Annotated in this window: 96 protein-coding genes, 2 tRNA genes, 1 other RNA gene and 7 pseudogenes; 54 read left to right on the top strand and 52 right to left on the bottom strand. The window is 68.1% G+C overall.

Translation table 11 applies throughout. The features are described from left to right. From AOZ13_RS15530 to AOZ13_RS00495, 4 genes and pseudogenes are all read left to right on the top strand, one after another. Window positions 1–454: pseudogene (locus AOZ13_RS15530) on the top strand (hypothetical protein); the annotation flags it as partial. A 60-nt stretch (window positions 455–514) separates the two neighbouring features. Continuing rightward, on the top strand, window positions 515–1861 hold the full coding sequence (locus AOZ13_RS00505; RefSeq protein ID WP_020222487.1) for an amidohydrolase: 1347 nt from the start codon (window positions 515–517) through the stop codon (window positions 1859–1861). A gap of 49 nt (window positions 1862–1910) precedes the next feature. Beyond that, window positions 1911–2702, top strand: coding sequence for a hypothetical protein (locus tag AOZ13_RS00500; protein ID WP_021779514.1), 792 nt, complete (start codon window positions 1911–1913; stop codon window positions 2700–2702). Window position 2703: 1 nt separating this feature from the next. After that, window positions 2704–2910 carry a hypothetical protein gene (locus tag AOZ13_RS00495; protein ID WP_020221869.1) on the top strand — a complete coding sequence of 69 codons (207 nt, stop codon included), beginning with the start codon at window positions 2704–2706 and terminating at the stop codon, window positions 2908–2910. Window positions 2911–2914: 4 nt separating this feature from the next. On the opposite strand, the gene AOZ13_RS00490 is transcribed toward AOZ13_RS00495, so the two are convergent. Then, complete coding sequence (locus AOZ13_RS00490) at window positions 2915–3946, bottom strand: disk-shape morphogenesis protein volactin (RefSeq protein ID WP_020221870.1); 1032 nt, start codon at window positions 3944–3946, stop codon at window positions 2915–2917. Between the two features lie 65 nt (window positions 3947–4011). Beyond that, entirely contained in the window at window positions 4012–4950 is a 939-nt protein-coding gene (locus AOZ13_RS00485; protein ID WP_020221871.1) for a DUF7139 domain-containing protein, read from the bottom strand. 99 nt (window positions 4951–5049) lie between these two features. On the opposite strand from AOZ13_RS00485, the gene AOZ13_RS14290 reads away from it, so the two are divergent. The 6 genes and pseudogenes from AOZ13_RS14290 (at window position 5050) to AOZ13_RS00460 (ending at window position 7462) form a co-directional block, all read left to right on the top strand. Continuing rightward, on the top strand, window positions 5050–5199 hold the full coding sequence (locus AOZ13_RS14290; RefSeq protein WP_020221872.1) for a hypothetical protein: 150 nt from the start codon (window positions 5050–5052) through the stop codon (window positions 5197–5199). Between the two features lie 45 nt (window positions 5200–5244). Then, a tRNA-Arg gene (locus AOZ13_RS00480) sits at window positions 5245–5319 on the top strand. Window positions 5320–5653: 334 nt separating this feature from the next. Further along, window positions 5654–5851, top strand: coding sequence for a XapX domain-containing protein (locus AOZ13_RS00475; protein ID WP_044957710.1), 198 nt, complete (start codon window positions 5654–5656; stop codon window positions 5849–5851). Between the two features lie 48 nt (window positions 5852–5899). Further along, window positions 5900–6271, top strand: coding sequence for a YccF domain-containing protein (locus AOZ13_RS00470; protein ID WP_020221874.1), 372 nt, complete (start codon window positions 5900–5902; stop codon window positions 6269–6271). A 224-nt stretch (window positions 6272–6495) separates the two neighbouring features. Next, the gene (locus AOZ13_RS00465; protein WP_020221875.1) at window positions 6496–7047 is read left to right on the top strand and encodes an AAA family ATPase; all 552 of its coding nucleotides are present in this window, start codon (window positions 6496–6498) and stop codon (window positions 7045–7047) included. Beyond that, window positions 7044–7462 (top strand): annotated as a pseudogene (locus AOZ13_RS00460) (RNA-binding domain-containing protein). The gene AOZ13_RS00465 and the pseudogene AOZ13_RS00460 overlap by 4 nt, the downstream one beginning before the upstream one ends. On the opposite strand, the gene AOZ13_RS00455 reads toward AOZ13_RS00460, so the two are convergent. The 6 genes and pseudogenes from AOZ13_RS00455 to AOZ13_RS00430 form a co-directional block, all read right to left on the bottom strand. After that, window positions 7463–8026 carry a magnesium transporter gene (locus AOZ13_RS00455; RefSeq protein ID WP_020221876.1) on the bottom strand — a complete coding sequence of 188 codons (564 nt, stop codon included), beginning with the start codon at window positions 8024–8026 and terminating at the stop codon, window positions 7463–7465. After that, a complete protein-coding gene (locus AOZ13_RS00450; RefSeq protein WP_020221877.1) occupies window positions 8027–8596 on the bottom strand; it encodes a magnesium transporter in 570 nt (189 codons plus the stop codon). 50 nt (window positions 8597–8646) lie between these two features. Then, a pseudogene (locus tag AOZ13_RS00445) lies at window positions 8647–9824 on the bottom strand (MFS transporter). A 34-nt stretch (window positions 9825–9858) separates the two neighbouring features. Further along, window positions 9859–11253, bottom strand: coding sequence for a signal recognition particle protein Srp54 (locus AOZ13_RS00440; protein ID WP_021779510.1), 1395 nt, complete (start codon window positions 11251–11253; stop codon window positions 9859–9861). Window positions 11254–11289: 36 nt separating this feature from the next. Continuing rightward, entirely contained in the window at window positions 11290–13560 is a 2271-nt protein-coding gene (gene ligA, locus AOZ13_RS00435) for an NAD-dependent DNA ligase LigA (RefSeq protein ID WP_020222180.1), read from the bottom strand. A 57-nt stretch (window positions 13561–13617) separates the two neighbouring features. Beyond that, the gene (locus tag AOZ13_RS00430; RefSeq protein WP_020222179.1) at window positions 13618–13857 is read right to left on the bottom strand and encodes a DeoR family transcriptional regulator; all 240 of its coding nucleotides are present in this window, start codon (window positions 13855–13857) and stop codon (window positions 13618–13620) included. 212 nt (window positions 13858–14069) lie between these two features. Here AOZ13_RS00430 and AOZ13_RS00425 point away from each other — a divergent pair, with 212 nt between their 5' ends. Continuing rightward, entirely contained in the window at window positions 14070–14666 is a 597-nt protein-coding gene (locus tag AOZ13_RS00425; protein ID WP_021779509.1) for a DUF7504 family protein, read from the top strand. 94 nt (window positions 14667–14760) lie between these two features. Here AOZ13_RS00425 and AOZ13_RS00420 read toward each other — a convergent pair whose 3' ends face one another. Further along, window positions 14761–16107 carry a cytochrome P450 gene (locus tag AOZ13_RS00420; RefSeq protein WP_020220745.1) on the bottom strand — a complete coding sequence of 449 codons (1347 nt, stop codon included), beginning with the start codon at window positions 16105–16107 and terminating at the stop codon, window positions 14761–14763. 55 nt (window positions 16108–16162) lie between these two features. Continuing rightward, on the bottom strand, window positions 16163–16795 hold the full coding sequence (locus AOZ13_RS00415; protein WP_020220746.1) for a helix-turn-helix domain-containing protein: 633 nt from the start codon (window positions 16793–16795) through the stop codon (window positions 16163–16165). 108 nt (window positions 16796–16903) lie between these two features. Between AOZ13_RS00415 and AOZ13_RS00410 the strand changes: the two genes are divergently transcribed. Together AOZ13_RS00410 and metX are read left to right on the top strand one after the other, a co-directional pair. Then, window positions 16904–18196 (top strand): O-acetylhomoserine aminocarboxypropyltransferase/cysteine synthase family protein, encoded by a 1293-nt coding sequence (locus AOZ13_RS00410; protein WP_020220747.1) that lies wholly within the window; start codon window positions 16904–16906, stop codon window positions 18194–18196. Further along, window positions 18193–19379 (top strand): annotated as a pseudogene (gene metX / locus AOZ13_RS00405) (homoserine O-acetyltransferase MetX). The gene AOZ13_RS00410 and the pseudogene metX overlap by 4 nt, the downstream one beginning before the upstream one ends. A gap of 98 nt (window positions 19380–19477) precedes the next feature. Here the strand turns inward: metX and AOZ13_RS00400 are convergent. The 6 genes from AOZ13_RS00400 to AOZ13_RS00375 form a co-directional block, all read right to left on the bottom strand. Continuing rightward, the gene (locus tag AOZ13_RS00400) at window positions 19478–19855 is read right to left on the bottom strand and encodes a rhodanese-like domain-containing protein (protein WP_020220750.1); all 378 of its coding nucleotides are present in this window, start codon (window positions 19853–19855) and stop codon (window positions 19478–19480) included. A 38-nt stretch (window positions 19856–19893) separates the two neighbouring features. Next, window positions 19894–20433, bottom strand: coding sequence for an NUDIX hydrolase (locus tag AOZ13_RS00395; RefSeq protein ID WP_020220751.1), 540 nt, complete (start codon window positions 20431–20433; stop codon window positions 19894–19896). Next, window positions 20434–20850, bottom strand: a complete 417-nt coding sequence (locus tag AOZ13_RS00390; RefSeq protein WP_020220752.1) for a DUF5809 family protein — start codon at window positions 20848–20850, stop codon at window positions 20434–20436. Window positions 20851–20875: 25 nt separating this feature from the next. Then, entirely contained in the window at window positions 20876–21415 is a 540-nt protein-coding gene (locus tag AOZ13_RS14650; RefSeq protein ID WP_020220753.1) for a DUF5810 domain-containing protein, read from the bottom strand. A gap of 43 nt (window positions 21416–21458) precedes the next feature. Beyond that, window positions 21459–21929 (bottom strand): GNAT family N-acetyltransferase, encoded by a 471-nt coding sequence (locus tag AOZ13_RS00380; RefSeq protein ID WP_020220754.1) that lies wholly within the window; start codon window positions 21927–21929, stop codon window positions 21459–21461. Between the two features lie 112 nt (window positions 21930–22041). Continuing rightward, entirely contained in the window at window positions 22042–24030 is a 1989-nt protein-coding gene (locus AOZ13_RS00375) for an aconitate hydratase (RefSeq protein ID WP_020220755.1), read from the bottom strand. Between the two features lie 219 nt (window positions 24031–24249). Here AOZ13_RS00375 and AOZ13_RS00370 point away from each other — a divergent pair, with 219 nt between their 5' ends. Further along, on the top strand, window positions 24250–24726 hold the full coding sequence (locus tag AOZ13_RS00370; RefSeq protein ID WP_020220756.1) for a deoxyuridine 5'-triphosphate nucleotidohydrolase: 477 nt from the start codon (window positions 24250–24252) through the stop codon (window positions 24724–24726). Window positions 24727–25015: 289 nt separating this feature from the next. Next, a complete protein-coding gene (locus AOZ13_RS00365; protein WP_021779504.1) occupies window positions 25016–26746 on the top strand; it encodes a DUF262 domain-containing protein in 1731 nt (576 codons plus the stop codon). A gap of 535 nt (window positions 26747–27281) precedes the next feature. On the opposite strand, the gene AOZ13_RS00360 is transcribed toward AOZ13_RS00365, so the two are convergent. Both AOZ13_RS00360 and gnd read right to left on the bottom strand, forming a co-directional pair. Beyond that, a tRNA-Arg gene (locus AOZ13_RS00360) sits at window positions 27282–27354 on the bottom strand. 372 nt (window positions 27355–27726) lie between these two features. After that, entirely contained in the window at window positions 27727–28623 is an 897-nt protein-coding gene (gnd, locus tag AOZ13_RS00355) for a phosphogluconate dehydrogenase (NAD(+)-dependent, decarboxylating) (RefSeq protein WP_020220759.1), read from the bottom strand. A gap of 101 nt (window positions 28624–28724) precedes the next feature. On the opposite strand from gnd, the gene AOZ13_RS00350 reads away from it, so the two are divergent. Beyond that, entirely contained in the window at window positions 28725–29180 is a 456-nt protein-coding gene (locus tag AOZ13_RS00350; protein WP_021779503.1) for a FlaD/FlaE family flagellar protein, read from the top strand. Window positions 29181–29209: 29 nt separating this feature from the next. Here the strand turns inward: AOZ13_RS00350 and flaJ are convergent, their stop codons facing one another. The 6 genes from flaJ to AOZ13_RS00320 are packed head-to-tail and all read right to left on the bottom strand — an operon-like array spanning window position 29210 to window position 35291. Further along, window positions 29210–30967, bottom strand: coding sequence for an archaellar assembly protein FlaJ (gene flaJ / locus AOZ13_RS00345; RefSeq protein ID WP_020220761.1), 1758 nt, complete (start codon window positions 30965–30967; stop codon window positions 29210–29212). A 4-nt stretch (window positions 30968–30971) separates the two neighbouring features. Further along, window positions 30972–32651, bottom strand: coding sequence for a type II/IV secretion system ATPase subunit (locus tag AOZ13_RS00340; RefSeq protein ID WP_020220762.1), 1680 nt, complete (start codon window positions 32649–32651; stop codon window positions 30972–30974). A 2-nt stretch (window positions 32652–32653) separates the two neighbouring features. Further along, entirely contained in the window at window positions 32654–33421 is a 768-nt protein-coding gene (locus tag AOZ13_RS00335) for an ATPase domain-containing protein (RefSeq protein ID WP_020220763.1), read from the bottom strand. Between the two features lie 4 nt (window positions 33422–33425). Then, window positions 33426–33881 (bottom strand): hypothetical protein, encoded by a 456-nt coding sequence (locus AOZ13_RS00330; protein ID WP_020220764.1) that lies wholly within the window; start codon window positions 33879–33881, stop codon window positions 33426–33428. Further along, window positions 33882–34325 carry a hypothetical protein gene (locus AOZ13_RS00325; RefSeq protein ID WP_020220765.1) on the bottom strand — a complete coding sequence of 148 codons (444 nt, stop codon included), beginning with the start codon at window positions 34323–34325 and terminating at the stop codon, window positions 33882–33884. Next, window positions 34326–35291: a FlaD/FlaE family flagellar protein gene (locus AOZ13_RS00320; protein ID WP_020220766.1), complete on the bottom strand. Its 966-nt coding sequence runs from the start codon at window positions 35289–35291 to the stop codon at window positions 34326–34328. Window positions 35292–35444: 153 nt separating this feature from the next. On the opposite strand from AOZ13_RS00320, the gene AOZ13_RS00315 reads away from it, so the two are divergent. After that, a complete protein-coding gene (locus AOZ13_RS00315; protein ID WP_020220767.1) occupies window positions 35445–36056 on the top strand; it encodes a hypothetical protein in 612 nt (203 codons plus the stop codon). Here AOZ13_RS00315 and AOZ13_RS00310 read toward each other — a convergent pair whose 3' ends face one another. The 3 genes from AOZ13_RS00310 to AOZ13_RS00300 form a co-directional block, all read right to left on the bottom strand. Next, window positions 36057–36428 carry a hypothetical protein gene (locus AOZ13_RS00310; protein WP_020220768.1) on the bottom strand — a complete coding sequence of 124 codons (372 nt, stop codon included), beginning with the start codon at window positions 36426–36428 and terminating at the stop codon, window positions 36057–36059. Window positions 36429–37005: 577 nt separating this feature from the next. Next, window positions 37006–37593 (bottom strand): hypothetical protein, encoded by a 588-nt coding sequence (locus AOZ13_RS00305; RefSeq protein ID WP_148294545.1) that lies wholly within the window; start codon window positions 37591–37593, stop codon window positions 37006–37008. Between the two features lie 58 nt (window positions 37594–37651). Continuing rightward, window positions 37652–37831, bottom strand: coding sequence for a hypothetical protein (locus tag AOZ13_RS00300; protein ID WP_020220771.1), 180 nt, complete (start codon window positions 37829–37831; stop codon window positions 37652–37654). A 96-nt stretch (window positions 37832–37927) separates the two neighbouring features. Between AOZ13_RS00300 and AOZ13_RS00295 the strand changes: the two genes are divergently transcribed. Then, window positions 37928–38419, top strand: coding sequence for a DUF7500 family protein (locus AOZ13_RS00295; protein WP_049933624.1), 492 nt, complete (start codon window positions 37928–37930; stop codon window positions 38417–38419). A gap of 61 nt (window positions 38420–38480) precedes the next feature. Here the strand turns inward: AOZ13_RS00295 and AOZ13_RS00290 are convergent, their stop codons facing one another. The 5 genes from AOZ13_RS00290 to AOZ13_RS00270 all read right to left on the bottom strand — a co-directional run bounded on the left by AOZ13_RS00290 (window position 38481) and on the right by AOZ13_RS00270 (window position 43912). Next, window positions 38481–39101, bottom strand: coding sequence for an archaellin/type IV pilin N-terminal domain-containing protein (locus tag AOZ13_RS00290; RefSeq protein WP_020220641.1), 621 nt, complete (start codon window positions 39099–39101; stop codon window positions 38481–38483). A gap of 267 nt (window positions 39102–39368) precedes the next feature. Beyond that, a complete protein-coding gene (locus AOZ13_RS00285; RefSeq protein ID WP_020220642.1) occupies window positions 39369–40643 on the bottom strand; it encodes a hypothetical protein in 1275 nt (424 codons plus the stop codon). Window positions 40644–40790: 147 nt separating this feature from the next. Further along, complete coding sequence (locus tag AOZ13_RS00280; RefSeq protein ID WP_020220643.1) at window positions 40791–41645, bottom strand: ABC transporter ATP-binding protein; 855 nt, start codon at window positions 41643–41645, stop codon at window positions 40791–40793. A gap of 3 nt (window positions 41646–41648) precedes the next feature. Beyond that, window positions 41649–42752, bottom strand: coding sequence for a FecCD family ABC transporter permease (locus AOZ13_RS00275; protein WP_020220644.1), 1104 nt, complete (start codon window positions 42750–42752; stop codon window positions 41649–41651). 44 nt (window positions 42753–42796) lie between these two features. Further along, window positions 42797–43912, bottom strand: coding sequence for an ABC transporter substrate-binding protein (locus AOZ13_RS00270; protein WP_021779499.1), 1116 nt, complete (start codon window positions 43910–43912; stop codon window positions 42797–42799). Between the two features lie 182 nt (window positions 43913–44094). Between AOZ13_RS00270 and AOZ13_RS00265 the strand changes: the two genes are divergently transcribed. Further along, on the top strand, window positions 44095–46743 hold the full coding sequence (locus AOZ13_RS00265; RefSeq protein WP_021779498.1) for a valine--tRNA ligase: 2649 nt from the start codon (window positions 44095–44097) through the stop codon (window positions 46741–46743). A 529-nt stretch (window positions 46744–47272) separates the two neighbouring features. On the opposite strand, the gene AOZ13_RS14095 is transcribed toward AOZ13_RS00265, so the two are convergent. Continuing rightward, entirely contained in the window at window positions 47273–47518 is a 246-nt protein-coding gene (locus AOZ13_RS14095; RefSeq protein ID WP_159101007.1) for a hypothetical protein, read from the bottom strand. A 58-nt stretch (window positions 47519–47576) separates the two neighbouring features. Here AOZ13_RS14095 and AOZ13_RS00260 point away from each other — a divergent pair, with 58 nt between their 5' ends. Both AOZ13_RS00260 and AOZ13_RS00255 read left to right on the top strand, forming a co-directional pair. After that, window positions 47577–48002 (top strand): CBS domain-containing protein, encoded by a 426-nt coding sequence (locus tag AOZ13_RS00260; RefSeq protein ID WP_020220650.1) that lies wholly within the window; start codon window positions 47577–47579, stop codon window positions 48000–48002. 208 nt (window positions 48003–48210) lie between these two features. After that, window positions 48211–49320 carry an aminopeptidase gene (locus AOZ13_RS00255; RefSeq protein ID WP_020220651.1) on the top strand — a complete coding sequence of 370 codons (1110 nt, stop codon included), beginning with the start codon at window positions 48211–48213 and terminating at the stop codon, window positions 49318–49320. A gap of 50 nt (window positions 49321–49370) precedes the next feature. Here the strand turns inward: AOZ13_RS00255 and AOZ13_RS15825 are convergent, their stop codons facing one another. From AOZ13_RS15825 to rnpB, 3 genes and pseudogenes are all read right to left on the bottom strand, one after another. Further along, window positions 49371–49568 (bottom strand): hypothetical protein, encoded by a 198-nt coding sequence (locus AOZ13_RS15825; protein WP_449404294.1) that lies wholly within the window; start codon window positions 49566–49568, stop codon window positions 49371–49373. Window positions 49569–49663: 95 nt separating this feature from the next. Beyond that, a pseudogene (locus AOZ13_RS15820) lies at window positions 49664–50338 on the bottom strand (cation diffusion facilitator family transporter); the annotation flags it as partial. 310 nt (window positions 50339–50648) lie between these two features. Then, an RNA gene (gene rnpB, locus AOZ13_RS00245) (RNase P RNA component) lies at window positions 50649–50975 on the bottom strand. A gap of 225 nt (window positions 50976–51200) precedes the next feature. Here rnpB and AOZ13_RS00240 point away from each other — a divergent pair. Next, window positions 51201–51827, top strand: coding sequence for a TIGR00296 family protein (locus tag AOZ13_RS00240; protein ID WP_020220653.1), 627 nt, complete (start codon window positions 51201–51203; stop codon window positions 51825–51827). Between the two features lie 3 nt (window positions 51828–51830). Here the strand turns inward: AOZ13_RS00240 and AOZ13_RS00235 are convergent, their stop codons facing one another. Then, window positions 51831–52997 (bottom strand): nicotinate phosphoribosyltransferase, encoded by a 1167-nt coding sequence (locus tag AOZ13_RS00235; RefSeq protein WP_020220654.1) that lies wholly within the window; start codon window positions 52995–52997, stop codon window positions 51831–51833. A gap of 155 nt (window positions 52998–53152) precedes the next feature. On the opposite strand from AOZ13_RS00235, the gene AOZ13_RS00230 reads away from it, so the two are divergent. Continuing rightward, complete coding sequence (locus tag AOZ13_RS00230) at window positions 53153–53656, top strand: ACT domain-containing protein (protein WP_021779494.1); 504 nt, start codon at window positions 53153–53155, stop codon at window positions 53654–53656. Then, window positions 53657–54286, top strand: coding sequence for an IMPACT family protein (locus AOZ13_RS00225; RefSeq protein ID WP_020220655.1), 630 nt, complete (start codon window positions 53657–53659; stop codon window positions 54284–54286). Between the two features lie 3 nt (window positions 54287–54289). On the opposite strand, the gene AOZ13_RS00220 is transcribed toward AOZ13_RS00225, so the two are convergent. The 3 genes from AOZ13_RS00220 to AOZ13_RS00210 are packed head-to-tail and all read right to left on the bottom strand — an operon-like array spanning window position 54290 to window position 57170. After that, window positions 54290–55102 carry an ABC transporter permease gene (locus AOZ13_RS00220; protein WP_020220656.1) on the bottom strand — a complete coding sequence of 271 codons (813 nt, stop codon included), beginning with the start codon at window positions 55100–55102 and terminating at the stop codon, window positions 54290–54292. Window position 55103: 1 nt separating this feature from the next. Then, window positions 55104–56036 (bottom strand): ABC transporter permease, encoded by a 933-nt coding sequence (locus AOZ13_RS00215; RefSeq protein WP_020220657.1) that lies wholly within the window; start codon window positions 56034–56036, stop codon window positions 55104–55106. Between the two features lie 3 nt (window positions 56037–56039). Then, window positions 56040–57170 carry an ABC transporter substrate-binding protein gene (locus AOZ13_RS00210; RefSeq protein WP_020220658.1) on the bottom strand — a complete coding sequence of 377 codons (1131 nt, stop codon included), beginning with the start codon at window positions 57168–57170 and terminating at the stop codon, window positions 56040–56042. A gap of 154 nt (window positions 57171–57324) precedes the next feature. Between AOZ13_RS00210 and AOZ13_RS00205 the strand changes: the two genes are divergently transcribed. Then, window positions 57325–58377, top strand: a complete 1053-nt coding sequence (locus AOZ13_RS00205; protein ID WP_020220659.1) for an ABC transporter ATP-binding protein — start codon at window positions 57325–57327, stop codon at window positions 58375–58377. 117 nt (window positions 58378–58494) lie between these two features. On the opposite strand, the gene upp is transcribed toward AOZ13_RS00205, so the two are convergent. Beyond that, a complete protein-coding gene (gene upp / locus AOZ13_RS00200) occupies window positions 58495–59172 on the bottom strand; it encodes a uracil phosphoribosyltransferase (RefSeq protein WP_020220660.1) in 678 nt (225 codons plus the stop codon). 97 nt (window positions 59173–59269) lie between these two features. On the opposite strand from upp, the gene AOZ13_RS00195 reads away from it, so the two are divergent. From AOZ13_RS00195 to AOZ13_RS00185, 3 genes and pseudogenes are all read left to right on the top strand, one after another. Next, entirely contained in the window at window positions 59270–59572 is a 303-nt protein-coding gene (locus tag AOZ13_RS00195; protein ID WP_199896990.1) for a hypothetical protein, read from the top strand. Beyond that, window positions 59572–60537 (top strand): ArsA family ATPase, encoded by a 966-nt coding sequence (locus AOZ13_RS00190; RefSeq protein WP_020220662.1) that lies wholly within the window; start codon window positions 59572–59574, stop codon window positions 60535–60537. Before AOZ13_RS00195 ends, AOZ13_RS00190 begins: the two co-directional genes overlap by 1 nt. 75 nt (window positions 60538–60612) lie before the next feature. Then, window positions 60613–62339, top strand: a pseudogene (locus tag AOZ13_RS00185) (carbon starvation CstA family protein). Between the two features lie 42 nt (window positions 62340–62381). Here AOZ13_RS00185 and AOZ13_RS00180 read toward each other — a convergent pair. Together AOZ13_RS00180 and AOZ13_RS00175 are read right to left on the bottom strand one after the other, a co-directional pair. Beyond that, a complete protein-coding gene (locus AOZ13_RS00180) occupies window positions 62382–63020 on the bottom strand; it encodes a hypothetical protein (RefSeq protein ID WP_020220664.1) in 639 nt (212 codons plus the stop codon). Further along, a complete protein-coding gene (locus AOZ13_RS00175) occupies window positions 63013–63387 on the bottom strand; it encodes a cupin domain-containing protein (protein ID WP_020220665.1) in 375 nt (124 codons plus the stop codon). Before AOZ13_RS00175 ends, AOZ13_RS00180 begins: the two co-directional genes overlap by 8 nt. A 101-nt stretch (window positions 63388–63488) precedes the next feature. Here AOZ13_RS00175 and AOZ13_RS00170 point away from each other — a divergent pair, with 101 nt between their 5' ends. The 3 genes from AOZ13_RS00170 (at window position 63489) to AOZ13_RS00160 (ending at window position 65680) form a co-directional block, all read left to right on the top strand. Then, entirely contained in the window at window positions 63489–63698 is a 210-nt protein-coding gene (locus AOZ13_RS00170; RefSeq protein WP_020220666.1) for a hypothetical protein, read from the top strand. A 64-nt stretch (window positions 63699–63762) separates the two neighbouring features. Then, the gene (locus AOZ13_RS00165) at window positions 63763–64452 is read left to right on the top strand and encodes a DUF5828 family protein (RefSeq protein ID WP_020220667.1); all 690 of its coding nucleotides are present in this window, start codon (window positions 63763–63765) and stop codon (window positions 64450–64452) included. Window positions 64453–64495: 43 nt separating this feature from the next. Next, window positions 64496–65680, top strand: a complete 1185-nt coding sequence (locus AOZ13_RS00160) for an inorganic phosphate transporter (RefSeq protein ID WP_021779489.1) — start codon at window positions 64496–64498, stop codon at window positions 65678–65680. Here AOZ13_RS00160 and AOZ13_RS00155 read toward each other — a convergent pair. Then, window positions 65677–67041: a hemolysin family protein gene (locus tag AOZ13_RS00155; RefSeq protein WP_020222358.1), complete on the bottom strand. Its 1365-nt coding sequence runs from the start codon at window positions 67039–67041 to the stop codon at window positions 65677–65679. The genes AOZ13_RS00160 and AOZ13_RS00155 overlap by 4 nt on opposite strands. Before the next feature lie 97 nt (window positions 67042–67138). Between AOZ13_RS00155 and AOZ13_RS00150 the strand changes: the two genes are divergently transcribed. The 3 genes from AOZ13_RS00150 to AOZ13_RS00140 are packed head-to-tail and all read left to right on the top strand — an operon-like array spanning window position 67139 to window position 68540. After that, a complete protein-coding gene (locus AOZ13_RS00150; protein WP_044958149.1) occupies window positions 67139–67441 on the top strand; it encodes a glutathione S-transferase N-terminal domain-containing protein in 303 nt (100 codons plus the stop codon). Then, a complete protein-coding gene (locus AOZ13_RS00145; RefSeq protein ID WP_020222360.1) occupies window positions 67441–67950 on the top strand; it encodes a redoxin domain-containing protein in 510 nt (169 codons plus the stop codon). The genes AOZ13_RS00150 and AOZ13_RS00145 overlap by 1 nt, the downstream gene beginning before the upstream one ends. Further along, window positions 67947–68540 carry an L-threonylcarbamoyladenylate synthase gene (locus AOZ13_RS00140; RefSeq protein ID WP_021779488.1) on the top strand — a complete coding sequence of 198 codons (594 nt, stop codon included), beginning with the start codon at window positions 67947–67949 and terminating at the stop codon, window positions 68538–68540. The genes AOZ13_RS00145 and AOZ13_RS00140 overlap by 4 nt, the downstream gene beginning before the upstream one ends. 9 nt (window positions 68541–68549) lie before the next feature. Here the strand turns inward: AOZ13_RS00140 and AOZ13_RS00135 are convergent, their stop codons facing one another. Together AOZ13_RS00135 and AOZ13_RS00130 are read right to left on the bottom strand one after the other, a co-directional pair. After that, window positions 68550–69194, bottom strand: a complete 645-nt coding sequence (locus tag AOZ13_RS00135; RefSeq protein ID WP_021779487.1) for a CRISPR-associated protein Cas4 — start codon at window positions 69192–69194, stop codon at window positions 68550–68552. 189 nt (window positions 69195–69383) lie between these two features. Further along, window positions 69384–69983: a hypothetical protein gene (locus AOZ13_RS00130; RefSeq protein WP_021779486.1), complete on the bottom strand. Its 600-nt coding sequence runs from the start codon at window positions 69981–69983 to the stop codon at window positions 69384–69386. Window positions 69984–70083: 100 nt separating this feature from the next. On the opposite strand from AOZ13_RS00130, the gene AOZ13_RS00125 reads away from it, so the two are divergent. Genes AOZ13_RS00125 through AOZ13_RS00115 form a run of 3 tightly spaced genes read left to right on the top strand, consistent with a single transcriptional unit; the run spans window position 70084 to window position 72083 of the window. Then, the gene (locus tag AOZ13_RS00125) at window positions 70084–70665 is read left to right on the top strand and encodes a biotin transporter BioY (protein ID WP_020222511.1); all 582 of its coding nucleotides are present in this window, start codon (window positions 70084–70086) and stop codon (window positions 70663–70665) included. Window positions 70666–70668: 3 nt separating this feature from the next. Then, a complete protein-coding gene (locus AOZ13_RS00120; protein ID WP_020222510.1) occupies window positions 70669–71370 on the top strand; it encodes an energy-coupling factor ABC transporter ATP-binding protein in 702 nt (233 codons plus the stop codon). After that, entirely contained in the window at window positions 71364–72083 is a 720-nt protein-coding gene (locus tag AOZ13_RS00115; protein ID WP_049933614.1) for an energy-coupling factor transporter transmembrane component T family protein, read from the top strand. Before AOZ13_RS00120 ends, AOZ13_RS00115 begins: the two co-directional genes overlap by 7 nt. On the opposite strand, the gene AOZ13_RS00110 is transcribed toward AOZ13_RS00115, so the two are convergent. Further along, window positions 72070–73332: an MFS transporter gene (locus tag AOZ13_RS00110; protein WP_021779484.1), complete on the bottom strand. Its 1263-nt coding sequence runs from the start codon at window positions 73330–73332 to the stop codon at window positions 72070–72072. The two genes, AOZ13_RS00115 and AOZ13_RS00110, sit on opposite strands and share 14 nt — an antisense overlap. Before the next feature lie 90 nt (window positions 73333–73422). Further along, window positions 73423–73797: a hypothetical protein gene (locus AOZ13_RS00105; protein WP_049933612.1), complete on the bottom strand. Its 375-nt coding sequence runs from the start codon at window positions 73795–73797 to the stop codon at window positions 73423–73425. A gap of 247 nt (window positions 73798–74044) precedes the next feature. Here AOZ13_RS00105 and hemB point away from each other — a divergent pair, with 247 nt between their 5' ends. The 12 genes from hemB to AOZ13_RS00045 all read left to right on the top strand — a co-directional run bounded on the left by hemB (window position 74045) and on the right by AOZ13_RS00045 (window position 86533). Then, window positions 74045–75058 (top strand): porphobilinogen synthase, encoded by a 1014-nt coding sequence (gene hemB, locus AOZ13_RS00100; protein WP_020221240.1) that lies wholly within the window; start codon window positions 74045–74047, stop codon window positions 75056–75058. A gap of 305 nt (window positions 75059–75363) precedes the next feature. Beyond that, window positions 75364–77160 (top strand): ammonium transporter, encoded by a 1797-nt coding sequence (locus tag AOZ13_RS00095; RefSeq protein ID WP_021779482.1) that lies wholly within the window; start codon window positions 75364–75366, stop codon window positions 77158–77160. Between the two features lie 6 nt (window positions 77161–77166). Then, window positions 77167–77442 carry a hypothetical protein gene (locus AOZ13_RS00090; RefSeq protein ID WP_020221241.1) on the top strand — a complete coding sequence of 92 codons (276 nt, stop codon included), beginning with the start codon at window positions 77167–77169 and terminating at the stop codon, window positions 77440–77442. 542 nt (window positions 77443–77984) lie between these two features. Beyond that, window positions 77985–79625 (top strand): ammonium transporter, encoded by a 1641-nt coding sequence (locus AOZ13_RS00085; protein WP_044957342.1) that lies wholly within the window; start codon window positions 77985–77987, stop codon window positions 79623–79625. A 48-nt stretch (window positions 79626–79673) separates the two neighbouring features. After that, window positions 79674–80948, top strand: a complete 1275-nt coding sequence (gene hemL / locus AOZ13_RS00080) for a glutamate-1-semialdehyde 2,1-aminomutase (protein ID WP_020221243.1) — start codon at window positions 79674–79676, stop codon at window positions 80946–80948. 46 nt (window positions 80949–80994) lie between these two features. After that, window positions 80995–82107, top strand: a complete 1113-nt coding sequence (hemC, locus tag AOZ13_RS00075) for a hydroxymethylbilane synthase (protein ID WP_020221244.1) — start codon at window positions 80995–80997, stop codon at window positions 82105–82107. Beyond that, a complete protein-coding gene (gene cobA, locus AOZ13_RS00070; protein WP_020221245.1) occupies window positions 82104–82862 on the top strand; it encodes a uroporphyrinogen-III C-methyltransferase in 759 nt (252 codons plus the stop codon). The genes hemC and cobA overlap by 4 nt, the downstream gene beginning before the upstream one ends. After that, the gene (locus AOZ13_RS00065; protein WP_021779481.1) at window positions 82859–83605 is read left to right on the top strand and encodes a uroporphyrinogen-III synthase; all 747 of its coding nucleotides are present in this window, start codon (window positions 82859–82861) and stop codon (window positions 83603–83605) included. The genes cobA and AOZ13_RS00065 overlap by 4 nt, the downstream gene beginning before the upstream one ends. Window positions 83606–83661: 56 nt before the next feature. After that, complete coding sequence (locus AOZ13_RS00060) at window positions 83662–85092, top strand: single-stranded-DNA-specific exonuclease RecJ (RefSeq protein ID WP_021779480.1); 1431 nt, start codon at window positions 83662–83664, stop codon at window positions 85090–85092. A gap of 137 nt (window positions 85093–85229) precedes the next feature. Next, window positions 85230–85742 (top strand): GNAT family N-acetyltransferase, encoded by a 513-nt coding sequence (locus AOZ13_RS00055; RefSeq protein ID WP_020222447.1) that lies wholly within the window; start codon window positions 85230–85232, stop codon window positions 85740–85742. A 67-nt stretch (window positions 85743–85809) separates the two neighbouring features. Then, complete coding sequence (locus tag AOZ13_RS00050; RefSeq protein WP_020222446.1) at window positions 85810–86154, top strand: DUF5783 family protein; 345 nt, start codon at window positions 85810–85812, stop codon at window positions 86152–86154. A gap of 25 nt (window positions 86155–86179) precedes the next feature. Then, on the top strand, window positions 86180–86533 hold the full coding sequence (locus AOZ13_RS00045; RefSeq protein WP_020222445.1) for a NifU family protein: 354 nt from the start codon (window positions 86180–86182) through the stop codon (window positions 86531–86533). A gap of 63 nt (window positions 86534–86596) precedes the next feature. Here AOZ13_RS00045 and AOZ13_RS00040 read toward each other — a convergent pair whose 3' ends face one another. Then, window positions 86597–86884 carry a DUF7130 family rubredoxin-like protein gene (locus AOZ13_RS00040; protein ID WP_020222444.1) on the bottom strand — a complete coding sequence of 96 codons (288 nt, stop codon included), beginning with the start codon at window positions 86882–86884 and terminating at the stop codon, window positions 86597–86599. 178 nt (window positions 86885–87062) lie between these two features. Between AOZ13_RS00040 and AOZ13_RS00035 the strand changes: the two genes are divergently transcribed. Both AOZ13_RS00035 and AOZ13_RS00030 read left to right on the top strand, forming a co-directional pair. Further along, window positions 87063–88421: a diaminobutyrate--2-oxoglutarate transaminase gene (locus AOZ13_RS00035; protein ID WP_049933608.1), complete on the top strand. Its 1359-nt coding sequence runs from the start codon at window positions 87063–87065 to the stop codon at window positions 88419–88421. Beyond that, complete coding sequence (locus AOZ13_RS00030; RefSeq protein ID WP_020222533.1) at window positions 88418–89896, top strand: pyridoxal phosphate-dependent decarboxylase family protein; 1479 nt, start codon at window positions 88418–88420, stop codon at window positions 89894–89896. Before AOZ13_RS00035 ends, AOZ13_RS00030 begins: the two co-directional genes overlap by 4 nt. A 129-nt stretch (window positions 89897–90025) precedes the next feature. Here AOZ13_RS00030 and AOZ13_RS00025 read toward each other — a convergent pair. The 3 genes and pseudogenes from AOZ13_RS00025 to AOZ13_RS14285 all read right to left on the bottom strand — a co-directional run bounded on the left by AOZ13_RS00025 (window position 90026) and on the right by AOZ13_RS14285 (window position 94959). Then, window positions 90026–94086 (bottom strand): annotated as a pseudogene (locus AOZ13_RS00025) (DNA-directed DNA polymerase II large subunit). A 239-nt stretch (window positions 94087–94325) separates the two neighbouring features. Further along, window positions 94326–94745, bottom strand: a complete 420-nt coding sequence (locus AOZ13_RS00020; RefSeq protein WP_020221423.1) for a PPC domain-containing DNA-binding protein — start codon at window positions 94743–94745, stop codon at window positions 94326–94328. Between the two features lie 40 nt (window positions 94746–94785). After that, complete coding sequence (locus AOZ13_RS14285) at window positions 94786–94959, bottom strand: DUF7556 family protein (RefSeq protein ID WP_020221422.1); 174 nt, start codon at window positions 94957–94959, stop codon at window positions 94786–94788. 411 nt (window positions 94960–95370) lie between these two features. On the opposite strand from AOZ13_RS14285, the gene AOZ13_RS00015 reads away from it, so the two are divergent. Genes AOZ13_RS00015 through AOZ13_RS00005 form a run of 3 tightly spaced genes read left to right on the top strand, consistent with a single transcriptional unit; the run spans window position 95371 to window position 98516 of the window. Next, window positions 95371–96219, top strand: coding sequence for a CBS domain-containing protein (locus tag AOZ13_RS00015; RefSeq protein ID WP_020221421.1), 849 nt, complete (start codon window positions 95371–95373; stop codon window positions 96217–96219). Further along, window positions 96216–97955, top strand: coding sequence for a glycine--tRNA ligase (glyS, locus tag AOZ13_RS00010; protein WP_020221420.1), 1740 nt, complete (start codon window positions 96216–96218; stop codon window positions 97953–97955). The genes AOZ13_RS00015 and glyS overlap by 4 nt, the downstream gene beginning before the upstream one ends. Beyond that, a complete protein-coding gene (locus AOZ13_RS00005) occupies window positions 97956–98516 on the top strand; it encodes a hypothetical protein (RefSeq protein ID WP_020221419.1) in 561 nt (186 codons plus the stop codon). Window positions 98517–98563 lie beyond the last annotated feature (47 nt).

The raw sequence follows: 98563 nt of genomic DNA, 5'->3' as shown, positions 1-98563 counted from the left end.
AAACGCGGGAGTTCACCGCGTGCGCGCTCCTGATGCTCGTCGTCGTCGGCGTCATCACGCTCGTCGGGAACCGCATCGGCTACGACGGCGGCATCGTCGCCGCCGCGCCCGGAATGGCGCTGATCATCGTTATCGGACTCGCCAGCCTCCTGCTCGCGCGATTCGCCCCGATCGAACTCCCGGCGTTCGCCTACGCATGATCATCGCCTTCTGCCTCTCGCTCCCGTACTCGCCGGTGCAGGAGACGGTCGTCGGGCTGACGAAACCGATCAACTTCCTCGCGACGACGACGCCGATCCTCGCGTACGCCGGTCTCTCCGTCGCGTTGCAGGTCCAGCGGATGCGGGAGGTCTCGTGGAAGCTCATCCTCGTCGCCTGCCTCGTCTTCTTGGGCACCTTCTTCGGCTCCGCGATCGTCGCCCAGATCGTCCTCTCGGCGCAGGGGATCATCTGATTCCGACGGTATCACCCGCGGACCTACATCGTTATCACCGGTCCGGCGTGTCGTACGCTTGTGACTTCCGAACTCGACGACACGGAGACGGCCGCGCTGAAGGACGCCGCCTGTGCCGCCATCGACGAGCGGGCGGACGACCTCGTGGCGTTCGCGAGCGACGTGCAGGCCGAACCGGAACTGGGCTACAAGGAGACGGCGACGACGCGCAAGGTCGCCGAGGCCTTCGAAGATCTCGGTCTCGACGTCGAGACGGAGATCGCGGTGACTGGTGCGCGGGCGCGCGTCGGCGACGGCGAGTTCGTCGCCGCCGTCCTCGGTGAACTCGACGCGCTGGTGAACGCCGCGCATCCGCTCGCCGATCCCGAGACGGGTGCGGTCCACGCGTGCGGGCACCATGCCCAACTGACGAACCTCCTCGGTGCGGCTTACGCCTTCGCCGAGACGGACGTCCTCGACGGTCTCGACGCCGCTGTCGAACTCATCGGCGTCCCCGCCGAGGAGTACCTCGACCTCGAATACCGTCGCACCCTCGTCGACGCCGGCGATATCGAGTTCTTCGGCGGCAAGCAGGAGCTAATCAAGCGCGGCTACTTCGCGGACGTCGACTGCGCGGCGATGATCCACGCGGACGGCGACACGCCGGCGCGCTCCGTGCGCACGCGCGGGACGACGAACGGCTTCCTCGGGAAGACCGTCGCCTACGAGGGCGTCGCCAGTCATGCGGGTGCGGCCCCCGAGGACGGAGTCAACGCGCTGAACGCGGCGAACATCGGTCTGAACGCCGTGAACGCCCAACGCGAGACGTTCGCCGATGAGGACCACGTCCGCGTCCACCCGATCATCACGAAGGGCGGCGGCGGGGTGAACGTCGTTCCTGCCGACGTCCGCGCCGAGTCGTACGTGCGCGCGGCGTCCGTCGACGCCGTCCTCGACGCGAACGAGGACGTGAATCGGGCCCTCGAATCCGGTGCGATGGCCGTCGGTGGCGGTATCGAGATCGAGGACTACCCCGGCTATCTCCCCTTGGAGACGAGTGCGACGCTCGCGAACGCCTACGAGGATGGTGTGCGACGCGTTCTCGGTGAGGAGGCGCTTGATGCGACGCCGCATCACACGACGGGCTCGACGGACATGGGCGACGTGACGCAGGTCGTCGCGGGCATCCACCCGCATACCGGCGGCTGGGAGGGCGCGCTCCACGCTGACGACTTCGCGGCGGTCGACGAGGAGATGGCGTACGTTGCGCCCGCGAAGGTGACGGCGTGCGCGCTCATCGACGTGCTCGCCGACTCCGACGCCCGCGCCCGCGTTCGAGCCGCGAACGAGGACAAACGCGGCCGCGAGGAGTACCTCCGGGCGGTGCGCGCGATGCGCGAGACGACCACGGCTGACTACTTCGCCTGATCGCTCGCTGACGCCTAGTTATTTGGAGCCGCGTCGCCCCCGTGCGGGTATGGCGGAACTCGACATCGGGGCGTCGCAGGCCGAGTATCTCGAGGAGCTGCGCGAGGCGCTGGCCGACGAGCACCTCGACGGCTACGGGGCGATGCGTCCGCGCGACGCGCTCCAGTACCTCATCGACCGACACGAGGCCACGCGGCCGGCCGACGACCTCGTTCCGGACGTCGAGTCGCGCGCGGCGGACGGCGCGGCGGCCGACGACGAACCGTCCGTGGCGGGCGACGACACGCTCGTCGACGCCCCGGGCGTGACGCCGGTCGAAACGACCGGATCGGACGACGAGACGGCGTCGATGCCGGAGACGAGCGGGGAAGCGCCGTTGTCGCCGGACGAGGCCGCTGCGGCGGTGGCGGACGCGGACGCGGACGCGGACGCCGCGTCGAGCGCGAGCGCCGACGCGACTCCGGACGCCGCGGGCGGGGCGTCGGCGGACATCGATGGGGGAGGGGATCGCGGCGAGGAAGCGGATGGCAGCGCGGACACGGGGATTGATGCCGACGAGGAGACCGATGCCGATGAGGACGCGTCGGCGGCCGACTCCGGGCGCGACAGCGGGGGTGCGGGCACGACGACTGCGACGGCGGTCGCGGACGACGCGTCGCCGTCCGGACCGTCGGGGAGTCCGCTACGGCAGATGATGGCGCTGCTGGAGGAACACGACGACGCGTGGGAGGAGGTCGATTCGAGCGACGGGAAGTACGTCGTGACGCTCCCGGACGGGTCGAGCGAGCACGCGCGGACGCGCGACGACGTGCGCGCGCTCCTGTTCAAACACTACCGTTAAGATGGCGAACGACCGCGACGACGCGCCGGGGACGTGTCCGCGCTGCGGTGGCGACTTAGAGGCGCTCGTCTTCGACGGCGCGCGCGCGGTCGTCTGCGACGACTGCGGATTCGCGGACGTGCCGGCGGATCTCTCGCCGCCGGAACGCGCCGACGAGGAGTCGTGGGCGTCGATCCTGCGGCGCTACGGGCGCGAAAACGACGAGTAGCCTCTCACTCCTCGGCGCTCGCCGCGTCCGCTGCCTCCGCCTCCTCCGCCTCGCGCTCGCCCTCCTCGGAGCGGGCGGCGACGAGCGCGCCGCGGGCGACGCTGTAGAGGGGCTCGCGGGCGCGGCGGACGCCGCTGACGCTGAAGGGGATGTCGGCCTCGCGGAGGCGCTCGCGGAAGAGACCCTCGAAGCCGTCCGGACTGGCGGTGCCGCCGGTGACGACGACGGGCACGTCGAGACCCTCCTCGACGTCCTCCTCGTCGACTTCCTCGACGACGTTCTCGACGACGTAATCGAGGAGGTTCTCGTAGTAGATGCCGAGCGCGCCCTCGATGCCGCCGACGTCGCTCGTGAAGTCGAGGTGGAAGTCGTCCTCCTTCGTCGTCGTGACCTTATCGACGGGCGTGCCGGTGGCGCGCGCGGCCTGCTCGTCGATCCAGTCGCCCCCGCGGGCGATGGAGAAGCGCATGACGGGCACCGCGTAGTAGGAGAGACAGACGTTCGTCATCCCCGCGCCGAAGCTAATTCCTAGGCCGGTGAAGTCGTTCTCGGCGAGTTCGCTGTAGATGACCGCCATCCCCTCGTTGATGGGTTCGGGATCGTAGCCCATGTCGCCGAGGATGGATTCGAGGGTCTTCTGGTGGTAGAGCGTGGAGAGATCGGAGTCGATGGGGTCGGCGGGCGTCGAGAAGAAGAGGCGCTCGCCGGGGTGTTGAGGCTCGTCGACGACCTGCTGGAGGATGAGCTTGATCATCGGAATGGCGGACTTCTCGTCGGAGGAGAGGATGCCCGCCTTCATCGGACGCCGCGTCTCGCGATTGAAGATGTTCGCGAAGTTGAGGGCGTCGTCGCCGACGACGTACACCTTATCGCCCTTCTTGATGTGGAGGACGTCGCTGCGCGAGAGCATCTGGTCCGCCATATCGCTGTAGTCGAGTTCGACGAACGAGTTGCGCTGCTGGACGAACACCGTCTCCGCGCCCTCCTGTCGCGCGGAGATGAGGTTCATCGTGCCGACGTCGAGACCTTTCGCCATGGTTGTTGGTCGAAATCTGCCGACTTAAAAGTATGGCCACCGAGTCGATATCCTCCTCTCCCACGTCAGCGCCCGAGGAAGGACTTCATGCGATCGACGACACCCTCGCCGTCCGCGGTCGCGACCTCCTCGGCCTGCTGTTTCTTCCGGAGTTCTTGCAGTGCCGCGACCTGATCGTCCGCGCCCTCCCCCGTCGCCTCCTCTGGCTCCTCGTTGCCGCGGAGCTTTTGCAGGCCGCTCACCGCGGTATCGACGCTCTCGCTGCGCGAGACGTTCGCGTTCTCGGGCGTGAGATTCGAGCGCTCGACCTCCTCCTCCTCGCCCCCGGTACCGAGATTCAGCCGCGTCGTCTTCGTCTTCTCCACGCCGCCCCACGAGAGCTCGGAGGTCGACATCGCGTCCTCGATGTCGCGCTCGACCTGCTCGTCGGTGACGGTCCCCTCGCTTTCGGCGCTCGCCGTGCCGCCGTCGCTTCCGCCATTGCCGCCACCGCTACCGACCGCGGCGCTTCCCGCCTGCCGCGCGCGTTCCACGCGGTCGGTGACGAGTCCCGCACCGCCCGCGCCGACGAGCACGACCAGCCCGACCGAGTAGACGAGGACGCCGAGTGTGCTGTAATCGGCCGTTCCTTGAACGTTCCAGTGCTTCGGGTAGCTCGCGACGAAGACGCCGACGCCGACGAGGCAGACGACGGCGCCGAGTCCGGCCGCGTACATCGCCCGGCGATCGACCGGGAGCAACACGGGGATGCTCAGCAGGAACGCGGGAAGCCCGACGAGCGCGAGCGTGCCCGCGACCTCGCGCAGCTGCCAGTGGAAGAGGACGCTCGCGGGCACCGTCGAGGACCACCCGAACACCACTGCGCCGAGGACGCCGAGCGTCACGCCCGCGAAGAACAGCCCGAACCCGACGTAGACGTCCACCAGTCGCTCCGGCTCGCCGAGATACCGGCGGTACACCCGGACGAGTTCGTCCGTCACCCGCTCGGTCGTCTCACTCTCCATGCCCACACGTCTAGCACCCGGCGTTAAGACTGTTCGCCAGCGCGCCCCGTGTGCGGATCGGGCGTATGATTTAAGCCCCTGTGTGTTATTGTATAACACATGCCAACGCTCGCATGCCCGAACTGTGACCGCGGTATCGCCCGAGACGAACTCCGCGCTCGAACCGTCCCACAGCCGAGCGGATTCGGGACCAACTACCGCTGTCCGTTCTGTCGGGGGAACTTCGAGAACGTCGCCGAACTCCTGTGAGAGCCGTCCCGAACGCCTTTTGTCCCTACCGACGTACGAGTCGGTAGGCACGTAGCTCAGCTCGGATAGAGCGTCTGGCTTCTAACCAGAAGCGCGGGGGTTCGAATCCCTCCGTGCCCGTTTCTGTCGCGAGCGGCGCGAGCGACGAAACGGCACGTGGGATTCGAAGCAGTGAGGTCGCGCGCAGGTACGAGCACGTCCGACCGCGGTTCGAATCCCTCCGTGCCCGTCCGTCTTTTTCCTCGTCGGATTTCCTCGCTCACTCCGTTCGCTGCGGGAATCACTCCTCGCAAAAACACGGGAGAAAAAGGCCGGTCGCCGGAGACGACCGGTGAAACTCGCGCGGAGCGCGAGTACACCATACCGCGATCCGCCTGCCGTGGGCCGCTACGATCATCGCGCCCACGCGTCGTCCTTCGGCGTTCTTTTGATCGCGCTCTCCCTCCCGTCGCGCATGAATACGACACTCGTCGTCGCCGCTCTCCTCGTCGGTGTCGCGACCGGCGTGGTCTTCGCCGGTCTCCGCGTGCCGCTCCCCGCACCGCCGTCGCTGCCGGGAGTCGTCGGCATCATCGGCATCTACATCGGCTATCGCGTCGTCGAGGCCACCGGTCTCGGCTTCGACCTGCTGGGCTGGCTCGGCCTCGGCTGACTGCGGCGGCCACCGACGCTTTTCCTCTCGCCACTCCTTCGCTCACGTATGGCCGAACAGCGCTCATTCCTGACTCGCGCCCTCTGGTTCGTCGTCGTCGGCTGGTGGGCGACGCCGATCCTCGTGAACGTCGCGTGGCTCTGCAACGTCACCGTCGTCGGCATCCCGATCGGCATCACCCTCATCAACCTCGTCCCGACCGCGCTCACGCTCAAACAGCCCCGCGACCTCGACGCCGCGGCCGGCGGAAGCCAGCACGGTCTCCCCCGTCGCGCCGTCTACTTCGCCCTCGTCGGCTGGTGGGCGAGCCTCATCTGGGCGAACGTCGCGGCCTTCCTCGCCGTCACGGTCATCGGTCTCCCCGTCGCCATCTGGATGTTCGATCGGCTCCCGTACGTCACGTCGCTCTATCGCTTCTAGCCCGTCTTTCTCTCCCTCGGTCCAGAAACACGGTCCACGCGAGCAACGCGAGCGTGGGATCGGGGAGGCCGAAGGTCTCCCGGAGGAGAAAATTGCCCGCGAGCCGTCGGCTCGCGGTGGGTACGCTGACGACACCGGGTCCACTGCCGCACCGTCGGACGTGTTGCGTAGCACGTTCCGGCCGGATGCTTGGCTTTAAACGCCCGTCGCGGCTATCTGCCCCCATGACTGTCATCGGTATCGTCGGTCTCCCGGGGAGCGGGAAGAGCGAGGCGGCGGCGGTCGCGGCGGACCTCGACGTTCCCGTGGTGACGATGGGCGACGTCATCCGCGCGGCGTGCGAGGAGCGCGGACTCGATCCGGCGACCCACCACGGCGAGGTGGCGCGCGCGCTCCGCGAGGAGGGCGGCGTCGACGCCATCGCGACGCGCTCGCTCCCGATCATCGAGGACGCGCTCGACGACGGCGACGTCGTGCTCGTCGACGGCATCCGCTCGGACGCGGAAGTCGAGCGCTTCGAGGAGGCGTTCGGTGACGACTTCCTGCTCGTGAACGTCCACGCGCCCTTCGAGGTGCGCCGCGAGCGCCTCGGGGTCCGCGGGCGCGACGCTTCGAAGGCAGAGGGTGGCGAGAGCCTGCGCGAGCGCGACGAGCGCGAGCGCGGCTTCGGCATGGACGCCGCCATGGATGCGGCGGACGTCACGATCGAGAACACGGGCACGCTGGAGGCGTTCCACGACCGCGTGCGCGAACTCCTCCGGGAGGCGGGCGCGTGAGCACCGTCTACAGCGTCGACGTCGAGATCCGCGCGCCCGTCCAGCCGACGGAGGTCCCGGATCGGGTCGCGCGCGCCGTCGAGACGCTCTTTCCGAACGCCGATATCGAGGTCGGTCCCGAGGCGGTCGTCGCCTCGACGCACGAGCTGGAGGCGTTCCGCGAGGCGCTCTTCGAGCAGCGCATCCTCGACACCGCGCGCTCCGCGTTCCTCGACGGACGCGACGAGGACGCTTCGCCTTCGACCTGAAGAAGCAGGCGGCGTTCCGCGGCGTCGTCAATTTCTCCGTGGGTAGCCCCGCGGAACTCGGCGATATCCACGTCGAGGTGACGGTGCACGAACCCTCGGTCGATGCGTTCATCGCCTCCCTCGCGCCCGAGACCGAGGAGGGCGAACCGATCGACGACGCCGAGTGATCAGGCGACGAGCACCTGTACGACGGCGAAGAGGACGACGACGCCGAGGACGTCGCAGAGGTTGGTGACGACGGGGATGACGACGTCGTCGGGATCGAGTCGGAGTCGGTAGGCGGCGTACGTCGCGGCGACGGTGACGACGACGGCGAGGAGGGCGAGCGCCGCGCCGGACGCGAGCGAGACAGCGACGACGGTGAGGACGCTGAGGTCGGGATGGCCGCCCGTGAGTACGGTCGCTCCCCACGCGCCCGCGCCGACGACGGGGAAGACGCTGAGCGCGAGCGTGACCGTCGCGAGCGCGTTGCCCGCGAGGTCGTCGTCCCTCGGATCGAAGGAGAGCGTCCCGAGGTGGAGCGCGGTGGAGAGCCGCGAGGCGAGGATGCTCCCGAGGTTCCCCGCGGTCCCGATCGTGACGGGGACGAGTACGAGGAGGCTCGGGTGTCGATAGAGGGTGTTCTCGAAGCTCCCGAGTACGAGACCGCTCCCGATCTCGACGGCCGTCAGGCCGAGCAGTACGGGGAGGGTCGCGCGCGTGATCGCCGAGACGGTCCACTCCTCCGGCATCTATCTCACCTCGAGGACGAGTCGGACGGCGACGACGAGGAAGGCGAGACCGAAGACGTCGCCGATGGTGGTGACGAGCGGGCCGACGAGCGCGTCCGGGTTGTACCCGCGGCGGAAGCCGACGAACACGACCGCGACGACGGCGCCCGTGAGGACGAGTCCGGAGAGGAGACCAGCGATGAGCGCGACGGCGACGAGGACGCCGAGACCCGCGACCTCGCGTCCGAGCGCGAGGAGCACGCAGAACGCCAGTACCGCGGCGAACACGGAGGCGAGGAGACCGTTCGCCATCGCGGCCGCCCCCGCGGCGAGGAGTCGATCGTCGGCCTCGAAGTGGGGGCGGACCAGCCCCTGATGGAGACCGGTGGCGAGGCGCGCGCCGAGCGACCCGTAGACGTTTCCGCGGGTCGCGAGCAGCGCGGGCACGCAGACGATGAGACCGGGCACGAGGCGGAGTTCGGCGCGCATCCCGCTGAGGACGACGCCCGAGAAGAGCCCCCCGATCATGCTCGCGACGAGCGCCGGTGCGGCCTCCCGGTAGGCGTCGGCGGCGACGTCGCGGATGCTCACACCGATACCAGACGCGGCGGTCCGTAAAATATCCCGGCCGTTTCGATCCCTCACTCCGCGGCGAGGAGCGCGCCGGCGCCGACGGCCGCGACCGCGAGCGCGACGCAGAGGACGTCGAACGCGGCCGCGAATCCCGCGCGCGTCGAGAGGACGCCGACGACGCCGGGTGCGAGCGCGCCAGCCCCCATTAGGACGGTGCGGACGACGCCGAGACCGCCGCCCGCGACGTCCTCGGGCAAGAGGGCCATCAGGTACGCGCCCCGGACGGGCCGGAAGCCGTGGCTCCCGAGACCGAAGACGACGACCGATCCGACGAGACCGACGAGTCCGAACCCGCCCGCGCCGAGCGTGAGCGCGAGCAGCCCGACGGCGGCGAGTGCGAGCGTGCCGGCGACGACGCGGAGTGCCCCCACTCGGTCGGCGACGTCGCCCGTGACGGTCTGGACGAGGCTGACGACGAACAGCCCGCCGTAGACGGCGCTCGCGGTCGCGGGCGCGAGTCCGGCCCATTCGAGGTACTGCGGGAGGAACGCGACGACGCCGTTGTAGGCGAAGGAGAACCCGACCGTGACGCAGACGAACCCGGCGAACGCGGGGTCACGAAAGAGCGCGGCGTAGCGCCGGAGCGAGACGCGCGCGTCGGTCGCGGCCGTCGATGTCGGCTCGCGGGCCCGCAGTCGCCCGTAGGAGAGCGCGACGAGCGCGAGACCGACGACCCCGGCCGCGAGGAAGCACGCGTGCCACGTGACGCGCCCGGACGCGAGGCAGAACGCGACGGCGGCGGGCGCGGCGACGCCGCCGAACGCTCCCGCGGTGTCGAGGATGCCGAGCGCCCGGCCGGTCCGCTCGGTGTACACCGCTGAGAGCAGGCCGACCGCGACGGTCTTGTGGACGCCCGTGCCCGCACCGATGAGCACCATCGCGCCGAACAGGACGAGAGCGGGGACGTCGCCCCAGAGCGCGAGCGCGGCGACGGCCGCCGCACCCGCACCGAGCGCGATCACTCGCGCCGCACCCACGCGATCGGCGAGCGCGCCGCGGGGAACTGGCAGAGCGCGTAGACGAGCATCATCGCCGTGAACGCGAGTCCGAGCGTCGCGTTCGAGACCCCGTAGCGCGCGCTCAGCGTGCCGAACAGCGGGGGGAACGCGTACCGGAGGGACTTCGCGAGGAACCAGATCGCCGCCGTCGCCGCGAGGGCGTCCAGCGAGCGGAGGCGTCGGCGCACCCCGGGAGATGCGACCGGACGGGGGAAAAGGCTTCTAGTCGCCGAACGGACCCATGCCGCCCATGCCGCCGCCACCGCCGCCGCCGCCGCCCTGCATCTTCTGCATCATGCGCTGCATGTCGCCGTCGCCCATCCCTTGGAACTGCTTCATCGTCCGGGCCATCATCTTGTGTTGCTCCAAGAGCTCGCGGACGGTCTCCTCGCCCTGTCCGGATCCCGTCGCGATGCGGTGGATCTGCGAGGCGCCGATGGCGCGCGGGTTCTCGAGTTCCTCGTCGGTCATCGAGTCCATGACGACCTCGAAGTTCCGCATCCGGTCCTGCGTGACGTCCATCGCGTCGTCGGGCAACTGGTCCATGAGGCCGCCGCCCATCCCCGGGATCATGTCCATCACCTGATCGAGGGGACCCATGTTGCTCATCGCGCTCATCTGCCGCTGCATGTCCTTCAGGGTGAACTCCCCCTTCAGCATGTCCTCGGGATCCCAGTCCTCCTCTTCCTCCCCGGTCTCCTCCATCGCGCGCTCGACGCGCTCGGTGAGCTGCTTGAGGTCGCCCATCCCCAAGAGCCGGGAGATGAAGCCGCTCGGCTCGAAGCGCTCGATGTCCTGCACCGTCTCGCCGGAGCCGAGGAACGCGATGGTCGAGTCCGTCTCGTTGACGGCCGTCAGGGCACCGCCACCTTTGGCTGTGCCGTCGAGCTTCGTGATGACGACGCCCGAGACCCCCACGGAGTCCTCGAACTGCTGGGCTTGGTCCTTCGCGCCCTGCCCGATCGCGGCGTCGAGGACGAGCAGCGAGCGGTCCGGCTGGACGACGGACTCGATCTCCTCGATCTCATCGATGAGGTCGGCCTCCAAGGCGTGGCGGCCCGCGGTGTCGACGATGCGGACGTCCGCGTCGGCGGTCGCCTCCAGACCGTCACGGGCGATCGTGACGGGATCGTCCTCGTCGGGATCGCCGTAGAAATCGACCTCGGCGCGCTCGCACATCTGCTTCGCCTGCTCGTAGGCGCCGGGGCGGAAGGTGTCGGTCTGGATGACCGCGGGGCGCAGGCCCTTCTTCGAGAACCACCACGCCATCTTCGCGGCGGTGGTCGTCTTCCCCGACCCCTGCAGGCCGGCGAGCATGATCGTCTGCTCCTCTAAGGGGAGGTCGGTCGATTCGCCGACGAGGTCGACGAGTTCCTCGTAGACGATGCGCAGGACGTGATCGCGCGCGGTCGTGCCGCCCGGCGGCTCCTCCTCCAGCGAGCGCTCCTTGATGGAGTCCGAGAGTTCCATCACGAGCGAGACGTCGACGTCAGCCTGCAGCAAGGAGCGCTGGATCTCCTTGACGACCTTCTCGACGTCTTCCTCATCGATACGGGACTTCCCCCGGAGCGAGTCGAGCGTGCCCCTGAGCGAACTCCCGAGGTCGTCGAGTACCATTTGTCCCACGTAGGGACCGCAGACGCATTAAAGCACTTATCGCCGCGACTCGACGTCGACGCCGCGCTCCGCGAGCATCGCAAAGAAGTCGTCGGGGGCGAGTTCCGCCACGTCGTGCTCCGCGGCGGCGTCGCGCTTGTTGGACCCGGGGTTCTCGCCGACGACGAGGTAGTCCGTGTTGGACGACACCGAGGACGTCGCGTTCGCGCCGTGGCGCTCGACGAGTTCCCGTACGTCGTCGCGCGTCCACCCCTCGACGCTCCCCGTGAAGACGTACGTCTCGCCCGCGAGTTCGTCGCCCGCCTCGATCGCTTCCGGCGCTTCCGGCTCGCCGAGTCTGGAGTCGTCGCGCAGGCGCTCGATCACGCGACGGTTGCGCTCGTTGTCGAGGAACTCCGCGATGTGCCCGGCGACGACCGGGCCGACACCGTCCACGTCCTCGTAGTCGTCGGGATCGGCGTCGAGGAACGCGTCGAGGTCGCCGAAGTGGCTCGCGAGGTCCGCGGCGACGGTCGGGCCGACCTCGGGGATGCCGATGGCGGCGAGGAAGTCGCCGAGCGGCGGGTGGCGCGCGGCGTCGAGTTCGCGCGCGAGGTTCTGCGCGCTCGTCTCGCCCCACCCCTCCAGCCCGGCCAGTTCCTCGGCGTCGACGTCGTAGATGTCGGCGACGTCGTCGCTCACCAGCCCCTCCTCGACCAGCTGCTCGGCGGCCGCCTCACCGACGCCCTCGACGTCGAGGACTTCGGTGAAGTAGTCGAGCGCGTGGACGAGCTGGGCGTCGCAGGCCAGCCCGCCGGTGCAGAAGGCGATCGGGCCGTCGTACTCGACGTCGCTCCCGCAGACCGGACACGTCTCCGGGAAGTCGAACGACCCCTCGCTGTGCTTCCCCACGACCTCGTCCACGTACGGGATGACGTCGCCGGCGCGCTCGATGCGCACCTCGTCGCCGATGTTCGCGCCGAGGTCGGCGATCTCCTCGGGGTTGTGGAGGCTCGCGCGCGACACCGTCACGCCGCCGACCTGCACGGGTTGCAGGAGCGCGACGGGTGTCAGCCGTCCGGTCCGGCCGACCTGCACGACGATGTCGGTGATCGTCGTCTCCTCCGTCCGCGCCGGGAACTTGTAGGCGTACGCCCACCGGTAGTAGCGCGACGTGATCCCGAGGCGCTCGCACTGCGCGCGGTCGTCGACTTTCAGCACCGTGCCGTCGATCTCGTAGTTCAGGTCCTCGCGCACCCCCCGTAGCTCGTCGCGGTAGTCGATGGCCGCCTCGATGTCCGCGACGCGCCGATCGCGCTCGTTCGTCTTCAGCCCCCAGTCGGGGAATCGCCCGAGTTCGTTCCAGTGGGTGTCGAGACCCTCGATCCCGGCGTCGATGCCGCCCGCGGAGGCCGACGATCGCTCGCGGAGCGCGTCGAGCAGTTCTGCCGTACTCGCGTCGCCGCCGTTCCACGCCTCGCGGACGGCGTCGTCCCCGTCGCCCGCTCCACCGTCCGTCGCACCCGACGCCTCCGCGTCCCACGCGGCCAGCACGTCGTAGAAGAAGCAGTCGAGCGGCCGCTCGGCCGTGACGGTGGGATCGAGCTGCCTGAGGGTGCCGGCGGCCGCGTTCCGCGGGTTCGCGAACGGGTCGTCGCCGCGCTCGACGCGCTCGCGGTTGTACGCCTGAAAGGCGTCCTTCGGGATGTACACCTCGCCGCGGACGACGAGGACGTCCGGGTGGTCGCCTCGAAGGCGCTGCGGGACGGACTCGATCGTGCGGACGTTCTCGGTGACGTCTTCACCCGTTTCGCCGTCGCCGCGCGTCGCCGCGCGCTCGTACCGCCCGTCGACGTAGGCGATCTCGATCGAGAGACCGTCGAACTTCGGCTCGCAGACGTACGTGACGTCCGCGCCGTCGAGTTCGCGCCGGACACGCTCGTCGAAGTCCCGGACGTCGTCGGCGTCGCCGCTGGAGTCGATCGAGAGCATCGGGACGACGTGCTCGACGGTCCCCAGTTCCTCCACGGGTTCCCCGCCGACTCGCCGCGTCGGGGAGTCCGGGATTTCGAGGTCGAAGGTCTCTTCGACCTCGCGGAGGCGCTCGAAGAGCCGATCGTACGCGCGATCGGCGATCACGGGATCGTTCAGCACGTAGTAGCGATAATCGTGAAAGCGCACGGCCTCGCGGAGGTATTCGACCTGCTCGCGCGCCTCCTCCTCGTCCAGATCGCCGACGTCGCGGAAGTCGAGGTCGGGGTCGGTGACGTAGGGGTTGTCGTCGTCCACCTCGCCCGCGCCGTCGAGGTCGGACACCGAATCGGCCATGCGTGGGCTATCGCCGCCCCCCTCCGTAAAGACGCGGGCGGGACGACCCTCACGACTTCAGCCGCGGGTCGATGACTCGTCGGAGATCCACCAGACGAACCGCTTGCCGACGTCCTTGCGCTCGATCACGCCCTCGTCGTGGAGCGCGTTGAGCCGCCGCCGCGCCGTCTGGAGGTGGTAGTCGAAGCGATCCGCGACCTCCCGCGTGGTCACGACCTCCTCGGTCTCGATGAACCGCACGAGGGCCTCGTCGGGGTGTTGCTTCTCGAACGGACCGCTCCGCGTCCCGTCTCCCATGTGCTGCTCTCGTCCTTTTTTCGCCAGACACATATGCGGATATTATGGCTACACTCATGATTGGTAAAACGAACACGGTGGAGCGAACACTTTAGATCCAGTGCGCCGTGGTACCTACTGATCATGCTCAGTTCCGCGAGACCGCCGACGCCCGGGCATCCCGACCGCAGCGAGGAACGCGACGAGCGCCGATCCGATACGTGTCGAGATCAGTGACCCGACGGATCGAGACCGGGGACGCGTCGAGCGCGCTCCTCCTCTCGCCGGCCGAGGCCGGCTATCCCGCCTCGATCTCGGCGAGGTCGTTCGAGACGGTCGTCGCCGCGGCGGTGACACAGACGGCCGCGACGCGCGCCGTCGAGTGGCTCCGAGCACGCGAGACGCCCCCGGCGAACGCGGTCGTGGTCCGACTCGGCGACGACCCGCGGTCGCCGCCGCTCGACGACGCGCGTCCGGCCGCCGCGGACCTCACCGTCGAGACGGTCGCGGACCCGGCGGACGCGACGGCGCTCGGCATCGCGCTCGATCGACGCCTCCGCGAAATCGAGCGCGGGTCGGCCCGCTCGCTGCTCTTGCTCGACTCGCTGTCGCCGCTCGTGGCTTCGGCGGGACTCGAACGCGTCTTCCGCTTCACGCACCTCGTGACGCGCCGCGCGGCCGCTCGCGGCGTCACCACGGCCGTCCGCGTCGACCCGGACGCCCACGACCGGCGGACGATCGCGACGCTCGCGGTGCTGTTCGACGTCGTGCACCGGTACGCGGACGGCGCGTGGGAGGCGGACGTGACGTCGCCCGCCTTCGGCGCGTGACGCGCCGCGCTCTCCGTCCCCCGTTCCCTCCGCGATACCGCCGCGCGTCGCGCATCGCGCGCTCACGTCTCGGCGACGCTCGGCCTTCGTGTGGCTACCGCGACCGCCGTCGGACCCGAATCTCCACCGGTCCGTCCGGCCGGAGCGTGATCGACGGCGCGAACGAGAGGTCGTCGAGGGGGTCGACCTCCCAGTCGCGGACGATCGTCGCGAGCGCGAGGCGGGCCTCCTGCATCGCGAAGCGATCGCCGATACAGCGGCGGGGACCGCCGCCGAAGGGGAAGTGGGCGAACCGTGGCAGCGACGCTTCGAACCCGTCCGTCCAGCGCTCCGGGCGGAAGTCCGTCGGGTCGTCGTACCACCGCGGATCCCGGTGGACGACCCACTGCTGCATCCCGATGGTGGTGCCGGGATCGATTTCGTAGCCGCCGAGGTCGTCCGGTTCGTCGGCTTCGCGGATCACCTGCCACACCGGCGGATAGAGCCGCATCCCCTCCGTCACCGTCCGCTCCGTCACGTCGAGAGCGTCGAGGTCGTCGTGGTCGGGCCTCCGTTCGCCGAGGACGCGATCGACCTCCGCTTCGAGGGCCGCGCACGCGCCGTCGTCCCGCCCGAGCGCGTGGAGGGTGTACGTGAGCGCGAGCGCCGTCGTCTCGTGGCCGGCGAGCAGGATCGTGACGACCTCGTCGCGGATCTGCTCGTCCGTCAGCGGCGCGCCCGTGTGATCCGTCGCGTTCAGGAGGAGCGAGAGGAGGTCGTCGTCCGTCGCGGCCGTCTCTCCGGCGCGGTGCTCCTCGACGATCGTGTCCACGACGTCGTTCAGTTCCGCTTGGGCCTCCGCGAAGCGGCGATTGCCCGGCGTCGGCAGCCAGCGCGGCACCTGCACGGGCCGTTGCATTCGCGCCGAGGCGTCGTCCATGAGGGCTTCGAGCGCGTCAGCGATCGCGCCCTCCGCCTCGCGGACGTCCACGCCGAGGAGCGCCGTCGCGGCGATCTCGACGGTGAGTCGCATCATGTCCGCGTGGACGTTTCGCACCTCGCCGTCGCGCCACTCGTCGAGGGCGCGCTCCGTGTACGCGGCCATCACGTCCGCGTATCGCTCGAGCATCTCGGGGTGGAACGCGGGCTGTACCGTGTGGCGTTGCTCGCGCCAGAACTCGCCCTCGCTCGTGAGGAGACCGCTGCCGAGCGTGGGCCGCAGCGACCGCTGGAAGCGCTCGCCCTTCTCGTAGGCCTGATTGTTCTGCACGAGGACGTGCTCGATCAGCTCCGGGTCGGTGATCTGGACGAGCGACTCCGTGCCGAGGTCGTAGCGCGCGACGTCGCCGTACTCGCGGGCGACGTCGGTGACGAACGCGAGCGGGTCGTCGCCGAAGGCGCGCGTGTTCCCGACCACGGGCGCCCCGTCGGGACCGGGGATGCGGGAGTGTGACTCGGACATGGTCCGATCGAGGCGGCGCACGCGGGTATCGCTACCGCCCGCATTCGCCGGCCGCTTAAGTCGCGAGGCGCGGGAGGACGCGCGCCTCGATCTTCCGCAGGTGCTCGGAGGCGGTGGAGACGGAGACGCCGAGCGCGTCGGCGACGTCGGCGACCGTCACCCCCCGCGGGTCCTCGTAGTAGCCGGCGGCGACGGCCGCGTCGAGCACCTCGCGCTGGCGGTCGGTGAGCGCGGCGCGGAGGTCGTCCTCGCCGGTGTACTCGGCGAGGCGTTCGACGCACATGTCCGCGCGGGCGCCGTCGGGGAGGTCGTCCGCGGCCGCCGTGATGTGCCTCGCGCGCCCGAGCAGGGTGACGGTGACGCGCTCAGCGTCGAAGCGCACCGGCGTGTCGAGGAGCAGGTGGTGCGAGACGAGGAGCGCGAGGAGCGCGCGGACGCGCGCTCCCGGCACGAGGTGGACGTAGACGGTCCGCTCGTCGACGACCGCGTGGTCGCGGACGTCCTCGTCCCCGTCGAGCGCGGCGGCGACGTCGCGGGCGTCCGCCTCCGCGAACCGACAGAGTTCGAGCACGCTCTCGTCCGGGCAGACGTGGAGGGTCCGGATCGTCCCGCGCCGCCCCTCGCGGTCGGGCACGAGACGCGCGGCGTCGCCCCCGCTCCGGCCGACCGTCACGCTGAGCCGTTTCACATTCGCCCGTTCCGGGCCCTCCCACAAGTAGCCGCGCGTCCCGCCCCAACCAGCGAGAATTGCCGTAACTCGCGTGCATATCCCGCTGGGAGAATATGCATACAGTACATGAGCGACGAGGACGACCGGCGGTTCGACACCCGGACCGTCCACGCCGGGCAGGAGTCCCCGGACCCCGCGACCGGCGCGCGCGCGCCCCCGATCTACCAGACCACGTCGTACGTGTTCGACGACGCCGATCACGCCGCCGCCCTCTACGCCCTAGAGGAGGAGGGCGACGTCTACTCCCGCATCAGCAACCCGACCGTCGAGATGCTGGAGGAGCGCCTCGCCAGCCTCGCCGGCGGCGCGGGCGCGGTCGCGACGGCGTCCGGGATGGCCGCGTTCGACGCCGCGACGTTCGTCCTCGCCGAAGCCGGCGACAACGTCGTCTCCGCGTCCGCCATCTACGGCGGGACGCGCACCTACCTCACGGGCACCGCGGGCCGGCGCGGCATCGAGGCCCGCTTCGTCGACACGCTCGACGTCGAGGCCTACGACGAAGCCATCGACGAGGACACCGCGTTCGTCCACTTGGAGACGATCGGCAACCCCGCGCTCGTCGTCCCCGACATCGAGGCGATCGCCGACGTCGCCCACGACCACGGCGTCCCGCTATTCGTCGACAACACCTTCGCGACCCCCGCGCTCTGTCGGCCGCTCGAACACGGTGCCGACATCGTCTGGCACTCCACGACGAAGTGGCTCCACGGCTCCGGAACCACGCTCGGCGGCGTCGTCATCGATGGCGGAAGCTTCGACTGGGACGCCGAGGACTACCCCGAGATCGCGGGCGACAACCCCGCCTATCACGGACTCAACCTCAGCGAGCGCTTCCCCGAGGCCCCGATGGCCGCGGCGACGCGACTCCGCGGCACTCGCACGCTCGGAAACGCCCAGAAGCCATTCGACGCGTGGCAGACCATGCAGGGTCTCGAAACGCTCGGCCTCCGCGTCGAGCGCCACTGCGAGAACGCCGCGATCGTCGCCGAATACCTCGCCGATCACGACGACGTCGCGTGGGTCACCTACCCCGGTCTCGACGACCACGAGACGCACGAGAACGCGTCGAAATACCTCGACGGCGGGTACGGCGGCATGATCACGTTCGGACTGGAGGGCGGCTTCGCCGCCGGCAAGCGCTTCTGTGAGTCCACCGATCTCGCCTCCTTCCTCGCGAACATCGGCGACGCGAAGACGCTCGTCATCCACCCCGCGAGCACGACGCACGCCCAGTTGAGCGAGGAAGAGCAGCGCGACTCGGGCGTCACGCCCGACCTCGTGCGCCTCTCCGTCGGCATCGAGGATCCCGCGGACGTCCTCGCCGACCTCGATCACGCCATCGAGGAGGCGACGCGATGAGCCGCGGCCGCCGCGACGACGTCGTGACCATCGGGTCGTTCGCGTTCGAGCGCGGCGGCGAACTCGACCTCGACGTCGCCTACGCCGAGTACGGCGACCCCGAGGACCCGACCGTCCTCGTCTGCCACGCCCTCACCGGGAGCCAGTACGTCGCCGGTCCCGCGCCCGAGGGCGTCAGCGGGCAGGCCGCCGGCTGGTGGGACGCCCTCGTCGGTCCCGGCAAGCCCATCGACACCCGCGCCTACCACGTCGTCTGCGCGAACGTCCCCGGCTCGTGCTACGGCACGACCGGTCCCGCGAGCGAGGGCCCCGACGGCGAGCCGTACGGCGCCGACTTCCCCCCCGTGACGGTCAGCGACTGGACGCGCTCGCAGGCCCGCCTGCTCGACGAACTCGGCGTGGAGACGCTCTACGCCGTCGTCGGCGGGAGCGTCGGCGGCATGAACGCCCTCGACTGGGCGAAACGCTACCCCGAGCGCGTCGAACGCGTCGCCGCCATCGCCACCAGCCCCCGCCTCGACGCGCAGTGCCTCGGCCTCAACACCGCTGCCGACGCGCCATCACGAGCGACGCGAACTTCGAGGGCGGCGACTACTACGGCGGTCCCGAACCCGACGAGGGTCTCGCCGTCGCCCGGCGCATCGGCCACGTCATGTACCTCTCGAAGGCGTCGATGAGCGACCGCTTCGACCGCCGGGTCGCCGAGCGCCAGCCCGCAGAGCGCGCCGACCCGAGCGCCGAGGGCTTCCCCTACCGGGACGTCGCCTCCTACCTCGACTACAACGCCGAGCGCTTCACCGAGCGCTTCGACGCCAACAGTTACCTCTCGCTCCTCCGCGCGCTCGACGAGTACGACCTCGCGCAGGACGCTCCCTCGGACGCCGCCGCGCTCGCCGGCTACGAGGGCGACGCGCTCGTCGTCTCCTTCACCGGCGACTGGCACTTCCCGCCCGAGGGCGGCGAGGAGATCGCCGACGCCCTCGAGGGCGGCGCGGGCGCCGTCGCCCACCGCGTCATCGAGAGCGAGTACGGCCACGACGCCTTCCTCGTCGAACCCGACCGTGTCGGCCCGCCCGTCCGAACCCTCTTGGAGCGCGGCGCGAGCGCCGTCACCACCGAAACCGAACGCGACGTCACGCCCGACTACCCGCGGGTGTGCACGGGTCTCCTCCCCGACGCCTGAAGCCCGGCTTTGTCGCGTTCGTCCGCGTATCACGACGCGTATCGTGTTGCTGGCTCGTCACTCCCGATCAAAAACGAGACCCGAAGCGTCGCGCGGCGCTAGAAGGGCGCGTCAGGTGCGTCGGTCGTGTCCGGTCCCTCGTCCTCCGCGACCCGCTCGGCGCGTTCGAGATCGCCGTCCCACGCGACGAGACCGCCGGCCATGCTCTGCACGGTCGCGTCGTCGGCGACGCCCTCGTAGGAAGCGATGAGGTTCGCGGCCTGCACGCTCGACTGGCCGTGCGGGCAGACGGTGACGACGCGCTCGGCGCCCTCGAAGCGCTCGACGGCGCGCGTGAGCGCGGCGAACGGGACGTTCTCGCTACCGGGGATGTGGCCCCGGACGTACGCGGCCTCCGGGCGGATGTCGACGACACGGACGTCCTCGTCCGTGTCGATGAGCGCCTCCACCTCGGCGGGCGTGATCTCGCCGTCCATACACCGAGGGTAGCCGCCGCGCCGGATAAGCGCCGCGGTCAGTCCAGATAGCCGTCGGCCCGCGCGAGGAGGACGCCCTCGATGGTGGCGTCGTTCGCGGGCCGCTCTCGCGCGCGAGCGAGCGCGTCGTCGGCGGGGACGCGCGTCACCGTGAGGAACTCGTTGTCGTCGAGGTCGCGCTCGGTCTCGGTGAGACCCTCGGCGACGACGATGGCGCGCTCGTGGCGGAGGACGCCGGTGCTGCACGCGAACGTCTGGAGGAGCGCGACGTCGTCGGCGCGGAGACCCGCCTCCTCGCGAAGCTCGCGGCGCGCCGCGGTCTCGTAGTCCTCGCCGTCCTCGACGACGCCCGCGACGAGTTCGAGGCAGTGCTCGCGGATGGCCGGGCGATACTGCTCGACGAACACCACCTCATCGCCGTCGAGCGCGAGCACGACGACGGCGTCCGGGAGATCCGCCCAGTAGTACGCCTTCTCGGTGCCGTCCGGCTGCTCGACGCGATCGTAGCCGCCGGCGTACCAGCCGGTCTCGTACTCGGTCGCGCTCTCGACGACCGGCCACGGATCGCGCTCGGCCATCTACACGACCCCGCTGTAGTAGCGCCCGTGGACGATCCGGCGGAGGGTCGCGACGGCCGCCTCGGGTTCGTTCTGAAACGTCGCCGCGACCACCGTGTCCGCGAACGGGACGACGTGCCAGACGGCGTTGTCCACCTGCGCGCTCCCGTTCTCCCGCACGTCGAGGTCGGGATTCGCCTCGCGGAACGACTCGAATTCCTCGTACGTGCCGACGGAGACAGTGAGGAGCGACGCGAACAGCGCGTCGCGCGCCGTCTCCACGACATCGCCCGTGACGCGCTCCGCGTACTCCTCCCGATCGAATGCCATCGCCTTCGCCGTCTCGCGCGTCACCGTTTGTGCGGCCGCGCCGAGCTCGCGATACCGATCGCTCGCCTCGGTCTCCGTCTCCGGGGCTATGAGTCCGCGTTCTTCCATGGCCTGTGTGCGCGTGCCGCGGCCCCTATTCGGTTTCGTCTTCGGACTCGTCCGTTCGCTCATCCCGCGATGCCTCTGTTCCATCGGCATCGCGTTGCTCGCGTGTCGCGTCCGCTCGCGCTCGCTCGTTCGGCGACTCCCGCTGGTCGTCGCCCTGCTCACGGCTCCCGCTGGTCTCCGTTCGCTCATCCCGCGATGCCTCTGTTCCATCGGCATCGCGTTGCATCTCCCGCGTCATCTCCACGGCCTCCTCGACGATGTGCTGGGCCTCGGTGTCGAGCGAACCGACGCCCGCGCCCGCGCCGCCGTCGGTCCCGCCGCGGCCGCCGTGCTCGTGGCTGTGGCCCTCCACCGGATGCGTGTCGACCTCGAACTCGATCTCCTCGGCGTACTCCGTCACGCGCGGCGCGAGGTCGTCGGTGCCGCCCTCCTCCCAGCCGGGCGCGTGCCCGTCGAGCCACGACTCGTGCGTCTCGTCGCCCGTCACCGCCGCGAAGGCGAGGTGGTCGGCGAGGTGTTCGGCGTCGGGGACGTGCTCGTCGCAGACCGGACACGCGTATCCCATGGCCGGCGCCTACGCGACGCGGCGTGAAACCCGTGGCGATCCCTCAAAGCCGCGCGACCATCACGAAGGCGTCCTCGCCGTCGGAGTAATACCGGGGCAGGGTGCGGAGGTACTCGAAGTCGAAGTCCCGGTAGAGCGAGAGCGCCGCGTCATTCGAGCGCCGCACTTCGAGCTTGACGCTCTGGACGCCTTGCGTCCGCAGCACGCCGAGACCGCGGGAGACGAGCGTGTGACCGAGACCCGAGCCGCGCGCCCCGGGGCGGACCGCGATATCCTTCACGTGGCCGAGCGGACGCCCGTGATTCGGGATCGTGTCCGCGACGACGTAGCCCGCGACGCCGTCGAGGGGGTCGTCCGCGACGAGGAACCCCGGGTTCCCGAGGTGGCGCTCGAACGCCGAGAACGGCCACGGCTGTTCGAAGGACTCCTTCTCGATGCGGAAGACGTCGAGGAGATCCTCCCGCCTCGCTTGGCGGACACCGTCGTGTTCGACGCGATTGGCGGCCGTCGTCACACGAACCCCTATCGGACGAGGGAATATGTAGGCTGTGGCCTGATGCACGGCCGCGGAGCTACCGGGACGTGAAAGAAGAGAGAAGGTAACAGTGAGAGGTGCCCGAGTCGCTTCAGTCGTCCGCGGGCGCCGCGCCGCTATCGCCCTCGCCGTACTGCTGCTTCGTGAGGGAGAGCTTGCCGCCGGCGGCGAGGATACGACGCTCGCGCTCGGAGGCGTCGAGTTCCGCCTCGGCCTCCCAGTCGTCGTTCACGCGGACCGTGAACGTCTCCTGACCGGACTTGACGCCTTCCTCGACGTCGTCGACGATCTCGACGTCGTCGCCCTGCTCGATTTTCGCGTAGGTGTCCTCGTCGATCGTGAGCGGAACGAGACCGAAGTTGAACAGGTTCGCCTTGTGGATGCGGGCGAAGGACTGCGCGAGGACGCCCTCGATGCCGAGGTACATCGGACAGAGGGCGGCGTGCTCGCGCGAGGACCCCTGACCGTAGTTCTCGCCGGCGACGAGGAAGCCCCCGTCGGACTGCTTCGCGCGCTCGGCGAACGTGTCGTCGACGCGCGAGAGCGTGAATTCGGAGAGCTTCGGGACGTTGGAGCGGAACTTCAGGATGTCCGACGTCGCCGGGATGATGTGGTCCGTGGTGATGTTGTCCTCCATCTTCAGGAGGGCCTCACCCTCGAGGTGCGCGTCGAGCGGGTCCTTCAGCGGGACGTCGCCGATGTTCGGGCCCTTGATGAGGTCGTCGTCGATGGCCTCCTCGGGCGCGATGATGTCCGGGTCGTCCTGCCCCATGCCGGCCGTGTAGGAGTCGCCCATCTCGAGACCGGGCGCCTCGAGGTCGCCGAGTTCGTCGGCGAGGTCGCGCGGATCGACGATCTCGCCCTTGATCGCCGCGGCCGTGGCGACCTCCGGCGAGCAGAGGTAGACGGAGTCGTCCTCGATGCCGGAGCGACCCTCGAAGTTGCGGTTGAACGTCCGGAGGCTGACGGAGTCGGAGGCGGGCACGTGACCGATGCCGATACAGGCACCACACGTCGCCTCACTGAAGTTGACGCCGGCGGCCATCATCTCGGCCGTCCAGCCCTCGCGGGCGAGCATCTCGGAGGCCTGCTTGGAGCCGGGCGCGACGATGAGTTCGGTGTGCTTTGCGACCTCGCGATCCTCGACCATCTTCGCGGCCGGGAGCACGTCCTCGTAGGAGCCGTTCGTGCAGGAGCCGACCATGACCTGCTCGACGTCCTCGCCCGCGACCTCGCGGACCGGGACGACGTTGTCGGGCATGGAGGGCTGGGCGATGAGCGGTTCGAGATCGGAGAGGTCGATGGTGACCGTGTCCGCGTACTCGGCGTCCTCGTCCGCGGAGAGATCGACGTACTCGTCCTCGCGGCCGATGCGGCTGAGCCAGTCCTTCGTCTTCTCGTCCGTCTCGAAGATGGAGGACGTCGCACCCAGCTCGGTGCCGAGGTTCGTGATCGTGGTGCGCTCCGGGATCGTGAGCGACTCGGCGCCCTCGCCCGTGTACTCGAAGATCTTGCCGACGCCGCCCTTCACGGAGAGGCGGCGGAGCATCTCCAGCGCGATGTCCTTCGCGGTCGCCCACTCGGGAAGCTCGCCCTCGAGCTGGACGTTGACGACTTCCGGCACCTCGACGTAGTACGCGCCGCCGCCCATCGCGACGGCGATGTCGAGACCACCCGCGCCGATCGCGAGTTCGCCGAGACCACCGGGCGTCGGCGTGTGGCTGTCGGACCCGAGAAGGGTCTTGCCGGGCGCGGCGAAGTTCTCCTTGTGGACCTGATGGCAGATGCCGTTCCCGGGCCGGGAGAAGTACGCCCCATAGGTGCCCGCGGCCGACCGGAGGAAGCGGTGGTCGTCCGTGTTCTTGAAGTCGAACTGGTAGGTCTGGTGGTCGCAGTACTGCGCCGCCAGCTCCGTCTGGACTTCATCAAGTTCGAGCGCTTCGAACTGGAGCCAGACCATCGTCCCCGTGGTGTCCTGCGTGAGGACCTGATCGATCTCGATTCCGATCTCCTCACCGGTCTCGAGTTCACCTTCGACGAGGTGATCGTCGAGGATTTTCTCCGTCAGCGTTTGTCCCATAGCACCCGGAAATCGGTATCCGATGACTATAAATCCCGCGTGTTTGTGCATCCCGGAGACGCCCGGGAAAAGCCCCGTCCGCCCGTGATTATCGCCGTGTTCGTCGCTCGCGAGAACACCGCCTCTCCGTCGCGTGACGCGTTCTTCGTGGTATTTCGTGAGGGAGTGTTCCGAGGCGGAATCGACAGACAGTTACACCCGCTCTCGACAGGAAGCGACATGTTCGAGAGTGGCGCGTACGTCGCCGACGCGCTCGGCGACGTCGCCGACGAACAGGTGCAACCCAACGGCGTCGATCTCACCCTCGCTCGCGTCGAAGAACAGCGCGAACCCGGACGCATCACCACCGACGGAAAGACCGTCGGCGATCGCGGGGAAGTCGCGACCGTCGAGCGCGACGGCCGCGAACTGTACGAACTCGACCCCGGCTACTACGTCGCGGGGTACGCCGAGACCGTCCGCGTCCCCGAGGAGCACGTCGGCTACGTCTACCCCCGATCGAGCCTCATGCGCAACTCCTGTATGCTCCACACCGCCGTCTGGGACGCCGGCTACGAAGGAAAGGGCGAGGGCCTCCTCGAAGTCGGCCACCCCATCGAGATCGAGCGCGGCGCCCGCTTCGCCCAGTTCGTCCTCGCCGAAGCAGAGCACGAGGGCGAATACGCCGGGAGCTATCAGGGCGAACGCGTCGAGTGAGGCGAGAGGCGGCGAAGGGGTGAACAGGGCGCGAAGGGAGTCACGCGAACGAGTCTTCTATTTCCTTGACACTCACTAATTCTCCCGGGAGCTGTAACTCGGCGGCTTCGTACATGTCGTAGAGGATGCCGATTTCATCGTCCACCCAATTCGATTCAACAAGTTAACCCCCGTATTTTGTGACGATGTAGTACCTGCTCAGGATATCTGCCGGGGGGTCGTCCGCGTCGAGTATAGTATCTCTTACCCGCACAGAATTTATATGAAGACGATACTATTGGACTTGATAATGTCTAGCTCAAAATTTAGCCTCTCTGCTGACGACTTAGTCATTAGTGAGGTTTTGGAGGGAACACAGCAAATCCAGGTTCCGGACTACCAGCGTGAGTACTCTTGGGGGAAGGATCAGTGGTCTGAACTCTGGGATGACGTCTACGCGCTTACCCGGGAACGCAATAATCACTTCCTCGGTTCTATCGTCGTAATCGAGCAGCAAGAAAGCGGGATGAAAACCCTTGAACTCGTTGACGGTCAACAACGGCTAACGACCATCTCAATCTTCCTCTGTGCGATTCGGGATCAGTTCAAAGGCGATGAGGAGTTCGATCACCTTGCTGAACTAATTGATGGTAATTTTCTGAAGATTCAAAGTCCTACAACCGGGGATTGGCATCAGAAACTTCGGTTGAACAAATTCCATAACGATAACTTCGAGAGAATTCTGAACGGAAGTCTGGATCTGGTCTCTGATTCGCAGCTGAAGGACGCGTACGAGTACTATACGGCGAAGCTGGACGGGTTCGCCGGCGATCAGGTACAGAAACTCTACGACAATCTCATCAACTCGATGTACATTGTGCAAATCGAGTGTGGGAGTGAAGTCTCGGCATTCCGCTTATTCGAGTCACTAAACGACAAGGGGTTGGATCTTGGGGCGGTCGATCTTGTGAAAAATCGCCTGTTCATGGAGGCGAACGAGAACAGTAGTATCGATGAACGACGGGTGAACGATCTCTGGGAAGAGATTATGACGGTAATTCGACCAGAAATGACGCAGTACTATCGATTTTTCTCTCATTACTTCATGTCTATCCCGTCTCCGTCCGTGAAGGACAACGTGTCGAAGAATAAGCTCTATAACCATGTTGACGAGCTCCTTGGCGGGGGTCTTGCGGAGGTTGGGCTGACCGTTGAAGAGATACTGGAAGATATGTTGGAGAAGTCGAGAGTGTACGTGGACATCATGAACTGTGAGGTGTCGCAAAACTTCCAATCTAGCCGCCTTCAGGATCTGAACTCCAAACTCGGCTCTATTCAAATTAAGAATAACCGTATTCGAACGCTCCTGTTGAAGATTGTCGTAGAATACGAGTCTGCTGATGATGTTCTTGAATCTCTTCACATCTTAGAGGTTCTCAACACCCGGGACAAACTCGCTGGTCGAGACTCGAACACAAGCCGCGATCGGTTCTGGTCGCGGCTATGTGCACAGATGGATCAAACCAACGACCCGAACGAGTATTTGCGGCGTGTCGCCGAAAATCGAGTGCCGAACGACACGATCCTGAAAGAGCACATTATCGGTCGGGATTTCAAAAATAACGACTTCACCAAGTACATTCTCGACCGGATCGAGGAGGAGCACTACATGAAGTCCGGCGGGCGGGAGAAGAGCGTCGGCGACCGGTCGTCGGTTGATATCGAGCATATCGCCCCGCAGCGTGCGTGGACTGCTGATAAGTACAGTGAGTGGAAGCAGTACCTGAATTGCTCGAAGGAAGAGTTTGAGGAGTATAAGCAGAGGATTGGAAATTTAACGCTACTACAGAATAGTTTGAATCAGACGGCGTCTGATAACCCATTCGTTCAGAAATGCGAAATTTATCGGAATGGGACTGATTTCCTGATGACTCAAGCAATTCCGGACGAGTATGACGAGTGGCGTTTAGAGCAGATTCACGATCGGACAGAGGAGATCGCGGATATCATCTGCGAGGTGTGGAGCATGGAAAATGTCTAGGCAGAATCGTTGACAATTTGTTTGAAAGTAGTTGCGACAGATGGCGGATCCCAAGATTTCGAATAGGCCTACGAGACGGCAGATGCTAAGGATATAATCCGTCGTGAAATCAGATAGTCTGTATACAGGGTGGACTGATATCAGTCAGAAGATGTGATTACTCGATGCCCTTGTTGCTTACCGCCTCGAAGAACTTTTGGTACGTGGTTCTGAGCTGAGCAAACCTGTGGCAAGATTAGCGCACGAAATAACGACAATTGATGCTCCAATTGCCTGCTCGCTGTCTGTTGATTCCTGTATAATATTGGGTATATAACACAAATGATTCTGAACCTCCGTCGTTCCTCGACGCTCCACTCCGTAGTTCAGAATCCTTCCTGCTGATTTCGGCTCGCCTCGCTCGCCAGAAAACGGGCGCGAAGGGGTTTGAATCTCGGTCAGGCGTGCTCGCTTCGCTGCGCGGGCGTGCGACTGCTGGTTTTCAAATCATTCGGCCGGTCGCTCGTACTCTCACTCCGTTCGAGAACTCGCTGCACGGGCGCGAAGGGATTTGAACCCTCGGCATCTTGGTCCGGAACCAAGTGCTCTGTCCACTGAGCTACGCGCCCTCATCCCCCGATAGTCGGAGCGGCGGTTTAACCGTTGTGAAGCGCGCGGGCGTGGCGACGCGAACGTTCACGTAGGATCGCGCGGCCACCGGACGCCGTGACGTAACGCCGAACACGGGCCGGAGAGCGAAATCGGCGGCGAGCCGACCCGTGCGCGACCGCGCCGCCTGCACGCCACCGCGACTCGATCGTCGTCAAGCGGCCGCACTCCTGCTCACCCGCTCGCTATTTCGTCCCCCTCACTCCGTTCGGGCGACCTCGTGCCTCGCGCCTCGCTGACGCTCAGCGCTCGCTTTGCGTCGCTCTCGCTCGCGTCACTCGCTCCGAGCGACCTCGTGCCTCGCGGCTACGCCGCTCGGTCGTTCGCGGCCCTCACTCCGTTCGCGCCACGTCGTGCCGCCCGAAGCCGTACCGGAGCCGGTTGGCGAGCCGTCGGGAGAACTTCGCCTCGGTCCGCGAATCGAAGCGCTCGCCGAGCGCCTCGTAAATGAGCGGGATCGCGACCTCCTGTTCGAGCGACTCCTGCACCGTCCACGTGCCCGTCGAGCCGCCCGCGACGTGGTCGGCGACATCGCCGAGATCGCCGCCCTCCTCTCGGAAGGCCTCCTCGCAGAGTTCGAGGAGCCACGAGCGGATGACCGCGCCGTTGTTCCACGTCCGCGCGACGGCTTCGAGATCGAGGTCGTAGCGTCCCTCGTGGAGGAGTTCGAAGCCCTCGCCGTACGTCTGCATGAGCGCGTACTCGACGCCGTTGTGCACCATCTTCACGTAGTGCCCGCTCCCGGCGGGCCCCATGCGGTCGTGGCCGCTCCGGCCGGTCGCGACGGCGTCGAAGACCGGCACGAGCTCGTCGTACGCCCACTCGGGACCGCCGACCATCAGGCTGAAGCCGAGTTCGGCGCCGGCGGGACCACCCGACGTCCCGCAGTCGAGGTACGCGGCGTCGATCGCCTCGGCGCGGCGCGTCGAGTCCTCGAAGTGGCTGTTCCCGCCGTCGACGACGACGTCGTCCTCGTCGAGGTGCGATTCGAGTTCCTCCAGCGCGGCGTCCACGGGGTCGCCCGCGGGAACCATCAGCCAGATCCGCTTCTCGTCGCCGAGTTGCTCGGCGACGGCCTCGATGCTGTTCGCGGGCGTCGCGCCCGCGTCCGCCGCGTCCGCGACCGCGCCCTCGTCGATGTCGAACGCGACCACGTCGTGGCCCGCGTCGAGGACTCGATCGACTACGATGCGCCCCATGCGGCCGAGACCGATGACGCCGAGTTCCATACGCGTGCGTCCCGCGGCGCGACCGTATGGGTTCCGGTTCCGCCGGTCGCGTGGCCGCAACGGCAAAGGGTTCGCGGGCCCGAGCGAACACAACGACCATGATGTCCCAATCGCCGTCGGGCCGCGAACCCCATCTCGCGGAGATCGAGGGAGAGGGCGCGGAGCGGATCACGGCCCTCAAGTGGGCTCGCTATCTCTCCGGGACGTTCGGGAGCAGCGGGGCGCTCAACGCGCTTCGCCTCTACGCGGAACTCGGATGGATCAGCGAGGACGTCCGACAGACGATGACCGACTACGTCCGCGGACTCTCCGGCGGCGCGGCGAGCACCGCCCCGGGTTCCGTGGACGACGAACTCCCGAAGGAACTCGAATCCCTCTCCGGGACGCCGTTCCACCAGCACGCGAAGTCCCTCGAGTTCATCACGGTCATCGGAAACGAGAGCCTCTCGCACGTCCTCGCCTCGACGACGATGGGCGAGGACCCGCTCTCCGATTCCGATTCCGATTCCGACCCCGACGGCCCGAGCGACCTCACCGGCCCGGGCGAGTCGGTCTAACGCGCTCTCCGCTGCGACGACGGGGCCGATCAGGAGAAGGTGATGATCGATTCCGTGATCCGGATCGTCGCGAACGCGACAATGACGCTGATCCACGTCTGAATGACGAAGTGATGGAGAATCGTGGAGAGGTGGCCACGATCCGTGTAGCGGAGGATGAGCGAGGAGAGGAGCGCGTTGACGAGGACGGCGACGAAGAGGAGGAACTGGAGCTGCGGGATGTTGTAGACCTGCGCGCTGAGCAGCCCGCCGAGGCGGCTCTGCGAGAGGTTCATCTGCTGGGATACCGTCTGGAAGATCTGGGCGACCTGCAGGCCGACGAAGAGCGCGAACGTGTTTGCGGCCGTGATCCCGTAGAGGGTCCCGGTCATCGTTCCGGTCGCCTGCGCGCGCTTATCGCGGAGTTTGAGCACCTCGGAGATGTTCGATTCGATGAGCTGGCCGAGCTGCTTCGGATCGCCGCCCATCCGGCGTCCCGTGACGTACATGTCGCTGAACTTTTGGATGAGATAGGAGCCGGCTTCGGCGGCGAAGTACCGCCACGCCTCCTGTGAGTCGACGCGGAGCGCGAGGCGCTTGTAGAGGTTGTCGATCTGTTCGGTGAGCGCGCCGAAGTCCTTCGTCCGGAGCGACTCGAGGACCGAGGACGTCGAGGACTGCTTGACGCTTTCGACGGCGCCGAGCGCGCGGATGAACGCCGGGAACGACTCGTCGCGCTCCTTGATGCGCTGTTCGGCCGTGTAGGCGACGTACCCCGGGAGCAACAGCGGCGTGAACGGGATGGCGAGATAGAAGACCGTCGGGATCGGGTGTCCGAGTCCGAACGTGTTCGTGAGCAGCGCGTAGCACGCCCCGCCGAGGACGAGACAGAGCGCGACGCTGAGCAGGAGCATCGCGCGCAGGTGTACGTTGCGGTCCAGCGAGACGCTCGATCCGCCGAACCAGACCGGATCGGAGGGCGAGACGCTGTGGATGGCGAAGACGAAGACCCCCTGTACGAACGCGAACAGGATGATGACGGCCGCCACCGGTTTCGTCGGATTGATCCCGACGATGAAGGGGATCACCATGGCGAACACCGCACCGAACGTCATCGAGAGGACGATCGACATGTAGACGTCCTTCAGGAGTTCGAGCCGGTCGAGACGCGACTCGTACCGGACGACGAAGTTGCCGATGATGGAGTCCTGCTCCTCGATGAGGAACTCGCTGATGTCGCGGCCGGCGCCGACCGTGTACGCGAGTCGTTCGAGGAAGTCGGACATCAGTGGACTGGAGACCCTCTCCGAACGCATCCGGCAGGCGTCCTCCAAACTCTGATTCCACGTGTCGACGAGTCCGACGATGCGCGCCATCTCCTCCGCGATGGCGTCGTACTCGTCCTCCTGTGCGAGCGTGCGGAAGACCTCGACGCGGTCGATGTTCGTCGTCGAGAGGATGGTCAGATGTGTGATGAACAGATGAAAGTGCTCGCGGATCTGTTTGCGGCGCCTGTCTTGGAGGACCTTCGGATAGAAGACGACGACGACCGGGAAGAAGAGTCCCGCGAGGAGGGCGATGAACGTCGTGAGGAACGTGCCGACGTAGACGAGCACGACGATCGGGAGCATGAACCCGAGCAGGAACGACGGGGCGACGGCGAGCAGGACGTATCGCTTGATCGAGACGTCCATGTACCGGTAGTCGCGCAGGAGGTCCCGCAGTAGCCTGCGCAGCCCGAGCCCCTCCGGCTCGTCGAGGTCCTGTACGCTCGCGGCCGCCGAATCGGACCCCGAGTCAGTCGCCATCCGCTCAGACCTCCGGGGTGTCCGGGAGCCCCGCGGTGTTGATCGGGAGCGCGCGGACGCCGTCGCGCTGGAACGTCGCGATCGCGTCGTTCACCTCGTGGAACCCGAGGACGTCGGCGTCGATGAGGCGCTCGATGATCTGTGCGCGACGGTCGAGTTCGGCGTAGATGTCGCGGGTGTCCTGATAGCCGAGGAGTTCGGCGATCTGGTCCTCGAGGACGTGCGAGTTGTTCATCCCGGTGAACGCGACGTCGTCCTCGCGGGGATCCCAGTTGAACACCTGCCGAGTGAGGACGCCGCCCTCCTGCTCCGAGTACCCCTCGATCTCCTGCACGCTCGTCACGCGCCGGAGGACGTCGTCGCCCTGCTTCACGCGGTTCTGGAACAGCGCGACGTCGCAGTTGTCCATGAACGGCTCCGGGACGTTGATCGGGTTGCCGGTGAAACGCTGGACCATCGAGACGATGTCGCTCGCGTGGAACGTGAGCATCACCGGATGGCCGGTCTGGGCGGCCTGAAAGGCCATCTGCCCCTCGGCGCCGCGCACCTCGCCGACGATGATGTAGTCCGGCCGGGAGCGCAGCGCCGTCGCGACGAGGTCGAACATGTCGACGTCCGTTCCCTCGTCGCCGCCCTGATCTTCGCGGGTGAGGAGCTGCTGCCACGCGTCGTGCGGGATGACGACCTCCGCCGTGTCCTCCGCGGTGTAGATCTTCGAGTCGCGGGGGATGAACGACGTCGTCGCGTTGAGCGTCGTCGTCTTCCCCGATGCCGTCTCGCCCACGACGAACACCGTCCGCTCGTTCTCCAGACAGAGCCAGAGGTACGCGGCGAGCTTCGGCGAGAGCGTCCCCCACTTCGTGATCTGGAAGACGGAGAGCGGCACCTCGTCGCCCTGCCGGATGGTGAGGCTCGGACCCTTGATCGAGACGTCGTCGGAGTAGACGATGTTGATGCGCGAGCCGTCCGGGAGCGTCGAGTCGATGATGGGGTTGGAGTCGCTCACGGGCGTGTCCATCCGCTCGCCCATGTTCTGGAGCCACTGCTCGAACTCCTCGTTGCTCCCGAAGTCGACGGTGGTGGGGAGGAGACCGAACGTCCCGTGATCGATGTAACACTCCTCGGCCCCGATGACGTGGATGTCTTCGTTCTCGGGATCGCTCATGATCGGGTTGAGCGGACCGAGACCGGCGATGTCGCGCTGGAGGCGATAGCGGATCTTCTGATAGGTGTCGTCTTCGAGGGGGATGCGCGTCCCGATGAACGACTGGATGGTGCTGCCCGCGCCGCCGACGGCGACGACTTCGTCGAGGATGTCGTCGAGGTGCGTCTCGAAGTCCCGCTTCGTGGTCGGCCCCGGCTCGGTGACGCTGCGTTCGAGCAGGCGCTGGCGCACCTCCTCGTACTGCTCGCGTTCCGCCGCCGTCAGCGACGGCTCGACGACGTGGTACATCGTCGGGATCCCCGTGTCGCCGAACACCTGATAGAACGTCGGGTACTCGGAGTCCGTCGAGTAGACGACGTTCGGGTTCGAGACCGCGTGCTCGTCCTCGGGGGCGTCGACGACCATCGGGTACTCGCCGTACTCCTCGTACATCCGTTCGAGGTGCGCGTCGAGATGCGGGTACTGCGCGGCGAGCGATTCGAGTTCCGTCGACGGGTTCGGGGTGCCGTGTTCGGACATGGTTACGCGACGGTGCGGGTGACGATGGTTATCCCGCGGTCCACCTGCACGTCGAAGCTGATGCTGTCGTCGACCTGATCGACCATGTTGGCGAACTTCTTCACGATGATCTCGCGGCGGACGTCCCCGGCGACCTGCTTCGTGTTGAGACGGAGGTAGACGCCGCTCGTGTCGCGCAGCGGTCGGAGCGCGCGCTCGCTCAGCGACTCCGGGTTGACGGTCACCACGACCGTCTTCCCGTCCGCCAGCAACTGTCGGAAGAACGAGAGGACGTTCTGGATGACGTCGTCCTCGCGGGTCTCCTCGAGCGCGCGCTGGAACTGCGGGTCGCTGAGCAGGATCGCGTCGAAGCCGTCGAGGACGACGACGTCGCTCCGCCACATCGTCCCCGCGTTCATCATCCGCGTCAGGAGCTCGCGGCGCGGGCCGTCCTCCGCCGCCGAGCGGTCCCGCCGGCTCTCGTCGATCGCGTCGAAGGTGTCGACGTCGGCGTGGAGGAAGAGCAGGCGCTCGTGCAGGAGGTGATCGACCGGATCGTAGTCGAGCGAGCGCATCTGCTCGATGAAGCTCGCGGACGTCTCCTCCTGCGAGACGTAGGTGGCCGTCGAGCCGGTCTCGCACAGCCCGTAGCAGAAGCGCTGGCCGAGGACGCTCTTCCCGGCGCCGTGCTCGCCCTCCACGAGGACGAGGCTCCCCGACGGGAGACCGCCGCCGAAGGCGTTCGATACCCGATCGCTGTCTTCGAGCCCGAGTTCGTACAGTTCTGTCATTGGTCTAGAGGTAGAAGCGCATGGTCGATGTGCTCCCGCCGGCGAGCACCTTCGCACGGTGTGCCCCGGGATCGAGGTCCCGGTGGACCGTGACCCGGACCGTCTCGTCCGGCTCCCACTCGTCGCCGCGCTCGCCGAGGTCCGTGACGCTCGTCACGTTCCCGTATCGGCCGTCCACGAGGACGTCGATCGACGACGGGTCGGCGGTGAGCGTCTTCGAGCCGCTGTTCTTCACGAGCAGGGTGACGGTCTCGTTCCCGTCGTCGTAAATCGCGCCGGGACTGCCCGGATCGCTCGCGATGGTGACGTCCGAGGCGATGTCGTTCGCCGTGTTCACGCCCTGCTGGCTGAGCGATCCCTGAATGTCGATGACGCTGCCGGTGAGCGTCATCGCGACCGACGTCGCGACGAGCAGCGACGCGATGAAGATGATGAGCTTGGAGACGGAGGTGCCCGCCATCTAGCTCACCACCGTCACGTTCCCGGTCGCCTCCGACACGCCGCCCTTCGTCGCCACGAGCGCGCGCTGGGGTTGTGCGTCCCGGTCGATCGTGATCGTCAGGGTCTCGCCGGGCGCCCACGCCGTTCGATCGTCCCCCCCGTCGACGGCCGTCCGCCTGTCGGTGACGTAGTCGCCGTCGAGGAGGAGATCGGTGTCCGCGACGGCGAGCGTCGTCGTTCCGTCGTTCTCGACGGTGACGGTGACCGTGTCGTCGTCTCCATCGTACGTCACGTTCCGCAGCGCGATGTCCGTGTTGTCGATGGCGACGGCGTGGTTCGTCCTGTCGTTGAACGCGTGCTCGACCGCGTCTGCGCTCGACTGTACCGCGGGGACGATTGCGCCCGCGCTGATGAGCCCGGCGATCAGGAGAATCGCGACGGCACCGCTCGTGCTGAATCCCATCTACTCGCCGCGCTCCCGTGCGATGCGCTGGATGTGCTGGGAACTCTGGTCGTGGATCTCGACTGGGATCTCCTCGAGGCTCCGCTCCGCCTCGGGATCGATGGCGTCCGCGTTCGCGCCGCTGATGAGCGTCTCGAGCTGTCGCTGCACCGAGCGACTGATCCAGCCGATCTGTGCGTAGTACTCGAGGGCTTCGAGCGCGCCCGAGGGACCCGCGGTGTCGAGCAGCATCGAGAGCCACCGGAGGAGGAGGATGTCCGTCGCGTACGTCGACGAGAGCCCGCTGAGATATGCGTCGCCGTCCGCGACCGGCGTCGACGTGGCCGATTCCGTCGCCTGATCCGGTGCCGTCGAGGCGTGCTCGGTCGTTCGCGCCCCGTCGGTCTCGACTGCCTGCTCGTCGCCTTCCGCGCCCGCGTCCGAGCCGCCGCCGTCGGCCGACTCCGCGGACCGCTTCACGTCGTCGAAGCTGACGACGTCGTCCTCGTTCCCGCCGCTCGACGGGTCCGTGACGCCGTACGGCCCGTCCCGCTCGGACCGATCGAACTCGCTGTCGCCCGAGAAGGGGTTGACGTCCTCGACGAGCTGATCGTAGACGCCGAGCATCGTCGCGTGGTTGTCCTCGAGGTGATCGAGGCGCTCTTCGAGGCCCTCGCGACTCTGTCGGACCTCGTCGATGGCCGACTCGTTGTCCTCGACGTCCGACTCGAGCTCGTCGATCCGATAGCGAATGTCGTCGAGGTCGTCGTCGTCGACGCTCGTCGCTCCCCCCGTCTCCTCGACGGTCTCGCCCGACTGCTCGACGGCCGTGTCCCCCCGCACCGCGGCGTCGTTCGACGTCTCGGCGTCCGTCTCCGCGGCCGCGTCACCCCTCTCGGTCCGGGTGGACGTGTCCGACTCGTCGGCATCTGATTCGCCCACGAACGCGCTCAGACCGAGCTCGTCGACGACATCACGGGCGTTCATTCACGCACACGTTTGACGCCAACCGCTCAAGGGCGTTTCGGCCGTCGCGGCGCGAGAACCCCCGCCTCCACCGGAGACTGCCGGGCGAGACCGGGCGGGCGAAACGTGCCTAGTTTCTTTTGTCTCGGCTCGTAGTCATGATCGTGAGGAGCGATGTCGGAACGGGAGCGATACGAACGGATCGTCGACGCGCTCGCGGAGTGGCGGAGCGACGCCGAGTACCGCCGTGATCTCGTCGGCGCGCTCCGCCGCCACCTCGACGACGTCCTCGCTCCGCCGGTCGTCCGCCGCGCCGACAGCGCGCCGTGTGACCTCGCCGTCGGCTCGATCGGCATCATCGTCTTCACGGATTACGGGCGCTCCGCGGCCACCGACCTCCGGACTCGTGGCGATCATTTCTCCCGCGAATACGACTACCTCGTCTGCTACGGTTACGACCTCCCGAACGACGACCTCGATCGCTGGCGCATCGGGAAGGCGAAGAACCACCTCCTCGGTCACGGCATCGAGGACGTCCGCTTCGTCCGCAACGAGACCGGTGACGAGGCGGTCCTCGACGAGGGAAGCCCGTGGCCGGTCCGGTTCTGGCGGTTCGGCGAGGCGATCGTGGCGTTCCTCGCCGTCGTCATCGGTCTCGAACTCGCGATCATCGCGGAGCTCAAGGCCCCCTCGCTGGTGAACGCCTTCGATCCCACCGTCACGCTGCTCGTCGTCACCGCGCTCGCTGCCCTCCTCACGCTGCTCCGCGAGCTCGTCGCGGTATGATCACAAGAGGAAGTGGCTGTAGAGGAAGGCGAAGTAGACGGCGACGAGGACCGCGAGGAAGACGAAGAGGACGAGGAACGCGGGGTGGAACGCCGCGCTGCCGGACGACTCGTCCCGATCCGCCGCCGCGAGCATCGCGCGGAAGAGCGCGTAGCCGATGGCGAGGAAGAGCAGGACGGCGAGCGTGACGACGGCGACGACCACGTCGCCCCGGTGGAAGCCCAGTCCGTAGCCGATGCCGGCGAGCACCAACGCCGCGACGATGACGCCGAGGACGGCGAGTAGCGCGGAGACGCCCGGCGACGACGAGAGGGATAGTCCTCCGGACTCCTCGGAGAGGAGATCGCCGATCGAGCCGCCTTGTTCTGACATGCCGGTGCGTGCGTCCGCTCGCGTCAAAACGCTGGTGGCCCTCTCGCGAGCGCGCTTCAGCACGCGGTAGCGCGGAGCCACCGTCCGCAAGCGCGAGCGAAGCGAGCGAACGGGCGGGCGGACGTTCGCATGGATGTAACAGCACCTGCGACGTCCCCCATGGTACTGCCGTCCTCGCACACGTCGGCGTCGGGAGGAGCCACGAGAACGTCACCGGAACGCTCGCGTTCCGGGTCGCAGTCGGAAACCGTCGGTCTCTGACCACACCGGGACGTACATCGACGGGACAATCCACGCGGACGGTCGAAGGAGGCCTGAAAGCCCCCGCCCGAAGCGTGGACGGTATCAGGAAGTCGGGTCGCGCCCGAGCGTGGGGTCGCGGGGGACAATGTCGGTGCGGGAACGCCCCGCCCTCACGGGGTGACCCACCGCCGCAAGGCGGGAGCGAGCGAGTGGGGTGGGGTGGGTCACAGCGTCCCCGCCGCGAGCACGGCGAGGACGAAGACGATGAGCGCCACGAGGAGGAGCGGGATCACGTTCTGCGGGACGTTCCCCCGATCGGTGCGTTCGGACATCGTCACGCGTCACCCGATGTGGCGTTCCCGCTCGTCGATGCCGTCGTCGCCGACGTCGTGCTCGTCGCGTTCCCGGCCGCGACCGTCCGAACGTACGCGCGGGTGTTGATCGCCTTCTGGAGATACTCGCGCTTCGAGAGCGCCCCATCGTTGAACTTCTGCGCCCACTCGCGCTTCACATGGAACCGATCCGCTTGCCCGCGTTTCCCGCCGCCCTCGTAGTCGGTCCTCGCCCGGTCGGCGACGTGGCCGACGAGTCGCGTCGCGGTCCCGCCGCTTCGCACGTAACGCGCGTAGCCGTTGAGCACTTTTCCGATCTCTTGGAGGAACGCCGTGAGATCGCTCGCGTCCGAGGCGAACGTCACGTCGATGTCGTCGCCGTCGACGCGCATCCCCCGGACGTCGAGCGCGCCGTCACCGTGCGTGAGGAGCCATCGCAGTTCACCGGGTGTCGCCGACCCGTCGCCGTCCGGTTTCGCGGCCGTGACGGTGTGGCCGTCCGGGGACGACGAACCGCCGCCGGTGCACCCCGCGAGGGCACCCACCGCCGCGGTGCCGGCGAGCGCCAGCACTGAGCGTCGAGAGGTCACACTTCACGTCGGACCTCGACTCGCAAGAGGATGACGGCCCCGCGGACCCGGGTCCCGATCAACCGAGCAGGCCGTAGGCGACGACGCCGAGACCGACGAGCAACAGGAGACCGGCGAAGCCGTACTCGACGAGGACGAGGTGGGTCAACTCCGTCTCGTCGCTGTCGGCCAATCGGAAGAACGCGGTGGACGCGATGACGATGCCGGCGCCCGCCACGAGCGCTGCGAAGGAGACCATCGGCCGCGGATTGGGCACCGCGGGGGACAACGCTTGTGGCCAGCGCGAGCGCCGCGGCGCGGGAACGTTTTGTGGCTCGTGGCCCAACGGGCCGACATGGCCGACGAGAGCGAGCCGGACGACGACCGCCAGCTGGCCGCGGAGCACGCCGAGCGCGTCGCCGAACTGCGCAGCGAGAGCGACTCCGGGGACGCGGACGCGATCGACCCCGCGGACCTCGACATCGCGAGGCGCGACGGGGTACGCGAGCGCGGCGAGGGCCGCTACGTCGTCTCGACGAACGGCGAGGCGACGGAAACGCCCCCCGGGACCGATCTCCCGAACGGCGACGCACGCGACGCGCGGGACGAACCCGGCGATGGACGCGACCACGGGGGCGCGCTCGAACGCGTCGACGAAGCGTACGGGATCGCCCTGTCGGCGAAGACCGACAGCGGGACCGAGACGACCGTCGCCACCTCGAACAACATCGTCGAGGTGTTCGAGGAGGCGCTCCGGTGGTACGCCGGGCAGGTCGACGACTCGCTCCCGCCCGAGGAAGTCGTCTCGCTCCTGCTGGAGCAGTCGGATCTCGACGTCGAGTCGTAGCCGCCGCTACGCGGGTAGCGACGCGCGAAAAAGCGAGGAGCGTTCGGAAGTCGGAGCCGCGTTACAGGGAGACGGCGCCGCCCTCGTCCTGCGAGCTGAGCGTCTGCGGAACGGACGCCACGTACGTGTACTGGCTTCCGGACTGCGTCACGATCTGGATCGTCGACTCCTCACCCGGAGCGAGCGGCTTGAGCGCGGTCGTGCCACTCTGATCCAGCGCGATGTTGATCTTCATCCGGTCCGTCCTCGAGTTCAGAACCGGGATGGAGCTGTCGTTGTCCTTAATCTTAGACACACCGAACTCTGCATTTGTCGCCGATGCGGATTCGTTATCACCCGCGTACGTCAGGGTCTTCGCACCGTCTGGCCCGGTCCACTTCACCGACGCCCCGCTGAGGTCGATCGCGTCGGCACCCGGTGACTGCATCACCGTCAGATTGACCTCGTTAATGGTGTTGGTCCCACTCACTTCACCGGTAGCCGAGATCACGTTCACCTGATTCGACACCTGATTGGCGGAGTCGTGACTCGTTGCGGACGCCTTGTTCTGCAGGAATCCGGTCGTGTTGATCAGTACCGTCGCCGCGATGGCTGCGACGAGAACCATCGCGATGAACACGACCAAGGTCTCGATACCGACCTGACCGCGTTCGTAGTCGAAGTCTGGGAGGCTGAGTTCCATTGCGACACGAGAGTGCAAGAACCCTGACTGAAAAAGAATGGTGGCCGTCAGGCCCGAGAGGCGAGCGTGGACCGCTGTGCTGGCCAGTAGGGTTTTCCGGACGCCAACCGCGGGTAAGCGCGATCGGGAGTCGCGCGTGTCGAGAACGACGAGTGAACCGGTGGCTCGGACGGCGCGCGCACGCGGCGTCGCGGCCGGCCACGCGTTCGGCACTCGAACGGTCTCGAACCGCGGCGGCGGCACAGCGTGAGCGAGTCGCCGTGACCGTCAGGCCGTGCCGGCGGTCGTGTCGACCGGGATCTTGTCACCGGCCGAGTCGTGCACGTAGCCGGTGGTCCCGTCGAGATTCAGGTACCGGAGGTACTTCTTGTTCGACCCGACGTACACGATTTCGGGATCGCCGTCGCGATCGACGTCGTCGACGGAAACGCCGGTCTTCACGGCGCTGGGGGACGTGAATTTCGTCATCTCCCCGTCGTCGTCCACGAGCTTGACGTTGTTGCTGCCGGTGACGTACGGGACGCGGGCGACACCATCGCCGTCGAAGTCCGCGGGCGTCCCGACCGATCTGACGTTCGATCCGGGGGAGATCCCCGTGTCGTGGGTCGTTCCGTCCGGATCCGCGTACTTGACGTCGGCGCTAGTACCGAGGTAGATCAGTTCGTCCGCGGAATCGCCGTCGAAGTCCGCGACGCCGACGACGGCCTTCGAGGCGACGCTGAGAACGTGGGTGGGTCCGGTCTCCGGTGAGACCCGATAGATGTCCTTGTTCGTGGCGTTCGAGTAGAAGACGGACGTGTCGCTTCCGTTCCACGTCCCCACCCCGATGCGCGTTTTCGTGTTCGACGGGGCCGGCGGATTCCCGCCGAGGGTCTTCGTGCGCCCGCCGCCGCCGTAGACGAGGTGGATCGTCCCGTTCTCGATGTACGGGCTGTCGTACGCGCCGTCGCCGTCGAAGTCGACCGACGCGGGACCGATGACCGGGGGCGAGCTGTCCAGCTGCGTCGTCACGTTCCCCCGGTCGTACGGGATGGTGTTCAGCGACGACCCCGTCGTGTACACGACGACGCCGTCCCTCAGCGGCTCGCTCGACCCGCCTCGGTACGGGAACGAGAAGTAGTCCCGCGACTCGTCGACGGAGACGACGACGCGGTGGGCGCCGCCGTCGAGGCTCGTATTCGCCCGGATTCGCGCGACGTGTCCGGGCCGCCAGTACGAGCCGTCGGCGACGGAGACGTTCGTGACGTTCACCGGCTCGCCGTCGACGAGGACGAGCAGGGATCCCCGATCGGTCGGGAGCCTGCTCTCCCCCGTGTTCTTCGCGAGGAGCGTCAGCGTGTCCGTGTTCGCGTCGTAGAGGGTCGCACCGGGATCGCTGATGACGGTGACGCTGTGCGAGACCTGCTCGGCGTAGTCCGACCCGACGTGCTCGATGGCGTGGCCGACGTCGCCCGCGATGTTCGTGGCGGTGCCGCCGACGATCGTGCTCAGCGAGATGGCCGCGATGAAGAGGATGACGTGCGTGATGGATACTTCGGCCATGGGGGGCGGAGAGGGTACTGGGTCCGGGTTGTCGAGCCACGGGGATAACTCGTGTGGCCGGGGCGTTCCCGATCCCCGTCGCGTCCCGTCGCGAGCCGTGGAGCGGCGGCTACCCGGAGTTCGTCTTCGCCGTCGATGTCCGCGCGGTCACTCGTCGAGCGCGCGCTTCGGGATGATCCGGGGTTCGGTGCCGTACTCGACGCTGGCCTCGACGCCGAAGACCTCCGCGAGAAGCCCCTCGGTCACGACGTCCTCGGGGCGCCCCCAGTCGTAGATGTCGCCGTCGCGGAGCGCGACGAGGTAGTCGGCGAAGCGCGCGGCCTGCGTGAGGTCGTGGAGGACGATGCAGACGGTGACGCCGCGCTCCTCGTTGAGGGTCCGGATGACGTCCATCACGCGCAGCTGGTGGCGGAGGTCGAGGTACGTCGTCGGCTCGTCGAGCAGGAGCGTGTCGGTCTCCTGTGCGAGCGCCATCGCGATGCGGACGAGCTGGCGCTGGCCGCCGCTGAGGCTGCTGACGTCCGTCTCGCGGAGGTGTTCGATGCCCGCGAGATCGATGGCGCGATCGATCGCCTCGCGGTCTTCCTCCGTTTGGCCTTCGAGGAACCCCTTGTGGGGGTAGCGCCCGTGGCCGACGAGCTCCTCGACCATGATGCCCTCCGGCGTCGAGCCGTGCTGGGAGAGCATTCCGAGTTCGCGCGCGAACTCCTTCGAGCCGTACGCCGCGATCTCGCGGCCGTCGATGAGGACGTCGCCGGTGTCGGCGTCGAGGTGGCGGGCGAGCGCCTTCAGCAGTGTGCTCTTCCCGCTCCCGTTCGGGCCGACGAGCGCCGTCACCTCCCCCTCGGGGACGACGAGGGTCTCGGTGTCGACGACCGGCTCGTCGAGTCCGGGGTAGCCGACGCGGAGGTCGCTCGCGTGGATCTTCGCGTCGGGGTCGGTCGTGCGCTCGCTGCCGTCGGTCTCATCGGACGTCTGCGGTGTGGTATCGATCTTGGACATCGTTCAGAACTCGCTGAAGTCGCCGTGTCGACGCATCAAGTAGAGGAAGTACGGACCGCCGATGATGCCGGTGACGACGCCGACGGGCACTTGGATCGGCATGAGTGCGAGGCGCGCGATGACGTCGGCGACGAGGACGAGCGCCGGCCCGAGGAAGAGCGAGCCGACGACGAGGCGTCGGTAGTCGCTCCCGACCACGGTGCGGACGGCGTGCGGGACGACGAGACCGACGAACCCCACGAGACCGGCGACGGCGACCGCGGTCGCCGCGGCGAGAATGGCGAGCGCGGAGAGTCCGAAGCGGACGTACTCGACCGGCATGCCGAGCGAGCGCGCCGTCTCCTCGCCGAGCAGGAGCACGTTCAGGTGCCGGGAGGCGAGGAGGAGGATCGGGACGACGACGATCGTCGGGAGGATCGCGAGGCGGAACTGCGGCCAGCCGACGCCGGTGAGCGAGCCGGTCGTCCACGCGATCGCGGTCTTCATCGCGGCGGAGCTATCGAGGAAGTAGAACAGTCCCGTCTGGAGGGACTGGAAGACGGTGGCGACGACGACGCCCGCGAGCACGAGGCGCACGGGGTTCGTCCCGCCCTGCCACGCGATGGCGTAGACGAGCGAGAAGGCGATCAGCCCGCCGGCCGCGGCGGCGAACGGGAGGACGAACGTCGCGCCCGCGAAGAAGACGAGCGTGAGGAGGACGGCGAGACCGGCCCCGCCGCTGACGCCGAGGATGTAGGGGCTGGCGAGTTCGTTGCGCGTGACGGCCTGAAAGACGGCGCCGGAGACGGCGAGGTTCACGCCGACGAGCGCCGCGACGAAGACGCGCGGCATTCGCAGACTCCAGATGATGACCGCGGACCGCGAGAGCCATTCCGGGAGGTCGCTCCCGGTGAGGATCGCCGCCCAGACGCGCGCGTTGAAGAGGATGTGTGGATCGGTCAGGACGTCGAACGTCACGCCGAACGGCGTCGGGTACGACCCCTGAGAGACCTGGACGAACGCGGCGACGAAGGCGACGACGACGCTTCCCACGACGAGGGATGCCAACCGCCGATCGCGAGAGTCGAGTCGGGCGTACGCCTCCACCGACCGCGACGACACGTCCATTACCTCCGTTTTGTTTAGGGAACCCTAAATCTATTGCGATGGGATCAGAGTGATCCGGCGACGATGTCCGCGACGCGTTCCCGATCGAACAGCGCCTCGTCGCGGTCGTAGAGCTGCCGTGCACCGCGCTCGGTGAGCACGAGGTTGCTGATGGGACCCTGATAGAGGGGGCCGCCCCGGTAGACGTTCCCGTTCCGGACGGCGGTGAGTTCGCTCGCCGTCGGGTGGTCCTCCATGAACGAGACGACGGTGTTCTCGAACTCCTCGGCGCTCTGGGACTCGTGGCCGCGACAGAGCAGGTAGTCGGGGTCGATCTTGAGCAGCGTCTCGTAGTCGACGTGCCCGCGCGAGGCGTGGAAGTCCCGCACGTCCGTCTCCGCGAACGCGTCCCGGACGTTCAGGTCGCGCCACTGCTTGACGCTCGTCCCCTCGCCCACGAGATACGGGGAGAACGAGGTCGGCTGATTCCCGTCCGCCCAGACGATGGCCACCCGCGGGCGCTCCGCGTGCTTCGTCGGCGCGACCGACTCGAGCTTCGACTGGAACTCCTCGTGGAGGGTCGCGAACGCCTCGTATCGCTCCTCGCGCTGGAAGAGACCCGCGACCGTCTCGAAGGCCTCGTAGAGGGTGTAATACCGATAGCTGTCGTGCCACGCGTAGGTGTGCGAGAAGATGGAGTTCCCGAAGAACGGCGCGACGCTCTCTGCGATGTCGTCGACGTCGGACCGGCTCCACCCCTTGAAGCGATTGGCGAGGAAGTTCGGGTCCATGACGTGGACGTCGGCGCCGAGCGAGTAGAAGCGCTCCTTCGAGACGCCGTCCTGATAGAGCGAAATCGTGTCGCTCTTGTCGGCCGAGACGCCGTCGATGTCGTCGTAGTAGTTCGTGTGCCATCGATTGGCGAGCCAGAGCGCTCTCGGCTCGTCCAGACCGAGCGCGAGACCCATGTCGGCGTAGCTCCCGTTGTTCGCGACCCACGTCTCGGGGACGGAATCGAAGGTCACGTCGCCCATCGGTGCCATCGAGACGGTGTACGATCCACCGGACGAATCGGTCGTCGCCGACGTCGCGTCCCTGTCGGTGTCCCCGGTCCCGGTACAGCCCGCGAGCGTCGCGCCGAGCGCCGTCCCGCCGACGCCGAGGAACGTTCTTCGGTCCACATGCATTTAGGCCAGCCTAAAACACAAAAGGCCGTCGGTACGGTGCGGCGGCGACGGGAACCTTTTTACGAAGCGCAGTCGTCCGCATCGGTATGCGCGTCGCTGTCGCCGTAGTACGTCGGTAGGTGCCGACCCGTTTCTGGCGCGCGTCAGGGCGAATCGACAGCGACGACTCCAGAGCCATGACCCAGTTCCCAGACGACTACGATCCCGCGGAGGTAGAGTCCCGCCTCCAGCAGCGCTGGCTGGACGAGGAAACGTATCGGTTCGACGGCGACGCGAACGACCCCGACACGGCGTACGTCGTGGACACGCCGCCGCCGTACCCGACGGGCGAACTCCACATCGGGCACGCGCTCAACTGGTCGTACATGGACTTCGCCGCGCGCTTCCACCGCCTGCAGGGCGACGACGTCCTCTTCCCGCAGGGATGGGACTGCCACGGTCTCCCGACCGAAGTGAAGGTCGAGGAGAACGAGGGCATCCAGCGGACGGACGTCCCGCGCGACGAGTTCCGCGAGATGTGCGTCGAGCACACCCGCCACCAGATCGACTCGATGAAGGAGACGATGCGCGAACTCGGCTTCAGTCAGGACTGGAACGCCGAGTTCCGCACGATGGACCCCGAATACTGGGGCAAAACGCAGCAGTCCTTCGTCGAGATGGCGGACGACGACCTCGTCTACCGCGACGAGCACCCCGTTAACTGGTGTCCGCGCTGTGGCACCGCCATCGCGGACGCCGAGGTCGAACCCATCGATCGCGAGGGCACGCTCCACTACGTCACCTTCCCCGGCGTGGACAACGACGACATCGAGATCGCGACGACCCGTCCCGAACTGCTCGCGGCCTGTGTCGCGATGGCCGTCCACCCGGACGACGAGCGTTACGACGGGCGCGAGGACGACACCTTCGAGGTGCCGCTCTTCGGCCACGAGGTCGAGGTGGTCGAGGACGAGGACGTCGATCAGGAGTTCGGGAGCGGCGCCGTCATGATCTGTACGTTCGGGGACAAACAGGACGTGACGTGGTGGGCCGAGCACGACCTCGACCTGCGCGCCGTCTTCACCGAGGACGGCCATCTGAACGGGGAGGCGGGCGACTACGCCGGTCTCACCATCGACGAAGCGAAGGAGGCCGTCGCCGACGACCTCGACGCGGAGGGCTACCTGAACGACACCGAACCCACCGAGCAGTCCGTCGGCGCGTGCTGGCGCTGCGACACCCCGATCGAGATCCTCTCGAAGGAACAGTGGTTCGTCGAGGTGGACAAGGAGGCCATCCTCGAACGCGCCGAGGAGGTCGAGTGGATTCCCGAGCACATGCACCAGCGCCTCGTCGAGTGGACCGAGGGAATGGACTGGGACTGGGTCATCAGTCGCCAGCGCGTCTTCGCGACGCCGATCCCCGCGTGGGAGTGCGCTGACTGTGGGCATCGGCACATCGCCACCGCCGACGAGACGCCCGTCGACCCCACCGAGGAACCCCCCGCGGTCGGCGCGTGCCCCGAGTGCGGGAGCGACGACTGGACCGGCGAGACCGACGTCATGGACACGTGGATGGACTCCTCCATCACCCCGATGCACCTCTCCGGGTGGCCGCTCGACATCGATCTCGATGAGTTCGAACCCGTCAGCCTCCGCCCGCAGGGCCACGACATCATCCGGACGTGGGCGTTCTACACCCTCCTGCGCACCGGCGAACTCACCGGCGAGAAGCCGTGGGAGAACATCCTCATCAACGGCATGGTGTTCGGTCCCGACGGCAACAAGATGAGCAAGAGCCGAGGCAACACGGTCAGCCCCGAGGAGGCCGTCGAGGAGTACAGCGCGGACGCCGCCCGACAGGCGCTCGCGCTCGGCGGCCAACCCGGCAGCGACGTCCAGTTCCAGTGGAAGGAGGTCAAATCCGCCTCCCGGTTCCTCACGAAACTCTGGAACATCGTCAAGTTCGCCGCCGGCCACTTCGACGAGGACACCCCGGACATCGCGGACCCGGCCTATCGCGACGCCGACGACTGGATCCGCTCGAAGGCGACGCGCGTCGCGAGCGACGTCGAGGCCGAGATGGAGGCCTACCGCTTCGACGCCGCGCTCCGCGAGCTGCGGGAGTTCGCGTGGAACGACCTCGCGGACGACTACGTCGAACTCGCGAAGGGGCGGCTGTACAACGGCCGACCCGGCGAGCGGGACGCCGCGCGCAAGACGCTCTACGACGTCGTCTCCGCCGTCACCCGGATGCTCGCGCCGTTCAGCCCCCACCTCGCCGACGAGATCTGGCAGTACCTCCCCGGCACCGAGGGGAGTGTTCACACCGCCGACTGGCCCGCCCTCGACGCCTACGACGAGGACGTGGAGGCCCGCGGCGAGGTCATCGCCGAGGCCACCCGCGAGATCCGGGCGTGGAAGTCCGCGAACGGCTATCCGCTCAACGCCGACCTCGACGATGTCGAACTCTACTTCGACCCCGGGAGCGAGGTCGAGAACGTCGACACCTACGACCTCTCCGAGACCATCAACGCGCCCGCTCGCGTCCGCGAGGGACGACCGAACGTCGAACTCGTCCCCGTCGACGTCGACGGCGACGACTCGGAGATCGGTCCCGAGTTCCGCGGCGACGCCGGCATCGTCCTCCAAGCCCTGAACGAAGCCGATCCCGCGGTCATTCAGGCCCAGAAGAACTCCGGAGACACGATCACCCTCGAAGCCGACGGCGAGGAGTACGAACTCGACGCCGACTGGGTCACCGTCGAAGAGGAATACCGCGCCGAGGGCGGCGAGGAGGTCGCCGTCGTCGAGACCGAATTCGGGACGGTCCTCGTCTACCCCTGAACCGTTTGCCGCGCGAGCGGCCGAAGGCCGCTCGCTGGCAAAAGCTTCACCAAAGCCTGCGCGTCGTTCGAGAGAGCTTTGCTCTCTCGTGATGACGAAAGGCGCACCGCGCCTTTCGAACCACCCCCCGTCGCGGCCTTCGGCCGCGGTAGTCGCCGCTTGCCCTCGCGATAGCGCGCGAGTGAACCGCGCGACTCCACACGAGGCCGGCAGGCCGGGTGTGGGTCAGTGGGGGCGTCGCTCCCACGCCACTTCCGGGCTCTACCGAGCCGTCATCGGAAATCGGAGATTTCCGATTGGCGAACGAGACGGCTCTGCCGTCTCGTCAACCGCTCGGTGCGCGGACGCTACCGTGGTATTGATTTTGGCACTTTGGCACCTCTCGATGTGGAACAGGGGACGAGCTAGCCGAACGCGACAAAGCATATAGATACCTATACCATCTGTAACAGTATGCTACCACTCGCGTTCGGTGGTCAGGCTCAGTTGACGCTGATACTCCTCATCGGCGTTCTGATAGTCGCATACGTCATCTACAAGCTATTTTGGAGCGATTGAGCACGTTCGGTGATTCCTCCACGTCGGCCGGATGAACGATCGCCAGCTTCTGTCCACCGTCGGCGGTCAAGCGTATGCGGTGCTCTGCGCCGCGTTTCACCGGTCGCTTTCGGCGACCGGCCTTTTTCACCTCTGCGAGAACTCCGTTCTCGCTGATCCCACGCTCGCTCCGCTCGCGCGGACCGTGTTTTGCGAGGACGGTGAGCCGGAGGCGCATCCGACCCGGGAAAAGATGGGCCACGAAGTTTAGGTGGTCGCCGCGTCCCGTTCTCGATATGGCACAGGGCCAGTCGCTTCCCGTCGAGGACGTATCGCGAGACGTCGTGAGTATTCCCGGGAACGCCCCGCTCGATCAGGTCGCGGAGACGATGTACTCGGAGGACGTCGGCTTCCTCGTCGTCACGCACGAGGGGGAACCCGCCGGCGCGCTCACCGACCGACAGGTCGCTCTCTCGTTGCGGAACGAGGCGGACCCGTCGTCGACGACCGCGAACGAACTCATGACGCCCGATCTCGTGACGGTCGATCGGGACATGGACGTCCTCCGGATCCTCCAGCAGATGAAACTCGAGGAGATCCGACGTGTCCTCGTCGTCGACGATGACGGCGACCCGGTGAGCGTCGTCTCGCTCGACGACGTCCTCGTCCTCCTCGGCGAGGAGATGGGCGATATCGCGGATCTCATCGAAGCGCAGGTCTGAGCCGAATCCGCCTCGGTGAGGGGGTGGGCGGCGTGCACGAATCGCCGCGCGATCCGCGGGCCAGTCGGACGCGTTCGCGTCCGACGCGATCGCGGATCTCATCGAAGCGCAGGTGTCGGTGGCGTCGGTCGCGGAGTGGTCGCGTCCGCGTCCGGGCGCGGTTCGCGGAGCGGTCGGCTTTTTCTCCCGTCCGCGCGAGGGCGTGGACATGGACGAACGCGTTCGCGAGCACGCACGGACCCTGATCGATTGGAGCGCGCGGATCGAGGCGGGCGACGACGTCGTCGTTCGCGTCGGGCCGGACGCACACGACCTCGCGGTGGCGGTCGCGGAGGTGTCGGGGGAGCGCGGGGCGAACGTCGTGACGACGTACGCGTCGGGCGAGGTCACGCGCGCGTATCTGCGCGCGCACGACGGCGACTTCGAGGAGGACCCCGAGTACGAGCGCGCGCTCCTCGCGAACGCGGACGCGGTGTTGACGCTCGGCGGCGGGCGGAACACGGCGGCGACGGCGGACGTCCCCGGGGAGCGCCGGCAGGCGTACGATCGGGCGCGACAGGACGTTCGGAAAGCGCGTCTCGACACGAAGTGGGTGTTGACGGAGCACCCGACGCGAGCGCTCGCCCAGCAGGCGGGGATGAGCTACGAGGCGTACCAGAAATTCGTCTACGACGCGATCAATCGCGACTGGGAGGCGCAGGCGGAGAAACAGTCGCGGGTGAAGGACGCACTGGACGACGCGAGAGAGGTGCGCATCGTCTCGGGGGACGGGACGGACCTGACGATGTCGGTCGAGGGGCGCGTCGCGGTGAACTCCGCGGCGAGCGTCGACTACGACTCGCACAACCTCCCGTCCGGTGAGGTGTTCACCGCGCCGTCCGCCGCGGAGGGCGAGGTGGTCTTCGACGTCCCGATGACGATCAACGGCCGTCAGGTGACGGACGCGCACCTGCGATTCGAGGGCGGCCGCGTCGTCGAGCACGCGGCCGCGCAGGGCGAGGAGGCCATCACGGAGGTGCTGGAGACGGACGACGGCGCGCGCCGCCTCGGCGAACTCGGCATCGGGATGAACCGCGGGATCGACCGCGTGACGGACAACATCCTCTTCGACGAGAAGATGGGCGATACGGTGCATCTCGCGCTCGGGCGCGCGTACGAGTCGAACTTCCCCGCGGGCCGCGAGGACGAGGCGAACGAGTCCGCCGTGCACGTCGACCTCATCACCGATATGAGCGAGGACTCGCGCATCGAGGTGGACGGCGAGGTGATACAGGAGGACGGGACGTTCTGGTTCGAGGCGGGAGGCCCGGAGCGATAGCGACGGCGCGCGGTGCGTCGCTTCGCGTGCGGCGGATGACCGAGCGCGCGTCAGTCGTCGCCGGCGGGGTAGCAGTCGAGTTCGGTGCTGGTGCATTCGCCGATCTCGGCCTCGACTTGGATGGTGGCGTGGTCGATGCCGTATCCCTCGCCGAGGACGTGCCGGGCGCGTTCGAGGACGGCGTCGCGGTCGGTGTCGGATTCGACGACGAGGTGGGCGCTGCAGGCGTACTGCCCGGAGGTGAGCACCCAGACGTGGACGTCGTGGACGTCGCGGACGCGTCGATGCCGGCGAGGGCGTCGGCCACTTCGTCGACGGGGACGTCGCTGGGCGCGCCCTGCAAGAGGACGTTGACGCTGTCGCGGAGGAGGTCTTTCGCGGAGTAGAGGACGAGCGCGGCGATGAGGAGGGAGAAGACGGCGTCGAGGGCGTAGAGGTCGGTGACGTAGAGGGCGACGCCGAGGACGACGGCGGCGAGGCTGCCGGCGGCGTCGGCGAGGAGGTGGAGGTAGGCCCCGCGGACGTTGAGGTTCTCGGTGCCGCCGTGGAGGACGTACGCGCCGGCGAGATTGGCGAGGAGGCCGACGAGGCCGACGGCGACGGTCGGGAGCGGCTTGATCGGCTCGGGATTACCGAGGCGGAGGACGGCCTCGTAGGCGACGTAGACGACGATGGCGAGGAGGACGACGCCGTTGACGAGGGCGCCGAGTATTTCGACGCGCTGGTAGCCGTACGTCCGCAGGCGGTCGGCGGCGCGCCGGGCGACGTAGGCGGCGAGGAGCGCGAGCGCGAGGCTCCCGCTGTCGGTGAGCATGTGCGCGGCGTCCGCGAGCAGCGTGAGGGAGTTCGCGTAGAGCGCGCCGGCGAGTTCGACGACGAAGAACGCCGTGTTGATGAGGAGCGCGATCAGGAGCGCGCGCTGGCTCCCGCCCGTGTGGTCGTGCGAGTGGCCGTGATCCCCGTGATCGTGGTCGTGCCCCTCGCCGTCGTGGTCATGGCCGTGCCCGTGCTCGCTCATCCGGTATCGAGAGCTAATCGCCCCTGTCTTATTAACTCCCCTGCCAGATACCCGCCGTAGAGTGGTATATATTGCTACTTCGAAGGTCTGAGTTAATAATCCGGCGGGAGCGGAGACGGACCACCGGGACTGCCGGCCGGACGAACCGCGGGGCTAGCAACCGCGACCCGAGCGGTCCGTAGGACCCGGAAGGGTCGCGGTTCGCTCGCGGCGAAATCGCGAGGCGCAAACACCCCCGAGGGGGTGTGCAGCGCTTTTGTCCGAGCTTTTGCACGCGCCAGCGTAGCTGGCGCTCAGCAAACGGTCGAAGAGTTGCGGGGAGTAAGCCCCCTTCTGTTCTTCCGGCATTCGGCTGAGCGTCCGCGCGGTCCGTCGGGCTACCTTCCTGTGCGCGGACTTGCACCGGCGAGGGTGGCCGTTCCATCGCTCCTCCGTCCTCATCCCTCGGTGGGTTGACTCCCCGCGGCCTTTCTCGCCGCGGGTTCGCGCACCGCATCGGTCGGACGGAGACGTGTCGTCTCTGTTCCAGTGCCGACGGTCTCCCGCCCCGGGCGTGTGCCCGGTCGCCTGCCCGACTGGTGGGGGGACTTTCCTCATGCACGGCGACGCCGCGCACGGGGGCCGGGCTCCCGCTACTCGTCGTCTCGTACCACCCTGACGCGGTTAAGGCGTTCGGTGATCTGGCATGTCAACGACCGGCACACATCATATAAGTACCTTGTGGCGTCGAGAAATGGTCGCGAGAGGCGCGTTCGCGTCCGTGAGCCTGTCGTTCTCGTGATGAGGCGTCTTCCGTGATATCTCATGGTTCCACACAGCTAGGGAAGGATTGAAGTCCGAACGGACCCTATATGTATGCGTAATGTCGGAGGCCCAGTCGATACACCTTTCTGAGGACGACGGCACACGGGCCGTCGAACTCGCGCGTGACTCGGTCGAAGCGTTCGTTCGTAACGGACAGCGCGAACAGCCCGGGAGTATGCGCGATGCGTTCTACAACCGAACGGGCGCGTTCGTCCGCCTCAAATCGACGCGGGGTCGAGGACGCCTCCGCGGTTGCTCGGGCGCGCACGACTCCGTCCGCGACCTCGGAAACGAGTCGAAACAGTTGGGCCACGCGATCGTCGAGGCCGCCATCAAGGCGGCCAGCGACTCCTCTTGCGGATCGGAGGTCGAGCCTGCCGAACTCGACACCATCCGCGTCTCCGTCTGTACCGTCTCGAACCTCCTCCTCACCGACGACCCCGTCGCCGACATCGAACTCGGAACGCACGGCGTCATCGTCGACGGCCACGGCGAGTACGGCTGGATGTACCCGACCGTCCCCGTCGAGAACGACTGGAGCGTCTTCGAGTACCTCGATCGGACCTGCCGGAAGGCGGGTCTCCCGAACGGCGCGTGGGAGGACGACGACGTCGTCGTCACGCTCTTCGACGGTCAGGTCTTCGAGGAGACGGAGCCGAACGGCGAGATCGATATCCGCGCCTAGGGCCTAGAAATCCGCGTTCTCGGCGTCCGCGTTCGCGCGCATCGCCGCCTCGTCGATGTCGAACTCCCTGACGAGCTCACCGTCGCGCAGCAGCGGCTCTAGGAGCGCCTCGCCGTCCGTCGGGCCGGGGCGGCTCTCGAGTCCGACGTGGTGTGCGCCGTCCGGCGTCCGGTAGACCTGCTTCGCACCCGAGAGCTTCCCGCGCTTCGCGCACGGCTCGCCGTCGCGTTCGACGATGTCGAGCGCGAAGTCCACGGGATCGGCGTTCGAGACGTAGCCGCCGACGCCGAACCCCTCGACGACGTCCCGGAGGTCGCGGAGTTCGGCGGGTCCGAGACCACCGCTGACGAAGACCCCGACGTCGTCGTACCCCCGCAGGTCGAGTTCCCAGCGGACCTCCTCGACGATGTGGCGGAAGTTCCCGCGGCGCGATCCCGTGGTGTCGAGGCGGACGCTATCGAGGCGGTCGCCGAGCGTCTCGGCGGCGCGCAGCGCCTCGTCTTTCTCGTCCGAGTAGGTGTCGACGAGGGCGACGCGCGGGACGTCGGGCGCCACCGCTTCGTCGAACGCCCGCCACGCCTCCTCTTGGTGGCCGCGGCCGAACGCGATGACGAGCGCGTGCGGCATCGTCCCGCTCGCCTCGCGGTCGATGACCTCGCCGCCGGCGACGTGACTGATGCCGTCGAGACCGGCGACGAGCGCCGCGCGCTCGACCATCGCGGCGATCGAGGGGTGGACGTGGCGCGCGCCGAAGCTCAACACTCGGCTGTCCGGGGCGGCTCGCCGGACGTCGAGCGCCGCGCTCGCACACCCGCTCGCGTGCGAGAGGAAGCCGAGGAGGCTGGTCTCGTAGCGCGCGAAATCCAGGTAGTCGCCCTCGATGCGCATGACGGGACCGCCGTCGAAGAGCCTGCCCTCGCGCATCGCGTCGACGTCGATCGGGAGTCCCTCGAGGAGGTGCGCGGCGTCCTTCACGCCGGCGAGGAGTTCGAACTCGCCGGTCGGGAACTGGTCGGCGGTGACCTCGGCGACGACGCGGGGGTTCTTCCCGGCGTGATCGAGCGTCGTGGCCGTGCGATCGAAGTAGGCGTCCGTCGCTCGCCCGTCTCGGATGGCGTCGACCGGCACGATGTCGAAGGGGGCGTCGTCCGACGACGCGTCTCGTGGCATACCTCCGGCTACCGTCGGGGGAGCGAAAAAGGCTGGTGTCCGGGCGATACGACGGACGAGTGTCGCCGACGGAGACTGGTGCGTGCGTCGGGTGAGTGGTCACGACGGCGGACCCAACAGGATTTCACGACGCGTCGCGTACCCCGTCGAAAGGGATGTTCGAGGACATCATGCGAAAGTTCGAGGGGAGTCCCGGTCAGCAGGCCGTCATCCGACTTCTCCTCGAACGCGGATTCTCGGTGAACGACGAGGGGCGGGTGGTCTCGGGCGACATCGAGATCCCGAACACGCAGGTCGCACAGGAGGTCGGCGTCGATCGGCGGGTCGTGGATTCGACGACGGACGCCATTCTCGCGGACCGGGAGCTACGGCGCATCTTCCAGAACATCAGCCAGATTCCGAGCCTGATGGATCTCGCGCCCGTCCTCGACCTGACGGTGGTGACGATCGCGGTCCACGACGCCGACGAGCCCGGTCTCGTCGCGGAGGTGACGGGCGTGCTCGCCGCGCACGACATCAGCATCCGGCAGACGATCAGCGAGGACCCCGAGTTCACGGACGAGGCGAAGCTCTACCTCGTCGTGGACGACGAACTCCCCGGCGAGGTCGTCACGACGCTGATGGCGCTCCCGTTCGTCCGCTCGGTGGAGCTCTCGTAGATGGCGGACGAGACCTACGACACCCTCGCGGGACCCGGCGAGGCGCGCTTCGAGATCAGGGGATCGGAGTTCGTCGGCCGCGCGCGCCCCGTCGAGACGGTCGCCGACGCGGAGGCGTTCGTCGACGAGGTGCAGGCGCGCTACGCGGACGCGAGCCACAACGTGCCCTGCTATCGGGTCAGAGTCGAATCCGGGACCGGACGGTCCCACGGAGGACACCTGCTCCGCGAGTATCAGAGCGACGACGGCGAGCCGTCGGGTTCGTCGGGGAAGCCCGCGCTGAACGTGCTCCAGCAGCGCGACGTCGAGAACGCGGTCGTCGTGGTGACGCGCTACTTCGGCGGGACCGAGTTGGGCGTCGGCGGTCTCGCGCGGGCGTACTCGCGAGCGACGAAGGAGGCGATCGACGACGCGGACGTGGTCACGCGCAAGCCTCGGACGGCCTTCGATGCCACCGTGGACTACGACGACTCGGGGACGATCCGCGGGATCCTCGAATCCGCGGACTGCGAGTTCGAGGCGACGTACGAGGAGCGCGTGTCGTTCGCCGTGTCGTGCGCTCGCGACGACGCGCCGGACCTGAAAGAACGGTTACGGAACGCGACGTCCGGGCGCGTCGAGATCGAGTGAGAGTCACTCCCCGTCTTCGCTGCCAGCGACGTAGCCGGTGACGTCCCCGCCGACCATGGCGACGGCGAGGAGGACGGCGATGGCGAAGACGAGGAGGCTGGAGATGGCGTTCATCTCTGGGGCACTCCCGTACTTGATCATGGAGTACATCGCCGTCGTGAGGACGTCGAAGGTCCCCTTGACGAAGTAGACGCGAATGAAGTCCTCGAAAGAGCGGATCCACGCGAACATGAACCCGGCGGCGACTGACGGACCGATGATCGGGAGGGTGACCTCCGCGAACGTCGCGAGCGTGCCGCTCCCGAGGTCACGCGCAGCCTCTTCGAGGCTCCGATCGAAGGAGTAGAGGCGCGCGGTGACGGGGAGGAGGACGAACGGAAGCCCGTAGAGACTGTGCGTCGCCACGACCGTCCAGAATCCCGTGGTGACCCCGATGATGGTGCGGAAGTAGATCAGGAGCGCCATTCCGAGGACGACACCGGGAACGACCATCGGGAGGATCCCGAAGGTCCGATAGAACTCCTTCAGACGGAAATCGATGCGTGCGAGGCCGAACGCACCGAGGACGCCGAGAACGGTCGCGATGGCGGCCGCGATAGTCGCGATCTCGACGCTGTGGAACACCGCCGTAAGCAGGCCGGTGTCCGCGAGTGTCTGTGCGTAGTTCGAGAGGGTGAATCCCTCGAAGGGGAACACCGTCGACGAGTTGGTGGCAAAGGAGAGGAAGATCATGACGAGCAGCGGCGCCCAGAGGAAGACGAGCGTCAGGACTGCGACGGCGTAGAGGGCGTACTGCCCGCGGGTGCGTTCGGCCATCTCAGATCCCCCCCAGATCCTCGATGCTCACGTAGCGGAACGCGAGGAGGAAGAGCACGACGATGGTGAGGACGATGAACATCGACGCGGCGCTCCCGTAGTCGATCGCGTACAGGGTGTTGATGCGCTCCTCGATGAGCTGTCCGATCATCTGGATCTTCCCCTGTGCGAGGAAGCGCGGCGTGACGAACGCGCCGAGGCTGGGGACGAAGACGAACAGTGCCCCAGAGATGATTCCGGGGAGCGTGAGGGGGATCACGACGTCCTTGAGGGCGCCGATCTTCCCGGCCCCAAGGTCGCGTGCGGCCTCGACAAGCGTGAAGTCGACGCCGTCGAGGCTCGCATAGAGTGAGAGGAGCATGTACGGGAAGTAGGCGTGGACGAGACCGACGACGACCGCGCCCTGTCCGTAGCCGAAGAGGGCGAGCGGCGAGTCCGTGATCCCGAGATTGAGTAGCGTCGCGTTGATGACTCCGTGCGGGCCGAACATCAGATACCACGAGTACGCGCGGACGAGATACATCGTGAAGAACGGGAGGAGTACGAGGAAGATCACGATCTTAAATACCCGGCCGCTGTGGGTCGCGAGCAGATACGCCATGGGGAAGGCGAGCGCGAGACACACGATGGTGGTGGTAGCTGCGATCTTGTATGAGAGTACGAGACTCCGGAAGAACGATGTCGTCCAGAACGGCCCGTCACCGGCGAAGAGAGCCTGATAGTTCGCCAGCGATGCGTGCTGCCAGACGACCTGATAGGCGTCGTTGACCTGTAGGAAGCTCACCGTTACGACGAACGTGAGCGGGGCGAGCAACAAGAGGGCGAGCCAAATGACGCTTGGTCCAACTGTGAGACCGAGACGGACGCGCGTGTCTCGAAGAAGGACTCGGACGTCCGCGGCGAGACCGGACGAGGACTGGGGGTCGGGCGCCATCGCTTACGCCGACTTGACGTCCTCCCAGGCAGTGATCCATGCGTCCTCGTTCTCGACGGCCTTGAACGGGATCATGTTCTGGAGGCGGGAGGGATCGATCGACCCGTACATCTCGTTCTCGTGATCCGTGAGGTTCTGTTGGGTCTTCGGGTTGCACGAGGGCGAATAGCCCGCCTTCGCCAGCTTTGCGCCGAGCTTCGGCGCGATGAACTGGTTGATGACTTTCCAGGCCATATCCTTGTGATCGGACTTCTTCGAGACGACGGCAGACTCGAACCACGCGAGCGACCCTTCCTTCGGCGTCGCCATCGTCGCGGAGTCGACGCCCTCCGTCCAGAGTTCAACGATCTCGTTTCGGCCGGACTGCCCGAGCGCGAAGTTCCCTTGCTTGAACGACTTGATGTAGGTCGGATCTGCGGCGATGTACCCCTGAAGGATGTCCTTCTGGTCGATCATCGTTTGCTTGACCTTGCTGATCTGATCCTTGCTGAGCGTGATCTTCGCACCCTCGAAGGCGTCGCTGTAGCCGAGGTAGAGCGCCGCGGCGCTCATCGCCTTGAAGTGGTCGTCGTACATGATGAGCTTCCCGCTGAGATCCGCACCGGTGTATTGCGGATCGAAGAGGGCCTCATAGGACTGCTCGTGATCCGGGACGGTATCGGAGTTGTACGAGTAGCCGTACCAGCCGAAGCGGATCGGGACGCCGTAAAGGCTTCCGTCCTGCGTGAACTGGTTGGAGGCGAACCCCTGAAAGGTGTCGTAGACGTCGCCGTAGTTCGAGATGACGTCTTTCGGGACGGTGTCGACGAGTCCCGCATCCATCATTTTCGGGACGTAGTTGTTGTTCGGGACGGCGATGTCGTATTGGGTGTCCTGTCCTGCCTGCCAAGACGAGAACATCTTCGAGGAGGAGGTGGACTTCGTGAACTGCACGTTCACGTCAAGGTTGGATTCGATCTCGTCCTTCAGGTCCGCGTACTCTTCCCACGTGAGAATGTTGATCGTCGGCGTACCGCTCCCATTGCTACCGCCGCCCGTACAGCCGGCGAGACCTGCGAGACCCGCGGCGCCGACCGCGCCAGTAGCTTTCAGGAAACGACGGCGGTCCGTCTGTGAATGGTTCTCTAGAGGCACACAGAATATACGCTGCTAGGGGTGCAAAAGACTGTCGGACATCGGGAATGGCCGCTGGAATCGCGTACTCGTGACGCGAATAGACGGCTGATTGGGCAGTCCCTGACGGTCGTATCCAAACGGTTTATACGACGTATCCGCCTATATGAGGAGTATGACAGACGGCGCGCAGTCCCTCGTCGAACTCGACGATGTCCGGAAGGAATACGGCGACGTTACGGCCGTAGACGGTGTTAGCTTCGACATCAAGCGCGGCGAGTTCTTCTCGCTCGTCGGTCCCTCCGGATGCGGGAAAACGACGACGCTTCGGATGATCTCCGGATTCGAGCAACCGACGTCGGGGACCGTCCGACTGAACGGTGCCGACGCGCATGACGTCCCGCCGAACGAACGCGATACGAATCTCGTGTTCCAGCACCTCTCGCTCTTCCCGCACATGAGCGTCGGGAAGAACGTCGAATACGGACTGAAGAAAGCGGGAGTCGACGGGTCTGCGCGCCGCGAGAAGGCCGAGGAGTATCTCGCGCTCGTCGACCTCGCGGGCTACTACGACCGCAAGCCGACGGCGCTCTCCGGCGGCCAGCAGCAACGCGTCGCGCTCGCCCGAGCGCTCGTCAACGAGCCGAGCGTCCTCCTCTTCGACGAGCCACTTTCCAGCCTCGACCGGAAGCTCCGAAAGCAGATGCAAAAGGAGCTTCGCGAGATCCACGAGCAGGTCGAGGGGTCGTTCTTCTACGTGACTCACGATCAGGAGGTGGCGATGACGCTCTCCGATCGGATGGCGGTGCTGAACGACGGCCGCGTCGAGCAGGTCGGACCTCCCGAGGAGATCTACCGTGAGCCGGCGACTCCGTTCGTCGCGGACTTCATCGGCGACACCAATCTCTTCGACGGCGTTGTCACGGACGGTGTGGTTCGTGTCGGCGGCGCGGACGGGTTCGCTTTCGACTACGACGCGGCGGCCGACGATGTCGAGGTTTCCGTGCGTCCCGAGGATATCGACGTCGTTGACGTGGATCCGGATTTCACGGGTGAAGTCGTCGATCGATATTTCCAGGGCGACCAGACGCAGTACGTCGTCGCGCCGACGGAGGACTCCCTGCCGGAGGTCACCGTTGTGATGCAAGGGCGCGAGACGCCCGTCGAGCAGGGCGAGACTGGAGGATTCAGGGTGCAACCGGATGCACCCGTCGTCTTCGAAAACTGACGGTCGAACAGAGGTTGCGACTAGCTGAGAGGATCCGTCTCCGGGAGACGCTTCGGCTGGTCGGTCGTGTTGGCTGTCCCACCGGCGTTCCGTTCTCGAGCTGAAAGATGAGGACGGTCAGTCGGTGCGGAAGGCGCGATCGCCGGCGTCGCCGAGTCCGGGGATGATGTAGCCGTTCTCGTCGAGGTGGTCGTCGATGGAGACGGTGAGGAGGTCGGCTTCGGGGTACTCGTCGCTGACGCGGAGCAGCCCGTCGGGCGCGGAGACGGCGGAGAGGACGAAGAGGTTCTCGGGATTCGGCTGGTCGTCGAGGACGGCCTCGAGGACGGTGCACATCGTCGAGCCGGTGGCGAGCATCGGGTCGGCGACGATGACGGTGTCGTCCTCGTGGATGTCGGGGAGCTTCACGTAGTCGACGGTGATGGGGAACTCGCCGCGCTCGTTCATCCCGGCCTCCTCGTCGCGGCCCGCGGAGATGACGCCCTGTTTCGCGCGCGGGAAGGCCTTCAGGAGACCCTCGACGAACGGTGTCGCGGCGCGCAGGACGTTGATGATGACGACGTCGTCGAGTCCCTTCACGCGCTCGCCGGTCGTCTCGGTGAGCGGCGTCTCGATGGAGACGAACTCGGTCTCCATCGCGCCGTCGATGACCTCGTAGCCGGCGATGCGGCCGAGTTTCACGAGCCCCTTGCGGAAGGCGACCTGCGTGGTGTGTCTGTCCCGGAGCGTCGAGAGCGTGTCCTTCGCGAGGGCGTGCGTGATGACGTGCGCGTCGTCTCGATCCTCGATGGGCATGCGTGTGAAACGGGTCGCGCGCGGGGTGAATGTACCGATCCGGCGACGGATGGGACTGACGACGCGCGTCGGAGACGTTAAACCCTCACGGTCCCTCATGTGTGGTGTGACGATCCACGAGCAGTTCGCGAGGGCGCGTGAGCAGGCGGCGGAGGTGCTCCACGGTCTCTACCACGGGATGATCGAGCACCCGGCGTTCGAGCAGATCGAGGACGAGGCGATGGATCAGGAGGACGCGTTCTTCTTCGCGTGCTTCGCGGACGCCTTCGGGATCCCGAGTCCCGTCTCGTACTACACCGCCGAACTCCTTCCGTACCTCGCGGGGGACTTCGAGTCGTGGGAGCGCCGGATGTGGGACCGCGAGAGCGTGCTCGACTGGAAGGGCCACTTCCACTTCTGATGGCCCGCTTCACCTTCTTCGGCGGGAAGGGCGGCGTCGGTAAGACCACCGTCTCGGCGGCGTACGCGCTGCGGTGTGCGGACGCCGGCGAGGAGACGCTCATCGTCTCGACGGATCCCGCGCACAGCACCTCGGACGTCTTCGAGCAGTCCTTCGACGACGATCCGACGTCCGTCGAGGGCCGCGACGGTCTCTCGGCGATGGAGATCGACCCCGAGGCCGAGGTCGAGGCGCACATGATGGACATCCGTCGCGAGATGGAAAAACAGGTGAGTCAGGTCGTCGTCAACGAGATCGACAAGCAGATCGAGATGGCCCACGAGACGCCGGGAGCGTACGAGGCCGCGCTCTTCGACCGGCTGATCCGTGTGATGCGCGAGGAGGCCGACGACTACGACCGCGTCGTCTTCGACACCGCGCCGACCGGCAACACCCTGCGCTTGCTCTCGCTCCCCGAGTTCCTCGGCGACTGGGTGGATCGGCTCATCGAGAAGCGCGAGAAGAGCCTCGATCTCTACGAGAAGGCGGCGATCGGGACGGACGAACCCCGTAAGACGGCCGCGAACGACCCCATTATCCACCGGCTGCGCGAGCGCGAGGAGAAATTCGAGTTCGCGGGCCGGATCCTCCGCGAGGAGTCGTCGTTCTACCTCGTGTTGAACCCGGACGACCTCTCCGTCGCGGAGACCCGTCGCGCGGTCGAGCACCTCGGCGAGCACGACCTCGACGTCCGCGGGCTGGTCGTCAACAAGGTGACGCCCGAACCGGACGACGACGAGAACGGACGGGGCGCGCGCTACCTGCGAGAGCGCTGCGCCCGCGAGCGCGAGCGGATCGCGGAGACGGAGGAGACGATTCCCGTCCCCCTCGTGGCGCGCATCGCGTCGCGGACGGGCGAGGTGAAGGGCGATGTCCTCGGCGAGGTGGCGGACGAACTCGCGATCGACGTCGCCGCGACGCCCTGAGGCGCCCCCGATCGATAGACGCGGCCATCCCCACGAGAAACAGTTATATATATTCGTGAGTGTTTCTCGGGTGGTATGGTCGCGTTACTCTGGCTGGTCGTCGGCGTCCTGATCCTCTTCAGCGTCGGGTACCTCACGTACTCGAAGTACCTCGCGCGGTTCGTGGGTCTCGACGAGGACGCGGAGACGCCGGCTCACAAGTACGAGGACGGACAGGAGTACGTGCCGGCGAAGAAGCCGGTGCTCCTCGGGCATCACTATTCGAGCATCGCCGGTGGGGCCCCGATCGTCGGGCCGATCACCGCCGGTCTCCTCTGGGGGTGGCTCCCCGCAGTCCTCTGGATCGCCATCGGGAACCCCCTGATGGGCGCGGTCCACGACTTCGTCTCCCTGAGCGCGAGCCTCAAGCACGAGGGGCGCTCGATCGGCTACATCATCGGCGAGTACGTGGGCGAGGAGGGGAAGACCCTCCTGCTCTGGTTCGCCTTCCTCACCATCATCCTCGTCGTCGCCGTCTTCGCGTTCGTCGTCGGTCTCGTCTTCCAGAAGTACCCGAGCGCCGCGACCGCGAGCATCCTCTACATCGCGCTCGCGCTCTGCTTCGGCGTCTATCTCTACCAGCTCGACCTCCCCTTCATCCCGGGGACGGTCGTCTTCGTCGCGCTGACGTTCGTGAGCGTCTTCGTCGGGCTCAAATACCCGATCCAACTCACTCAACAGCAGTGGATCCCCATCGTGCTGCTCTACTCGCTCATCGCGAGCGTCCTCCCCGTCTGGACGCTCCTCCAGCCGCGCGACTACCTCTCCTCGTTCCTGCTCTACGCTGCGTCGGCGGCGCGCTCATCGCCGTCATCGTCGGGACGATCTTCGCGACGTCGAGCGAGCCGCTCGTGACGAACATCCCGGCGTTCACCTCCTTCGGCGGGAACCAGACCCTCGGCGTGTTCAGCCCGCTGTTCCCGATGCTGTTCGTCACCATCGCCTGCGGAACGATCAGCGGCTTCCACTCGCTCGTCTCCTCCGGTACGACGTCGAAGCAGCTCAACAAGGAGACGGACGCCCGCCTCATCGGCTACGGCGGCATGCTCGGCGAGGGGCTGCTCGCCACGCTCTCGCTCTCCGCGGTCGCCGTCGTCGGCGTCACCGCGAGCGACGCGACGGGCGGCGTCGGCCTCGCCCTCCCGAAGTTCGCGAAGGGCGGCGGCATCTTCCTCAGCAGCCTCGGCATCCCGGCCTCCTTCGGCGCGCCGTTCATGGCCCTCGTCATGGTGAGCTTCCTGCTCACCTCCACGGACACCGCGCTCCGGCTCGGCCGCTATCTCTTCGAGGAGATCGTCGGCACGCCCGAGACGCAGGCCCAAGAGGTCGCCTCGAATCGCTACGTCAACAGCTTCGGGCAGTGCGTCGTCGCGTACGTCCTCATCGCCTCCGGGACGTGGACGCCGCTCTGGCAGCTCTTCGGCAGCGCGAATCAGCTGCTCGCGGCGCTCGCGCTCCTCACCGGCACCGTCTGGCTCGCCAATCGGAACGAGAAGAAACAGCTCGTCAGCACCGGCGTACCGATGGCGCTCATGAGCGTCGTCACCGTCTGCGCGCTCCTCTACCTCGAATACTATCAGAACCTCTATCAGGGGCTGATCCTCGGGCACACCTCCAGTGCGGCGTGGTCGCTCGCCCTCCAGATCGTCATCGGGACGATCCTCATCGTGCTCGCGCTCCTCTTGCTTCGCAAGGGCATCGGGAACGTGCAGGAAGCGCGCGGGCGGCGGCCCGCGGCGACCGACGGCGGCGTCGAGGAGTGACGTAGCGCCCAGTCCCCGTTTTCCCGCGTCGTCTCCGCCTCGCTAGCCGAAGATCGCGTCCGCGACCCGCCCGAACAGCCCGCGATCGCGCGTCGCCGGCGCGTCCCACGTCCGGAACGCGTCCGCGACGTCCGCTTCCTCGCTCGCGACGCACGCCTCGCGCTCGGGCGCGACGACGATCAGGTTCACCTCGTAGTGGCCGTAGTAGCCGTACTTGAGGAGGGTGCGCTCGCGAAAGTCCGAGACGTAGTCGCGGACCGCCGCGTCGATCTCGGGCACGACGAGCGCGAACGTGAACTCCGTGCTGTAGTGGCGCTCGTTCGGCGTGATCCGCTCGTCCGCGAGTCGGTGGCCGCGTTCGACGAGGGAATCGAGGTCGTCGGTGTCGAGGTCGGCGGCGCGCCGGGCGAAGAGGTGTTCGTCGGAGTCGTGCCGTCCGTACGAGATCGACGGGTGGAGGAAGTACTTCTCGCGTTCGAGGTTCAACTGCCCGTAAAGCGGCCACGTCTCGCCCTCGACGGTGACGTCGCGTTCGAGGTCGAAGGAGTACTGGAGGCGCGCTGCGACCTCGTCGAGGTAGTCGTCCTCCCAGACGGGGCGGGACGGAGCCTCGTCGGCGGGCGCGGCGGTCTCGCTCGCACCCGCTCCGACGGCGTCCGTCCCGTCCGCCCCCTCACTCATCCGCCTCGTACGGCGAGACGTCGTCGACGTTCGGCGCGCCGACGGCGACCGCTCGCACCGGTTCGTCGGCGTCCTCGGGGACGGACGCGAAGTGCGGGCTCCGGGGTTCGGCGACGAACGCCTCGCCCGCGCCGACGACGAACTCCCCCTCCGGCGTCTCGACGTGGAGGTCGCCCGAGAGGACGTAGAATGCCTCCTCTTGCTCCTCGTGGACGTGGTAGGCCAGCGGGATGGATTCGCCGGGCCGAGCGGTGTAGACGTTGAGCGCGAAGTTATCGAGACCGGCCGCGTCGGTGATCGAGCGCTGATCGCAGGGCCGCTCGGGCGTCGGATCGAGTTCGTCCGGGTCGATCGTGTGATATCCCATACGGACGTACTCGTGTCCGAGGGAGAAAAGGCCACGGTCGTCGGCGTCGCGCCCCGAACGGCCGCGTAAGGTCCAAGTCGGTGGCGCACGAAGCGTGGCGTATGGGAGCGAAGGACGCGGTCGAGGCCTGCGGCCGGTGCGCGATGTCGAGCGCGGCCGATCTCACGGACGGCCGAAGCCCCTTCGCGGGCGAGGACGTCATCGAGGTGGACGAGGGCGAACTGCGCGCCGTCTCCGCGCACGTCGTCGCGCTCGGGCGCCTCAAGGCGCGATTGAACGCGTGGGCGAGCGAGTTCACCTACGGGCGCTAGACGCGTGTCATCCGGTCACCGGGAAGACGTAAGGGCGATGACGGCGTAGCGAGCGACGTAAGCGATGGACGAGAGCATCTCGGGCTTCCGCGTGCGCGGGACGTGGGGCGACGTCGTCGAACACGGCGAGCGCATCACGTCGGCGCTGCGGGAGGTCGACGCCGACAGGTCCTACCGGGAGGCGTACGAGGAGTGGGACGACTGGCGCCCGAAGACCCACGAGCGCCTCAGCGAGGACGTCAACGAGAAGACCGCCGCGCAGGCGAGCGTCGGCGAGGGCGAGGGCGAGCGGGCCGGCGAGGACGTCGACGACGACCTCCAGACGGCCGGCGAGCGCCTCAGCGAGTCCTACGAGAAACTGGAGGACGACGACGCGGAGGGCGCCGTCGAGAAGTGGGGTGAGTCCATCGGCCACGTCGCGCGCGCCGCCGACACCGCCGGTCGGCGCGTCCTCCGGAGGGTCGAGAACACCGTCTACAAGCGCGTGATGACGCAGGTCGCACCCTACTACTTCGACAACGATCTGATCTCCGCGAACATCCGGCGCGTGCGCGGCGAGGACGACACGTTCGTCTTCGAGGTCCGGGTGAACGACGACGACCGACGCGACGATGTCCGGAACGTCCTCCACGAGTACGAGGACGACGTCGAGCGCTGGCACGTCGACACGGAGAAGGAGACGGACGCCGCCGCGGCCGCCGAGGGCGTCGAGGCGCCGTCGACCGGCGGCGAGTCGAAGCCCTCAACGAACTGATCCGATAGGTCTTTCTCGGCGCCCCCTGTGGTGGGACAGACGAATGGTCACCGTCGCCGCCGCCGCGACCCTCCTCGTCGCCGCGCTCGCCAGCATGTTCATGGCGTGGACGATCGGGGCCGGATCGAGCGGATCGACGCCGTTCGCTCCCGCCGTCGGCGCGAACGCGATTCCCGTGATGCGCGCGGGCTTCTACGTCGGCTTACTGGGCTTCCTCGGCGCGGTCCTGCAGGGCGCGAACGTCTCGCAGGCTGTCGGACGCGGGCTCGTCGCGGGCGCGACCCTCTCCTCCGTGGCGGTCATCGTCGCCCTCCTCACCGCGGCGACGCTCGTCGCGATCGGCGTCTTCACCGGCTATCCGATCGCGACGGCGTTCACCGTCACGGGCGCCGTCGTCGGCACCGGTCTCGCCATGGGTGGCGCGCCGGCGTGGGATAAGTACACGCAGATCGCGACGCTCTGGGTGCTCGTCCCGTTCGTCGGCGGATTCGCGTCCTTCGCCACCGCGTACGGCCTGCGCGAGATCGACCGCGACGCACTGCTCGTGCCCGCGCTCGCCGCCGTCGTCGGCGCGCTCGTCGCGAACGTGAAGTTCGTCCTCCTCGGACCGCCCGGAATCGGCCAGTCGATCGCCGCGACGGTCGCGACGGCGCTGCCCGACCTTCCCCACGCGCTCGCCGTCGGCGGGGCCACCGTCGCCCTCGCGCTCGCCGTCGCCGCCGTCGTCCGCTGGGACGTCGTCGAACACGGCGAGGCGGGCAATCGCCACTTCCTCCTCGCGCTCGGCGGTCTCGTCGCGTTCTCCGCGGGCGGCAGTCAAGTCGGTCTGGCGGTCGGGCCGCTCCTCCCGCTCGTCGGCGACAGCGTGCCCACGACGTACGTCCTCGTCGGCGGCGGTCTCGGCCTGCTCGTCGGGTCGTGGACGGGCGCGCCGCGGATGATCAAGGCGCTCGCGCAGGACTACTCCAGCCTCGGGCCGCGCCGCTCGATCGCGGCGCTCATTCCCAGCTTCGCGATCGCGCAGGCCGCCGTCTTCTTCGGCGTTCCCGTCTCCTTCAACGAGATAATCGTCTCCGCTATCGTCGGCGGCGGCTACGCGGCCGGGAGCGCCGGCGGCGGCGTCAGCCGCGAGAAGATGGTGAAGACCGTCGCCGCGTGGGCGGGTTCGCTCGCGATCGCGTTCGGTGCCAGCTACGCCGTCTTCAGCGCCGTCGAACGCCTCGCCTAGGCGTCGAGCGACTCGGCGTCGTCCGCCACGTCCGCGTTCGCCGTCTCGCTCCCGTCGCGCTTCGTCACGCGCGCCTTCATGATCCGGGTGTTCTCGACCTGTTCGACGCGCAGTTCGACGTTCTCGTAGCGGAACGTCTCGCCGACCTCGACGAGCCGCCCCGCGCGGTTGAAGATGAAGCCCGCGATGGTCTCGAACTCCTCGCCCTCGGGAAGCTCGATGCCGAGCGCCTCGTTCACCTCGTCCACGTTCACCTCGCCGCGGACGACGACGGTGTTCTCGTCGATGAACGTGAGCGGGCGCTCCTCCTCGCCCTCGAGGATCTCGCCGACGATCTCCTCGATGAGGTCCTCGGTCGTGATGAGCCCCTCCGTCGTGCCGAACTCGTCGAGGACGACGACGAGACCGACGCGCTCCTCTTGCATCTCTTGGAGGAGTTCGTCCACGTTCTTCGACTCGGGCACGTGGAGCGTCGGCTCCATCAGGTCGTCGAGGTCGACGCCGTCGCGCTCGCCGTACTGGTGCTGGCGGATGAGGTCGCGGAGGCTGACGACGCCGACGACGTTGTCGAGGCTCCCCTCGTAGACCGGGAGGAGTTCGTGTCCGGACTGCACGCAGGTCTCGATGGCCTCCTCGATCGTGGCGTCGGTCGAGACCGCGTCGACGTCGAGGCGCGGCGTCATCACCTCCTTCGCGATCGTGTTGTTGAACCGGAAGATGCGCTGGAGCATCTCGCGTTCGTCCTCCTCGATGACGCCCTCGCGCTCGCCCGTGCGGATCATCTCCTGAATCTCGTCGCGCGAGACGTAGGAGGACTCGATGGCCGCGCCACCACCCGTGAGGCGGTTCACGACGCGGGTGAGGTGATCGAAGAGGACGATCAGCGGAAAGAGGATGCGCTCCGTGATCTGGAGCGGGCGGGCGATGCGGAGCGACCACGACGCGGTGTTCTCGACGGCGTACGACTTCGGCGCGCTCTCGCCGAAGAGGAGCACGAGCGTGGTGATCCCGATGGTCGCGGCGACGACGGCCTGCCCCTGCGAGAGGTAGAGACCGAAGAGGGCGGTACCGATGGAGGACATCGCGATGTTCACGAGGTTGTTCCCGACGAGGATCGTGATGAGGAGGCGGTGGGGGTCGGCCTTCAGCTCCGCGACCGCCTCCGCGCCGGGGACGCCCTCGTCCGCGAGCGATTCGATGCGATGGCGGGCGAGCGAGAACAACGCGAGTTCCGAGGAGGAGAAGAACGCCGAAAGCCCCATCAGCACGACGAGCGCCACCACCCCGAGCGCCGTTATCGTCGGCCGATCGAGCCGCAGTGCTGCCGGCGCCGTCGCGAGCAGGAGGTCGGGTGCGCCCATTCTGGTACTGTGGGTTCCGGCCGGCGGGGATTAAGCGTTTCTGCACGCTCCCGCCGCGGGCGAAGCGTTTACCCCGTATTCGACCGATATGTCGAGTATGAGCGCGACGAGCGCCCCACCGAACCCGGAGAGTCAGGATGCGGCCATCACCCTGTACCGCTTGCAGGCGTGTCCCTACTGCGAGCGCGTCGTGCGCGTGCTGAACGACCTCGGTCTCGACTACCACTCCCGCTTCGTCGAGCCGATGCACTCGGAGCGCGACGTCGTCAAGCGCCTCGTCGGCGCGCGGACCGTCCCCGCGATCGTCGACGAGAACACCGGCGTCGCGATGGCCGAGTCCGCGAACGTCGTGCGCTACCTCGAAACGACGTACGGCGAGGGCGCGGAGGTGAGCGAGTGATGCCCGATTTCGATGTCTCACGGCTCCCCGAGGCCGACCACCCCGCGATCGGCGAGACGGCGCCCGACTTCACGCGCCCGCTCGTGAACGGCGAGTTCTGGGAGGACGCCGCGCTCTCCGATCTCTGCGCGGAGGGACCGGTTCTCCTCGTCTTCCACCCGATGGACGGCGCGTTCCCGACGACGTACGTGTGGCAGGAACTCGTCGAGCGCGACCTCGACGTGCAGGTCGTCGGCTGCTCGATCTCCACGCCGTACGAGCACGCGACGGCGATCGAGGAGCGCGGTCTCGACGAGGCCGGCTATCGCCTCTTCAGCGATCCGCAGAACGGTGTCGCCGAGGAGTACGGGATCAGCCACGATCTCGACGGGATGACCGGTGTCTCCGAACCCCGGCCCTCCGTCTTCCTGCTCGAATCCGACCGGACGGTCGCGTACGCGTGGACGGCACAGGAGTGGCCGGACTTCCCGGACTACGACGCGATCGAGGCGGCCGTCGCGGACCTGTGAACGTCGCAGATCCCCGACTGGACGCGGCGGCCGACGCGATCCGCGACGGCGACCTCGTCGTCTACCCGACGGAGACCGTCTACGGTCTCGGCGCGGACGCGCTCGACTCCGAGGCGATCGAACGCGCCTACGCCGCGAAGGGACGCGAGCGCTCGAAGCCGATGAGCCTCGGCGTCCCGGACGTCGAGACGGCGAGCGACTACGTCGTCGCCGGCGAGCGCGAGCGGGCGTTCATGCGCGCGTTCCTCCCCGGTCCCGTCACGGTCGTCTGCGAGAAGCGCGACGCCGTCCCGGACGCTCTCACGGGCGGGCGCGAGCGCGTCGGCGTCCGCGTTCCCGACCACGAGGTCGCGCTCGCTCTCTTGGAGCGCGTCGCGCCCGTCACCGCGACGTCGGCGAACGTGAGCGGCACGGGGAGCGTCCGTCGCGCCGCCGACCTCGACCCCGGCTTCCTCGATGACGTTGCGGTCGTCCTCGACGGCGGCGAGACCGGCGGCGTCGAGAGCACCGTCGTCGACGTCGCGAACGACGAGATCCTCCGCGAGGGCGCGAACGCCGCCGCCATCGCGGAGTGGCTGGACGAGCGCTGAGGCTGCCGTTCAGAGGAGCGAGGAGAGCGAGCGCGTGCGGACGCCGCACCGATCGCGGTAGTCGCACGCGCCGCACTTGGCCCCGTCGTTGAGACGCGACGGCGGGCCGTCCATTCCCCGCACCGTCCGCAGTACGCGCCGATACGTCGCCTTCGCGCGCGTCGTGATCGCCACCTCGCGGACGACGCCGTGGCGCGGGTACTCGACGTACGCGTACTCGACGGGGGCGCGCTCGCGCCACGCGAGCGCCTTCGCGGCCGCGACCGCCCGCACTTTTTGCGGCTCCCACACGCCCCGCTCCGGGGGGTCGCCCGGCGAGACGATCGTCGGCGCGAGCGGCGAGACGACCTTCGCCACCCGCCCCCGGCAGTCCTTCCCGGTGAGGAGGACGTCCGTCTCCTCGGGCGTCGCGAGACCCGGATAGCGCGTCAGGACGGCGCCGAGGCGGGCGCGATACGTCGCCGGTTCGACGGGCACGGTATTCTTGAGTGCGGCGTCGCTCGCCTCGACGAGCGTCGGATACCGATCCGCGAGTTCGCGGACGCGCGCGACGGACGCCGGGAGGTCGCGTGCGCCCTCCTTCCGCCGGTAGTAGAGCTGTCGCGGGCAGTACGCGGCCGACGCGAGGTCGGAGAAGGCGACGAGGTCGGACACGCACCACGGTGGCGCCGCGATGGGTCAAGAAGTCGCGGACGGTGGACGGGGCGGGAGCGGGAGTCGTATGGTGGCGGTGCGGTGATCGGTCGGTTGCGGGGGGATGTGGGACGGGATAGTTTGGTCGCGGTGCGGTCCCCTGACCGCACGATGCGTTCGTGCGCTCACGGAGCGCCCGAAAAGGGCTTGCTAGAGGTTGGTGTTCGTCTCCTGTCCTTCCGTCGCCTCGTCGAGACCGTCCTCGCGGGCGGCGGTGGTGAGGCGCTCAGCGAGCTCGCGGTCCTGAATGACGTTCTCGAACTCGGCGCGGTAGCGGTCGTTGACGCGCCGGATCTCCTCTTGGATCCGGGCGACGCGCCGGTATTCGCGGACCGTCGCGGGATCGCTTCCGAGTTCGTCTACGAGTTCCTCCTCGCTCGGGTCGCCGGTCTCGATGGCGCGCCGGAGGGCGTCGAGGTCGAGCGAGGGATCCTCGACGTCGGGCTGTACGAGGTGGAGGTCGCGGCGGGCCTCGGTCACGTCGCCCTCATCGACGCCGAGATCGGCGGCGAGCGCGGCGTCGTCGTCGCCGGCGTAGACCCCCCGGACGATCCGGGCGAGCGCCTCGTCGTCGAGGTCGGTGCGGAAGTCGAGGCGCTCGCGCATGGCCGCGACGGCATCGCGGAGCCGGTCGTCGATCTCGGTGTCGGTGGCGAGCGACCCGTGGCCTTCCTCCTGCGTCTCGGTCACGGTCTCCCCCTCGGTGACGTCGACGAAGATATCGCGGAGTTCGCGGGTCTTCTCGTCCATATCGACGGAGCTTCCCCCTAGACGGATATAGGCTTGTCGGGTACCGTGACACTGTCGTAAACCACTAGTCTTCATGGTGGTTGACGACTGTGGTGGGTACATGAGCACGGACACCGAGGGAGTCGCTCTCGTCGCCGACGAGGCGGTGGCGAACGTCGTCCGGGCGGCGCTGTTCGCGGCGCTGACGGGCGTGCTGTCGTACGTGAGCTTCCAGCTACCGGTCTCGCCGGTCCCCTACACCTTACAGGTGCTCGGCGTCTTCCTCGCCGGGGTCTTCCTCGGGCCGACGTGGGGATTCGCGTCGCTCGCGCTCTACGTCGTCGCGGGCGCGGTCGGCGCGCCGGTGTACGCGTACGGCGCGAGCGGCGTCGGCCAACTGTTCAGTCCGTGGGGGGGCTACCTCTGGTCGTATCCGTTCGCGGCGGGGTTGCTCGGGTACGTCGCGCACGGCCGCGACGGGCTGACGCCGACGGGCGAGATCCCGCTGTGGCGCCTCGCGGCGGGACTCGGGGGCGCGACCGTCGTGATCTACGCGTTCGGGACGGTCGGGTACGCCGTCTTCGCGGGCGTGGGACTCGGCGCCGCGGTGCTGGCCGCCGCCGTGCCGTTCGTCCCCGGCGAGATCCTGAAGGGCGTCGTCGCGGCGCTCGCCGCGCGTAGCGACCGACTGCGGGCGGCGTAGCGCGTGATCGAGACGGACGGCCTCGTCCACCGGTACGGCGAGGCGACGGCACTCGACGGCGTGTCTCTGACCATCGACGACGGCGAGTTCGTCGTCATCGCGGGCGCGAACGGATCGGGGAAGACGACGCTCGTGCGCCACTGGAACGGGCTGCTCGAACCCGACGCGGGCGCGGTGCGGGTGAACGGTACGCGGGTGGACGCGGACCTCGTCGCCGCGCGGACGGCGGTCGGGATGGTGTTTCAGGAACCCCGCGACGGGTTCGTCGCGCCGACGGTCGGCGAGGACGTCGCGTTCGGCCCGGAGAACCTCGGCCTGTCGCGCGAGGAGATCGAGGCGCGCGTGACGGATGCCCTCGCGGCGGTGAACCTCGACGGGCGGACGGCGGCGCGCATCGACGCGCTCTCCGGTGGGGAACGCGAGCGCGTCGCGATCGCGGCGGCGCTGGCGATGCGTCCCGACCACCTCGTGCTCGACGAGCCGTTCACGGGGCTGGACGCGCCCGCCCGCGAGAGCGTGCTGGACAGGCTTCGCGCGCTCGACGCGTCGGGGACGAGCGTCGTCGTCGTGACGCACGACCTCCGCGACGTGCTGGCGCCGGCGGATCGTCTGGTCGTGCTCGCCGACGGATCGATCGTCGTGGACGACACCCCCGCGAACGCTATCGAGCGACTGGACGGTCTCCCGGTTGAGCGGCCGTGTTGAGCCACGAGCCGGGGGATACCCTCGGCCACCGCCTCGATCCGCGAACGAAACTGGCGGTGCAGGCCGTCGTCGCGGCGGTCGCGCTCGCACACGCGACGCCCCGGTGGCTGCTCGCGCTCACCGTCGTCTGCCTGCTCGCGCTCCGCGGCTGCGGACTGTCGGTGCCGGCGGCGCTCGCGGAGTACCGCGGCGTTCTCCCCTTCCTCCTCGTCGCGCCGCTCCTCGGTGCGCTCCGACTCGGCCCGCCGTGGGTCGATCCCGCGGCGGCGATCGATCCCCTGCTCTCGGTCTATCGGACGCTCCTCCTCCTCGCGCTCGCGGCCGCGTACGTCCACACGACGCCGCCGCGGGACTCGCGGGCGGCGGTCGCGTGGCTCCTCCCCGGGACCGTCGGGCGCTACTGCGCGCTCGGCGTCTCGCTCGTCTTCCGGTTCCTCCCGCTCCTCCAGTCCGACCTGCGACGGCTCCGCGCGGCGTCGTGGGTCCGGTTGGGCGACGAGCGCCGCGTCGATCGGCGCGTGGCGCATCTCGCGATCGGGGCGCTCGCGCGGGCGTTTCGTCGCGCGGACGCGCTCGCGCTCGCGCTCCGGGCACGCTGCCTCTCGTGGAATCCGACCCCGCCCGCGCTCGCGTTCGAGTGGCGGGATTACGCCGTTCTCTGCGTCGCGGCCGGGATCGTCGCCGCGGCCGCGTTGTCGCTCACCACTCGGTGAGGGCGCCGCGTCCGTGGGCGCGCACGAGGACGAGGAGGAACGAGGTGACGCCGACGAGCGCGGCGAGTCCCCCGAGGTAGAACACCCAGTCCATTCCGACGGATCCCATGAGCCAGCCGCCGACGATGGGCGCGAGGAGACTGCCGGGACGCCAGACGAGGTCTCGGACGCCGAAGCTTGCGGCCACGCCGCTGGTCTCGTCGCTACTGCCCTCATCGGCGAACAGCGCCATGCTCGCGGGTTCGCGGAAGGCTTCGGTGACGCCGAGGAGGGCGTTGAGAGCGAGGAGCGGGAGGAAGGCGGCCGAGACGTAGCCGACGCCGGGGATGGTCTCGGGGAGGGAGAGTGCGGTGCCGATCGCGGGCGTGAACGGGATCGCGAGCGCGACGACGCCGTAGAAGCCTCCCCCGATGAAGACGAAGAGCGCGCGACCGTAGCGATCGGAGAGCGATCCGATGGCTGGCTGGAGGACGAGGTTCATGAGCTTCTCGGCGACGACGACGAGGCTGACGGCGAGCGTGACCATTCCGAGACCGCCGCGCGCGGCGACGACGCCCGCGAACAGCGGAACCCACGTGCGGACGAGGGTGACGGCGACGGCGTACTGGGCGCGGAAGACGCTGAGCGTGCGGATGCGTTCGTTGAACGCCAGCCCGGAGAACGGGAAGCCGCGAATCGTCGTGGTGTCGGACTGAAGGACGAAGACGACCGCGAGGAAGGTGACGGCGTAGAACGCGACGAGGATCCAGAAGATCGGCGCGAAGCCGACCACGGGATAGAGAAGCCCGACGGCGATGCTGCCGGCGATGGCGGCGGCGAAGCGCGCCGCGTTGGACTTGCCGATCTCGTTCGCGCGCGTCTCCGGCGTCGCGAGCTCGCCGACGAACGCGAGCGTGAGGAGGCTGACGGCGACGACGACGATCCCTTGGAGAGCGCGGATACCGACGAGCGCGGCGGGCGTCTCGACGAGCGTGAACAGCGCGTAGACGACCCCCCCGAAGCCGAGCGCTCCGAGGAGGACGAGACGTTTGTCGTAGCGGTCGCCGGCCCACGCGATCGGAACGACGGCGACGAGCTGCGCGGCGGTGAATCCCGTGTAGAAGAGACCGGTCGTCAAGCCCGATGCGTCGAGGCGGTTGACGTAGTAGGGGAGGAGGACGACGAGCGCCGAGAACCCGAAACGCCCCGCGAAACGAACGAGGTGGAGCGCGAGGAATTGCGTGCGCCGTCCGGTGTCGGTGGCGGTCACGACTACACGAACTGAGAGAAGGGAGAAACGCGTTACGTCTTCAGGGTGACGACGGGCGAGCGGCGCTTGGCACCGTCGGAGCGTTCATGGTCAGTCGCGAAGTTCCACGGCGAGGCCGTTCTCCGCGGCGAACTCGCAGACGGCGACCGGGCCCGTCTCGACGTCGAACGCTCGCTCGTCGGGGGCCGCGTCGCGGAGGTCGTCGACGAGGGCGGCGAGCGTGTCGCCGGAGACCGTTTCATCGTAGCCATCGAGGCACGCGCCGAGGTCGTCGGGGACGACGGCCTCGACGTAGGGGCGCTCGCCGAGGTACTCGAGCCCCAGCTGGAACCCGGGCGTCGCCTCGGGTTCGCTCCACTTCTCGTCCGGCCGGAGGCGGCGCTTCTTGCCCTGACGCGCCGCGTAGTACGCGTGGAGGAGTTCCTCACCCCAGTCGCCGGTCGCATCGAGTGCGATGGCCGTCATCGCGTCAGTGTGTGCGACTGTCACGGAAATAGTTGTCCGCCAGCCGAACCGACATAAATCCCATGTCGGGATATAGAACCCGCTGTGGTGGGGTGACCCCACCTGCGCTGTTCGAGGCCGGTTCTCGGGATGATCCAAGAGCCCGTTTTGATCGCAGAGGTTCACGCCGTCTGCGTTGCGCAGTGGTCTCTCTGCTACGCCGTGACGCCTCCGGGAACGATAAGCGGGCGGCGGCCCACGTACCCGTATGGACTTGACGCGACGCCCGCGACGGCTCCGCGGGGACGGTGTGCGCGGGCTGGTGAGTGAGACGAGTCTGGACGCGAGCGACCTCGTCGCGCCCATATTCGTGGACGCGACGACCGAGGAGCGCGTGCCCATCGAGTCGATGCCGGGACACGAGCGCGTGCCGATCTCGGAGGCGGTGGCGCGCGTCGAGGAGGTGCTGGCGACGGGCGTCGAGGCCGTTCTCGTCTTCGGGATCCCCGAGTCGAAGGACGAGCGCGGGTCGCGCGCGTGGGCACAGGACGGCGTCGTGCAGGAGGCGGTTCGGCGGATCAGCGCGGAGACGGACGCGTACGTGATCACCGACGTCTGTCTCTGTGAGTACACGGACCACGGCCACTGCGGGGTCCTCGCGAGCGAGGCGAGGGAGCGCTGGGAAGGGGGCGCCCACGATGGCGACGGCGACGGACTGACGGTGAAGAACGACGAGACGCTCGACCTGCTCGCGCGGACGGCGGTCTCGCACGTCGAGGCGGGCGCGGACATGGTCGCGCCGTCCGCGATGTCGGACGGGCAGGTGGGCGCGATTCGGGAGGCGCTCGACGACGCGGGCCACGAGAACGTGCCGGTGATGGCGTACGCGGTGAAGTACGCCTCGGCGTTCTACGGACCGTTCCGCGACGCGGCGGACGGCGCGCCGGCGTTCGGCGACCGGCGCCACTACCAGATGGACCCGGCCAACCGGCGCGAGGCGATGCGGATGGCCGCGCGCGACGCCGAGGAGGGCGCGGACGTGCTGATGGTGAAGCCGGCGCTCCCGTACCTCGACGTCGTGGCGGACGTCCGCCGGGAGTTCGACCACCCCGTGGCGGCGTACAACGTCTCGGGCGAGTACGCGATGCTGCAGGCGGCCGGCGAGATGGGGTGGTTGGACGTCACCGAGAGCGCGTACGAGTCGGTGCTCTCGATCAAGCGCGCGGGCGCCGATCTGATCATCACCTACTTCGCGGAGGACATCGCGGCGGCGCTGGAGTAGCCGGCGCGGGCCCGGGATTTCACGCCGAGAGCGGCGATACTGACAACTGAAACGCACTACGTGCGGACGGTTTTGAGCCGATATTTGACGAGGAATTGGATATAATACATCCTTATACAGTAGATACCCGAATAAATATCGGTCATACGCACAGTTGACTTCTCATTATTCCCCGTTCTTAAAGCAAAAGGTTATGTTTAGCCATTCCCTGCGGTTCTCTCGTAGATTAGCAAGATGATTTCACGCAACTCGCCGATTCAGGTCCACGGTCGTCTAATGCAGGGTCGCACCGACGGGGGAGAGGAATGGTAGACGTCGCCAGCATCGCCAGCGGCGTCAACACGGTGTGGGTGCTCATCGTCACCTTCCTCATCTTCTTCATGCAGCCGGGCTTCGCGCTGCTCGAAGCCGGGCAGGTGCGCGCGAAGAACGCGGGCAACGTCGTCATGAAGAACATGATGGACTGGGCGCTCGGCGTCCTCGTGTACTTCCTCGTCGGGGCGGGCATCGCGTCGGTCGCCGCGATGCTGACGAGCGGGCAGGCGCTCAGCTTCGCGAGCGCCTTCTCGTACATCAGCTCCTCGGGGAGTTGGGTCAGTTGGCTCTTCGGCGCGGTGTTCGCGATGACGGCCGCGACCATCGTCTCGGGCGCGGTCGCGGAGCGCATCAAGTTCTCCGCGTACGTGTTCATGGCCATCTGCCTCACGGCGATCATCTACCCCGTCATTCAGGGGTTCGCGTGGAGCGGCGGTCTGCTCGCCGGGAGCGGCTTCCTCGGCCAGATCATCGGCGCCGGCTACGAGGACTTCGCGGGTGCGACGGTCGTTCACATGCTCGGCGGCATCGCCGGCCTCGTCGCGGCCTACATGGTCGGGCCGCGCCGCGGGCGCTTCGACAGCGAGGGGAACCCGCGGCCGATTCCGGGCCACTCCGTCGTCTTCGCCGTCATCGGGACGTTGATCCTCGCGTTCGGCTGGTACGGCTTCAACGTCGGGACGCAGGCGAGCGTCCTGACCGCGAACGTCGACGCGGGGACTCTGACGTTCAACGGCGGCGCGCTCGGTCGCGTCGCGCTGAACACGACGCTCGCGATGGGTATCGGCGCGGTCGGATCGACCATCGTCACGACGATGCAGGAGGGCAAGCCCGACCCGCTCTTCGCGGCGAACGGCCTGCTCGCCGGTCTCGTCGCGATCACGGGCGCGTGCGCCCACGTCACGTGGTGGGGCGCGCTGATCATCGGCCTCGTCGGCGGCGTGCAGACGCCGATCGTCTACCGCTGGGTCGTCGAGAGCCTCAAGATCGACGACGTCTGCGGCGTCTTCGCGGTCCACGGGAGCGCGGGCGCCATCGGGACCATCCTGATCCCGGTGTTCGCCGCGAGCGGCTACGCGAACTTCGGCTCGCAGCTCGCGATGCAGATCGCGGGCGTCATCGTCATCGCGATCTGGACGATCGTCACGACGGCCATCGCGCTGAAGATCGCGGACGGCATCTGGGGTCTCCGCGTCGAGGAGCACGAGGAGGAGATCGGACTCGACCGCGGCGAGCACGGCATCGAAGCCTACCCCGAGTTCGTCGACGAGGGCGTCGTCACGGACGGCGGCGAGCGCAATCAGGCACGCACGGACGGCGGCGAGCACGAGGTTCGCACGGACGGCGGCGAAGTCATGGATACTACGGAAATCCGTACGGACGGTGGCAGAGACGTCGAGGAACAGGAGCGCGAACTCCGCACCGACGGCGGCGAGGACGACAGCGAGATCAAGCTGGTCATGGCGTACATCCGTCCGGACCGGCTCGGCGAAGTGAAGAAGTCGCTGGCGGAGGTCGGCGCGCCGTCGCTCACCGTGACGAACGTCTCGGGTCGGGGGAGCCAGCCCTCGACGACCGAGCAGTGGCGCGGCGAGGAGTACGTCGTCGACCTCCACCAGAAGGTGAAGATCGAGTGCGTCGTCGCCGACATCCCCGCGGCGGACGTCGCGGACGCCATTCGGGAGGGCGCGAAGACCGGCGAACCCGGCGACGGCAAGGTCTTCATCATCGACGTGGAGGAAGCCCTCCAGATTCGCACCGGTAAGACTGGTCCCGAGGCGGTCTGAGGGGGGATGACCCGATCCAGTGCGGCCTACGAACCCGGCGATATCCGCGAGAGCACGGCTCTCGCGTGGTCAGCTGGGAGCATCGCTTCCGGCGATATCCGCGAGAGCACGGCCCTCGCGTGGTCAGCTGGGAGCATCGCTCCCAGCGATATCCGCGAGACGACCGCCGTCTCGCGGGCCAGTCGGGCCGCGAAGCGGTCCGCCGCTGGCAAGGGCTTCATCATCGACGTGGAGGAGGCCCTCCAGATTCGCACCGGTAAGCCCGCTCCCGAGGCGATCTGAGCGTGACCCCCGGCGTCGACGCGGCGACGTGGATCGCCCCGGGGACGGGCCCCGCTCGCCCCGGCGTCGGGAGAGGTCGCGGTCGGTCGCGTGCCGCGCGGCCGCCAGACTCGGGGGTGATCGTCGCACCCTGAGTCGCGTATCCGTGGCTTTGGTCGACGGCCACGCTCGTCGTACTCAGTCACTTCGTCGACTCGGCGGCGCCGTCGCGCGCCGCCACGTAGGTTCGCTGTTCGGGCCGCCGGTGGGGTGGACGCACGTCCACTGTTCCGGCGATTTCCGCCCGTCGACTCGGCCGTTGGTCTCCTTATACACATTATACTTCTTCAACAATTGGACGTATGGCTACCTGAATCGGATATAGGGCGGTTATTTTAAGCGAGGGCTTTTATCGGTTGACACCCTGCGCTCCCCCGTGACTGAGCACGATACGAGTACGGGTAGCGATGCGGGGGGCGCGCCGTGAACCCCGTCGCGCCGGCGAACGGACGGACGGACGGCCGAATCCGAGGTGAGACGGCGTGAGCGACCTCTCGACCGTCATGACGGGCGTCAACCTCGTCTGGCTGCTCCTCGCCACGTTCCTCATCTTCTTCATGAAGGCGGGGTTCGCGATGCTGGAGGCCGGGCAGGTGCGCGCGAAGAACGTCGCCAATCAGCTCACTCAGACGATCATCACGCTGGTCGTCGGCCTCATCGTCTACTTCGCGGTCGGCGCGGCGATCGCCGCGATCGTCGGCGAGGTGACGGGTGGCGGCGCTCTCGACGTCGCCGGCGCGTTCGGCGGCGTCTACGCGCCGGCGAACGAGACGGGCGCGTGGACGCACTGGCTCTTCGGCGGCGTCTTCGCCATCGCCGCGGCGAACGTCGTCTCCGGCGCGGTCGCGGGCCGTACCCGGCCGCGGATGTACGTCGTCTACACGGCGGTCATCGCGGGCGTCGTCTATCCGATCGCGGACGGGCTCGTCTGGTCGGGCGGGTGGCTCGCGCAGCTCGGCTTCCACGACTTCGCTGGCGGCGCGATCGTCCACGGCCTCGGTGGCGTGAGCGCGCTCGTCGGCGCGTACCTCATCGGGCCGCGAAGCGGGCGCTACGACGCCGACGGCACGCCGAACGTGATGCCCGGTCACTCCATCACGCTCGCCGTCCTCGGCACGCTCATCCTCTGTTTCGGGTGGTACGGATTCAACGTCGGCACCGCCGCCTCCGTCTTCGCGATGAACGGCGGCCACATCGTCCTCGACAACTTCACCTACGTCGGTCGGGTCGCCCTCGACACGACGCTCGGGATGGCCTTCGGCGGCGTCGGCGCGGGTGCTCTCGCGTGGTATCGCACCCGGAAGCTCGACACGCTCTACCTCGCCAACGGTCTCCTCGCGGGTCTCGTTTGCGTCACGCCGGTCGCGGACGTCGCGTCGTGGCCGGGCGCGATCGTCCTCGGTCTGATCGCGGGCGCACAGCTCCCCATCGTCTTCGACGTCGTCGAGCACCGCCTGCACGTCGACGACGTCTGCGCGGTCTTCCCCGTCCACGGGACGGCGGGCATCATCGGGACGCTCGCGTTCCCCTTCGTCGCCGCCTCGATCGATGGCTCGCGGTTCGCCGCGTTCGGCGTGCAGGTGCTCGGCGTCGCCGTCGTCTGCGCGCTGAGCGCGGGCGTCACCGCCGTCCTGTTCACGATCGCGCGCGGCGTGAACTGGGCACGCGTCGACTCCGAATCCGAGTACGAGGGACTCGACGTCACGATGCACGGCGTCGAGACCTATCCCGAGTTCGGCGAGCACGACACAGTCAGCATCCCGGACGGCGGCACCGTCGCGGACGGGGGTCGCCCGGCGAGCGACATCGAACTCGTCATGGCGTACATCCGGCCGGACAAGCTCGGTGACGTGAAGGCCGAACTCGCCGAGGTCGGCGCGCCGTCGCTCACCGTCACCGACGTCTCGGGTCGGGGGAGCCAGCCCGCGTCGACCGGACAGTGGCGCGGCGAGGAGTACGTCGTCGATCTCCACCAGAAGGTGAAGGTCGAGTGCGTCGTCGCGGACACCCCCACCGACGACGTCGTCGACGCCATCTGCGAGGGCGCGAAGACGGGTAACAAGGGCGATGGGAAGGTGTTCGTCCTCCCGGTGAGCGCGGCGACGCAGATCCGGACCGGGAAGACCGGCCTTGAGGCGGTGTAGCGCGACCGCTCAGCAAGGTCTTTCCCGCTGGCAGTACTCGTTTCGCGCATGAACCGCGACACTTCGCGCGATCTCTACGACCGGGCGCTCGGCGTGCTGCCGGGCGGCGTGAACTCCTCGGTGCGCGCGGCGCCGCAGCCGTATCCGACGTTCGTGCGGAAGGGCGATGCCGGCCGCGTCGTCGACGCGGACGGGAACAAGTACGTCGACTGGGTGATGGGTCTCGGGCCGCTCCTCCTCGGCCACGACGTCCCGGAGTCCGTCCAGTCGGCGATCCAGCGCCGGGCGAGCGAGGGTCCCATGTACGGGATGCCGACGGAGGTCGAGGTCGAGCACGCGGAGTTCATCGCGCGCCACGTCCCGAGCGTCGAGATGGTGCGCTTCGTCAACTCCGGGACGGAGGCCACCGTCTCCGCCGTGCGCCTCGCGCGCGGCTACACGGGCCGTGACAAGATCGTCGTGATGGAGAGCGGCTATCACGGCGCGCAGGAGTCGACGCTCGTCGAGGGCGGCGGCGAGGGCGCGACGCCGTCCTCGCCCGGCATCCCCGAGTCCTTCGCCGAGCACACCCTGACGGTTCCGTTCAACGACGAGGAGGCTGCGTCCGAGGTCTTCGCGGAGCACGGCGACGACATCGCGGCCGTCCTCGTCGAGCCGATCCTCGCGAACAAGGGCATCGTCGAGCCGGAGGCGGGCTACCACGAGACGCTGCGCGACCTCACCGAGGACCACGGCGCGCTGCTCGTCTTCGACGAGGTCATCACGGGCTTCCGCGTCGGCGGTCTCTCCTGCGCGCAGGGGGAGTACGGGATCACGCCCGACCTCACGACGTTCGGGAAGGTCATCGGCGGCGGGTTCCCGATCGGCGCCATCGGCGGTCGGACGGAGATCATGGAGGAGTTCACGCCGTCGGGCGACGTCTTTCAGGCGGGGACGTTCTCCGGGCACCCGGTGACGATGGCCGCGGGACTGGAGACGCTCACCTACGCCGCGGAGAACGACGTCTACGAGCACGTGAACTCGCTCGGCGAGCGTCTGCGCGACGGTCTCCGAGACGTCGTCGCGGAGCGCGCGCCGGCGTACAGCGTCGTCGGGACGGACTCGCTGTTCAAGGTCGTCTTCACGCGCGACGGGGAGGCCCCGCGGAACGGCGCGGACGTCGGGCGCGCGAACGTCCAGCGGTGGAACCGCGTCTTCCGCCCGGAGATGCGTGAGGCGGGAATCATGCTCTCGCAGAACCAGTTCGAATCGCAGTTCGTCTCCGCGAGCCACACCGAGACCGACGTCGAGGAGACGATCGAGGCCTACCGAGACGCGCTCTGATCGGCGGTCCGAAGGGGGTTTCAAGACGCGAGTCGGAGGACACGGTATGCGAGAGTCCATTCAGCTGGCGACGCGGGGGTCGTCGCTGGCGCTGCGGCAGGCGGGCGAGATCGAGGCCGCATTGGAGGAGCGACGCCACGACGTCGAGCTCGTGGAGGTCGAGACCGAGGGCGATCGAATCACCGACGAGCGCATCGCGGACCTCGGACGGACGGGCGCGTTCGTCCGCGCGCTCGACGAACGCGTGCTGGACGGTGACGTGGACGCCGCGGTCCACTCGATGAAGGACGTCCCGACGGAGATGCCGGACGACCTCGTGGTCGCGGCGGTCCCGCGGCGCGCGAGCGCCGGCGACGCTCTCGTGACCCCCGGCGGGATCGAGTTCGACGAGCTCCCCGAGGGGGGCGTCGTCGGTACGTCGAGCATGCGCCGGGGCGCACAAGTACGCGCGCACCGCCCCGACCTGACCGTCACTGATCTCCGCGGCAACGTCGACACGCGCGTCGAGAAGCTGTTGGCGTCGCACTTGCAGGCCGAACACGAAGCACGTCAGGAGGCCGAGGAGGCGTATCAGGAGGCGCGCGAGCGCGCCGAGACGGGCGACGATGGGGAGCCGAACGCGGTCGAGCGCGAATACGGCGAGACGGTCGAGGCGTGGTTCGAATCGCTCTCCGAGTTGGAGAAGCAGGCGTTGGGCCGCGAGGTTGAGATCGAATACGACGCGATCGTCCTCGCGCGGGCGGGTCTCGAACGCTCCGGACTCGCGCACGGCGTCGACCTCGTCGATCTGCCGACGGGCGAGTTCGTCCCCGCACCGGGGCAGGGCGCGCTCGCGGTGACGGCGCGCGAGGGGAGCGAGGTCGCGGAGCGGATCCAGCAGGCGCTCGATCACCCGCGTTCGCGCGTCGAGACGACCGTCGAGCGCGTCGTCCTCGAAGAACTCGGCGGCGGCTGCATCGCGCCGATCGGCGTCCACGCCTTCCTGCGGGGCGAGGTCGTCCGGACGGACGTGCAGGTCTACTCGGCGGACGGCGCGAGCGCGGTGTCGGAGACGCGCGAACTCGACCTCGACGACTACGCGCGCGAAGCGCGCGAACTCGCCGCGGACCTCGCGGACGCGGGCGCCGCGGACCTCATCGCGGAGGCGACGGAGGGATGACGACCGCCGAGGCCGGTACCGTCTACCTCGTCGGCAGCGGACCGGGCGATCCCGACCTGCTGACGGTGAAGGCCCGCGACCTCCTCGAGAGCGCGGACGTCGTCCTCCACGACAGGCTTCCCGGCCCGGAGATCCTCGATCGCATCCCCGAGGGGAACGCGGAGGACGTCGGCAAGCGCGCGCACAGTGATAAACGGACGTCGCAGGCGGAGATCAACGAGCGCCTCGTCGAGTACGCGCGCGAGGGGAAGAGCGTGGTGCGCCTGAAGGGGGGCGATCCGTTCGTCTTCGGGCGCGGCGGCGAGGAGGCCGAATACCTCGCCGCACACGAGATCGCCTTCGAGGTCGTGCCGGGCGTCACCTCGCCGGTGGCCGCGCCCGGCGTCGCGGGCATCCCGGTGACGCACCGCGATCACGCCTCGTCGGTGACGTTCGTCACCGGCCACGAGGACCCGACGAAACCGGAGTCGAGCGTGGACTGGGCGGCGCTCGCGGACGCCGGTGGTACCATCGTCGTCCTGATGGGCGTCACGCGGCTCCCCGAGTACACGGCGGCGCTCGTCGAGGCGGGCATGGATCCCGAGACGCCCGTCGCGCTCGTCTCGCGCGGGACGCGTCCGAATCAGGCGGTCGCGACGGGCACGCTCGACACCATCGTCGACGCGCGCGACGAGGCCGGCATCGAACCGCCCGCCGTGACCGTGATCGGCGGCGTCGCCGGCGTCCGCGACGAACTGGAGGCGTTCCTCCGATGACGCAGCGGGTGCGCGCGGCGGTCTTCCGTCCGGACGACGGCCGCCTCGACGACGCGGTCGAGCTGCTGGAATCGCTCGGTGCGACGCCGGTGCGGGACGCGATGCTCGCCGTCGAACCCACGGGGAACGCGGCGCGCGAGGACGCCGACTACGCGATCCTGACGAGCAAGACCGGCGTCGAACTCGTCGCGGAGACCGGGTGGGATAGGACAGGGGTGTCCGTCTGCGCGATCGGCGAGAGCACGGCGGACGCGCTCCGCGAACACGGATACGAGGTCGATCTCGTTCCCGCGGAGTTCTCCAGTAAGGGCCTCGTTGGGGCGCTCACGGACGCGGTGGACGGCGCGCGCGTCGAGGTGGCGCGCTCGGATCACGGTTCGGCGGTGCTGACGGACGGTCTCGAAGACGCGGGCGCGTACGTCCACGAGACGGTGCTCTACCGGCTCGTCCGGCCGCCCGAAGCCGGCGTCTCGGCGGAGCGCGCGGCCGATGGCGAACTGGAGGCCGCGCTGTTCACCTCCTCGCTCACCGTCGAGCACTTCCTCGAGGCCGCGACGGCGCGCGGCGTCCGCGAGGACGCGATCGCGGGCCTGAACGACGCCGTCGTCGGCTGTATCGGCGAGCCGACGGCGCGGACGGCGGAGCGCCACGGCGTCGACGTGGACGTCGTCCCGGACGAGGCGTCGTTCGACGCGCTCGCGGCCGCGGTCGTCGAGGAAGCGGCGCCGAGTCGTCACGACTAGTCGAAGACGGGACGAAGACGGGAGTTTATCGGCGGGCGCGCGCGTAGGGAGAGGCGATGGACGCCCCCGTCCCCGAACTCGCTCGACGGGCCGCGCGGTGCGCTGATCGGCTCCGCGAGGCCGACGACCTCCTGCTCGCGTCGCACATCGACGCCGACGGCTTGACGAGCGCCGGGATCGCCAGTACGGCGCTCGAACGCGCCGGCATCGCGCACGACGTCGTCTTCGAGAAGCAACTCGATCGCGCGGCGATCGAACGCTACGCCGACGCGAGCTACGACACCGCGTTCTTCACTGACTTCGGGAGCGGTCAGCTCGACGTCATCACCGAGTACGACGCGTTCACGCCGGTGGTCGCCGACCACCACCAGCCGGCGGACGCGGACGTCGAGTCCCACCTCAATCCCCTCCTCGAAGGGATCGATGGGGGGAGCGAGCTTTCGGGCGCGGGCGCGAGCTACTGCGTGGCGCGGGCGCTGGAAGGCGAGCGAGGCGACAATCGCGATCTGGCGGCGCTCGCGGTCGTTGGTGCGGTCGGCGACATGCAGGTCGTGGATGGCGAACTCGTCGGCGCGAACACCGGCATCGTCGCGGAGGGCGTGGACGCGGGCGTGCTCGACGCGACGAGGGATCTCGCGGTGTTCGGGACGCAGACGCGCCCGCTCCCGAAGCTCCTCGCGTACGCGAGCGACGTGCCGATTCCGGGAATCACGGGCGATCGGAACGGGGCGCTGCGGTTCCTCGACGCGCTGGACGCCGAGTTGCGCGCGGACGGCGAGTGGAAGACGTGGGCCGACCTCGACGTCGCGGAGCGCCGGACGGTCGTGAGCGCGCTCGTCCAGCGCGCGGTTCGTACGGGCGTCGACGTCGAGGAGGTGGAGGCGCTCGTGGGGACGACGTACACGCTGCTCGAGGAGGAACCCGGTACGGAGCTTCGGGACGCGAGCGAGTTCTCCACCCTCCTGAACGCGACGGCGCGCTACGATCGGGCGGCGGTCGGACTCGCGGTCTGTCGCGGCGAGCGCGGCGCGCCCCTCGACGCGGCGCGTGAACTGCTGCGCGAACACCGCCGGACGCTGGCGACGGGCGTGAACGTGGTGCGAGAGGTCGGCGTCGAGCGCGAGGACAACGTCCAGTGGTTCCACGTCGGCGATCGACTCCCCGAGACCGTCGTCGGGATCGTCGCCGGGATGGCGATGGGTGAGGACGGCGTGGACGCGGGCGTCCCGATCGTGGCGTTCGCGGCGAAGGGAGACGCCGGTGAGTCCGATGGCGAACCGTCCGTGAAGGTGTCGATGCGCGGGACGCCGCGGCTCGTCGAGCGGGGACTCGATCTCTCCGCGGTGGCGTCGGAGGCCGCGAGCGCGGTCGGCGGGGACGGCGGCGGCCACGAGGTCGCGGCGGGCGCGACGGTGCCGGCGGGCCGCGAGGAGGCCTTCGTCGCGGCCGCCGACGCGGCCGTTGGCGACCAACTGGATATATCATAAACGACCGTTATGTTTTTGTGGCCGGGGATCCCGAATCCCGATATGGCCGCAGCAGTACCCCACGCGAGCACGACCCGCGACGCGACTCGTACTCCCACCGACCCGATCGAGCGACCGCCACAGCGCACGCCCCCGATATGACCGAGGACGCGACCCGAGCGATGGACGACCCGCTTCGCGACACACCCTTCTGCCGCACCGCCGCCGACGGCGGCCGAGTGCGTATCGACACCGCCGACGACGGCGACGCGGCGGCGCTGGCCGCGATGTACGACGCGTTCCCGCCGGCCGATCGCACGCAAGGTCTCCCGCCGGCACGCCCCGAGGATCGGCGGGAGTGGATCGAGACGCTGCTCGACGCGCGGAACGCCGTCGCGCGGCGAGACGGCCGTATCGTCGGTCACGCCGCACTCCTCGGTGCCGGCGACGCCCACGAACTCGCCGTCTTCGTCGCCCCGGACGCGCGCGGTGTCGGCGTCGGCACTGCCCTCCTCTGTGGGCTTCTCGGTGCGCACCGGGACCGCGGCGGCGGTCGCGTTTGGCTCGCCGTCGAGTCGTCGAACCGCCGCGCTCGCGCGCTCTATCGGCGTTTCGACTTCGCGATCGTCCGGCGGGGCGGCGTCGAGCTGACGATGGCGCGCGACATTTGATATCGCGACATGCGATGTATCGAGTCGGACCGTCCGGCTTTTAGCGCCTCGGCATCGAAATCCGGGCATGGCCGACTTCACGCCGGAGGAGTTCGAGGAGGGCAAGTACACGGATTACTTCCCGCAGCTCCAGACCGCGTACAAGCGCGCGTTCAACGAACTCAACGCGGAGTACGACAGCTCGCTCGTCCACTCGCTCGACCAGCAGGTGCTCAACGAGAGCGAACCCCACTACGAGGGCGACGGCGAGTTCAGCGTCGAACTCCCGGACGACCCGATGGACCGACTGGAGGGCGTCGTCGAGACGGAGAAGGCTCGCGAACTCCTCGATCTGTACGTCGCGGGGATCGAACACCAACTGCGCGTCGTCTTCGATTTCGCGGACGAGGACGACGGGCAACCAAAAGCCTAAGGCCGCGAATCACCTACTAGTCGATATGAGCACCGAGAGCCAGTCCGGGGACGACCTCGAGGACCGCGTCGCGAGCTTCCTCCGTCGGAACTTCCCGCAGATCCAGATGCACGGCGGGAGCGCTTCGATCACGAACATCGATCGAGAGACCGGCGAGGTCGACATTCAGCTGAGCGGTGCCTGCTCGGGGTGTGGCATCTCTCCGATGACGATTCAGGCCATCAAGGCCCGCATGACGCAGGAGATCCCGGAGATCGAGACGGTCAACGCCGACACCGGGATGGACGGTGGCCACTCCGGTGGCATGAGTCCCTCCTTCCCCGGCGAGACGTCCGACGACGGCGCCGAGGACGACGAAGGCCCGCAGGCCCCGTTCTGAGAACCGACTTCTCCCCGTTTTTGCACGTCGCGTAGCGACGGCGCCGGCCGTGAGCGGTGTCGCTCAGTCCTCCGTCCAGTAGTAGAGGTGTTCGCGCGGCGCGCCACACTCCGGACAGCTGTCCGGGATGTCCGCGATGTCGCCGAGTTCGCCGCAGTCGGAGCAGCGCCAGAGGAGTTCGGCCTCGCCGAGATCGTGGGGCGTGTGCTCGTGCTCCACGGAGAGGGAGGCGACGCCCGTCCGAGTCGTGACGAAGAACCCGTCCGAATTGAAGCCGCGGACGGTACCGATCTCGTTTCCGTCCTCGTCGTACACCGCGGTTCCGATCTTCACCGCTGAGTCGTCACTCATGCAGGGGACGTTCGCCGGGTCGTCCCTTAAAGCCAACCGCCGAAAGAATGTGGGACGGACCCACACCACAGTAGGCAACGAGTTCGACATCCGACACCGTACTACCGCCGTATCCGATAGATGGTGGCGTGATTGAGACGGTGCGATCGACGGAACGACGGACGCGGGGGGTCGGGCGGTGACGGACGAGGACATCGGGAACGCGGACCTATTGGAGCAGCAGGCGTCGCGCGAGTCGAGCGCCCGCACCTATCCGCGCCACCTCCCGTTCGCCATCCGCGAAGCGAAAGGCGTCGAGTTGACCGACATGGACGGGAACACGTACTACGACTGCCTCGCGGGCGCGGGCACGCTCGCGCTCGGGCACAACCACCCCGTCGTGAACGAGGCGATGGAGACGGCGCTCGAAAACGACCGGCCGATCCACACGCTCGACATCACGACGCCGGCGAAGGAGCGCTTCGTCGACTCGCTCATGGCGAGCCTCCCGGACGACTTCTCCGAGACCGCGAAGGTGCAGTTCTGTAGCCCTGCCGGCACGGACGCCGTCGAGGCCGCGCTGAAGCTCGTGAAGACCGCGACCGGGAACGACGACGTCCTCGCGTTCCGCGGCGCGTACCACGGGATGACGAACGGCGCGCTGTCGATGATGGGCGACACGCACGCCAAGGACGAGCTGTCGACCCTCATGCCCGGCGTGCACCACCTCCCCTATCCCTACCGATACCGGAGCCCGTTCGGCGACGCGGGCGACGACGACGGGGCGCGGGCCGCGCGCTACGTCGAGCGCTTCCTCGACGATCCCGGCCGCGGCTTCAGCGACCCCGCGGGCCTCTTCGTCGAACTCGTGCAGGGCGAGGGCGGTGCGGTGCCCGCCCCGGACGAGTGGACGCGCGAGATCCGTCGCATCACCCGCGAGCGCGACATTCCGATGGTCGTCGACGAGATCCAGTCCGGCCTCGGGCGCACCGGCGAGACGTACGCGTTCGAGCACGCGGACATCACGCCGGACGCCGTCACGCTCTCGAAGGCCGTCGGCGGCGGTCTCCCGCTCGCAGTCGTCGTCTACGACGAGTCCCTCGACGTCTGGGAGCCGGGCGCGCACGCCGGCACGTTCAGAGGGAACCAGCTCGCGATGGCGGCCGGCGAGGCCACCATCGACTACGTGCTCGAACACGACCTCGACGACCACGCCGAGCGGATGGGCGCGCGCCTCCGGGATTCCCTCGACGACCTCGCCGCGCGCTACGACGCCGTCGGCGACGTCCGCGGCCGCGGACTCATGCTCGGCGTGGAGTTCGTCGACGGCGACGCCGAACCCGACGACGCGGGCGCGCGCCCGGCGGACGAGGACCTCGCCGACCGCGTGCGCACCGAGTGCTTCGAGCGCGGCCTCGTCATCGAACTCGGCGGGCGCGGCGGCTCGACCGCGCGCTTCCTCCCGCCGCTCGTCGTCGACGAGTCCGAGGTCGACGAGATCGCGAGCATCTTCGCGGAGGCCGTCGCGGCCGCCGTGAACGCGGAGGGCGACGAATGAGCGACGACGGCGACGTCGACTCGCACTTCCTCGGCACCGAGCGCGGCGCCGAGGCGTACCGCGACGCGCTCGGGCGCGCGACCGAGGCCGCGATCGACGCGACCGACACCGACGACCCGTTCTCCGGGATCAAGCCCGAGGCGATCCGCGAGGCGCTGCCCGACGACGTCCTCCCCGAGTCGGGGATCGGTCTCGACGCCGCCATCGACGAGGTCGCCGAGGACGTCCTCGCGGACAGCGTCAACGTCTCGCACCCGCGGACGGCCGCGCACCTCCACTGCCCGCCGATGGTGCCCGGCCTCGCCGCGGAGGCGCTGGTGTCCGCGACGAACCAGTCGCTCGACTCCTACGACCAGAGCGGCGCCGCGACGGTCGTCGAGGAACGCCTCGTCGAGACGCTCGGCGGCCTCTTCGACCTCGGCGACGAGACCGACGGCGTCGTCACCAGCGGCGGCACGCAGTCGAACTTCCAAGCGCTCCTGCTCGCGCGCGATCGCTACTGTCTGGAACACTTCGACCACGACGTCCAGCGCGATGGGCTGCCGCCCGAGGCCGGCGACCTCCGGGTCGTCTGCTCCGCGGACGCGCACTTCACGGCCGAGCAGTCCGCCCACCATCTCGGTCTCGGTCACGACGCCGTCGTCACCGTCGAGACGGACGACGAGCATCGGATGGACGCGGAGAAGCTCGACGCGACGCTCGAACGTCTCGAGGAGGCGGGCGAGCACGTCTTCGCCGTCGTCGGCACCGCCGGGACGACGGACTTCGGGGCGATCGACCCGCTCGACGCGCTCGCCGACCGCGCGGCCGCGCACGACGCGTGGTTCCACGTGGACGCCGCCTTCGGCGGGGCGCTCGCGCTCACCGACGACGCCGATCGACTCGCGGGCGTCGAGCGCGCTGACTCCGTCTCCGTGGACTTCCACAAGCTGTTCTTCCAGCCGATCAGCTGCGGCGCGCTCCTCGTCGCCGACCGCGCGGACTTCGGCTACGCCGCGCGCAACGACGACTACCTCAACCCCGCGGACTCCGCGCTCCCGAACCTCGTCTGGAAGTCGACGCAGACGACGCGGCGCTTCGACGCGCTCAAACCCTATCTGACGTTCCGCGCGCTCGGCCGCGAGGGCGTCGCCGACGTCGTCGAGACGGTGCTCACGACCGCGAACCGCGTCGCGACGCTGCTCGACTCCGCCCCGGACTTCGCGCTCCTCGCCGAGCCGTCGCTCAACACCGTCGTCTTCCGCTACGAACCCGCGGAGCTGGACGACGCCGAACTCGACGCGCTGAACACGGCCGCTCGCGAAGCCCTCGTCCGCGACGGGCGCGCCGTCATCGCCCGCACCGAAGTCGACGGCGTCGAAGCGCTGAAGCTGACGCTGATGAACCCGCTGACGACGCTGGACGACGTCGCCGAGACGCTCGACGCGCTCCGCGACGTGGCCGAGGACGTGGATGTCGGGACGCTAACGGCCTGAGAAGGAAGTGCGAGTGCGTGCAGCGGCGCACGCGGACCCGTACCCACCGCGCGGCGTCGCCGCGCGGGACTTTCTAGTGGAGGTTTTGCCGTTCGGGTGCGCGGAGCGCACCCGAACGGCAAAAAAGTCCTACATGAAGTCGGCAATACCGCTCTGCTTGTTGTGGTCGTCCTCGAAGACGGATTCGAGGGAGGCTCCAAGACTTCGAGGCGCTGTTTCGTGTACTCGCGGCAGTCGTACTCCTCCGCGACCTGAATCGCGGTGTCCATGTACTTGTTCACGGACCCCTCGTGGACGGTGAGGTTGACGCGCCCGCCGCACTCGCGACACTCCCCGCTGAGTGGCATTCGGCGGTATTTCTCCCCGCAGTCGAGACAGCGCGTCTCCTGACGCGAGAAGGCGCGGAGGTTGCCGATGAGGTCGGGGAGGAAGTGGCCCTCGATGACGCGTTCCGCGACGTCGGTCTCGTCGACGGCGCGGAGCTTTCGCGCGAGTTCGAGCTGCGCGTCCATCTTCTCCATCATCGAACCGAGCGTCTTGTACGCCGACAGGTCTGGCCCGAGCGCGATGTCGCTCGTGTCGTGCGTGTGCGAGAAGCCCGTGTACTCCGAATCGGTGCCGAGGGAGTCCTCCGCGATCGCGATGTCGACGTCCTCCGGGTCCGCCATCTCGCGCGTCGCCTCGTAGAACTCCACGGGGTACTGCTCCACGACGTCCATGTTGTGGGCCTCGTCGTCGATCTCCGTGGGGTCGATGCGCGAGGACATCACCAAGGGCGCGTCCATACGACCACCACGTTTGTCGGGTAAATATGACTTCGAGAAGTTCAGCAGGCCGTCCAGCAGGAGCATGACGCAGTCTTCGTCGCCGTCACACTGGGCGACGGCCATGTTTTCGGCGAATAGCGAGTGAGTGTCTTCAACGGTCAGACAGTACGTGTATTCCCCGTCAGATTCCGTATACGTTACGGTCTCGATGGTGTCGCGTTCGAGCGCGCCACCGTCCGCGACCGCTGCCGCGGGAGTCCTCTCGGGCGCGTCGGGTTTCGCGGGGACGCGCTCGCCACCGTCGAGATCGCGGGCCGCGACGCGCTCGATTTCTCCGCCACGCCAGCAGAGCAATTCGTGGTCGGGCGTGACCGTGATCTCCCGCCCGCTCCGCGTCCCGACGTGCACCATGTGGTCGGGCGCGCGGTGCTTCGACACCGCGCTGACGGGCTTGCGGACGACGTTTCCGTCGCGATCGACCGACGGGACGTGGACGTCGCCGTCGAGGTCCTGCACGAGCGTCCCGAAATCGTCTGTGTCGGCGCTCTCGGGGTCGAGTCGGTCCTCGACGAGCGTCTCGATTTCCTCGTAGCGCGTCTCACCCGACTCGTCCTCGAACCAGACCTTCGTCTCGGGGTGGAAGCAGTTCCGCCGCTTCGCGGCGTGGAAGTACGGATGCGCGTAGCCGACCGCCGCCGACGTGAAGCCGACGACGCGCCCGACGACCGCGGCGGAGGTGTGTGGCGCCATCCCGAAGACGAGTTCGCCGACCAGATCGTCGCGCTCCTCGACCTCGTAGAAGGGCTCTAAGCCGTAGTAGTCGCTGAGGAGGTCGTCGACGAAATCCGCGGTCTTGAGCATGTGCTCGGCGGCCCCATCGGGGAGGACGATATCCTGTACGCGCAGTTCGACGAGCTGGTCGTCGTGTTCGAGCGGGCGCCCCTCGATGTCCTCGTCGTAGCCGAGTTCGCGGAACTGTTCGACCGTGACGTCGAGTTCGGCGGGGCGGACGGACGTGACTGGGAGGTCCGTCATGTCGTAGCGGACGGTACCGTCCTTGAACGTCGTGACGCCGTGTTTCGCCCGGAGGACGCCCTTCTCGATGGGTTCGGGGATCTTCTCGGTGGAGGTGAGCCCCTTGACGCCTTTGAGGATGTCGTAGGCGTTCTCGCGCTCGCCGACGGCTTGGAGAGCGTCACGGTAGGCTGAGCGAATGTCTACCGTCTGTCGCTCGACGTTGTCGAGTTCGCGCTCGCAGCGCGGGCACTCCACGCGTCCGGACTCGTCGGGGTGGGCGACGACGCCACAGTCGTCACACTCGTAGTACGGGTCCGTCCACCCGCCACAAGCCTCACAGCGGGGCTTGTAGGTGTGTTCGCCGCAGTCCGGGCAGACGCGCTCGCCGATCTGGACGTCAACGAGACCCTGTTCGGCGCGCATGTCGGGCGCGTAGTCGGCGGCGTCGCGGAAGGAACGCTGTGGGCCGCCGGCGTCGCCGATCGGGAAGAGCGTGTGAACGGCGGGCGAGAGGTCGCGTGATTCGGACTTCTCGGGACGACCCATCCGGTTGCCGATGCGCGTCGGGGCGCGCTCGCGCACGGCGAACGGCGCGAGCGCCTCGACGGCCCGCATCGCGTTCGGCCACTCGCGGGCGTCGTCGCTCAGGTCGTCGGCCGACCAGTCACGCTCGAGATCGTCGTCGAACCCGAGCGTGCGAACGAGCGGGCGCCAATCGGGCACGGTGAGCGTCGCGTCGCCCTGCATGTGCTCGACGAGGAGGCGTTCGAGGGCGTCGCGAGCGCCGTCGGTGTTCGGGATCCGGAGCGCGCCGTCCTGAACGGCCGCGCCGTCGATCGCGTCCGCGAGCGCGCACAGGTCGCCGAGCGCGAGATCGTGCCACGTGTAGGTGTATTTCGGGTGGAGCGCCGCGTCGTAGTCCTCGGCCCACGCGAGGGCCTGCTCGGCGTCCGGATCGGCGAGATCGACGTACGGCGAGTCGCGGAGGGCCTGCACGTCCGCGCCGTCGGCCGCGAACGCCTGCTCCCACCACTCGACCGTCCAGCCGGCGGGCGCGAGCGGATGGTTGTTCTCCACGAACTCGCCGTAGTTCACGAGGTACTCGCCCAGATCGAGGATCTCGACGACGCCGTTTTGCACCTCGCGGGCCTCCGCGGGGTCGTCGATCCGCCGGACGTCGCCGTTCGCGAGCTTCACCGTCGGGCCTTCGATCGAGTCCACGGGGACGACGCCGCCCGCCTTCCCCGGGCGCTCGGTCTTGATCTGCGTGCCCGTCGCGAGGAAGTCGTCCACGACGTGCATCGTCGCCGGATGCACGCCGGCGGTCGCGAAGCCGTGGTTTCGCGCGCGCCCGTATCGGAGTCGGAAGCCGCCCGCCTCCGAGGGGTGGCCGAACACCGGCCGGCCCGCGATCAAGTCGCGGAGGTACTTCGTCGAGGGATCGACGCGCGGCGGCCCGCCGGGGGCGGTGTCCTCCGCGTCGGCATCGTCATCCGCATCGCCCCCGGCGTCTCCCGCACCCGCCTCGTCGTCGCCCGCCTCGGCGTCCTCGTCGCCACCGTCGTCGTAGTACGCGCCATCGATGAGGTCTTGGAGCCACGGCCACTCCACCTCGTCGAGCTGTCGGGTGTAGCGCTGGATCTTCGGGGCCTTCAGCGCGATCCCCTCGGCGAGGACGAGACACATCCCGCCGCGCGCGGAGTTCGTGTCCACGCGCTCTAAGTCACGGAACCCCGAGACCTCCTCGTCGCCGGTGGCCTCGCCGTCCAGCATGATCGGCATGTGCTTCGCGATGAACTTCGTTTCCGTGTCCTTCGGCGAATACTGGAGACCCGTCTCGCCGTCGTAGAGCGCGACCTCCTCGGCGTAGCGCTCGACCTCGTCCGAGCGGGCCCGAAACTCCTCGATGCCGAGGAGCGAGCGCGCGTAGTCCGCGACGAGCACGGAGAGGGCTTGGGCGGTCCCGCCCGCCGAGCGGATCGGGCCCGCGTAGTAGACGTTCACGAACTCCGTGCCGTCGTCGTTCTGGAGGAGTTCGACGCGATCGATGCCCTCGATCGGGGCGGCGACGACGCCCTCGGTGAGGAGCGCGACCGCGGTGCGGACCGCGCCCTCGATCTTGCCGGCGCGCGTGTCGTAGTCGCCGACCGTCCCCTCGACGAAGTCCTCGACGAGCGCGAGCGCGGCCTCCTCGCGCCCCATCTCGCCCTCGAGATCGCGGACGCGCTCGGCGACGCCGTCGATCCCGAGAATGTTCTCGACCCGGTCCGCCATGTCGCGCGCGACCGGAATCTCGACCTCGGGTTCGGGATCCTCCCCGCGGGTCTTCGCCTCCTCCGCGACGTCGAAGGCCTCATCGAGGCGCGATTCGAGACCCTCGAAGTAGGCGTCGTCTACCGGGCGCATCAGTTCACGAACGGTACAGCGCTGAGGCTATTGAGGGTTGTGCTCGCGTCGTCGCGGCGGACGATCGGTGTCGCCGATTTCCGCGCTGCTCACGGGTCGTTCCTCCTCGTTCGCACTATCGCGGGCCCTCGCTCCGCTCGGCCCCGCGCTGCTCACGGGCCCTCGCTCCGCTCGGCCCCGCGCTGCTCACGGGTCGTTCCACTCCACGCTCGTGTCTTCGTGGCGGCTCCGCCGCCACGTCACTCCCACAGCGCCCGGCCACCCGCGGGATCGACGTCGCGGGTCAGGTAGTCGTCGAAGGTCCGGCAGTAGAGTTCGCCGTCGAACACGGTCGCGCGTTCGAGCGCGCCCGCGACGGCCTGCCCGGAGGGCCGCGAGAGGACGGCGTGCACGGAGATCTCGGGTTCGTCGTCCCGCAACGCGATCGTCCCCGTACACGATGTGACTTCGAGGGGTTCGTCATAGCGGACCGTCTCGTACGCGAAGGCGTCCTGATCGTAGTAGGCGAGTTCGGCGTCCTCGACGGCGCCCGTCGCGTGGAACCACCCGGCTTCGACGTCCGCCGCGGCGACGAACGACTCGATCTCGGCACACCACTCCTCGCCGTAGTCGAGGCGGGCGACGAACTCGCGATCGCCCGTGACCTCCCGTGCGTCCATGTTCGGGTGGGTGGCGGGCAGACGAGAAAAAGGAGTGGGGTTAGCGCATCTCGTGGAGCATCGCCGCGTCCGCGGTGGGTGCGGCGAGCCAAGCCTCGTCGCGTTCGACGTCGGCGATGACGTAACGCTCCACGCCGCCGTCCTCGTCGACGGCGGCCATGACCTCACCGGCGCTGCCGTCAGCGCTCGGCACGACGGTCGTATCGGATGCCATGTCGTATGATACGAGGTGACACCACTTACTTAAGCCCATCGATGGTTCTCCGTGACTCTGGCATGTTTGGGTGAGAAACGTGGACGTCCACAATATTCTCCGGCAAAGAAATTCGATATCGTGCTATATCGGAATCTAAATGTGATGTGTGTGTACCGAAATAGTCACATTACCCGAATGAATGACCATTTAGAATACGGGGCGGGCGAGCGGACGTCCCGCACCGCGCGATTGCTAGTCTACCGCGGGTGTCTCCCCGCTCGCCCCCACGATTGGGGCGAGGAGGGGAATTTTCCGCACCGCGCGATTGCTAATCTACCGCGGGTGTCTCCCCGCTCGCCCCCACGATTGGGGCGAGGAGGGGAGACACGGTGCGTAGCCTACAAATGCGCCCCGGTCCTAACCCGCGCCATGAAGGTCGCCGACGTCATGACGCCGCGAGCGGACGTGGTCACCGTCTCGCTCCCGGGCACCCGCGACGACGTGCTGGAGTACCTCCAAGAACGGCGCTTCTCCGCCGTCCCCGTCGTGAAGGACGAGGACGGAGAGGAGGTCTATCGGGGTCTCGTCTCTCGATCCGACCTGATCGAGAACCCGGACGAAGACCAACTCGCGCTGCTGCTGCGCGAGGTCCCCACGACGACCGGCGACACCGACATCGTCGACGTCGCGCACCTGATGGTCGCCGAGGGCGCCCGACGCGTCCCCGTCGTCGATAACGACGCGCTCGCGGGCATCGTCACCGTCACCGACGTCGTGCGCGCCATCGCGGACGGTGACGCGGACGGCGACGCGACGTGCGGTGACCTCGCACGCCGCGACGTGAACACCACGTACGTCGAGACGCCGCTGACGGTCGCGGAGCGCGAGATCGGCTACGCGGACGTTCCCTACGCCGTCGTGCTCGACGACGAGGCCGAGATGACCGGGATCCTCACCGAACCCGACGTCATCGACGTCGCGCGCGTCGTCGAAGGCGAGGACGACGTCGGCGCGAGCGTCGCCGGTGAGGACGACGAATGGATGTGGGAGGGGATCAAGGCTACGGGCAATCGCTACTTCCCGACGCGGAACGTCGAGATCCCGAGCGAGCCGGTCCGCGAGTTCATGACGAGCGATCCCGTGACGCTGACGAAGCGCCGCACGGCGCGGGAGGCCGCCCAGCGGATGCTCGAACACGACGTCGAACAACTCCCGCTCGTCAGCGGCGACGACCTCGCGGGCATCGTTCGAGACGTCGACCTCGTCGCCTCGCTATGACGGCGCTCACCGAACTCGCGAAGCGCCGCGGGTTCTTCTTCCAGTCGAGCGAGACCTACGGCGGCGTCTCCGGGTTCTACACATACGGTCCGCAGGGCGCGTCGCTGAAGGAGCGCGTCGAGGAGACGTGGCGCGAGCGCTTCGCCGTCGCGGAGGGCCACATGCAGATCGACGCACCCACCGTGATGCCCGAACCCGTCTTCGAGGCCTCCGGGCACCTCGACGGATTCGACGACATGCTCGTCGAGTGCGCGGCGTGCGGCGAGAGCCACCGCGCCGACCACCTCATCGAGGACGCGACGGACATTGAGGAGGCCGAGAGCCTCCCGACGGACGAGGTCGCGGCGCTCCTCGACGCCCACGACATCGAGTGCCCGAGTTGCGGCGCGCCGCTCGCCGGCCGGCCCGTCGACGAGTTCAACCTCATGTTCGAGACGAACATCGGGCCGGGGACGAGCCAGACCGGCTACCTCCGCCCGGAGACCGCGCAGGGGATCTTCGTCGAGTTCCCGCGCCTCAAGGAGTACGCCCGCGGCCAACTCCCCTTCGGCGTCACGCAGGTCGGGAAATCGTATCGAAACGAGATCAGTCCCCGCAACGCGCTCGTCCGCACTCGGGAGTTCACGCAGGCCGAACTCGAACTGTTCGTCGACCCTGCCGGAAACGACCCGGACGTCACGCCGGTCGCGGACGTCGAGGTGACGCTCTACCCCGCGGAGAACCAACCCGACGGCGAATACGTCGAGACGACGGTCGGCGAGGCAGTCACGGAGGGGATCGTCGATCCGTGGGTCGCCTACTACCTCGGCGTCGCGACGGAGTGGTACGAGACGATCGGCGTGGACTTCGAGCGCTTCCGCTATCGCCAGCACCAACCGGGCGAGCGCGCGCACTACGCCAGCGACTGCTGGGACGCGGAGGCGGACGTCTCCGCGGCGGGCGAGGACCCCGAGTGGATCGAGATCGCGGGCTACGCCTACCGGGGCGACTACGACCTCTCGAAGCACGGCGAGCACGCCGACGACTCCTTCACCGTCTTCAAGCAGTACGACGAGCCGAAGACGGTCGAGCGCGCGAGCGTCGATCCCGACATGGCCTACCTCGGTCCCGAGTTCGGCGGAGCGGCCGGCGCCGTCGCGGACGCTCTCCAGACGCTCGCGGAACGCGATCGCGCGGCCTTCGAGGGCGAGTCGGTCACCGTCGAGGTGGACGGCGAGGCGTACGAGATGCCTACCGAGAAGACGGGCTTCGAGGTCGCGGCGGAGACGGAGGCCGGCCGCCACGTCACGCCGCACGTCGTCGAACCCTCCATCGGCATCGACCGCACCGTCTACACCGTGCTCGCGCACGCCTACGACGAGGACGAGGTGGACGAGGGCGAGCGCACCGTCCTCCGACTCACGCCGACCGTCGCGCCGACCGGCGTCGCCGTCTTCCCGCTGATGGACAAGGACGGGATGGGCGAGCGCGCGCAAGACCTCGCCGCCGACCTCCGCAGCGAGGGGTACGACGTCACCTACGATGACTCGGGCAACATCGGGCGGCGCTACCGGCGACAGGACGAGGTCGGGACGCCCTTCTGCGTCACCGTGGACTACGAGAGCGTCGAGGAGGACCCGGAGACGGTGACCCTCCGCGAGCGCGACAGCACGGCGCAGGTGCGCGTCGAGACCGACGATCTCGGCTCGGTGCTGGAGGCGCTGCGCGCGGGCGAGACGACCTTCGACGACCTGTAGATGCCGGAAATCGGGCGGCGCGGCGTCCACGCGCTCGGCGCGGCCATCCCGCTCGCGTGGCTCCTCGGCCTCGCGCCGTGGCGCTGGGTCGAGTGGTTCCTCTGCGGGGGCCTCGCCCTCGGCGTCGTCCTCGAATCCCTCCGCCTCACCGGGCGCGCGGAGTGGCGAATCTACGACGAACTCACCCGCGAGTACGAGCGCGAGAAGCCCGCGGGCTACTTCCTCTACGCCGTCGGGATGACCGTCACCGGTCTCTGCTTCCCGCCGCTCGTCGCCGCGCCCGCGATGTTGCTGCTCGCGCTCGCCGACCCGTTCAGCGGGATGCTCTACGCGGGCGGTCTCGGGCGCAAGCCCCTCCCGGTGATGCTCGCGACGTTCGGTCTCTGCCTCGTGATCGCGCTCACGACCGGCGTCCCGCCGCTCCCCGCCGGTCTCGGCGCGCTCGGCGCGACCCTCGCGGACGGCGTGACGCCGACGGTCCGCGGGCACGTGATCGACGACAACCTCACCATCCCGATCGTCGCCGCGGCGGCGATGTGGGTCGGCTTCCAGTTCGTGTGATCGCCACGACCGGGACGCCGAGACGTAGCGACGCGGTCGGGCGCGCC

Origin of the sequence: Halarchaeum acidiphilum MH1-52-1, from assembly GCF_000474235.1 — an archaeon.
GTDB classification, from domain to species: Archaea; Halobacteriota; Halobacteria; order Halobacteriales; family Halobacteriaceae; genus Halarchaeum; species Halarchaeum acidiphilum.
Note: the sequence above shows the minus strand (reverse complement) of the source record. Positions and strands in the feature narration are given on the sequence as shown.

Bases quoted from the DNA above. Each gene is read 5' to 3' on its own strand.
- AOZ13_RS00390 (WP_020220752.1), bottom strand. From the start codon at position 20,850: ATGGAAGAACGCGGACTCATAGCCCCGGAGACGGAGACCGAGGCGAGC.
- AOZ13_RS00495 (WP_020221869.1), top strand. From the start codon at position 2,704: ATGGCGAACGACCGCGACGACGCGCCGGGGACGTGTCCGCGCTGCGGT.
- AOZ13_RS00020 (WP_020221423.1), bottom strand. From the start codon at position 94,745: ATGGACGCACGGGAGGTCACGGGCGATCGCGAGTTCGTCGCCCGCCTC.
- AOZ13_RS00280 (WP_020220643.1), bottom strand. From the start codon at position 41,645: ATGTCCAAGATCGATACCACACCGCAGACGTCCGATGAGACCGACGGC.
- AOZ13_RS14285 (WP_020221422.1), bottom strand. From the start codon at position 94,959: ATGGCATCCGATACGACCGTCGTGCCGAGCGCTGACGGCAGCGCCGGT.
- AOZ13_RS00190 (WP_020220662.1), top strand. From the start codon at position 59,572: ATGGCCCGCTTCACCTTCTTCGGCGGGAAGGGCGGCGTCGGTAAGACC.
- glyS (WP_020221420.1), top strand. From the start codon at position 96,216: ATGACGGCGCTCACCGAACTCGCGAAGCGCCGCGGGTTCTTCTTCCAG.
- AOZ13_RS00095 (WP_021779482.1), top strand. From the start codon at position 75,364: ATGGTAGACGTCGCCAGCATCGCCAGCGGCGTCAACACGGTGTGGGTG.
- AOZ13_RS00145 (WP_020222360.1), top strand. From the start codon at position 67,441: ATGCCCGATTTCGATGTCTCACGGCTCCCCGAGGCCGACCACCCCGCG.
- AOZ13_RS00255 (WP_020220651.1), top strand. From the start codon at position 48,211: ATGGACGAACGCGTTCGCGAGCACGCACGGACCCTGATCGATTGGAGC.
- AOZ13_RS14095 (WP_159101007.1), bottom strand. From the start codon at position 47,518: ATGCGCCTCCGGCTCACCGTCCTCGCAAAACACGGTCCGCGCGAGCGG.
- hemB (WP_020221240.1), top strand. From the start codon at position 74,045: ATGGACTTGACGCGACGCCCGCGACGGCTCCGCGGGGACGGTGTGCGC.
- AOZ13_RS00155 (WP_020222358.1), bottom strand. From the start codon at position 67,041: ATGGGCGCACCCGACCTCCTGCTCGCGACGGCGCCGGCAGCACTGCGG.
- AOZ13_RS00005 (WP_020221419.1), top strand. From the start codon at position 97,956: ATGCCGGAAATCGGGCGGCGCGGCGTCCACGCGCTCGGCGCGGCCATC.
- AOZ13_RS00225 (WP_020220655.1), top strand. From the start codon at position 53,657: ATGGCGGACGAGACCTACGACACCCTCGCGGGACCCGGCGAGGCGCGC.
- AOZ13_RS00040 (WP_020222444.1), bottom strand. From the start codon at position 86,884: ATGAGTGACGACTCAGCGGTGAAGATCGGAACCGCGGTGTACGACGAG.
- AOZ13_RS00170 (WP_020220666.1), top strand. From the start codon at position 63,489: ATGGGAGCGAAGGACGCGGTCGAGGCCTGCGGCCGGTGCGCGATGTCG.
- AOZ13_RS00295 (WP_049933624.1), top strand. From the start codon at position 37,928: ATGGCCGACGAGAGCGAGCCGGACGACGACCGCCAGCTGGCCGCGGAG.
- AOZ13_RS00410 (WP_020220747.1), top strand. From the start codon at position 16,904: ATGAGCGACGAGGACGACCGGCGGTTCGACACCCGGACCGTCCACGCC.
- AOZ13_RS00395 (WP_020220751.1), bottom strand. From the start codon at position 20,433: ATGGCCGAGCGCGATCCGTGGCCGGTCGTCGAGAGCGCGACCGAGTAC.
- AOZ13_RS00290 (WP_020220641.1), bottom strand. From the start codon at position 39,101: ATGGAACTCAGCCTCCCAGACTTCGACTACGAACGCGGTCAGGTCGGT.
- AOZ13_RS00235 (WP_020220654.1), bottom strand. From the start codon at position 52,997: ATGCCACGAGACGCGTCGTCGGACGACGCCCCCTTCGACATCGTGCCG.
- AOZ13_RS00490 (WP_020221870.1), bottom strand. From the start codon at position 3,946: ATGGCGAAAGGTCTCGACGTCGGCACGATGAACCTCATCTCCGCGCGA.
- AOZ13_RS00205 (WP_020220659.1), top strand. From the start codon at position 57,325: ATGACAGACGGCGCGCAGTCCCTCGTCGAACTCGACGATGTCCGGAAG.
- AOZ13_RS00370 (WP_020220756.1), top strand. From the start codon at position 24,250: ATGTTCGAGAGTGGCGCGTACGTCGCCGACGCGCTCGGCGACGTCGCC.
- AOZ13_RS00050 (WP_020222446.1), top strand. From the start codon at position 85,810: ATGGCCGACTTCACGCCGGAGGAGTTCGAGGAGGGCAAGTACACGGAT.
- AOZ13_RS00475 (WP_044957710.1), top strand. From the start codon at position 5,654: ATGAATACGACACTCGTCGTCGCCGCTCTCCTCGTCGGTGTCGCGACC.
- AOZ13_RS00315 (WP_020220767.1), top strand. From the start codon at position 35,445: ATGTCGGAACGGGAGCGATACGAACGGATCGTCGACGCGCTCGCGGAG.
- AOZ13_RS00275 (WP_020220644.1), bottom strand. From the start codon at position 42,752: ATGGACGTGTCGTCGCGGTCGGTGGAGGCGTACGCCCGACTCGACTCT.
- AOZ13_RS00420 (WP_020220745.1), bottom strand. From the start codon at position 16,107: ATGTCCGAGTCACACTCCCGCATCCCCGGTCCCGACGGGGCGCCCGTG.
- AOZ13_RS00085 (WP_044957342.1), top strand. From the start codon at position 77,985: ATGACGGGCGTCAACCTCGTCTGGCTGCTCCTCGCCACGTTCCTCATC.
- AOZ13_RS00215 (WP_020220657.1), bottom strand. From the start codon at position 56,036: ATGGCGCCCGACCCCCAGTCCTCGTCCGGTCTCGCCGCGGACGTCCGA.
- AOZ13_RS00440 (WP_021779510.1), bottom strand. From the start codon at position 11,253: ATGGTACTCGACGACCTCGGGAGTTCGCTCAGGGGCACGCTCGACTCG.
- AOZ13_RS00130 (WP_021779486.1), bottom strand. From the start codon at position 69,983: ATGGACGAGAAGACCCGCGAACTCCGCGATATCTTCGTCGACGTCACC.
- AOZ13_RS00455 (WP_020221876.1), bottom strand. From the start codon at position 8,026: ATGCCGGAGGAGTGGACCGTCTCGGCGATCACGCGCGCGACCCTCCCC.
- ligA (WP_020222180.1), bottom strand. From the start codon at position 13,560: ATGGCCGATTCGGTGTCCGACCTCGACGGCGCGGGCGAGGTGGACGAC.
- AOZ13_RS00430 (WP_020222179.1), bottom strand. From the start codon at position 13,857: ATGGGAGACGGGACGCGGAGCGGTCCGTTCGAGAAGCAACACCCCGAC.
- AOZ13_RS14290 (WP_020221872.1), top strand. From the start codon at position 5,050: ATGCCAACGCTCGCATGCCCGAACTGTGACCGCGGTATCGCCCGAGAC.
- AOZ13_RS00015 (WP_020221421.1), top strand. From the start codon at position 95,371: ATGAAGGTCGCCGACGTCATGACGCCGCGAGCGGACGTGGTCACCGTC.
- AOZ13_RS00300 (WP_020220771.1), bottom strand. From the start codon at position 37,831: ATGGTCTCCTTCGCAGCGCTCGTGGCGGGCGCCGGCATCGTCATCGCG.
- AOZ13_RS00330 (WP_020220764.1), bottom strand. From the start codon at position 33,881: ATGGCGGGCACCTCCGTCTCCAAGCTCATCATCTTCATCGCGTCGCTG.
- AOZ13_RS00230 (WP_021779494.1), top strand. From the start codon at position 53,153: ATGTTCGAGGACATCATGCGAAAGTTCGAGGGGAGTCCCGGTCAGCAG.
- AOZ13_RS00310 (WP_020220768.1), bottom strand. From the start codon at position 36,428: ATGTCAGAACAAGGCGGCTCGATCGGCGATCTCCTCTCCGAGGAGTCC.
- AOZ13_RS00340 (WP_020220762.1), bottom strand. From the start codon at position 32,651: ATGTCCGAACACGGCACCCCGAACCCGTCGACGGAACTCGAATCGCTC.
- AOZ13_RS00125 (WP_020222511.1), top strand. From the start codon at position 70,084: ATGAGCACGGACACCGAGGGAGTCGCTCTCGTCGCCGACGAGGCGGTG.
- AOZ13_RS00150 (WP_044958149.1), top strand. From the start codon at position 67,139: ATGAGCGCGACGAGCGCCCCACCGAACCCGGAGAGTCAGGATGCGGCC.
- AOZ13_RS00195 (WP_199896990.1), top strand. From the start codon at position 59,270: ATGTGTGGTGTGACGATCCACGAGCAGTTCGCGAGGGCGCGTGAGCAG.
- AOZ13_RS00485 (WP_020221871.1), bottom strand. From the start codon at position 4,950: ATGGAGAGTGAGACGACCGAGCGGGTGACGGACGAACTCGTCCGGGTG.
- AOZ13_RS14650 (WP_020220753.1), bottom strand. From the start codon at position 21,415: ATGGGATACGCGTGTCCGGTCTGCGACGAGCACGTCCCCGACGCCGAA.
- AOZ13_RS00165 (WP_020220667.1), top strand. From the start codon at position 63,763: ATGGACGAGAGCATCTCGGGCTTCCGCGTGCGCGGGACGTGGGGCGAC.
- AOZ13_RS00465 (WP_020221875.1), top strand. From the start codon at position 6,496: ATGACTGTCATCGGTATCGTCGGTCTCCCGGGGAGCGGGAAGAGCGAG.
- AOZ13_RS00105 (WP_049933612.1), bottom strand. From the start codon at position 73,797: ATGACGGCCATCGCACTCGATGCGACCGGCGACTGGGGTGAGGAACTC.
- AOZ13_RS00365 (WP_021779504.1), top strand. From the start codon at position 25,016: ATGTCTAGCTCAAAATTTAGCCTCTCTGCTGACGACTTAGTCATTAGT.
- hemL (WP_020221243.1), top strand. From the start codon at position 79,674: ATGAACCGCGACACTTCGCGCGATCTCTACGACCGGGCGCTCGGCGTG.
- AOZ13_RS00265 (WP_021779498.1), top strand. From the start codon at position 44,095: ATGACCCAGTTCCCAGACGACTACGATCCCGCGGAGGTAGAGTCCCGC.
- AOZ13_RS00240 (WP_020220653.1), top strand. From the start codon at position 51,201: ATGTCGGAGGCCCAGTCGATACACCTTTCTGAGGACGACGGCACACGG.
- AOZ13_RS00160 (WP_021779489.1), top strand. From the start codon at position 64,496: ATGGTCACCGTCGCCGCCGCCGCGACCCTCCTCGTCGCCGCGCTCGCC.
- gnd (WP_020220759.1), bottom strand. From the start codon at position 28,623: ATGGAACTCGGCGTCATCGGTCTCGGCCGCATGGGGCGCATCGTAGTC.
- AOZ13_RS00045 (WP_020222445.1), top strand. From the start codon at position 86,180: ATGAGCACCGAGAGCCAGTCCGGGGACGACCTCGAGGACCGCGTCGCG.
- AOZ13_RS00175 (WP_020220665.1), bottom strand. From the start codon at position 63,387: ATGGGATATCACACGATCGACCCGGACGAACTCGATCCGACGCCCGAG.
- AOZ13_RS00350 (WP_021779503.1), top strand. From the start codon at position 28,725: ATGTCCCAATCGCCGTCGGGCCGCGAACCCCATCTCGCGGAGATCGAG.
- upp (WP_020220660.1), bottom strand. From the start codon at position 59,172: ATGCCCATCGAGGATCGAGACGACGCGCACGTCATCACGCACGCCCTC.
- AOZ13_RS00400 (WP_020220750.1), bottom strand. From the start codon at position 19,855: ATGGACGGCGAGATCACGCCCGCCGAGGTGGAGGCGCTCATCGACACG.
- hemC (WP_020221244.1), top strand. From the start codon at position 80,995: ATGCGAGAGTCCATTCAGCTGGCGACGCGGGGGTCGTCGCTGGCGCTG.
- AOZ13_RS00500 (WP_021779514.1), top strand. From the start codon at position 1,911: ATGGCGGAACTCGACATCGGGGCGTCGCAGGCCGAGTATCTCGAGGAG.
- AOZ13_RS00335 (WP_020220763.1), bottom strand. From the start codon at position 33,421: ATGACAGAACTGTACGAACTCGGGCTCGAAGACAGCGATCGGGTATCG.
- flaJ (WP_020220761.1), bottom strand. From the start codon at position 30,967: ATGGCGACTGACTCGGGGTCCGATTCGGCGGCCGCGAGCGTACAGGAC.
- AOZ13_RS00055 (WP_020222447.1), top strand. From the start codon at position 85,230: ATGACCGAGGACGCGACCCGAGCGATGGACGACCCGCTTCGCGACACA.
- AOZ13_RS00090 (WP_020221241.1), top strand. From the start codon at position 77,167: ATGACCCGATCCAGTGCGGCCTACGAACCCGGCGATATCCGCGAGAGC.
- AOZ13_RS00180 (WP_020220664.1), bottom strand. From the start codon at position 63,020: ATGAGTGAGGGGGCGGACGGGACGGACGCCGTCGGAGCGGGTGCGAGC.
- AOZ13_RS00470 (WP_020221874.1), top strand. From the start codon at position 5,900: ATGGCCGAACAGCGCTCATTCCTGACTCGCGCCCTCTGGTTCGTCGTC.
- AOZ13_RS00260 (WP_020220650.1), top strand. From the start codon at position 47,577: ATGGCACAGGGCCAGTCGCTTCCCGTCGAGGACGTATCGCGAGACGTC.
- AOZ13_RS00220 (WP_020220656.1), bottom strand. From the start codon at position 55,102: ATGGCCGAACGCACCCGCGGGCAGTACGCCCTCTACGCCGTCGCAGTC.
- AOZ13_RS00325 (WP_020220765.1), bottom strand. From the start codon at position 34,325: ATGGGATTCAGCACGAGCGGTGCCGTCGCGATTCTCCTGATCGCCGGG.
- AOZ13_RS00375 (WP_020220755.1), bottom strand. From the start codon at position 24,030: ATGGGACAAACGCTGACGGAGAAAATCCTCGACGATCACCTCGTCGAA.
- AOZ13_RS00285 (WP_020220642.1), bottom strand. From the start codon at position 40,643: ATGGCCGAAGTATCCATCACGCACGTCATCCTCTTCATCGCGGCCATC.
- cobA (WP_020221245.1), top strand. From the start codon at position 82,104: ATGACGACCGCCGAGGCCGGTACCGTCTACCTCGTCGGCAGCGGACCG.
- AOZ13_RS00065 (WP_021779481.1), top strand. From the start codon at position 82,859: ATGACGCAGCGGGTGCGCGCGGCGGTCTTCCGTCCGGACGACGGCCGC.
- AOZ13_RS00030 (WP_020222533.1), top strand. From the start codon at position 88,418: ATGAGCGACGACGGCGACGTCGACTCGCACTTCCTCGGCACCGAGCGC.
- AOZ13_RS00320 (WP_020220766.1), bottom strand. From the start codon at position 35,291: ATGAACGCCCGTGATGTCGTCGACGAGCTCGGTCTGAGCGCGTTCGTG.
- AOZ13_RS00060 (WP_021779480.1), top strand. From the start codon at position 83,662: ATGGACGCCCCCGTCCCCGAACTCGCTCGACGGGCCGCGCGGTGCGCT.